This is a genomic window from Mycobacterium sp. AMU20-3851 (assembly GCF_043974665.1).
Lineage (GTDB): Bacteria > Actinomycetota > Actinomycetes > Mycobacteriales > Mycobacteriaceae > Mycobacterium.
This window is the reverse complement of the sequence record NZ_CP146371.1, coordinates 3,582,119-3,695,795: the sequence shown is the minus strand read 5'-3', so window position 1 is coordinate 3,695,795 and position 113,677 is coordinate 3,582,119. Positions and strand designations below refer to the sequence as shown.

Sequence of the window (113,677 nt, the reverse complement as noted above, 5' to 3'; positions counted from 1 at the left end):
ATCGTGGAATTCTATCCAGGTGTCCTGATCGTCATCGCTCACGGTGTCGCCTCGTGGCCGTCGCGGTGCTTGGTCCGCCGGTCTTCCTTCATTTCCGCCTCGAACACGTGGCGCCGGCCCGCCATCAGTTCGTCACGAACCCTTTTCTCGTGTTCACGCAGCCGCGACCAGTAGTCATCGTCGAACTCCTCGACGACCTGAAAGGTCCACCGTCCGCGGATCACGTTGCGGCCCACCATATCCTCGGTGAGCCGGTCGGCGATCTCGGCGTGCCCGGCATCGCGTAGGGCATCGGCCGCCTCGCCGAGCAGCAGATCGGCGTGGCCCATCAACTGGTGAAACGAGTACAGATGCCCGCGGGCCCGCTCGACGTATTCCAGCGACTCGGACACCTTCCCGACGGCCTCGACGGTGTCATCGGAGGTGCCGTCCGGGCGGGCATGCGCATCGTCGAGCCTGGTCATGACGAACGCTTCTTGAGCGACTCGGGTTTGTGTACGGCGTCGCGACCGCTCTTGTCGCTGGTCACCCGGTACTGCGGTTCGTCCTTGCTCGCCGATACCTTGCGCCCGGCCGCCTCGGTCTCGGAGGTGATCTTCTCCTCGACCGTGCCGGGCACTGTGGTGCCGTGGCTCTGCCACGACACCTTGTCGCCTTTTCTCAAACCGTCGCCCATGCGCCGTGGTGTACCCGGCTTGCGGGGATTTCAGACTTGCGGTTCGTCAGGCCAGCCGTGCCGCGACACCGACCACCCGCCGGGCCAGATGGTCGAGGGCGTCGTTGGTCGCGTCGTCGAAGGTGGTGATGTTCTCCCGGTTGGCGATCAGCCCCACCCCGTAGGGGTTTCCGTCGACGAACTTCACCGGGTCGGTGTAACCGGGCGCCACGATGATCCCGCCGAAGTGCATCAGCGTCACATACAGATTGAGCAGGGTGGATTCCTGACCGCCGTGCGCGGTCTGGGTCGAGGTGAAACCCGCGTACACCTTGTCGGCCAGCTTGCCCTGCGACCACAACCCGCCGAGCGAGTCCAGGAACACCCGCAGTGGTGCGGCGGGGGAGCCGAATCGGGTAGGGGAGCCGAAGATCACCGCGTCCGCCCACACGATGTCCTCACCGGTCGCGGCCGGCTTGCCAAGGTGGGCTTGGTAGTTCGCGGTCCACGCGGGGTTGTGCGCGAACGACTCGGGGTCGGCGGTCTCGGCGGCATGGCGCAGCCGCACCTCGGCACCGGCGGCCTCGGCCGCGGCGGCCACCCGGGCCGCCATCGAGGTGCCGTGCCCGGTGGCCGAGTAGTAGATGACAGCGAGTTTCGGATCGGCGGAAGTCATGGCGTCAGCTTAGGGAGATCGCGGATACCGAACTCGCGTTTGAGCACTGTGCGCGCCGCGTAGAAGCCGGCCATGCCGTGCACCCCACCGCCCGGTGGGGCTGCCGAAGAACACAGGTAGGCCTTCGGGATCGGGGTGGACCACGGGTTGATCCGCGGTGTGGGGCCCGCGATGGCACTGCGCATGTTGTTGCCGCCGACGCCGATGTCACCGCCGACCAGGTTGGCGTTGTGCTCGGACAGGCGGGCGGCGGGCACGCTGCGCACCGCGACCACCACGTCGCGGAAACCCGGGGCGAAGCGCTCGAAGATCCCGGTGACGGTCTCGGCCATGTCCACCGTCGATCCGGCCGGTACGTGCGCATAGGCCCACAGTGGTCGCCGGCCCTGGGCGTCGATGCGGCCCGGGTCGGCGATGTGCGGCAGCGCGGCCAACACCATCGGCCATTCGGGGTGTCGCCCGGCGGCGATCTCGGCCTCGGCCAGTGCCATCTGGGACCGGCTGCCACCGAGATGCAATGTCGGGGCCAGATTCAGGCGCGTGTCGCTCCAGGGCACCTCACCGGACAACACGAAATCGACCTTGGCCACACCCGGCCCATAGCGGTAGTGGCGCAAGGCTTTTGCATAACGCGGCGATAGCGACGCACCGTAGATGGACAGCAGCGCAGTCGGTGCGGTGTCGTAGAGGACCACCCCGCCCGGCGGTGCGGTGACTTCCTCTCCGAGCACCAGTTCCCCGCCGTGCGCTTGCAGATCGGCGATCAGCGCATCCGGGATGGCCTGTGAGCCGCCGACCGGGATCGGCCAGCCCACCGCATGGGCGAGGGTGGCCAGCATCAGTCCCGCGCCGGAGGCCACCAGCGACGGCATCTGCGAAATGGTATGTGCGGCAACGCCGGTGAACAATGCTCGGGCGTCCTCACCCTTCAGGGTCCCCCACAGCGGGCCGCCCTGAGCCAGTAGCCGGGGCGCCACCTTGAGTGCGGCGGGAATCGACGGCGGAATGGACCGCTTGTCGCCGAGCAGTAGTCCGACGACGCCGTCGACGTCGTCGGACAGCGGGCCGAGCAACCGGCGCCACGAGTCCCCGTCGGACAGTTCGGCGCAGGTGCGCGATATGTCGCGGTAGCCGACGGCGGCGGGCCGGTCGGTCAACGGATTGGCATACGAGATGTCGGGCACCGACAGCTGCACCCCGCGGGCGGGCAGGTCGTAGTCGGCGAAGAACGGCGAGGCCAGCGCCAGCGGGTGCACCGCCGAGCAGATGTCGTGCGCGACGCCGGGGAACTCCGGGTCGGCCACGGTGCGCGCACCCCCGCCCGCGGTGCTCTGCGCCTCGATGACGCGCACGGACAGGCCCGCGCGGGCCAAGATGACGGCTGCGGTCAGGCCGTTGGGCCCGCTTCCGACGACGGTGACGTCCACCACTCCAGTAGACAGCATGTGCCGGAGTGCCTGCTCATTTCGACGCGGAAAGCCACGCGGCCTGTGGTATCGCCGACGTCACACACTAGGCTGTAACCCCGTGAGTCTTCCCGTAGTGCTGATAGCCGACAAGCTTGCCGAGTCGACCGTAGCCGCCCTCGGCGACCAGGTCGAGGTCCGCTGGGTAGACGGCCCCGACCGTCCGAAACTGCTGGCCGCCGTCGCCGACGCCGATGCCCTGTTGGTCCGCTCCGCCACCACGGTGGACGCCGAGGTCATCGCCGCCGCGCCCAAACTCAAGATCGTCGCCCGTGCCGGCGTGGGACTGGACAACGTCGACGTCGACGCGGCCACCGCGCGCGGTGTGCTGGTCGTCAACGCCCCGACCTCGAACATCCACAGCGCCGCCGAGCACGCCGTGGCCCTGCTGCTGTCGGCCGCGCGGCAGGTCCCGGCCGCGGACGCCACCCTGCGCGAACGCACCTGGAAGCGGTCGTCGTTCAACGGCACCGAGATCTTCGGCAAGACCGTCGGCGTGGTCGGGCTGGGCCGCATCGGCCAGTTGGTCGCCGCGCGGCTGGCCGCGTTCGGCACCCACGTGATCGCCTACGACCCCTACGTGTCCACGGCGCGCGCCGCGCAGATCGGTATCGAGCTGGTCGACCTGGACGAGCTGCTGGGCCGCGCGGACTTCATCTCGGTGCACCTGCCCAAGACCAAGGAGACCGCGGGCCTGCTCGGCAAGGAAAACCTCGCCAAGACCAAGCCCGGCGTCATCATCGTCAACGCCGCGCGCGGTGGTCTGATCGACGAGCAGGCCCTGGCCGACGCGATCAACAGCGGTCACGTCCGGGCCGCCGGACTCGACGTGTTCGCCACCGAGCCGTGCACCGACAGCCCGCTGTTCGATCTGCCGCAGGTCGTGGTCACCCCGCACCTGGGCGCATCGACCGCCGAGGCGCAGGACCGGGCCGGTACCGATGTGGCCGCCAGCGTGAAGCTGGCCCTGGCCGGTGAATTCGTGCCGGACGCCGTCAACGTCGGCGGCGGTGCCGTCGGCGAGGAAGTGGCGCCCTGGCTGGATCTGGTGCGCAAGCTCGGTCTGCTGGTGGGTGCGCTCTCCGATGCCGCCCCGGTGTCGCTGGCCGTCCAGGTCCGCGGCGAGCTGGCCTCTGAAGATGTGGAGATCCTGAAGCTCTCGGCGCTGCGTGGCCTGTTCTCCGCGGTCGTCGACGAGCAGGTGACCTTCGTCAACGCACCCGCCCTGGCCAAGGATCGCGGCGTCACCGCCGAGATCAGCACCGCCAGTGAGAGCCCCAACCACCGCAGCGTGGTGGACGTGCGCGCGGTGCACGCCGACGGCAGTTCCATCAACGTGGCGGGCACCCTGTCGGGTCCGCAGCTGGCGGAGAAGATCGTCCAGATCAACGGCCGTAACTTCGATCTGCGCGCCGAGGGCCACAACCTGATCGTCAATTACACCGATCAGCCGGGCGCGCTCGGCAAGATCGGCACCCTGCTCGGCGGGGCGAACGTCAACATCCTGGCCGCCCAGATGAGCCAGGACGCCAGCGGCGACAGCGCCACCGTGATGCTGCGCCTGGATACCGATGTGCCCGAAGATGTGCGCGCCGCGATCGCCTCGGCGGTCGGCGCCACCACACTGGAAGTGGTCGACCTGTCATGACATCACTGAACAAGCTCGCCGTCATCGCCGGTGATGGCATCGGCCCGGAGGTCATCGACCAGGCCCTGCGGGTGCTGGACGCCGTGCTGCCCGGGGTGAACCGCACCGAGTACGACCTGGGTGCGCGGCGTTACCACGCGTCCGGGGAGCTGCTCACCGAGGAGACCATCGACGAGCTGCGCGGCTACGACGCGATCCTGCTCGGCGCGATCGGTGACCCGTCGGTGCCCAGCGGCGTGCTGGAGCGCGGGCTGCTGCTGAAGCTGCGGTTCGCGCTCGACCATCACGTGAACCTGCGGCCCGGACGGCTGTATCCCGGTGTGGCGAGCCCGCTCTCGGGAGTGACCGGTATCGACTTCGTGGTGGTCCGCGAGGGCACCGAGGGGCCCTACACCGGTAACGGCGGTGCGCTGCGGGTCGGCACCCCGCACGAGGTGGCCACCGAGGTGAGCGTGAACACCGCCTTCGGTGTGGAGCGTGTCGTGCGGGACGCCTTCGCCCGGGCACAGTCGCGCCGCAAGCATCTGACGTTGGTGCACAAGACGAATGTGCTGACCTTCGCCGGCAGCCTGTGGTCGCGGGTGGTGGCCGAGGTAGGGGCGGAGTACCCCGACGTCGAGGTCGCCTACCAGCACATCGACGCCGCGACGATCCACATGGTGACCGATCCGGGTCGCTTCGACGTCATCGTGACCGACAACCTGTTCGGCGACATCATCACCGATCTGTCGGCGGCGGTGTGCGGCGGAATCGGGCTGGCCGCCAGCGGCAACATCGATGCGACTCGCAAGAATCCGTCGATGTTCGAGCCCGTACACGGCAGCGCGCCCGACATCGCCGGGCAGGGCATCGCCGACCCGACGGCTGCGGTGATGAGCGTGGCGCTGCTGCTCTCGCACGTCGGCGAGGACGAGGCCGCGGCGCGGGTGGACAAGGCCGTGGCCGAGCATCTCGCCACCCGCGGCGAGTCCAAGCTGTCGACCAGCGAGGTCGGCGACCGGATCCTGTCGCTGCTCTGATTGTCGAGGGTGGGTTCGCGACGCTGAGCCGGCAATGCCGGCTGTTCGCGATCGGCTCGATGTTCTTCGCCGTCGCCACCGCGCCGGGGTCGGCTGCTGTTGCCGGGCCGGGCGCGGCGAACGTGTTGTGTTTCGTGGGCTCGTGGTTCTTCACCACCGCCGCGTGGATGCAGCTCCGGCTTTCCGATCGTGGCGCCGGCTGGTGGTCGTCGGCCATCCAGTTCGCCGGCACAGCGGCGTTCAACGTCAGCACCGGGGCGTCGGTGTGGGCGCACACCATCCAGGGTGAACGGCGTTACGTGTGGGTGCCGGACGCGACCGGGTCGCTGGCCTTCCTGGTCAGCGGTGTGCTGGCGGTGACGCTCGTCGGTTGGTGGGCCCCGAAGTCCGTTGACTGGCAGGCGAGCTGGATCAACCTGGCCGGCTGCATCGCGTTCGGGGTCTCGGCGGTGGCGGCGTTCGTGCTGAAATCCGGGGTGACCGCGGATCAGTGGCTGGCCAACCTGGGTACCTTCATCGGCGCGCTGTGTTTCCTGATCGCGGCGATGCTGGTGCTGCCGCGGCGATGATTTCACCGGGCCCGCCCGGTCTACCCCTCATGGGACTCATCGACATCGAACTGTTCGCGACACTGGACCTGGTCGGGCAGGCGCCGGGCGGCCCGCAGGAGGATCCGATCGGATTCCCGTTCGGCGGCTGGCAGGCGCCGCTGAGGAACGAGATCGCCGGAGCGCAGGTAGCCACGGCCTACGAGGGCACCGATGCGCTGCTGCTCGGCCGGCGCACCTACGACATCTTCGCGGCGCACTGGCCCGGGCAGGACGGCGAATTCGGCGCGCTGTTCAATCGGATCCCGAAGTACGTGGCCTCCCGCGGCAAACCGGATCTGTCCTGGGCGGGGTCGAGCCTGCTCGGGGATGATCTGGCCGCGGCGGTGCGCGAGATCCGGGATAGGCACGCCCGGGTGAAGGTCGTCGGGAGTCTGAATCTGGTGCAGACCCTGTTGCGGGAGAAGCTCTTCGACCGCATCGACCTGTGGCTGCATCCGATCACGCTCGGCGTGGGCAAGAAGGTGTTCGACGACGGTGTGGTGCCCACCAACCTCGCGCTGTTGCAGCCGCCGGTGTCCAGTCCGGCGGGCACGGTCTACCTGCGGTACGGACTGGTCGACGGCGTCCCGGGCACCGGGGACATGGCGTCCTGAAATCCGTTGCCGTGATTGCTAAGTCGGTGTTCCGGACGGTGTGGGGTCGGCGGGCACCAGTGGGAAGGCGGCCAGCGGGAACAACGCGCAGACGGCGAAGGCAACCGGGAAGCCGGCGGCGGCGATCAGCGTGCCGAACACCGGCGCCCCGACCGCGGTGGCCAGATGCTGAGTGGTGTTCTGCGTGCCCAGCGCGCGTCCGCTCCAGAACGGTCCGGCGATCTCGGCGATCGCGGTGAAGGCCAAACCGTTGTCGGACACCGTGACAACCGAGGCGACGATCATCAGGGCGACGGCGATCGGCGAATCCAGTGTGTCGGTCACCGCCAGCAACGCCATCGTCACCGCCGCGGCCGCCGCGATGGACCGGATGGGCCGCAGCCGGGATCCGACGATGTCCGACCATCGCCCCGCCGCGATCCGCCCGCCCGCGCCGAGTACCTGCGCGACCGTGACCAGGGCGCCCGCCGATGCCGCCGACCAACCGCGTTCGGTCATCAGCCAGACCAGGGTGAAGGTCCAGATGAAGCCCTGCGGAATCACCAGCAACACCGAGACGGCGTGGATGCGCCACAGCATCGACGAGCCGCGGTAGGGGTTGGCCAGGTGTTCCGGCGGTGCGTCGTCACGGTGCGGCCGCGGCGGATCCAGCACGCCGACGGCGCAGATGAGCGCCGACAACACGCACACCGCCGCGGGAAACAGCAGGGCGGTGGCCACCCCGTGGCTCTCGGCGAGCCGGGGGATGACCAAGGCGCCCAGTCCGACTCCCAGCGGGGTGGCGGTCTGGCGGATCCCCATGGCCAGGCCGCGCTGTTCGGGCGGGAACCAGCCGACGACCACCCGCCCGCTGGCCGAATTGCTGCTGGCCGCGGCCATCCCGCCGAGAAGCAGGAACGCGCCGACCGCGAACAGGGAGTCCGCCGAGGCGGCGCCGAACGCGAATGCGGCCGTCAGCGCGGAGCCCACGGTCAGCACGATCCGTTCACCGACCCGGTCGACCAGCCAGCCCCAGGCGATCAGGGTCAGCACCAAACCGAAACTCGGCATGGCCGCGAGCAGTCCGGCCGCGGCGAGGTCCACGCCGCGTTCGCTGTGCAGCGTCGGGATGAGGAAGGCGGCGCCGTTGATGAACACGTTGGCGCATGTCGTGGCTGTGAGTGCGATCACCAGCATCGACCACCGCCGCGCGGTGCCGATCGATGCGGTGCCCATGACGGCCATCGTGCCACGGGAATCTCAAAATATTGAACTCGTATCCCACTATATGAAACGGATGGGCGGTGTGGAGCGGCGGACCGACGCCGGGCGCCGAACCGTGGCGGGGCGTCATTAGGCTGGACCAATGCGCCTCGGTCGAATCGCCAGTCCTGACGGGGTCGCCTTCGTGGTCATCGAGGGCGACTCGAACTCCGATGCGGTGTGCCGCGAGATTGCCGAGCAGTATCTGTCGCGCAATCCCACGTTCACCGGCCGCAGTTGGCCGCTGGCCGACGTGCGGCTGCTGGCCCCGATCCTGGCCAGCAAGGTGATCTGCATGGGCAAGAACTACGCCGCGCACGCCCGCGAGATGGGTGGCGAACCGCCGGAGGATCCGGTGATCTTCCTCAAGCCCAACACCGCCATCATCGGCCCCAATGTGCCGATCCAGTTGCCGGCCGACGCTCACCCGGTGCACCACGAGGGTGAGTTGGTGGCGGTGATCGAACGGCCCTGCAAGGACGTGCCCGCGGCCAAGGCCGCCGACTACATCCTCGGCTACACCATCGCCAACGATGTGTCCGCGCGCGACCAGCAGAAGAAGGACGGCCAGTGGATGCGGGCCAAGGGGCATGACACCTTCTGCCCGGTCGGACCCTGGATCGAGACGGCCGTGGATCCCTCCGATCTCGATCTGCGGACCGAGGTCATGCGCCAGGGCGACGATTCGAAACCCGAGGTCGAGGTCCGTCAGCAGTCCAACACCTCGCTGCTGCTGCACGATGTGGGCGCGATCGTCGAATGGGTGTCGGCGGTCATGACGCTGCTGCCCGGCGACCTCATCCTCACCGGAACCCCGGAGGGTGTCGGCCCGATCGAGGATGGCGACACCGTCAGCATCACCATCGAGGGAATCGGCACGCTCTCCAACCCCGTTGTGCGCAAGCAGAAATAAAGGACCAAGGAAAAAATGACATCCGCCACTGATGCCGTCCGGGTACGGTTCTGCCCTTCTCCGACGGGCACCCCGCACGTCGGGTTGGTGCGCACCGCGTTGTTCAACTGGGCCTACGCGCGGCACACCGGCGGCACCTTCGTGTTCCGCATCGAGGACACCGACGCCGCCCGCGACACCCAGGAAAGCTACGACGCCATCCTGGACGCGCTGCGCTGGCTCGGGCTGGACTGGGATGAGGGCCCCGAGGTCGGCGGCCCGCACGAGCCGTACCGGCAGTCGCAGCGCTCGGACCTGTATCGGGATGTGATCGCCAAACTGCTCGCCGCGGGGGAGGTCTACGAGGCCTACTCGACGCCCGAAGAGGTCGAGGCCCGGCACCTCGCGGCCGGCCGCAATCCCAAACTGGGCTATGACAACCACGACCGCGATCTCACCGACGAGCAGCGGGCGGCGTTCGCCGCCGAGGGACGTAAGCCGGTACTCCGGTTGCGGATGCCCGACCAGGACCTGACCTGGACCGACCTGGTGCGCGGGGAGACCACCTTCGCCGCCGGGGTGGTGCCCGATTTCGCCATCACCCGCGCCAACGGCGATCCGCTCTACACCTTGGTCAATCCCGTCGACGACGCATTGATGAAGATCACACATGTACTGCGCGGTGAGGACCTGCTGCCGTCCACCCCGCGGCAGATCGCCCTGTACCAGGCGCTGATCCGCATCGGAGTCGCCGACCGGATCCCCGAGTTCGCGCACCTGCCAAGCGTTCTGGGCGAGGGCAACAAGAAGCTGTCCAAGCGCGACCCGCAGTCGAACCTGTTCCTGCACCGCGACCGGGGATTCATCCCGGAGGGGCTGCTGAACTATCTGGCGCTGCTGGGCTGGGGGATCGCCGACGATCACGACCTGTTCAGCCTCGATGAGATGGTGGCCGCGTTCGACGTCGTCAACGTCAACTCCAACCCGGCCCGCTTCGACCAGAAGAAGGCCGACGCGATCAACGCCGAGCACATCCGGCTGCTGGCGGCAGAGGACTTCACCGCGCGGTTGCGGGCCTACCTCGATGCCCACGGGCACGACACCGGCCTGGACGACGCCGCCTTCGCCGAAGCCGCGGCGCTGGTGCAGACCCGCATCGTGGTGCTCGGCGACGCGTGGGATCTGTTGAAGTTCTTCGACGATGGCTCCTACGTCCTCGACGAGAAGGCCGCGGCCAAGGAACTCAAGCCCGAGGCGGCGCCGGTGCTGGACGCCGCGCTGACGGCCCTGGAGGCCGCGCCGCAGTGGTCCACCGCGGCGATCGAGGAAGCACTCAAGACGGCGCTGCTGGACGGGCTGGAGCTCAAACCCCGGAAGGCCTTCGGTCCGATCCGGGTCGCGGTCACCGGGTCGACGGTCAGCCCGCCGCTGTTCGAGTCCCTGGAACTGCTCGGTCGCGAGCGCAGTTTGGCCCGGTTGCGCGCCGCAAGGGGAGGGGTGTGAAAAGTGGTCCGGAATCTTTGGTAGTCTGCTCGTCGGCCCGGAAAGCAGAGCGGAGAGTCGGACCGCCGCGCTGAAAGAGCCAAAAAGATGCCTTGAGCTGCAGCGATAGGCATCAAATGGGGTATGGTGTAATTGGCAACACTAGGGATTCTGATTCCCTCATTCTAGGTTCGAGTCCTGGTACCCCAGCTGTCCGGCCCGGAGCAGCGGATTAGGTGAGCACGACCGCCTGAGCTAAGCTTTCCGACCGGAAGATGTTCTAGCCCCCGTCGTCTAGCGGCCTAGGACGCCGCCCTCTCACGGCGGTAGCGTGGGTTCGAATCCCATCGGGGGTACGCGACAGAGGCCCAGGAGAAATCCTGGGCCTCTTCTTCGTTTTCGGGTGCGTTCGGCCTCCCGGCCGGAATCCCGGGGCGTGATTTCGGCCACGTCCCGATCCCCGGCAGAGGAGCTAGAGGCGCCGGGTCAGCGCCTCGGATGCCGCGACCAGATCGGCGGCCCAGCGGGCCCCCGGGCGGCGCCCCATCCGGTCGATCGGACCCGACACCGACACCGCCGCGATCACCGCCCCGCGCCCGTCCCGCACCGGAGCCGACACGCTCGCGACCCCGGACTCCCGTTCCGCCGCGCTCTGGGCCCAACCCCGGCGGCGTACCTCGGCGAGGGTGCGTTCGGTGAATTTGGCGCCCGGGAGCACCGCCTGTTGGGTGGCGGGATCGCTGTAGGCCAGTAGCACTTTGGCCCCCGAGCCGGCGGTCATCGGAAGGCGGGTGCCGACCGGGACGGTGTCGCGCAGGCCGACCGGCGGCTCCAGAGAGGCCACGCACACCCGCGAGCTGCCCTCCCGGCGATACAGCTGCACGCTCTCCCCGGTGAGTTCGCGCAGGCGCGGCAGCACGACGGCGCCGGCGGCCAGCAGGGGATCGTTGACCTGCCCGGCCAGTTCGGTCAGGGCCGGGCCCAACCGCCACCGTCCTTCGTTGTCGCGGGCGAGTAGGCGGTGCACTTCCAGCCCGGCGGCCAGCCGGTGGGCTGTGGCGCGCGGCAGTCCGGTGCGCTCACACAGTTCGGCCAGACCGCAGGGTGACTCGGCCACCGTGTGCAGCACGCCCACCGCTTTGTCGAGGACGCCGATACCGCTATCCTGTCTCACAGGGAGATACTAGCGTCCCGCATCGTGAGATAGCCAGCCCGTCACGGCAGGACGCCCGAGTTGAATCGAGATACCCATGGAGCAGAACAAGCCCAGGACTCTGGCCGAGAAGGTGTGGGACGACCACGTCGTGTCCCGCGGTGCCGGAGAAGGTGCGGCCAAGGAACCCGATCTGATCTACATCGATCTGCATCTCGTGCACGAGGTGACCAGTCCGCAGGCGTTCGACGGTCTGCGGTTGGCCGGCCGCCCGGTCCGCCGGCCCGATCTGACGATCGCGACCGAGGACCACAACGTGCCCACCATCGACATCGACAAGCCGATCGCCGATCCGGTCTCGCGCACTCAGGTGGAAACCCTGCGCCGCAACTGCGAGGAGTTCGGCATCCGGTTGCACCCCATGGGCGATGCCGAACAGGGCATCGTGCACATCATCGGGCCGCAGCTGGGTCTGACCCAGCCGGGCATGACCGTGGTCTGCGGTGACAGCCACACCTCCACTCACGGCGCATTCGGCGCGATCGCCATGGGCATCGGCACATCTGAGGTCGAGCACGTGATGGCCACCCAGACCCTGCCGCTCAAACCGTTCAAGACCATGGCGGTCAACGTCGACGGGGAACTGCCCGCCGGGGTGAGCGCCAAAGACATCATCCTGGCGGTCATCGCCAAGATCGGGACCGGCGGCGGTCAGGGTCACGTCATCGAATACCGCGGCAGCGCCATCGAATCGTTGTCGATGGAGGGCCGGATGACGATCTGCAACATGAGCATCGAAGCGGGCGCCCGGGCCGGCATGGTGGCGCCGGATGCCACCACATTCGAATTCCTCAAGGGGCGCCCGCACGCGCCGACCGGTGCGGACTGGGATGCCGCGGTGCAGGCGTGGAGCCAGTTGCGCACCGATGAGGGCGCCGAATTCGACACCGAGGTCTACATCGACGCCACGACCCTGAGCCCGTTCGTGACCTGGGGGACCAACCCGGGGCAGGGCGTGCCGCTGTCCGCGACCGTGCCCGACCCCGAAATGATGCTCGACGACGACGCCAAGCAGGCCGCCGAGAAAGCCTTGGCCTATATGGATCTTCGCGCGGGTACCCCGATGCGGGATATCACGGTCGACACCGTGTTCGTCGGCTCCTGCACCAACGGGCGCATCGAGGATCTGCGGGTCGTCGCCGAGATTCTGGACGGCCGCGCGGTCGCCGACGGCGTCCGCATGCTGGTCGTGCCCGGATCCATGCGGGTCCGCGAGCAAGCCGAATCCGAAGGTTTGGGAGCGATCTTCGCCGCCGCCGGAGCCGAATGGCGCCAGGCCGGCTGCTCGATGTGTTTGGGTATGAACCCCGATCAGCTCGCCCCGGGGGAGCGTTGCGCGTCGACCTCCAACCGCAATTTCGAAGGACGGCAGGGCAAGGGTGGTCGTACCCACCTGGTGTCACCCGCTGTGGCAGCCGCCACAGCGGTGCGCGGCACCCTGTCTTCGCCCGCCGATCTGGCCCCGGCCGGCCGATAAGCACCCCCGGCTCAGCCCCAAACCGCTAGGAGTACCAGGACATGCAAGCTTTTGACACCCACACCGGGATCGGCGTCCCGCTGCGCCGGTCCAATGTCGACACCGACCAGATCATCCCGGCGGTGTATTTGAAGCGGGTCACCCGAACGGGTTTCGAGGACGGTCTGTTCGCGGCATGGCGCACCGATCCGTCCTTCATTCTGAATTTGGCGCCATTCGACAAGGGATCCGTTTTGGTGGCCGGTCCCGATTTCGGCACCGGATCCTCCCGGGAACACGCCGTCTGGGCGCTCATGGATTACGGTTTCCGGGTCGTCATCTCGCCGCGGTTCGCCGATATTTTCCGGGGCAATGCCGGCAAGGCGGGCCTTTTGGCGGCCGAAGTTTCCCATGATGATGTCGAACTTCTGTGGAAGTTGATCGAGCAGAATCCGGGGCTGGAAATCACTGTCAATCTTCAAGATCGAACCATCACCGCCGGAACGGTTGTGCTGCCGTTCAAGATTGATGACTACACCGCCTGGCGGCTGCTCGAAGGACTCGACGATATAGGCCTTACGCTGCGGAAACAGGACGAGATCGCGGCCTACGAACGGCGCCGTCCGAGCTTCAAACCGAGGACTCTTCCGGCCTGAATAAGCCGGTTCCGGGCCCCCAAATATGGCCCGGCAACCTCATTCTCGGACGCCGGTACCACTGTCGGTGTGGGCCAACCGGATTGCAAAATTGTTCGCTAGCTACGCTTGAAACCGCGCGTGGCTCTTGGAAATATGTGCCCAATGGGTTTACCGTGTCCTCTAGTCGGTCCAAGGTGGACCACTGGACTTCGGAGGGTTTGCATGAACAAAGCAGAGCTCATCGACGCACTCACAACCAAGTTGGGCACCGATCGTCGACAGGCTACTGCCGCGGTTGAGAACATCGTCGACACGATCGTGCGTGCGGTGCACAAGGGCGAGAGCGTCACCATCACCGGCTTCGGCGTTTTCGAGCAGCGTCGCCGCGCCGCCCGGGTGGCCCGCAACCCGCGCACCGGTGAGACCGTGAAGGTCAAGCCGACGTCGGTTCCGGCCTTCCGCCCCGGCGCTCAGTTCAAGGCGGTTGTCTCTGGCGCGCAGCGTCTCCCGGCAGACGGCCCGGCCGTCAAGCGTGGTGTTGCAGCGGCTCCGGCCAAGCGTGGCGCCGCCAAGAAGGCTGCACCGGCCAAGAAGGCCGCAGTGAAGAAGGCTGCACCGGCCAAGAAGGCCACCGCTGCCAAGAAGGCTGCACCGGCCAAGAAGGCCACCGCTGCCAAGAAGGCTGCACCGGCCAAGAAGGCCACCGCCGCCAAGAAGGCTGCACCGGCCAAGAAGGCCACCGCCGCCAAGAAGGCTGCACCGGCCAAGAAGGCCACCGCCGCCAAGAAGGCCGCACCGGCCAAGAAGGCCACCGCCACCAAGGCAGCCGCCAAGAAGGCTCCGGCCAAGAAGGCTCCGGCCAAGCGCGGCGGCCGCAAGTAGTTTCGGCCCCTGTACTGCAAAAGCACCCCAGAACCTATGTTCTGGGGTGCTTTTGCATTCGTTTCTCAGGCCTTGACGGCCAGCGGGCTGCCGATGTGGTCGGCGGCGACGAGGCGCCCGCCCACCGAGGACAGCACCCAGGTACTGCCCTTCCGGTTCCGGGATTTGTCCGGACGCACGCCGTCGCGTTCACACCACCACGAGATGAGGTCGGGAATCACCTTGCCCTGGGTGCAGATCACCGGTGTCGCTTCGGCCGATCCGGCGGCGATCTCCAGAACCCGGGTGCGGGCGGCCTTCCGGTTCTGGGCGTAGGCCTCCTCGGTCAGCGCTGACTCGATGCCGATCTCGGTTCCGAGTTCCTCGGCCAGCGGTGCCAGCGTCTGCTCACAGCGCACCCGGGGCGCGGCGTGCAACTCGGTCGCGCCGAACGCGAGCAGTTGGCCCACCAGTGATTCGGCCTGCGCCCGTCCGAGCTTGTCCAGCGGCCGTTTCCAGTCCTCACCTTTGTACTTGGACCGTGACCCGGCCCGGCCATGGCGCACGATGATCGTCGTCTGGGTGTCGGCCGGCACTTTGGTGAAGCGTCGCAGCACCTTCCGGTCGTGGGGGTACTGCAGCCGTTTCATCGCCTCCTTGGGGGCGAGCCACAGCAGCTCATCGACTTCCACGTTGGGAATGAACTCACCGTCCACGGCACCGGCGGCCCAGTACACGACCCGTTTGAGGGTGTCGTCCACCGGATAGCTGATGACGGCCAGCCGGCGGCCGAGACGACTGTGAAAACCGGTCTCCTCCCGGATCTCCCGGACCGCGGTGACCGGATGGCCCTCTCCCGGGTCCACCTTGCCCTTCGGTAGGGACCAGTCGTCATACCGGGGCCGGTGCACGATGGCGACCTCGGTTCGTCCCGCATGGTCACGCCACAGCACCGCACCGGCGGCGTGCACCGTGTGAACCTTCTTGCGGGTCGAGCTGTCCGACACATCAACTCCTATACGTTGTCAGTGGACAGGTCGACGAATCTAGGGCGATCGGTGTTTCGCCATCAGTGCGACCTGGTGGTCGCGCACCGTGTGACCGGGCAGCGGCAGTGCCGTCCACCGCCCATCCGACTGGAGCTCCCAGCATCGGGTCGCCGGATCCATGGTGGATTCGAACATCTCGTCCAACTGTGCGGTCAGACGGGGATCCTTGACCTGTGCCATCACCTCCACTCGGCGGTCGAGATTACGATGCATCATGTCCGCGCTGCCGATCCAGAACTCATTGATGGCGCGGAAGTGAATTATTCGGGAGTGTTCCAGAAAACGGCCGAGGATCGAGCGCACCACGATGTTCTCGGACAGGCCGGGATGGCCCGGACGCAGCGCGCAGATCCCGCGCACCACCACCTCGACGCGGACCCCGGCGGCCGAGGCCCGGTACAGTGCGTCGATCACCTGCTCGTCGACCAGAGCGTTGGCCTTCAGCCGGATTCGCCCGTTGCCGTGTTCCCGGTGCGCCGCGGTCTCGCGTTCGATGCGCTCGATGATGCCTCGGCGGACGCCGAGCGGGGCGACGAGCAGATTGCGGTAGGAATCCTTGCGGGAATACCCGGTCAGCGAATTGAACAGATCGGTCAGGTCCGCCCCGATATCAGGGGAGGCGGTCAACAAACCGACATCCTCATACAGCCGAGCGGTTTTCGGGTTGTAGTTGCCGGTGCCGATATGGCAGTACCGGCGTATGGCCGATCCTTCCCGGCGCACCACCAGCGCGGTCTTGCAGTGCGTCTTCAGGCCGATCAGCCCGTACACCACGTGCACGCCCGCCTGTTCCAGCTTCCGTGCCCACTTGATATTGGCCTGCTCGTCGAAACGCGCCTTGATCTCGACGAGCGCGACCACCTGCTTGCCGGCCTCGGCGGCGTCGATGAGTGCGTTGACGATCGGGGAGTCGCCGGACGTGCGGTACAGAGTCTGCTTGATCGCCAGCACGTTCGGGTCCGCGGCGGCCTGCTCGATGAACCGCTGAACCGTGGTGGAGAAGGAGTCATACGGGTGGTGCACGAGGACATCCCCGTCCCGCAGCGTGGAGAAGATGCTCTTCGGTGTCTCGCGTTCGCCGAAGGCCGCCGGGGTGGCGGGGACGAACGGCCGGTCCTTGAGGTCGGGTCGGTCCACTCCGTAGATCTGCCACAGTGACGAAAGGTCGAGCAGCCCCGGCACCTCGATGACATCACCGGGATGCACGTCGAGTTCGCGCAACAGCAACTCGAGCATGTTCTCGGTCATATCGTCGGCGACTTCGAGGCGCACCGGAGACCCGAAGCGGCGCCGGGCCAGTTCGCGCTCCAGTGCCTGCAACAGATCCTCGTCCCGGTCCTCGGCGACCTCGAAGTCGGCGTTGCGGGTGATGCGGAAAGCATGCTGCTCCACGATTTCCAGCCCCGGGAACAGCACCGACAGGTATGCGCCGATGAGTTCCTCCAGCGGCAGGAACCGCACCGGGCCGGGCGTGCCGTCCGCGCTCTCGCGCCGCGGCAGTTCCACGAACCGGTCCACGTTGTCGGGCACCTTGACTCGGGCGAAGTGCTGCGTGCCGTCGTCGGGGTGGCGCACCGTGATGGCCAGATTCAGGCTCAGCCCGCTGACGAACGGGAATGGGTGCGCCGGGTCGACCGCCAGCGGGGTCAGTACCGGGAACACCTGCTCAGTGAAATAGGTGGACAACGCCGCGTGCTCGTCATCTTCCAGATCGGCCCAGCTGACGATCAGGATTCCCTTCTCGGCCAGCGCGGGGCGCACCGATTCCCGGAACACCTGCGCATGCCGGCTGGAGATCTGCTGGGTCCGCTCGCCGATGCGGCGCAACTGTTCCCGTGGTGACAGTCCGTCGGCCGAGCGCACCGACAGACCCATCTCGTCGCGGCGCTTGAGGCCGGCCACCCGGACCATGTAGAACTCATCGAGATTGGAAGAGAAGATCGCCAGGAATTTCGCCCGCTCCAGCAGCGGCAGCGAGGTGTCTGCGGCCAGGGCGAGCACCCGGGCGTTGAAGTCCAGCCAGCTCAGCTCCCGGTTGAGATAACGGTCTTCGGGAAGCGCATCGTCGACGGCGGCGGCGGTGGCCGCCGGGGGCGCATCGGGGGCCGGGTGTACCGCGGCGTCCACACCGTTCGTCGCCGTCCGGTCGGAGTCAGCAGTGGTGGTCTCGGCGTCCGTCATGACTCGATCATTGCCTATCGCCACCGTGCTTTCCAGTGTTCAGCCATCGCTGCCGGTGCAGGGCAGTGCACCCACCACCCGCTGGGTGGCCGGACCGAGTCCCAGCGCCAACGCGGCCGTCAGATCGTCGGGGGTGTCGATGTCACAGCGCAACCCGGGCCAGTCTCCGGTCAACTGCACCGCTCCCGAATCCATGTGCCGCTGTGTGGATTCCGCGCCGAAACGCGGGTCCAGCGGCACGCCGAACGCGAACAACGCCGAGGTTCCGGTGCCGTGCCTGTCCCCGACGAAACTGCGCGTGTGCCGTTGCGCGGAGGCCAGCGCTTCGGCCAGTTCGTGCGGTTTGAGAGCCGGCAGGTCACCTTGCAGGACAACGGTGTTGGTGCAGGCGCCGGCGGTCTCGGCCGCGCGCAGTGCGTTGTTGAGCGGATCGGGATGGCCGGCCGGAGTCGGATCCAGCAGTGCGTGGGCGCCCAGGTCGCGGGCCGCCGCGGCGGCGTCCGGGTCGGGTGTCACCACAGTGATCGAATTCACTGCCGGAACCGCGGCGGCCGCCGAGACGGTGTCCATCAACATGGCCAGCACCAGGTGCTCCCGGGCGGACGCCGAGAGCACCGGTGCCAGTCGTGTCTTGGCCGCGGCCAATCGCTTCACCGCGATCAGCAAGCCGACCCCCGGCCGCGCGCTGGTCCCCGTCATATCCGCCATCCTGCCAGCCTTCGCGATGCGGCTAGTGTGAAGCGGTGGTCGAAGCCGCAGTAATGGGAGCCGGTGCGTGGGGGACAGCGCTGGCGAAGGTGCTTGCCGATGCCGGGAACAGCGTCACGTTGTGGACCCGCCGGCCCGAACTCGCCGACGAGATAAACGCCACCCGCCGCAACCCGGATTACCTCGGGGACATCGTGCTGCCCGACGGCATCCGTGCCACCGGTGATGCGGCCGAGGCCCTGGACGGTGCCTGCACGGTCCTGCTCGGCGTGCCCTCGCAGACGTTGCGTCCCAACCTCGACTCCTGGAAACACCTGATCGGCCAGGACACCACCCTGGTCAGTCTGGCCAAGGGCATCGAACTGGAGACCCTGATGCGGATGAGCCAGGTCATCACCCAGGTCACCGGCGCCGACCCGGCGCGGGTCGCGGTGGTGACGGGGCCGAATCTGGCCAAGGAGGTCGCCGACGAGCAGCCGGCCGCCACCGTGATCGCGTGCACCGACTCCGGCCGTGCGGTCGCCCTGCAGCGCGCCATGTCCACCGCCTACTTCCGGCCCTACACGAACTCCGATGTGGTCGGCGCCGAGATCGGCGGGGCCTGCAAGAACGTCATCGCGCTGGCGTGCGGGATGGCCGCCGGCGTCGGGCTCGGTGAGAACACCTCGGCCGCCATCATCACCCGCGGGCTGGCGGAGATCATGCGGCTGGGAATCGCCTTGGGAGCCAAGGGGACAACGCTGGCCGGACTGGCCGGTGTCGGCGACCTGGTGGCCACCTGTACCTCCCCGCAATCGCGCAACAGGTCCTTCGGCGAGCGGCTGGGCCAGGGCGGCTCGATGGACTCGGCGTTGCGGGCCGCACAGGGGCATGTCGCCGAGGGTGCCACGTCGTGCCAGTCGGTGCTGGCGCTCGCCTCGAGTTACGACGTCGAGATGCCGCTCACCGATGCCGTGCATCAGGTCTGCCATCGCGGGCTGTCTGTCGAGCAGGCGGTCATGCTGCTGCTCGGTCGCAGTACCAAACCGGAGTGACCGGAAGGGGTATCCATGGACGGATATGGCGACTCCACTCGAACCGTCAATGCTGTTGGGGCGCATAGTGTTCCGGGTGAACCGGTAGCGCCCGTGCCGATCCCGGCGTCGGCGTACCACCTGTCCCCGGACGAGGCCGAGCCGCTGGACACCTACGGGCGGGCCTCGAATCCGACGTGGCGGCAGCTGGAATCCGCCCTCGCCGAACTGGAGGGTGCGGCCTCGGCATTGACCTTCGGATCCGGGATGGGGGCGATCAGCGCGGCCCTGCGGGTGACGGCGAAACCGGGCACGACGCTGGTGGTCCCTGCCGACGGCTACTACCAGGTGCGCCGCTATGCCGCCGAATATCTGGCGCCGCTGGGTGTCACCGTGGTGGAGGCTGCCGCCGCGCAAATGTGTGAAGCCGCCGGCCACGCCGATGTCGTGCTTGCCGAGACACCGGTGAACCCGACCCTGGACGTGGTGGATCTGCACCGGCTGGCCACCATCTGCCGGTCCCGCAGAGCCACCCTGATCGTCGACAACACCGCGGCCACCCCGCTGGGCCTGCAACCGCTGTCACTGGGCGCCGATCTGGTGGTCGCCAGCGCCACCAAGTCCTTGGCCGGACACAGCGATCTGCTGGCCGGGTACGTGGCGGGCAGCCATCCCGAGTTGATGGCGGCCATCGAGCGGGACCGGCTGCTCGCCGGGCCGGTGCTCGGGGTGTTCGAAGCCTGGCTGGTGCTGCGCAGCCTGGGCAGCGCCGGGCTGCGCATCGACAGGCAATGCCGGAGCGCACACGCCGTCGCGCTGATGCTGCGCGATCATCCGGCGGTCCGCTCCGTGCGGTACCCGGGCCTGCCCCAGGATCCGTCGCACGCCGTGGCGGTGGAACAGATGCGCCGGTTCGGCGGCCTGGTCTCCGTCGAACTCGCCGATGCGGGTGCGGTGCACCGGCTGGTCGAGCGCAGCACCCTGCTGGTCGCGGCGACCAGTTTCGGCGGGATCCACACCTGTGTCGACCGCCGGGCGCGGTGGGGCGATCCGGTGCCCGACGGGTTCGCCAGGATCTCGCTGGGCATCGAGGACACCGACGACATCGTCGCGGACATCGAACGCGCCCTCACCTGACAAGCCGGGCCCCGGCCGCAGCCGGTAGCCTCTGCAGGTTGTGAGTGCACGTACCCGAGTCGCCGTCATCTATGGCGGACGAAGCTCCGAGCACGGGATTTCGTGCGTTTCCGCAGGAAGCATTCTGCGCAACCTGGACCCGCAGCGGTTCGAGGTAGTCCCCGTCGGCATCACCCCGGACGGGTCCTGGGTGCTCACCGACGGCCGGCCCGAGACGCTGGCGATCGCTGCCGGTCAGCTGCCGAACGTGACCGAGGGCGCGGGCACCGCGCTGGCGCTGGCCGCCGACCCGGTGCGCCGCGGCGAGCTGCTGTCGCTGGGAGAGGGCGCCGGGCAGGTGCTCGCCGCCGTCGACGTGGTGTTCCCGGTGCTGCACGGCCCGTACGGCGAGGACGGCACCATCCAGGGTCTGCTGGAACTGGCCGGGGTGCCCTATGTCGGGGCGGGCGTGCTGGCCAGTGCCACCGGCATGGACAAGGAATTCACCAAGAAGTTGCTGGTGGCCGACGGGTTGCCGATCGGCGATCACGTGGTGCTGCGGCCCCGGCGGGACACCCTGACGCTCGATGAGCGGGAGCGCCTGGGCCTGCCGGTGTTCGTCAAACCGGCGCGCGGCGGCTCCTCGATCGGGGTCAGCCGGGTCACGGCGTGGGATCAGCTCGACGCTGCCATCGCCGAGGCCCGCCGGCACGACCCCAAGGTGATCGTCGAGGCCGCGGTGATAGGCCGTGAGCTGGAATGCGGCGTGCTGGAGTTCCCCGATGGCCGGGTGGAAGCCAGCGAGATCGGTGAGATCCGGGTGGCCGGAGTGCGCGACCGCGAGGACAATTTCTACGACTTCGCCACCAAGTACCTCGACGACGCGGCCGAATTGGACGTGCCCGCCAAGGTGGACGACGACATCGCCGACGAACTGCGGGTGTTGGCGGTCCGGGCCTTCCGTGCCGTCGACTGCCAGGGTCTGGCCCGGGTCGACTTCTTCCTCACCGAGAACGGGCCGGTGATCAACGAGATCAACACCATGCCCGGCTTCACCACCATCTCGATGTACCCGCGGATGTGGGCGGCCAGCGGGGTGGATTATCCGACGCTGCTGGCGACGATGGTCGACACCGCGCTCGCCCGCGGCACCGGCCTGCGGTAGGGCCCGCGGGCGGGCGACCGGCTAGCGCGGCGGCCCGGGATCCAGCGGCTGTGCTGCGATGGTGCGTTCGAGCACCTTGGAGATCAGCTGGATGGGGGTCGGGCCGGACCCGGTGGGCAGCGTCAGCGCCACGTAGACGCCTCGGTCCACGGCGAACCAGGTGCTGCTGCCGTGCGCGCTGGCCTCGAACCACTGCACCGCGTCGACGACCTGTAGCGGGGTGCCCACCACGAAGTCGGTGGGTCGTTCCAGTCCGCAGCGCAGGATCACCGGATCGGCCTCCGGCTCGGCCCGCCAGGCGGCGGCACCGGCGGGCACCGGGTCGACGGCCTCGGCCCGCCGGTAATCGCCCAGCTGTTCGGGTAGCGCTTCCATCAACGCCTGGCACTGCGGGCTCTCCGCGTCCGGGGCGGGTGCCGCGGCGATGGCCACCGGCCGGTCGGGCGGGGCCGCCTGCCGGGTGGCGGCGAAGGTCAGCACGACGATGACCGCGGCCACGGCGACGCCGACCGCGGCGATGATCAGCGACCGGGGCGGTCCGTCGTGCTCATCGGGCTGCGTCACATCGGTAACTCTAGGGATGCCGGGCCCCGGCGATCGGGGAGTTCGCGATGGGACACGTCAGGGTGCGGGTGATGCCGGCGGCGCGCTGCACCGCGGTCACCACGTCGCGGTGCAACTCGTCGGGGCTGTCGGCGCCGACGCGGGCCACCACGTCGTAGGGGCCCGTCACGTATTCGGCCGAGCGCACCCCGGGCAGTTCGGCCAGCTGTTTCGCGACGACCTCGGCGCGGCCCACCTCGGTCTGAATCAGCATGAATGCCTCTACCACCGCCAGTGCCTCCATTTCTGCTGCATAGACTCGGCGCCGCAGGGATCAAACGTACCGCAGGTCGCACCGGTGTTCAGGCCGGCTCCTGCCAGACAGGACGGTGAGATGGCCGACACAGAGCCGACCTTGGCGCAGGTCGGGGAGTTCGGCGTCATCGGCGCGATCGTGGCCGGACGACGGCAGCCGGCCGCGGTCACGCTGGGCCCCGGGGACGACGCCGCGGTCGTCACCGCCGCCGACGGGCGCACCGTGGTGTCCACCGACATGCTGGTCCAGGACCGGCATTTCCGGCTGGACTGGTCGACCGCGCACGACATCGGGCGCAAGGCGATCGCCCAGAACGCGGCCGACGTCGAGGCGATGGGCGCATCACCGACCGCGTTCGTGGTGGCGTTCGGCGCGCCGCCGGATACCCCGGCCGCGGCGGCCCAGGCGCTCTCCGACGGCATGTGGGAGGAAGCGGCACGCTGCCGGGCCGGCATCGCCGGCGGGGACCTGGTGAGCGCCCCGCTGTGGGTGGTGTCGGTGACGGTGCTCGGCGATCTCGGGGGCCGGGCCCCGGTGCGCAGGGATACCGCGCGCCCTGGTGACCAGGTGGCCGTGGCCGGTGACCTGGGCCGCTCCGCAGCAGGATATGCGTTGTGGCTCAACGGAATTCATGAACACCCCGAGCTTCGGCGACAACATCTGGTGCCCAAACCGCCCTACGGGCAGGGCCGCGCCGCGGCGGACGCCGGGGCCAATGCGATGACCGATGTGTCCGACGGACTGCTGGCCGACCTCGGGCACATCGCCGACTCGTCAGCCGTGGTGATCGACCTGTCCCGGCAGGCCCTGGCCGCCGATCACCGTGCCCTGGCCGCCGCCGCGGCGACCACCGGTGCGGATGCCTGGAACTGGGTGCTGGGCGGCGGCGAAGACCACGCATTGGTCGCGACGTTTCCCGGCGCGGTGCCCGCGGGCTGGCGGGTGATCGGCCGGGTGCGGGACGGTGCCGCCGGGGTGGTGGTGGACGGCCAACCGTGGCAGGGCAACCCGGGCTGGCAGTCGTATTAGAGAATCGGTCGCGGTGACCGCTAGGTTTGTCCCTCGTGACACCACGCCCGCTGACCGATCTCGTCGAACCCGGCTGGGCGCGCGCGCTCGAGCCGGTCGCCCCGCAGGTGGCCGACATGGGGGAGTTCCTGCGCGCCGAACTGGCCGCCGGGCACCAGTACCTGCCGTCCGGAGAGAACGTGCTGCGCGCGTTCACCTTTCCGTTCGCTGAGGTGCGGGTGCTCATCGTCGGCCAGGACCCGTACCCGACGCCCGGTCATGCGGTCGGACTGAGTTTCTCGGTGGCCCCCGATGTGCGGCCGATCCCGCGCAGCCTAGCCAACATCTTCACCGAGTACGGCGAGGATCTCGGCTATCCGACGCCGGCCACCGGGGACCTGAGTCCGTGGGCGCAGCGCGGGGTGATGCTGCTCAACAGGGTGCTCACGGTGCGCCCGGGCACGCCGGCCTCGCATCGCCGCAAGGGCTGGGAGGCGGTGACCGAATGCGCGATCCGCGCGCTGGTGGCGCGTCCGCAACCGTTGGTGGCGGTGTTGTGGGGTCGCGATGCCCAGACGCTGAAGCCGATGCTGGCCGAGGGCGGGTGCGCCGTCATCGAATCGGTGCACCCGTCGCCGCTGTCGGCCGCGCGGGGCTTCTTCGGCTCAAAGCCGTTCAGCCGCGCCAACGAGTTGTTGACGCGGCTGGGGGCCGAACCGATCGATTGGCGCCTGCCGTAACGGGTGGGGCGGCGGGAAGGCCGCCGCGCAGGCGCGGGGCGGAACTAGCCGCGGGTGACCTTGCCGGCCTTCAGGCAGGAGGTGCACACGTTCATCCGCTGCTTGTTGCCGCCGGGGCGGGTCACAGCGTTGACGCTCTGGATGTTCGGGTTCCAGCGACGGCTGGTCCGACGGTGGGAATGCGACACCGACTTGCCGAAGCCGGGGCCCTTAGCGCAGATATCGCACACGGCAGCCATGTCAGAACTCCTTGTTGATCAGTACTTGGGGGTCAACGACCACATGACGGGTGACCCGACAACCTGATCAGGATACCGGCCCGGGGAACGGATCTGCAAAACGGTGCCGTTGATGCTCGTTCATCTGTCCACAACCTGTGCCAGCTGCGGCCGCGCTGTCGGGCACGATGGCTATTCTTGCGCGCACGGGCTGGACCGAGCTGGAAGGGTGGATTGATGTCGGCTGCGCGGCTCGATGCACCCGCGTTGCGGCGTTGGGCGCATACCGCCGTCGGCCAACTCATCACCCATACCGACGAGATCAACCGGCTCAATGTGTTCCCGGTCGCGGACTCCGACACCGGTACCAACATGCTGTTCACCATGCGGTCCGCGGTGGCCGCGCTGGACGGCCGCGACGATCTGGACCTGGCCGCGCTGACCGCCTGCCTGGCCGACGGTGCGCTGCGCGGGGCCCGCGGCAACTCCGGGGTGATCCTGTCCCAGATTCTGCGCGGCTTCGCCGACATCGCCGCGGATCGGCGTGCCGACGAGATCGACGGGCCGGCCTTCGCCGCCGCGCTGCAGTGCGCGCAGGGCCTGGTGGTGGCCTCGATGGGGGAGGTCGTGCCGGGAACGATCATCTCGGTCCTCGGGTCGGCCGCCGATGCGGCCGAGCGCAGCGCCGCCGAAGGCGCCGAGGTATCGACGGTGGTCGCGACGGCGGCGGCCGCGGCCGTGGAGGCCTTGGAGCGCACCCCAGACGAACTCGACGTCCTGGCCGAGGCCGGCGTGGTGGATGCCGGCGGGCGCGGACTGCTGGTCCTGCTGGACGCGCTCACCGCCACACTGGTCGGCACCGCGCCGCGGCGCGACACCTATGAACCTGCCGGCGATCCGGCCGAGCCGCCGATCACCTCCACCGCGCCGCCGCAGTTCGAGGTGATGTACCTACTGAGCGACTGCCGGCCCGATGCCATCGAGGGACTGCGCGCCGCGCTGGACGCGCTGGGGGATTCGGTGGCCATCACCGCGGGCTGCCGGGGTACCCATTCGGTGCACGTGCACACCGACAACGCCGGCGGTGCCGTGGAGGCCGGCCTGGCGCTCGGAACTCTCAGCGGCATCCAGATCACCGTGCTCACCGGCGCCCGCCCGGCAGTGCAGGCCGGGCGGGACCGGGCCGTGCTCGCCGTCGTCGACGGAGACGGTGCGGCAACGCTGTTCGCGAATGAGGGTGCGCATGTGCTGCGTCCGCATGACGGTGCGCCGATCAGTGCGCAGCAGTTGCTGCGGGCGCTGGTCGACGCCGATGCCGGCCAGATCATGGTGCTGCCCAACGGTTTCATCGCCGCCGAGGAGTTGGTGGCCGGATGCACCGCGGCCACCGGGTGGGGCATCGACGTGGTGCCGGTACCCGCGGGGTCGATGGTGCAGGGGCTCGCCGCGCTGGCGGTACACGATCCGGCCCGTCAGGGCGTCGACGACGGATACACCATGGCGCGCGCCGCCGCCGGCGCCCGGCACGGCTCGGTGCGGCTGGCCACCGAGGAGGCGCTGACGTGGGCGGGTTCCTGCAAACCCGGTGACGGACTGGGCATTGCCGGCGACGAGGTGTTGATCGTGGGTCGGGATGTGGCCGCCGCCGGCGCCGGATTGATCGACCTGCTGCTGGCGGCCGGCGGCGAGTTGATCACCGTGCTGATCGGCGCCGGTGTCGACGAGAAAGTGGGCGAACGTTTGCGTGACCATGTGCGGCAACGACATCTGGGTGCCGAGCTGGTGAGTTACCGCACCGACCACCACGGTGACGCCCTGCTGATCGGGGTGGAGTAGCCGTGGTCGCCCTCAACGATCTGCTCGCCCCCATCATCGGCGCCAAGGCCGCCGACAAGCTCGAAGAGGCCTTCGGCATCCGCACCGTGAACGATCTCCTGCGGCATTACCCGCGCAAGTACAGCGACGGGATGACCGTCCGCGAGGAGGGCGAGGAGATCGAACTCGAGGAGGGCACGCACGTGACCTTCGTCGACGTCATCACCAAGGCCGACTCCAACTACATGCGCAAGCAGACCGGTAAGCGGCAGCGCAAGTTCCTGCGGGTCACGCTCGGGCAGCGGAATCCACCGATCACCGCCACCTTCTTCAACGCCGAGTTCCTGGAGAAAAGTCTGACCGAGGGCACCCGGGTGATGCTTTCCGGGGAGATCGGCTATTTCCGCAACACCATGCAGCTCTCGCATCCGGCGTTCCTGATCATCGATTCGCCGACCGGAAGGACCATCGGCACACGGTCGTTCGCGAAGATCGCGGACGCGTCCGGCGAGTCCGGCGCGGGCGTGCTGGCCGCCTTCGAGAAGGAATTCTTCCCGATCTATCCGGCCACGAAGAAACTGCAGAGCTGGGACATCTACGCCTGCGTTCAGCAGGTGCTGGCGGTGCTGGACCCGATCCCTGAACTGCTTCCGGAATCCTCTCTGCGGCAATGGGACCTGGTGTCCGAGGACGAGGCGCTGCGCGGGGTGCACGTGTCCGAGAACGCCGTCGAGCGGTCGGCCGCCCAGGAGCGGCTGACCTATGACGAGGCGATCGGCCTGCAGTGGGCGCTGGTGTCGCGTCGCTACGGCGAGCTCGGTGAGACCGGTCCGGCGGCCCCGCTGCGCGAGGACGGCCTGGCCGGGGCGCTGCTCGAACAGCTGCCCTTCGAGTTGACCGGCGGACAGCGCGAGGTGCTCGAGGTGATCTCCGGTGAACTCGGCCGGACCCGGCCGATGAACCGGATGCTGCAGGGCGAGGTCGGATCCGGAAAGACCATCGTGTCGATCCTGGCGATGCTGCAGGTGGTCGACGCCGGGATGCAGTGCGCGTTGCTGGCCCCCACCGAGGTGCTCGCCGCGCAGCACTACCGGTCCATCCGCCAGGTGCTCGGCCCGCTCGCGATGGCCGGGGAACTCGGCGCGGCCGACGGCGCGACGGCCGTCACGTTGCTCACCGGCTCCATGTCGCCCCAGCAGAAACGCCAGGCGCGTGACGAGATCTATTCCGGGACTGCAGGAATCGTGGTGGGCACCCATGCCATCATCCAGGAGTCGGTGGAGTTCAGCCGGCTGGGCATGGTGGTTGTCGACGAACAGCACCGGTTCGGTGTCGAGCAGCGTGACCGGTTGCGCGCCAAGGCCACCGGTGGCATCACCCCGCATCTGTTGGTGATGACGGCGACGCCGATCCCGCGCACCATCGCGTTGACGGTGTTCGGTGATCTGGAGACCTCGACGCTGCGTGAGCTGCCGCGCGGCCGGCAGCCCATCACCAGCAATGTGGTGTTCACCAAGGATCACCCGTCTTGGCTGGACCGGGCGTGGGCGCGCATCGTCGAGGAGGTAGCCGCCGGCCGGCAGGCCTACGTGGTGGCTTCCCGCATCGACGAGGAGCCCGACAAGAAGAACGCCTATGAGCACGGTCCGCCGCCGATCACGGTGTTGCAGTTGCTCGACCGGTTGCGCAGCGGACCGCTGGCCGGGCTGCGGCTGGGGCTGATGCACGGGCGGCTCACCGGTGAGGAGAAGGACGCGGTGATGTCCGCGTTCCGGGCCGGGGAGATCGATGTCCTGGTGTGCACCACCGTCATCGAGGTCGGCGTCGACGTGCCCAACTCCACCATGATGGTGGTGATGGACGCCGACCGGTTCGGTATCAGTCAGCTGCACCAGTTGCGCGGGCGGATCGGCCGCGGCGAGCACCCGAGCCTGTGCCTGCTGGTCACCCGGATGCCGGAGAGTTCCAGGGCCGGCGAGCGGTTGCGGGCGGTCGCCGGCACGCTGGACGGCTTCGCGCTGGCCGACCTCGATCTACAGGAACGTCAGGAGGGAGATGTGCTGGGCTACAACCAGTCCGGGCGCCTCACCACGTTGCGTTTCCTGTCCCTGGCCGATCATCTGGGCATCATTCAGGACGCCCGGAGCTTCTGCGAGTCGGCGTACCTGGACAATCCGTACCAGCCCGGGCTGGACGTGCTGGCCGCGCCCTTCCGCAACTCCGACCGCGTCGAGTACCTGGACAAGTCGTGAAGCGGATCGGCCTGCTGGCGGCGGGGGTCGTGCTGGCGGTGCTGGTCGCATTTCAGGTCACCACGCAACCCGGTGCGGACTCGGTGCGCTACGTCGCGGAGGCCGACACCCCGACCGTCGCGCCGGGTGTCGACGTACTGGCCGGGGTGCCCGAGATCCCGGTGCGCACGCGTAGCTACGACTACCGGCGTGCCGCGTTCGGGGAGTCCTGGGACGACGACAACGACGCGCCGGGCGGGCGCAACGGCTGCGACACCCGCAACGACATCCTGGACCGTGATCTGGTCGAAAAATCCTATGTGTCCATCACGCGGTGCCCGACGGCCGTGGCGACCGGCACGTTGATCGACCCGTACACCGATGCCACTGTCGCCTTCGTGCGCGGCAATCAGATCGGGGCCTCGGTGCAGATCGACCACATCGTGCCGCTGGCGCTGGCCTGGGATCTGGGCGCGCGCAACTGGTCCGATCCGATGCGGCTGCGGTTCGCCAACGATCCGGCCAACCTGCTGGCGGTGTCCGGGGCGGCCAACCAGAACAAGGGTGACGGCGAGCCGGCGGTGTGGATGCCGCAGAACCGGGCGTTCTGGTGCCAGTACGCGGTGCAGTTCGCCGCGGTGCTGCGCGGCTACGGGCTACCGGTCGACGCCCCGTCGGCGCAGGTGTTGCGGGAGGCCGCCGGGACCTGCCCGACCGGTTGAGGAGGCGCGGCCGGCGCTGCCGGTTGGCTCAGGGTGACGGTGATGGCCGAGACCACCACCACGAGCATGGCGAACCCGTGCACCCAGCTGAGGGCTTGGTCCAGCAGCAACCATCCGGCGGCACAGGCGACCACCGGCTCCAGGCACAGCAGCACGCCGAAAACGTGCGGGCTGAGCCGGCGGATGGCCACGAACTCCAGCGAGTACGGGATCAGCGAGGACAGCAGCGCCATGCCGACCAGGGGGAGTAGCACCGCGGGTGCGGCCGATGCGAGGTCGCCGACGGACCCGACCCCGAACGGGGCGACCACGAATGCGCCGACGAGGATGCCGATCGCGAGTGAGCCCTGCCCAGCCATCCGGGTGGTGACCCGCTTACCGGCTGCGATGTAGAAGGCCCAGAACGCGGCCGCGGTCAATGCATATCCGACACCGACTGGGTCGAGCCTGTCCCCGTCGCCGCCGTGATCGCCGAAACCCAGTACCGCAATCGCCGTTGCCGCTGCCAGTACGCAGCCCAGGTCGCGGCGCCGGCGGGACAACGCCGCCGAGAGCAGCAGCGGCCCAGCGAATTCGATGGTGACCGCGATACCGAGCGGGATGCGGGCGATGGCGGCGTAGAAGAAGCCGTTCATGCCGGCCATCGCGAAGCCGAAGAGCAGCACGGATTTCCACGTGTCGCGGTCCCAACCGAAGAAGCGCGGCCGGTGCAGCGCCAGCAACAGCAGGCCCGAGATCAGCAGGCGGGCGCTGGTCGTCAGGCCCGCACCGAACTGCGCCAGCAGCGGGATGGCGAGCACCGCGCCCAACTGCAGCGACATGCACGACCCCAGGATCATGAGGATGCTCGAGGGAGCGCGCGTGGGCATGCAGCCATCATCGACGCCCGGAATATCATCAGTCCAGCGAGTCTGTTTGGACTATATTGGTAAGAAATTCTGATGAATTACCTGCCGACTCCGGGAGACGCGTCATGCTCAATCTGCAGCGGCTCATCGTCCTGCATGAACTGGAGCGGAAGGGCTCGCTGGCGGCGGTTGCGCAGTCGCTGAACTACAGCCCGTCGGCGGTGTCCCAGCAGCTCGCGACGCTGGAGCGGGAGGTGGGGACGGCGCTGACCGAGCCGATCGGGCGCGGTGTCCGGTTGACCGATGCGGCGCGGATCCTGGTGGAGCACACCCGGGTCGCGATCGCCGCCATCGAATCGGCGGAATCCGAACTCGCCGCCTCGGTGGGTGCGGTGGGCGGCAGCCTGCACATCGCCTCCCTGCAGACCGCGCTGCTGTCCCTGTTGCCGGCGGTCTTGCAGACGCTGGAGCGGATGCATCCCGAGTTGCACGTAGACGTCTCCCAGCGCGATGTGTCCGAGGCCGTGTCCGGTCTGCTGGCGGGCACCTTCGACGTGGTGGTCGGGGAGGAGTACCCGGGCGGATCGCTGCCGGCGCGCGCCGGGCTGCACCGCAGGGATCTGGGGGCGGACGAGATGCTGCTCGCCGTGCCGGCCTCGGGTCCGTGGAGTGAGGTGAGCTCGCTGGCGCAGGTCGCGAGGGCCCCATGGGCGCTGGACCCGGCCAACTCCGCACCCGGACGGTGGGCCCGGGCCACCTGCCGCGACAGCGGGTTCGAGCCCGATGTCCGCTTCGACGGGGTCGATCTGCTGGTGCACCTGCAGATGGTGCGGGCCGGCCGGGCCGTGTCGTTGGTGCCCTCCCTGCTACGCGCGGAATGGGCGCACGGCGTGCGTCTGGTCGAACTGCATGGTGCGCCGAGCCGCCGGCTGTTCACCCTGACCCGGAGCGCGCGGGTGGCGCATCCCGCGGTGAACGCGTTCCGGGACGCGCTGGCAACGGGATTCGACGCGCAGCAGTCCGTGGCCGCCGGCCGCGCGCTCTGAGGGCGGCGCCGACCTACGTAGCCGGGGCGTAGATTGGGCTGCCAGAACGGAGGTGCGGATGCAGCAGCGGGGGTTCGGTGATCTCGAAGCCACGGTGATGGATCGGGTCTGGGGTCGGGAAGACGGTGTCACCGTGCGTGAGGTGTTCGAGGAGATGGCCGACGCGCGGCAGATCGCCTACACGACCGTGCTGTCGACACTGGACAATCTGCACCGCAAGGGGTGGGTGCGGCGGGAGCGGGAGGGCAAGGCCTACCGGTACTGGGCGACCATGACCCGTGAGGAGCGTTCGGCCAATCTGATGCGGGCGGCGTTGAAGACCGGCGGCAAGCCCGAGGCCGTCCTGGCCTTCTTCGTCGAGCAGATGTCAGCGGAGGAATCGGCGCAGCTGAAGGCGGCGCTGCGGTCGTCCGCCACCCAGAAGAGACGCCGATGACGGCCGCGGTCTATCTGCTCGGCTACGGGATGCTGGTGACCTGGCTGGCGCCGCCGCTGCTGTCGCGGTTGACGCGGGACGGGCTGAATCCGCGGTTGGGAGTGGCAGTCTGGCTCACCGCGATGCTCGGGGTGCTGGTGGCCTGGTCGGTTGCGGTCGCTGTGATCGCGGTGCACGGGGTGCGCGGGCTGCCCGACTCCCCGGTGATCGTGGTGTGTCTGGAACTGCTCGGGATACCCGAGCAGGTGGCGACGCCGAGTGCGGAGGGCACCGTGCTGCTCATCGCTGCCGCGGTGATGCTGTGGACGACGGTCGGGGTGCGGGCCGGGCGCGCCCTGCGCGGTCTGTGGGCGAGCAGCCGTGAGCATGCGCAGGCCGCCCGGTTGATCGGTGAGCCCACCGACCGCGCGGACGTCTTCCTGCTGAACGCCGAACGGCCCGCGGCGTACTGCGTGGCGGGCCGGCCGAACGCCATCGTGGTGACCACCGCGGCGGTCGAGCGGCTGACCGGATCGCAGCTGGATGCGGTGCTGGCGCACGAGAACGCGCACATCGCCGGGCGCCACCACCAGCTGTTGATGGTGCTGCGGGCGCTGGCCGCGACCCTGCCCTGGCTGCCGTTGTTCCCGCGCGGTGCGGCCGCGGTCGGCGAACTGCTGGAGATGTGTGCCGACGATCGCGCCGCACACCGCTACGGCGGCCCAACCCTGGTGGCCGGGATGGTCAAGCTGGCCGGACCGGTCGCGCCGGCGGGGCTCGCAGTCGCGGCGACCGCGATCACCCGGCGCGCCAACCGGCTGCTGATGCCGGCTCACCCCGGAAGCCTGCGGTGTCACCGGCTGACCGCCTGGGCCACCATCGCGGTGACCGTGGCGGCGCCGGTGGTGGTCAACCTCATCTGCCGCCACTAGTTCTCGGGAACCGGGCCTGCCGGCCGGGCGGCTCAGGTGGCGGCGTTACCGGCCTTCCACTGCTCCCACGGAATGTTCCAGTCGCCGAGGCCGTCGGTTCCCGGCAGCGTCGGCCCGACGGTGTTCACCACTTCGACGATGTCACCGCGTTTGGTGTTGTCGTAGAACCACTTCGCGTTTTCGGTGCTGGCATTCAGGCATCCGTGGCTCACGTTCGCCCGGCCCTGGCTGCCCACTGACCACGGTGCGGCGTGCACGAAGATCCCGCTGTAGGACATCCGGGTGGCCCACATGACCTCGGTGCGGTACCCGTCCGGGGAGTTCACCGGCACGCCGTAGGTCGACGAGTCCATCACCAGGTCGGCGAGCCGCTCGGCGATGATGTAGGTGCCGTTGTCGGTGGGTGTCTTGTCCTTGCCCATCGAGATCGGCATGGTCTTGGCCACTTCGCCGTTGATGCGCACGGTGAGGGTCTTGGTGGTGTCGTCGGCGGTGGCGATGACCTCGTCGCCGATGGTGAATCGCGTGCGGGCGTCGTCCTGGCCGAAGAGCCCGTCGCCAAGGTCGACCCCGTAGGTTTTCACCTGGACCTCCACAGTGGTGCCCGGTTTCCAGTATTTCGCTGGGCGCCAGCGGACTTCGCGACCGCTGATCCAGTAGAAGGCGCCCTCGACCGCGGGTTCGGTGGTGACGGTGATGGCGCGCTGGGCGGCCAGTCGGTCCGGAATGACCTCGTCGAAGGTCACCGAGATGGGCTGCCCGACACCGACCACCGCGCCGTCGGCGGGCATCAGGTACGGCATCGTCAGATACTGCGGCGAGTGGGTTTCGAAGGTGGCGCTGGTCTGCGTGACCCCGCCGAGACCGAAAGCGGCTGCGGTCAGGGTGTATTCCTTGTTGTAGCCCAGCGGCTCGGCGGAGCGCCAGGAGACGCCGTCGGGGCTGAGCTCACCGTCGACCACCCGGCCCTGCGCGTTGACCAGCGTCACCTCGTCCAGGACGCCGGCCTCCACACTGACCGTCACCGGTTGCTCGACCGACACCCCGATGGCGCCGTCGGTGACCGAGGAATTCAGTTTCGGGACGAGCAGATCGCCGTAGGGTGTGCCCTTGTCGGTGACGGTCTGGGCCGCCGGGGGTGCCGGCGTGGTGCTGCAGGCGGTCAACCCGAGGGTGAGGGCGAGCACGGTGAGCAGTGTCAGCCAGACACCCAGATAGTTTTGTCGCCTGACGGTTGCCGATGTCATCCGCCGCATCACCGTTGTCCTGCCGTGTGTCGAAGTGCCGTTGCGCTAACATCCTACGTAGCGACTACGTAGATGCACGTCAGTGCGGGTGTCCGGCGTCAGTGGCCGCAGATCGGGAGGGATTCGGAGTGCTCAAGACTCGGGCCGGGCGGGTGACGGTGACCGTCGTCGGCGTCCTGATCGTCCTGGCCGTCGCGATCATCGTGTTGATCAACGGCGGCGACCGCGAACGCACCGCCGAACCGACGGACACCGGATCCGCGCAACTGGTACGCGACAACAGCCATCGGCTGACCGACCCGCGCGACCCCCAGGTGACCTTCGTGGAGTTCCTCGACTTCGAATGCGAAGGCTGCCGTGCCGCCTTTCCCATCGTCGAACAACTGCGCGCGGAGTACGGCGACCGGGTCGAGTTCGTCCTGCGCTACTTCCCGTTGTCCGGGCACTTCAACGGCGAGCGCGCGGCGCGCGCCGTGGAGGCTGCCGCGCAGCAGGGCCAACTGGAGGCGATGTACCGCAAGATGTTCGAAACGCAGGCCGAATGGGGGGAGCAGCGGGTGCCGGCCGACGGCGTGTTCCGTGGTTTCGCCGAGGAACTCGGACTGGACATGACGGCGTTCGACAAGACCTACAACGACCCGGCGACCCTGGAACGCATCCGAGTCGACCAGCGAGATGGTCAGCTGCTGGGTGTGCAGGGCACTCCGACCTTCTTCGTCGACGGCGAGCAGATCCTGGTGCGCCGTGTGGAGGATCTGCGAGACGCCATCGACAGCGCCTTGCGGTGACCCGGATTCGCGGTCTGGTCGCGGCCCTGCTGCTGGCTGCCACCGTCGTCTGGGCGCCGCCGGCCGCGGCGACCTGCACCGCCACCGATGCGCAATGCGTACTGCAGCAGCGCATCGCGGCCGCCGAGGCATACATCGCGACGCGGCCCGGCACGATCGGGTTCGTGCTGCGCGACCGGGTGACCGGCGCCCGGTACCGCAGCGCCGCGGCCGCGACCCCGATCTGGACCGCGTCGACGATCAAACTGGCGATGGTCGCCGACCTGCTCACCCGCGAACAGACCGGCGCGCTGCGACTCAGCGCGGCCGACCGCAATCAGATGGCGGCGATGCTGCGCAGCTCGGACAACGAGGCCGCCGACGCCCTGTGGTCGCGCTACGGCGGACCGGCCAACGTGTTCAACACCAACTTTGTCCGCTACGGCATGAAAGCTGTGCGGCCGCAGCCCGGATTCGGGGAGGTCTACCCGTATTGGGGCTTTCAGAAGGGCACCGCCGACGACTTCGACGCCCTGATGAACTATGTGCTGACCGGTCTCACCCCGGCCAACGCCGCCGCGGTCATCGCCGAGATGCAGCGGGTCGACCGCGCGCAGCAGTGGGGGGTGTGGGGCGCCGGCGCCGCGATGTCGCCGGGCAACAAGAACGGCTGGTCGCAGGAGCAGGGCGGTTGGGTGGTCAACTCCGTCGGCTTCGCCGGGCCGGGGCAGCGCTACACGCTGGCCATCATGAATGCGCTGGGCGGACAGGGCGGATACGACGACGGTGCGCAGACGACCACCGAGGTGGCGCGAATCCTGCTGGGCCCCAGCGATCGTTAACCCGCCGGCTGCCAGCCCTGCATCGCGGTGTCCATCTGGTCGTCGTCCAGTGCGTCCACCGGCAGCGCGGCCTGGGCGTCGCGCCGGCGCAGGCCGTCGAGCAGCAGCGCGACATAACGACGCCACAGTTCGGGTTCGACATGGCCGGCCCATTCGCTCACGGTGCCGGCCAACAGGCTCAGAATCGGCATATCGGTGTGTTCCGCGTCCGGGCGCAGGTAGCCGTCAACCCGCGCCCGATCGAACAGCCGAGAGATGGGTGGGACCAGGCGCTGGCGCGCGCACACGACCGAGTAGCCGCCGTAGGCTGTGCTGTACACCATCTCGCGCAGTCCGCGGTCGGTCGCGGTCAGCTCGCAGAGTTGCTCGACGAACCACACGAACCCGTCCCACGAGTTCTGTTGGGAAAGAGCGGATTCCGCGAGCGCCACGATCTGGTCGATGGCGCTCTCGAAGATGGCGTCCAGCAGTTCTTCCTTGGTCGCGAATCTCCGGTACACCGTGCCCACGCCCACCCCGGCGTGGTGAGCCACGTCGTTGAGGGTGGCCTCCAGGCCGCGCTGGGCGAACAGGTCTCGTGCCGCGTCGAGAACCCGTTGCCGGTTGCGCTGGGCGTCCCTGCGCAGGGCGCGGGCTTCGCCGACCGATGTCATTGCTGGTCCCGTTGCGCGGAGACCGCGCTGCCGAGCCAGCGCCGCAGGAACTTTCGCAGTTCGGTCGGGGAGCGTCGGGTGTCGTTGGGGGCGACGAAGAAGGACAGCATGATCCGCAGGGTGAACTCGACGAGCTCCTGCAGGCTGGCCTCGTCGTACCCGTGCGCAGCCCAGTCCACCTCGAACCGGTCGATCATCCGCATGCCGATGGCGCGTGCCTCTTCCGAGGCGATGTCCTCACTGTGGTTGTGCGGGTAGGACTCCGAGAGCAGGATGCCCAGGTGCGGAGTGCGACCCACCTCGGCGAGCGTGAACAGGGTGCCTTCGACGAGGGCATCGGCCGGATCGTGGATGCCGCGCACGTGGGCGGCCAGTCGCTCCAGGAAGGCGTCGACCGATCCCATCGCGACCGCTTGCATCAACGCGTCGGAGGTCGGGAAGTATCGGTACACCGTCTGGCGGATGATGCCGAGGGAGTTTGCGACGTCCGCCAGTGAGATGGCTTTTCCGGTAGCGCTGACGAGGTCGACGGCCGCCGTGACGATGCGGCGGGTGGCCTCTTCATCGGTCTGGGGTGGATCTCCGCCCCAACCGCGCCTGCGTGCCATCGTCGTCTTTCGCTCGGTAGTCGGAGAACGCGACGGTAGCACGCGCACCTAATCATACAAGTTGACGTTGATACGTATGATCGTGTGATAGTTTCCGGGCATGACCAACCTGCAAGTACGCAAGATGCGGTTCGGCTTCGCCGATCACGACGTCCCATTCCTGTGGAACGAGGCCAATCCGGCGTTCTCCGCGATGGCCAACGCGGTGTCCTTCCTGGCGATCGCGTTCGAGAAGATGATCGTCACCACCATGACCGAGGCCAAGCCGCTGCTCACCGACCCGGTCATCGCCGAGGAGGCCGATGCCTTCACCCGGCAGGAGGGCCAGCATTCGATGGCTCACCGTCAGCACGCCAAGGGGCTGATCAAGGCCTACCCGGCGCTCAAAGAAACCCTCGACGATGTCATCAAGGCGTTCGATGACCTGGTGGCCACCAAGCCGCTGAAGTACCGGTTGGCCTACACCGCCGATCTGGAGGCGACCTTCACGCCGGTGTTCAAACTCATGCTCGACAACGACGACCGGTTGTTCGCTCCCGGCGACGACCGGGTGGCCTCACTGTTCCTGTGGCACTTCGTCGAAGAGGTCGAACACCGCAGCTCGGCGCTCATCATCTACGACGGACTCGTCGATGACCCCTGGTACCGCATGCGGGTGGCCCCCTCGGTCTTCAAGCATGTGCTCGACGTGGTCCGGATGGCGTGCGAAGGCTTCAACAAGCACCTTCCGCTGGAGGTACGCAAGGTCGACGCCATGTCAGCGTTCGCACTGGAAGGCCGAAAGAACAAGCTGCTGAGGCGAATCGGGCTGCGCCCCGACTACGGTCCGCTGGAGAACGCGTTCGCCGGCCTGCCCATGCGCGAGATGGGCGCGGCGCTGGTCGGCATCGTGCGCAGCCAGATCCCCGGTCACAACCCAGAACACGAAAAACTCCCGGTGCTGGCCGGAGAGTGGTTCGATCGGTTCGACGCCGGTTACGACGTCACCCAGTGGTACACGGCGAACTCGGTCGCCGCTGCCGGCTCCGAAGACAAGAAAGCAGCCGATGTCTGATCTGTGTACGCCCACGTTCGAGCAACTCGCCGACCGCATGGGCTTCTCCTGCGCCGAGGCCGGCGGTCTGGTGGAACTGCGCAGTCCGTTCGCGCTGGAGAACTGGACACTGCCGGTGCTCGAGGCGACGGTGATCGTCGGCGCGGTCCTGGCGCTGGTGTACGCCATCACCCGGTACCGGCGCCACGGTGATGCCACCAACCTGGTGCTGTGGTTCGGTGCGATCGCCTATCTGCTGATCATCGAACCGCCGCTGTACTTCCCGGCACAGTTCGGCATCGACGAGTACGTGGACACGATGTTCGCGCACAACGTGTTCACCGTCGACTTCCTGTGGGGGCGACTGCCGCTCTACATCGTCGCGATCTACCCGATGATGGCCACCATCGCCTTCGAGATCGTGCGCACGCTGGGGGTGTTCCGCAGGTACGGCACCCTGGTCGGGGCGGTGTGCGTCGGCTTCGTGCACCACGCGTTCTACGAGATCTTCGACCACCTGGGCCCGCAGCTGCGGTGGTGGGAGTGGACTCTGGATCATCCGTTCGCCCAACCGTTCCTGGACTCGGTGCCGCTGCCCAGCATCGTCGTGTTCGCCACCCTGTGGCCGATGTCGCTGGCCTTCTGTGTGCAGTTCTTCATCGGCCGCCACGTCGACCGGGGGCGGCGGTTCAGCGGGTGGGAGATCGTCTGGCGCACCGTCGTCGTCGGCGTGCTCGCCTCCATCGGCACGGCGCTGCTGCCCGCACCCGCCACCATCATCGGCTCGTTCACCAACTTCACCGTGATGGGTGTGGTGTACACGCTGGAACTGGTCGTGATCACCGTCGTCGCGGTGCCGGTGCTGGTCAAACAGTGGCAGCGGCTGCGCAACACCCCCGCCGGGGCCACCGAGGCGCGGCACACCAGCCCGCTGATGGTGCGATTCGGTGTCGGCTATCTGGTGGTGATGGCGGTGCTGTGGGTGACCGCACTGCCGGCCTACTTCGGCGCCGTCGACGGCGTCACCGACAACGGTGACCCGATCGGCAGCCTGTGGTACACCGTCCTGTGTTTCGTGATCGCCGGACTGAGCGCCTTCGCCGCGTTGACGGTGTCCGCTCGCACGACGGAGAAGGTCCCCGCGACCGTCGCCTGACCCTGCCGAAAAGACGCGAATGGCCGCCAAAACCACGGTTTTGGCGGCCATTCGCGTCTGCTCGCGCAAGCGGGAGGTGCCCCCAGCTCGCGAGGGGAGAGTTAGGTACCGGTGTAGGTGGTCGGGTCCGGACGGTAGCGGGTGCCGTCGTCGAGCGCGGTCAGCGCGGCCAGGTGTTCGGCGGCCAGCTCGAAGTCGAACACGTCGAAGTTCTCGGTGATCCGTTCGGGGGACTTCGAGCGCGGGATCACCACATTGCCCTGCTGCAGGTTCCAGCGGATCAGCACCTGGGCCGGGGTCTTGCCGTACTCGGCGGCCACCGAGGTCACCGTCGGATTGTCGAGCAGCTTGCCGACACCGAGCGGGCTGTACGCCTCGGTCACGATGCCGCGCTCGGCGTGATCGGCGCGCAGCTCGGTCTGCACCAGCTGCGGGTGCAGTTCGATCTGATTGACCGCCGGCACCACATAGGACAGGTCGATGATGGTGGCGAGGTCCTCGGGCGTGAAGTTCGCGACGCCGATCGACTTGCTCAGCCCGTCACCCTGGATGCGCAGCAGACCGCCCCAGCTGTCGACGTACTTTCCGGTGTCGCCGCCGGGCCAGTGGATGAGGTACAGGTCGACGTACTCCTGGCCGAGCCGCTCCAGGCTGGCCTTCGCGGCGTCCTGGGAGGCCTGGAAGCCCTGGTCCGGGGTGGCCAGCTTGGTGGTCAGGAAGATCTCGGAGCGCGGCACACCCGACGCGGCGATGGCGCGGCCGACGCCGGCCTCGTTGCCGTAGGAGGCCGCGGTATCGATAAGGCGGACACCGATTTCCAGTGCGGCCGCGACCGCGTGCTCGGCCTCGGTGTCGGAAAGCTCACCCACTCCGATACCGAGGACCGGGATGGTGTTCTCGTCGCTCAAGCTGATGCTTGGCGCCGCAGCTGCCGATGTCATGTTCTGCCTAACCTGTGAAATTGAATGTCCGTGGATCGGGGCCCAGTCGGGTGTCGTTGTCGAGCGTGGCGATGGACGCGAGGTCCTGTTCGCTGAGCTCGAAATCGAACACGTCGAAGTTACTTGCGATCCGGTCGGGGTTCACCGACTTCGGGATGACGATATTACCCAGCTGAAGGTGCCACCTAATCAGTACCTGGGCTGGCGTTTTGCCGTGGGCCTCGGCAACCGAGACCACCGCCGGTTCGCTCAGCAGGGCGCCCTGGCCCAGCGGGCTCCAGGCCTCGGTCGCGATGCCGAGCTCGGCGTGCACCTCCCGCAATTCGTGCTGGGGGAACCGCGGATGCAGCTCGACCTGGTTCACCGCAGGCACGATCCCGGTGCCGTCGATCAGGGCCCGCAGGTGTTCGGGTGCGAAGTTGCTGACGCCGATGGACCGGATCCGGCCCTCGTCGCGCAGGGTCGCGAAAGCCTTGAAGGTCTCCACGAACGCGTTGACCTCGGGCATCGGCCAGTGGATCAGGTACAGGTCGAGATAGTCGACGTCCAGGCGCTTGGCGCTGTCGTCGAACGCCCTCAGGGCCTTGTCGTATCCATGCTCGGAGTTCCACAGCTTGGTGACCAGGAACACATCCTCGCGGGCGACACCGTTGTCGGCGGCGCGCTTGAGCGCCTGCCCGACCTCGCGTTCGTTGCGGTAGGCGGCGGCGGTGTCGATGTGCCGGTATCCCGTCGACAGCGCGGCTTCGACGGCCTGCCGGGTCTCCTCCGGCGGGGTCTGCCAAACTCCCAACCCGACCGTAGGAATGGAATTACCGTCGTTCAGCGACAGCGTGGGATTCGAAAGGCCAGTCATGACGCAGAGTCTGCCAGTCCGGCAGCAGCCGAGCCCGGCTCGCCTCAAAATTTCGGCCGTCGCCAGCCGGCTTTCGCTGCCGGTGATGGCACGGATTCCCGACCCCGTGAAACGGGTGCTGCTCGGCCGCCGCTCGGTCACCATCGACGGCAACACCCTCGACACCACCCTGCAGCTGATGCTCGCCGCACAGCGGGCCTCGGGGATCGGAGGGCTGGTCGCCAGCGACGACGTCGCCGTCTCCCGCAAGCAGCTCGGTGAGGTGGCCGGCGCCTTGAGTACCCCCGTCGTCGTCCCGGTGCGGGACTTCAGCATCGGAGGCCCGGCGGGGGAGTTGCCGGTGCGGCACTACCGCGCCGAGCCGGGCGGCCCACTGCTGGTTTTCCTGCACGGTGGTGGTTTTGTCCTCGGCGGCATCAACACCCACGACGCGCTGTGTCGGCGGATCTGCCATGACGCCGGGGTGCACGTGCTGTCGGTCGACTACCGGCTTGCCCCCGAGCACAAGGCCCCGGCCGCCGCGGAGGACAGCATGGCCGCCTACCTCTGGGCCGTGCAGCACGCCGACGAACTCGGCGCCGACCCGCAGCGGGTGGCGATCGGCGGGGACAGTGCGGGCGGCAATCTCGCCGCGGTGGTCACCCTGACCGCTCGCGACACCGGTGCGCCGATGCCGGCACTGCAGCTGCTCATCTACCCGGTGACCGATATGGCCGGCGAGACCGTCTCCAAGAACCTGTTCGCCGACGGCTTCTTCCTCACCAAGGCCGACGTCGAATGGTTCGACCGGCACTACCTGGAGGGGGCAACCGTCACCAGCAGCGACCCGCGGGTGGCGCCGCTGCTCGCCGACGATCTGTCAGGGCTGTCTCCGGCCTTGGTGCTGACCGCGGGGTTCGATCCGCTGCGGGACGAGGGCCGCGCCTACGCCGCCGCACTGGCGGCGGCGGGCGTTCCGGTGGATGCGCGGGAGTACGGGTCGCTGACGCACGGTTTCGTCAACTTCTTCCCGCTCGGCGGGGGCAGTGAGGTGGCGCTCACCGACCTGACCTCGGCACTGCGTGCTCATCTCAGCCGGTAGGCTGCATCCGTGGCGAACAAACCGAAGAAGCAGGCCAGCTACGACTTGAAGGCCGCCGACCGCAAGCGCAACCTCCTCGTCCAGGTCGGGCTCACCTCGATCGTGGTGCTGTTCGCGGTCGCGCTCGTGCTCTACATCGTGCTGTCGGGCGAGACCCGGCCCGAGGCCGGCGAAGCCCGCGCGGTGCGCGTCGAGTCCAGCGATGTCGTCAAGAAGGACGACGGCGTGGAGCCCAAGGCCGTCCTGTCCATCTACGAAGATCCGCTCTGCCCGCACTGCGGCGCCTTCGAGAAGGCCTTCGGTCCGACCATCAACAAACTCATCGACGGCGGCGCGATCGCGGTCGACTACTACATGGTCGGGATCCTGAACAGCGCAGGAAACCAGAACTACTCGTCACGCGCCAGCGGCGCCGCCTACTGCGTCGCCGATGAGTCGGTAGAGGCCTTCCGCCGCTTCCACGGCGCGCTGTACGCCCAGCAGCCCAGCGAGACCGGCGGCGCCTACCCGACCAACGCCCAGCTCATCGAGACGGCGCGGCAGGCCGGTGCGGCCGGCAAGGTGCCCGAATGCATCGACAAGGGCCGCTACGTGGAGATGGCGGGCGGCATGGCCAAGGCCACCGAGATCAACGCCACTCCGACCGTGCGCATCAACGGCGAGGACTACCAGTACAGCACCCCGGAGGCCCTGGTCGGCAAGATCAAGGAGATCGTCGGTGACGTACCCGGGATGCCCGATACCCCGTGACCGTCACCACTGACCTCGATCCGACCGACACCGCGGCCGACCCCAGCGGTGTGCGCCGCCCCAGCGCGATCGGTGTGCTGATCGCCGGGGTGCTGGGGCTCGCCGCCGCCGCGACCTTGACGGTCGAGAAGATCGAGATCCTGATCGATCCCAGCTACATCCCGTCGTGCAGCTTGAACCCGGTGCTGTCCTGCGGATCGGTGATGACCACCCCGCAGGCCTCGGTCTTCGGTTTCCCCAACTCCCTGATCGGCATCGTCGGGTTCACCGTGGTGCTGGTGACCGGGGTGCTCGCCGTCGCGCGGGTGAGCCTGCCGCGCTGGTACTGGGCGGGACTGGCGATCGGTACCGGGCTGGGCACGGTGTTCGTGCACTGGCTGATCTTCCAGAGCCTCTATCGGATCGGGGCGCTGTGCCCCTACTGCATGGTGGTCTGGGCCGTGACGATTCCGCTGTTGGTGATCACGGCGTCGATCGCCCTGCGTGCCGACACCGCCACCGGGGTGGCGGGTGCGCTGTACCAGTGGCGCTGGTCGCTGGTGGCGCTGTGGTTCACCGCGGTGCTGCTGATGATCCTGGTTCGTTTCTGGAACTACTGGTCGACGCTGCTGTAGCGGTGTTGATAGCCGGGATGTTTCCCGGACTTCACACCCGGGGGCTGCGGCTCGGTGAGTTATCCGCAGGTCAGTATCCTCATACCACCGCTTCCTCAGGGGGGTGACGGAGCGAAGGCCGGGGCCATCGTAATCCGCAATTGAAGGAGACGAGTCCGATGATTTCGAAGCTCTTGGTGGCCAACCGTGGCGAGATCGCCATCCGTGCGTTCCGCGCGGCGACCGAGATGAACATCTCCACGGTGGCGGTGTATCCGTTCGAGGATCGCAATTCGCTGCACCGACTCAAGGCCGACGAGTCGTATCAGATCGGCGAGGCGGGCCATCCGGTCCGGGCGTATCTGTCGGTGGACGAGATCATCCGGGTGGCCAAGCATGCCGGGGCCGATGCGGTCTATCCGGGTTATGGCTTCCTGTCGGAGAACCCGGAGTTGGCGTCGGCGTGTGCGGCCGAGGGCATCACGTTCGTGGGCCCGTCGGCGCAGGTGCTGGAGTTGACCGGCAACAAGGCCCGCGCGATCGCGGCGGCCAAGGAGGCCGGGTTGCCGGTGCTGGCGTCCTCGGAGGCCTCGGCCTCGGTCGAGGAACTGGTCGAGGTTGCGAAGTCGATGGAGTTCCCGCTGTTCGTGAAGGCGGTTTCCGGCGGTGGCGGGCGCGGTATGCGCCGGGTCGCCGATGCCGCGTCGCTGCCGGAGGCGATCGAAGCCGCCAGCCGGGAGGCGGAGTCCGCGTTCGGGGATCCGATGGTTTATCTCGAGCAGGCGGTGATCAACCCGCGTCATATCGAGGTGCAGATTCTGGCTGACGGGGCCGGCAATGTGATTCACCTGTTCGAACGGGACTGCAGTCTGCAGCGCCGCCATCAGAAGGTGATCGAGTTGGCGCCGGCACCGAATCTGGATCCGGCGGTGCGGGAGCAGATCTGCGCGGACGCGGTCGCGTTGGCGCGGCACATCGACTACTTCTGTGCCGGCACCATCGAGTTCCTGCTGGATGAGCGCGGCCATCACGTGTTCATCGAGTGCAATCCGCGGATTCAGGTGGAGCACACGGTGACCGAGGAAATCACCGATGTGGATCTGGTGTCGTCCCAGTTGCGGATCGCGGCGGGGGAGTCGCTGTCCGATCTCGGGTTGAGCCAGGAGTCGATCCACATTCGCGGGGCGGCGATGCAGTGCCGGATCACCACCGAGGATCCGGCCAACGGTTTCCGTCCCGATACCGGGCGGATCACCGGCTACCGGTCCCCGGGTGGTGCGGGTATCCGTCTGGACGGTGGCACGCACACCGGTGCGGAGATCAGCGCGCACTTCGATTCGATGCTGGTGAAGTTGACGTGTCGCGGCCGGGATTTCGGCATGGCTGCGGCGCGGGCGCGGCGTGCGCTGGCCGAGTTCCGGGTGCGCGGGGTGAGCACGAACATCCCGTTCCTGTTGGCGGTGATCGACGATCCGGACTTCCGGGCCGGGCGGGTGACGACGTCGTTCATCGACGAGCGTCCGCAGCTGCTGACCGCACACACCCCGGCCGATCGCGGCACCAAGATCTTGAACTACCTGGCCGATGTCACCGTGAACAAGCCGCACGGGGAACGCACCTCGACGGTGTACCCGCATGACAAGCTGCCGCCGCTGGATCTGCGGACCGCGCCCCCGTCGGGTTCCAAGCAGAAACTCGAAGAGCTCGGTCCGGCGGGTTTTGCTGCGTGGCTGCGTGATTCGCCGGCGCTCGGGGTGACCGACACGACGTTCCGGGATGCGCATCAGTCGTTGCTGGCGACCCGGGTGCGGACCAACGGTCTGCTGCTGGTGGCCCCCTATATCGCCCGGTTGACCCCGCAGTTGTTGTCGGTGGAGTGTTGGGGTGGCGCGACCTACGATGTGGCGCTGCGCTTCTTGAAGGAAGACCCGTGGGAGCGCCTCGCCGCGCTGCGCGAGGCGATGCCCAACATCTGTCTGCAGATGTTGTTGCGGGGCCGCAACACGGTGGGTTACACCCCCTACCCGGAGACCGTCACCGACGCCTTCGTCGACGAAGCAGCCGCGACGGGTGTCGACATCTTCCGGATTTTCGATGCGCTGAACAATGTCGATTCGATGCGTCCGGCGATCGACGCGGTGCGGGGCACCGGGACCGCGGTGGCCGAGGTCGCGATGTCCTACACCGGGGATCTGAGCAACCCGGCCGAGGACCTGTACACGCTGGACTACTACCTGCGCCTGGCCGAGCAGATCGTCGAAGCCGGCGCGCATGTGCTGGCCATCAAGGACATGGCCGGACTGCTGCGCCCGCAGGCGGCCACCAAACTGGTTGGCGCGCTGCGGGAGCGGTTCGACCTGCCGATCCATGTGCACACCCACGACACCCCGGGCGGGCAGCTGGCGACCTATCTGGCCGCCTGGACCGCCGGTGCATCCGCGGTGGACGGGGCGTCCTCGCCGATGGCCGGCACCACCAGCCAGCCGGCCCTGTCGGCGATCGTGGCGGCGACCGCGCACACCGAGTTCGACACCGGCCTGGACCTGGGCGCGGTGTGCGATCTGGAACCGTATTGGGAGGCGCTGCGCAAGGTGTACGCGCCGTTCGAGGCCGGGTTGCCGTCCCCGACCGGACGGGTCTACACCCACGAGATCCCGGGTGGGCAGCTTTCCAACCTGCGCACCCAGGCCGTCGCACTCGGGCTGGGGGACCGGTTCGAGGAGGTGGAGAACGCCTACGCCGGTGCTGATCGGGTGTTGGGCCGGCTGGTCAAGGTCACCCCGTCGAGCAAGGTCGTCGGCGATCTGGCGCTGGCCCTGGTGGGTGCCGGCGCGGACGCGACCGAGTTCGCCGCCGACCCGGACCGCTACGACATCCCCGACAGTGTGATCGGTTTCCTGCGTGGCGAATTGGGTGATCCGGCCGGTGGCTGGCCGGAACCGTTGCGCAGCAAGGCTCTTGCGGGTCGCGGCCCGGCCAAACCGGAGGTGGAACTGTCTGCCGAGGATGAGGCGGCGCTGGCCCAGCCGGGCACCAAGCGTCAGGCGGTGCTCAACCGGTTGCTGTTCCCGGGGCCCACGAAGGAATTCGAGGCGCACCGCGATCAGTACGGCGACACCTCGATGCTCAGCGCCAACCAGTTCTTCTATGGCCTGCGTCAAGGCGAGGAACACCGCGTCCTGCTGGAACGCGGAGTGGAGCTGCTGATCGGTCTGGAGGCGGTCTCGGAAGCCGACGAGCGCGGCATGCGCACGGTGCTGTGCATCCTCAACGGGCAACTGCGCCCGGTGCTGGTGCGCGACCGCAGCATTGCCAGTGACGTCGCGGCCGCGGAGAAGGCCGACAAGACCAACCCCGATCACGTCGCGGCCCCGTTCGCCGGTGTCGTCACCATCGGGGTCGAGGCCGGCGACAAGGTCGACGCCGGGCAGACCATCGCCACCATCGAGGCGATGAAGATGGAGGCGGCCATCACCGCGCCGAAGGCCGGCACCGTGGCCCGCATCGCCGTCACCGGCACCGCCCAGGTGGAGGGCGGCGACCTGCTGGTGGTCGTGGGTGCGGCGGGCAAGAGCGAAGCGACCGGGGGATCAGCCTGACCCGGATAGTCGCCGGCGTGTACGGCGGGCGTCGAATCTCGGTGCCCGCCAGCGGAACCCGTCCCACCACAGATCGGGTCCGGGAATCGTTGTTCAACGTGCTGGCCGCGCGGCTGGACTTCGACGGGATCGCGGTGCTCGACCTCTATGCCGGGTCGGGTGCGCTCGGCCTGGAGGCGTTGTCGCGGGGGGCATCCTCGGTGCTGCTGGTGGAGTCGGATCGCCGCGCCGCCGGGGTGATCGAGGCCAATATCGCCGCGCTCGGCGCGAAGGGTGCGGTGGTGCGCCGCAGCCCGGTCGACAAAGTGGTGCAGGGCAACCCGACCCGTCCGGTCGATCTGGTTTTCGCCGACCCGCCCTATGAGGTGAAGGCCGCAGCGATCGAGGGTGTGTTGGCCAAGCTGCTCGCGCATGGTTGGGTGCGCCCGGGCGCGCTCGCGGTGATCGAGCGGCCGGCCGGTGGTCCCGCGTTGGCGTGGCCGTCGGGCTGGCAGGCCGACGAGGAGCGCCGCTACGGTGACACCCGGCTGGAGTTCGGGGTCATCGCGTAGCGTCTTGCTCCATGAGTGGCGCCGTATGTCCCGGTTCGTTCGATCCGGTCACCCTTGGTCACGTCGACATCTTCGAGCGGGCGGCCGCCCAGTTCGACGAGGTCGTGGTCGCCGTGCTGGTGAACCCGAACAAGAAGGGGATGTTCAGTCCCGAGGAACGTATCGAACTGATCCGGGCCTCGACGACGCATCTGCCGAACCTGCGGGTGGAAGCCGGCTCCGGGCTGGTGGTCGATTTCGTCAAGGATCGCGGCCTGACGGCGATCGTCAAGGGTCTGCGCAGCGGCACCGATTTCGAGTACGAGCTACAGATGGCGCAGATGAACAAGCATGTAGCCGGCGTCGACACGTTCTTCGTGGCGACCACCCCGCAGTACTCCTTCGTGTCGTCCTCGTTGGCCAAGGAGGTCGCCCAACTCGGCGGCGACGTCAGCGATCTGCTGCCGGAGCCGGTGAACGCCCGGCTAAAGGAGAAGCTCGGGCGCTGATCTGCGACACACCGAGCCCAAAGCCGAGTCACACGCGTAACACCAGGCACACTGGTCACTAACAACTACGCCTGGAGGGTGTTGCCGTGTATCGAGTGTTCGAGGCGCTGGACGAACTCAGTGCAATCGTGGAAGAAGCCCGTGGCGTGCCGATGACCGCCGGCTGCATGGTGCCGCGCGGCGATGTCCTGGAGTTGCTCGATGACATCAAGGACGCCATCCCCGGCGAGCTCGACGACGCCCAGGACGTCCTGGACGCCCGTGACGGCATGCTCAACGAGGCCAAGGACCACGCCCAGTCGATGGTGGCCACCGCATCGGCCGAGGCCGATTCCATGGTCAACCACGCCCGCGGGGAGGCCGACCGGCTGCTCGCCGACGCCAAGTCCCAGGCCGACCGGATGGTCGCCGAGGCGCGTGCACACAGCGAGCGGATGGTCGTCGAGGCTCGCGAGGAAGCCAGCCGGATCGCCGCGACCGCCAAGCGCGAGTACGAGGCCGCCACCGGACGGGCCAAGTCCGAGGCCGACCGCCTCATCGAGAACGGCAACCTCTCCTACGAGAAGGCCGTCCAGGAGGGCATCAAGGAGCAGCAGCGCCTGGTGTCCCAGACCGAGATCGTGCAGACCGCGACCGCCGAGGCCACCCGGCTGGTCGACACCGCGCATGCCGAGGCCGACCGGCTCCGTGGCGAGTGCGACATCTACGTCGACAGCAAGCTCGCCGAGTTCGAGGATTACCTCAACGGCACCCTGCGCTCGGTCAGCCGGGGACGCCACCAGTTGCGCACCGCGGCCGGCACGCACGACTACGCCACCCGGTAACCACACCCAGAACGACGAAATGGTCGCCACCCCAGCGGGGTTGGCGACCATTTTGTCATTCGTAGCCGGTCGGCCTAGATCTGGCCGTGTCGCGGTGGCTGCGTCCCGGACAGGGTGTGGCGCCCGATGTGCTGCACCTTCCAGCGGGTCGGGTCGTGCAGGGTGTGGGTCCGGGCGTCGCGCCAGTACCGGGACAGATTCGCCGCACCGGAGGCGCTGCGGGTGCCACCCAACTCGAACAGCGTGCTCGAGGCCTCCAGGCAGGCCCGGGTCGCGGCCACCTTGGCCACCGCCACCGCGATCGACGCCTGCGCCGCGCTGTCGGCATTCAGATCGGCCTGTGCCGCGTCGACGGCGCGGGCCGCCTCGGCCAGCAGCGCCTGCGCCCCGCGCACTGTCACCGTGAGCTCGCCGGCCAGGTTGATCACCGTCGGGTCCTCCGCCGAGGAGTCCACGGCCGCTTCGAAATGCGGACGGGCCTTGCCGGCCTGGCGCACCCCCTCGTCCAGTGCGGCGGTCGCGATGCCCACGTCGAGCGCGGCGTGCAGCAATTGCGCCCGCGCGCCGTACACCGTGGGCCGCTTGAAGATCGGGGTGAACGCCACCACCTGGGCGGCGGGCACCCGCACCGACTCCAGGGTGACGGTGCCCGAGGCGGTGGTGCGCTGCCCCATACCGTCCCAGTCGTCGACGACCGTCACGCCCTCGGCGTCGGCCGAGATGTAGGCCAGTGCCTTGGGTGTCGAGGATGTCGGGGTCTCGCCCGGATGATCCGGCACCGAGGCGCGCACCACGATCCAGTCGGCGAACAGCGCACCGGTGGAATAGAACTTGCGCCCGGTGAGCACATGGTCGCCGGACTCGGTGGGCGTCAGGGTGGTGGTGTCGACGTCGATCGGGTGGGGGCCGCGTTCGGACTGCGCATTGGCAAACAGCGCGCCGCCCAACACCTTCTGGTAGAAGAACGCCTGCTGCTCGGCGGTGGCCTGCAGCCGCAGCGCCTCCAGGAAGGTGAAGTGCGAGTGCGGGATCTGGCCCAGCGACGGGTCGCCGTGCGCGATCAGCCGGAACACCTCGGCCAGCACCGCCGCCGGGGCGTCGACCCCACCGTGCTCGACGGGTACCGAAAGGGCCAGCAGCCCAGACTCTTTGAGGGCGCACACCTGTTCGTGCGGCAACTCGCGGGCGGCGTCGCGGGCGGCCGCGTCCGCGGCGAACGCCTCGGAAAGCCCGGCCGCGACCGCAAGCGCCTGCGCGGTGTCGGTGATCCGGGTGCTGTGCAGTCCGGTGGTCACCGCGGGGCGCCGACGAACGGAATCGACACATTCGACGGCTCGGAGGACCCGGCGTTGAACAGGCCGCGCTCGCGCAGGATCGGCACGACACCCTCACCGAACCAGAACAGCTCCTCCAGATGCGGGTAGCCGGAGAAGATGAACTCGTCGATACCGATCTCGGCGTACTCGGCGATGCGGTCGGCGACCTCGGTGTGGCTGCCCACCAGTGCGGTACCGGCGCCGCCGCGGACCAGGCCCACGCCCGACCAGAGGTTCGGCGAGATCTCCAGACTGCGTGCGTCCGACCAGGTTCCGTTGGTGCGGTTGGCCTCGTGCAGGGCCAGCATCCGCTTCTGGCCCTCGGACTGGCTGCGGGCCAGCCCGGCCTGCGCGGCGGCCACCGTCTCCTCGTCGAGCGCACCGATCAGCTTGTCGGCCTGGGCCCACGCTTCCTCGGAGGTGTCCCGGGAGATGGTGTGCAGGCGGATGCCGAAGCGCAGGTTGCGGCCCTCCTTCGCGGCTTCCTCGCGAATCCAGGCGATCTTCTCGGCGACGGCGGCCGGCGGCTCACCCCAGGTGAGATACACATCGGAATGGCGCGCCGCGACCGGTCCGGCCGCCATGGAGCTGCCGCCGAAGTACAGCGGGGGCACCGGGCTGGGCGGCACGGCCAGCGCGGCATCCTCGACCTTGACGTACTCGCCGTCCAGGCTGACCGTCTCACCTGCCCACAACCGGCGTACCACCTCCAGGAATTCGTCGGCGCGCGCGTAGCGGGCGTCCTTGTCGAGATGATCGCCGAAGGCGCGCTGTTCGTGGGCTTCACCACCGACCACCACATTGAGCAGGATGCGGCCGGGAGCGTGCCGGGCGAAGGTGGCCGCCATCTGCGCCGACAGTGTCGGGCTGACCAGACCGGGGCGGAAGGCCACCAGGAACGCCAGCGACGTGGTCTCGCGGGCCAGCAGTGCCGCGGTGACGAACGCATCCTCGCACCACGCGCCGGTCGGGATGAGGGCACCGGTGAAGCCGAACCGCTCCGCTGAACGCACGATCGACGCCAGGTAGTCGATGGTGGCTTCGCGGTCGCCGCCGGCCGCGCCGGCCGGGGTGCCGTGCCCGCCGCCGACGATCAGGCGGCTGTCGCCGTAGGTGGGCAGAAACCAGTGCAGCTTCACAGTCACGGATTCATCCTTTTCGCAGCTAGAAAACTCCGAACACGATTATCGGCGTCCGCGGGACCCATGCCCCGCCACCGGCAACCCCGATGCATTACGCCACCGACCTCACCGGCCACGGGGCTGTCGTCGACTTAAAATCTCGCTGATCCGGTATCGGGTGCGGACGGTGCGGCACCATCGCCGCAGTAGGATCGGCGTCATGGCTGGCAAGAATCCCCTCGCGATCGACATCTCGCGGCTGGGTCGTCGGCCGGGCTCGATGATCGAGGTGCACGAGACGGTGCCGTCGCCGTCGGTCATCGGCCTGGACCTGATCCGTATCGAGGCGGGCGCTCCGCTGGAACTGGACCTGCGCATCGAATCGGTGTCCGAGGGCGCGCTGGTGACCGGGACCGTGTCCGGACCCACCACCGGTGAATGCGTGCGCTGCCTGGAACCGGTGACCGGCGACGTATCCATCGACATCACCGAGCTGTTCGCCTACCCGGGCAGCGCCACCGAGGCGACCACCGAAGAGGATGAGGTCGGTCACGTGGTCGACGACCGGGTCGACCTCGAACAGTCAATCGTCGACGCCGTCGGTCTGGTGCTGCCGTTCTCGCCGCTGTGCCGACCGGACTGCGCCGGGTTGTGCCCGGACTGCGGTGTCGCACTAGCCGATGCCGGCCCGGGCCACTCGCACGAGAAGATCGATCCCCGCTGGGCCAAGCTGGCCGCGCTGCGGGACCAGGCCGGAGACGACGCCAGTGACGGCTGATCACGAGTCGTTGCTCGACGCGCTCGGGGTGGCACTGCCGGCGGATCTGCTCACCATCGCGCTGACGCACCGCAGTTACTCCTACGAAAACGGTGGGCTGCCCACCAACGAGCGCCTGGAATTCCTCGGCGACGCGGTGCTGGGACTGACCATCACAGAAGAGCTCTACCACCGCCATCCCGACCGCCCGGAGGGCGATCTGGCCAAGCTGCGCGCCAGCATCGTCAACACCCAGGCACTGGCCGACGTCGGACGCAAACTCGGGCTCGGCGAACACCTGCTGCTGGGCAAGGGAGAAGAAAGTTCTGGCGGCGCGGACAAGTCGAGCATCCTCGCCGACGGTGTCGAATCACTCTTGGGCGCAATCTATCTGGACAAGGGCAATGTGGTGGCCCGGGAGGCGATCCTGCGGCTGTTCAGTGAATTGCTCGATACCGCACCGACCTTGGGTGCGGGCCTGGACTGGAAGAGCAGCCTGCAGGAACTGTCCGTCGCGAAGGGGCTGGGCCCGCCGGCATACACGGTGACCGCGCAGGGGCCGGACCACGACAAGGAATTCACCGCCGTCGTGACTGTGGCCGAGCGGGAGTACGGACGCGGGCTCGGGCGGACCAAGAAAGAAGCGGAACTCAAGGCGGCCGCGGCCGCGTGGAGTGCCATCAGCGAGTCGGACGGCGACGAGACCGGGGATGCCCGAACTTCCTGAGGTCGAGGTCGTGCGACGCGGATTGGCCGCACACGTCCTGGACCGCACCATCATCGACGCGCAGGTGCTGCACCCGCGCGCCGCGCGCCGTCACCTGGCGGGCACCAACGATCTCGTCGCGCGCTTGCGGGGCAACACGATCACCGGCACCGGCCGGCGCGGCAAGTACCTGTGGCTCACCCTGGCCAGCGGTGACGCGCTCGTCGTGCACCTGGGGATGAGCGGACAGATGCTGCTGGGCGCCGTGCCGAACCCCTCGCACCTGCGGATCGCCACCACTCTCGACAACGGCGTCACGATGAACTTCGTCGACCAGCGCACCTTCGGCGGCTGGATGTTGACCGACGTCGTGACCATCGACGGCACCGAGGTTCCCGAGCCCGTCGCGCACATCGCACGGGATCCGCTGGATCCCGCGTTCGACCGCGACGGTGTGGTAACGGTGTTGCGGCGCAAGCATTCCGAGATCAAACGCCAGTTACTGGACCAGACCGTGGTGTCCGGGATCGGCAACATCTACGCCGACGAGGCATTGTGGCGAGCCAAGATCAACGGGGCCAGGCTGGCCTCGGCGCTGAGCCGGCGCCAGCTCGCCGAGCTGCTCGACGCCGCGGCCGAGGTGATGACCGGTGCGCTGAGTCAGGGTGGGACGTCCTTCGATTCGCTGTATGTGAACGTCAACGGCGAGTCGGGCTATTTCGAGCGGTCGCTGGAGGCCTACGGCCGCGTCGACCAGGCCTGCCGACGCTGCGGTGCGGTCATGCAACGCGAGAAATTCATGAATCGCTCGTCGTACTACTGCCCGAAATGCCAACCGCGTCCGCGCATCCGCCGGACTGCTATCGCTGGCTGAACTCCACGGCGGCCGACATGCAGACCTTCCACTCGCCGGCCTCCTTGCGGAAGTAGGCGATGTCGAACGGGCCGGCGTCGCTCATCCGAGCCGAGGCGACCTCGCCCTTGACCTCGATGTCGCTCGCGGTCACCTCGCTGGTCGGGACACCCGGCATCTCGATGCCTTGCAGAATCTGACCGAGTTCACCCAGCGCGCTGAACATTCCGGCCTCGGCGGCGCAGAAGTATTGCCCGAGCTCGGAAAAATTACCGGAGTTGCCGGCCGCACCGAAGTCCTCGACCAACTGCTCGATCTGGGCCTCATCGGTGGAGACCAGGATGTCGTCACCAGAACGGAAGAGGAAGATTCCACCGACCACCAGCGCCGCGATGACCAGCACGCTGGCCACACCACCGAGAATCCACCAGGTGGTGTTGCTCTTCTTGGGCGGTTGCGGGGCATAGGGGTACGGATATCCCGGGGGTATCGCGCCGTAGCCGGAGGGAACGCCACCGTAGGGGTGCTGACCGTATGCCGGGGGCGGTACCTCGTAGGCGGGGTAGTCGTACGTCGGGGGCTGCTGGGAACCCTGCTCCGGACCCCAAGGGCCCTGCGGGCCCGGTTGTTGCGGGGGGTAATAGGTCACGGCGACGGCTCCTCAGCTGGTGTAGTTCAACACTAACCCGGGATGCAACCGGCGCCGAGGCTTTGCCGGGCGTGCCGAAATGGCCACCGTTGGCCCTCCGTAGACTCGCCCGAATGACAGAGTTGTGGGTCGAGCGGACCGGCGTGCGCCGCTACACCGGGCGGAGCACGCGCGGTGCCGAGGTGCTGGTCGGATCCGAGGACGTCGAGGGCGTTTTCACCCCCGGCGAGCTGATGAAGATCGCGCTGGCGGCCTGCAGCGGGATGAGCAGCGACGCACCGCTGCGTCGTCGGCTCGGTGACGACTACGCCACCACGATCCGGGTGTCCGGGCCGGCCGACCGTGACCAGGAGCGTTACCCGCTGCTCGAAGAGACCCTGGAGATCGATCTGTCCGGACTGTCCGAGGACGAGGTGAAACGCCTGCAGGTGGTCGTCGAACGCGCCATCGACCAGGTCTGCACCGTCGGACGCACCCTCAAATCCGGGACCGAGGTCACCTTCGAGGTGCAAAACGTTGGCTGAGGCCGAGGACGTCCGGCTCAACGCCTGGGTGCACGGGAACGTGCAGGGCGTCGGTTTCCGCTGGTGGACCCGCTCCCGCGCGCTGGAACTCGGGTTGACCGGCTACGCCCAGAACAAGCCCGACGGGCGTGTCCATGTCGTCGCGCGGGGACCGCGCCCGGCTTGTGAGCGGCTGCTGGACCTGCTGAAATCGGGTCAGACGCCGGGAACGGTGGATTCGGTCATGTCGGATTGGCTGGCACCCGGCGATCCGATCGACGGCTTCACCGAACGCTGACCGCGGCGACGGTAGGGTAACTCGGCATGCATCTCAAGAGTCTGACGCTGAAGGGCTTCAAGTCCTTCGCTGCGCCGACGACTCTGCGCTTCGAACCCGGCATCACCTGTGTGGTCGGGCCGAACGGCTCCGGTAAGTCCAACGTGGTCGACGCTCTGACCTGGGTGATGGGTGAGCAGGGCGCCAAGACACTGCGCGGCGGCAAGATGGAGGACGTCATCTTCGCCGGCACCTCCTCACGGGCACCGCTGGGCCGCGCCGAGGTGACGCTGACCATCGACAACTCCGACAACGCGCTGCCGATCGAGTACTCCGAGGTGTCCATCACCCGGCGGATGTTCCGCGACGGCGCCGGGGAGTACGAGATCAACGGCAGCAGCTGCCGCCTGATGGATGTGCAGGAACTGCTCAGTGACTCCGGCATCGGCCGGGAAATGCACGTCATCGTCGGGCAGGGCAAGCTTTCCGAGATCCTGGAGTCCCGGCCCGAGGACCGCCGCGCCTACATCGAAGAAGCCGCCGGGGTGCTCAAGCACCGCAAGCGGCGCGAGAAGGCGGTCCGCAAGCTCGACTCGATGCAGGCCAACCTGGCCCGGCTCTCCGATCTGACCACCGAGCTGCGCCGTCAGCTCAAGCCGCTGGGACGCCAGGCCGAGATGGCGCGCCGCGCCCAGACCATCCAGGCCGACCTGCGCGACGCCCGGTTGCGGCTGGCCGCCGACGACCTGTTGGCCCGGCAGACCGAGTTCAACAGCACCAACCAGACCGAGACGATGTTGCGCCGCGAGCATGACGAGGTGACGACACGTCTGGAGCTCGCATCCGCCGAGCTGGCCGAGCACGAGTCCGCGGTCACCGAACTGACCGAGCGCGCCGAAGCCGCCCAGCAGTCCTGGTTCCGGTTGTCGGCACTGGCCGAGCGGGTCAGCGCGACCGTACGGATTGCCACCGACCGCACCCAGTTGCTCGACACCGAACCCGAGGTGGACTCCGGTCGCGACCCGGACGCGCTGGAGGCCGAGGCCGACGAGGTCGCCGCGCGGGAGCAGGAACTGCTCGCCGAACTGGAGGCGTCCCGGGAGACCTTGGAGTACGCCCGCGCCGAGCTGGCCGAACGTGAGCGCATCGCTGCCGACGCCGAGCAGGCGCACCGGGCGGCCGCCCGGGCAGAGGCCGATCGCCGCGAGGGCCTGGCCCGGTTGTCCGGGCAGGTCGACACCATGCGTACCCGGGTGGAATCCACCGACGACGAGGTGGCCCGGCTGTCGACGCGCATCGAGGAGGCGGCGGCCCGAGTTCAGCAGGCGCAGGCCGAGTTCGAGACGGTGCAGGCCCGCGTCGGTGAGCTCGACGAGGGCGAGGTCGGCCTCGACGATCAGCACGACCGGTCGGTGGCCGCGCTGCGGGTGGCCGACGAGCGGGTCGCCGAACTGCAGGCCGCCGAGCGGGCCGCCGAGAAGCAGGCTGTGTCTTTGCAGGCGCGTATCGACGCGCTGTCGGTGGGCCTGGAGCGCAAGGACGGCGCCGCCTGGCTGATCGACAACCATGGGGAGACAGGGCTTTTCGGTTCGGTTGCCAAACTCGTCCGGGTCCGTCCGGGTTACGAGGTGGCGGTCGCGACGGTGCTCGGACCGGCCGCCGACGCGCTGGCCGCCGAGGATGTCGGGGCAGCCCGGGCCGCCGTCGCCGCGCTGAAGGAAGCCGACGGCGGACGCGCGGCGCTGCTGCTCGGCGACTGGCCGGTGCACGCGGCGCACAACGGTGAGGCGTTGCCGGCCGGCGGGCAGTGGGCCATCGACCTGGTCGAGGCGCCGGACCGGCTGCGCGGCGCGGTCACCGCGCTGCTCTCCGGGGTGGCGGTGGTCTCGGATCTGGCTGCCGCGCTGGATCTGGTGGCTGAGCGGCCGCATCTGCGGGTGGCCACCTCCGAAGGCGACCTGGTGGGGGCAGGCTGGATCAGTGGCGGGTCGGACCGCAAGGTGTCCACCCTGGAGATCGCATCCGAAATCGACAAGGCCCGAACCGAACTCGAGAACGTGGAACGGCAGGCCGGCGAACTCATCGCAGCCCTTTCTGGTGCAAAGGCCGAGCAGTCGGCTCGCCAGGACGCGGCCGAGCAGGCACTGGCCGCGTTGAACGAGTCGGATGCGGCTATCTCGTCGATCTATGAACAGCTCGGACGGTTGGGGCAGGAAGCACGCAACGCCGACGCCGAGTATCAGCGGTTGATCAAGCAGCGCGGCGAGCTCGAGGCCGGCCGTAACGCCGCCGTCGAGGAGCTCACCGCACTGGAGAGCCGGCTGCACAATGCGCAGCAGGCGCCGATGTTCGAAGTCGACGACACCGATGACCGTCAGGAGTTCACGCTGGCCGCGGAGACTGCGCGGGCCACCGAGGTGGAGGCCCGGCTGGCCGTGCGTACCGCCGAGGAGCGCGCGAATGCGGTTCGGGGACGGGCGGATTCGTTGCGCCGCTCGGCCGCCGCCGAGCGTGAGGCGCGGGTGCGGGCGGCCCGGGCCCGGGAGGCCCGCGAGCACGCGGCGACGGTGGCGGCCGCCGTCGTCGATGCGGGTCGGTTGGTCGCCGCGAAGTTGGCCGCTGCGGTCGCCTCGGCCTCCTACACCCGCGACCGGTTGGCCGTCGAACGCACCCAGCGCGCCGAATCGCTGAACCGGGCCCGCACCGAGGTCAACGAACTCGCGGCGCGGATCACCGCGCTGACCGATTCGCTGCACCGCGACGAGGTCGCGAAAGCCCAAGCGGCGCTGCGCATCGAGCAGCTGGAGCAGCAGGCCCTGGAGCAGTTCGGTTTGGCCGCAGCCGATCTGATCGCCGAGTACGGCCCCGATGTGCCATTGCCGCCGTCTGAGTTGGAGATTGCCGAGTACGAGCAGGCCCGTGAGCGCGGGGAGCAGGTCGTCGCGCCCGCACCGATGCCGTACGACCGGGACACCCAGGAACGGCGGGCCAAGAAAGCCGAGCGTGAGCTCAAGGAACTCGGCCGGGTCAATCCGCTGGCGCTGGAAGAGTTCGCGGCGCTGGAGGAGCGCTACAACTTCCTGTCCACCCAGTTGGAGGACGTGAAGGGTGCGCGCAAGGATCTGATGGATGTCATCGAGGACGTCGACGCGCGCATCCTGACGGTGTTCACCGAGGCCTACGCCGACGTGGAGCGCGAATTCACCCAGGTGTTCGCGTCGCTGTTCCCCGGCGGTGAGGGCCGGCTGCTGCTGACCAATCCCGACGACATGCTGACCACCGGCATCGAGGTGGAAGCGCGTCCGCCGGGCAAGAAGGTCAAGCGGCTCTCGCTGCTGTCCGGTGGTGAGAAGTCGTTGACCGCAGTCGCGATGCTGGTGGCGATCTTCCGGGCCCGGCCGTCGCCGTTCTACATCATGGACGAGGTCGAGGCCGCGCTGGACGATGTGAACCTGCGCCGCCTGCTCGGGCTGTTCGAGCAGTTGCGGGAGAAGTCGCAGCTGATCGTCATCACCCATCAGAAGCCGACTATGGAGATTGCCGATGCGCTCTACGGCGTCACCATGCAGGGTGACGGCATCACCCAGGTGATCTCGCAACGGATGCGGGGGCAGGACCTGGTGGGGGCCGGCTAGTTTTTGGTGCGATCCGGGGGTGGTGACCTCCGGTAGGGTTTTTGGGGTTGGGAGGGGGCCCGATGACGCCGGAACCGTTGAAGGTGGACGCCGAACTGCTGCGGTCCGCGGGAGAGCGGTTGTTGACCGCAGCCCAGGGGCTGCCGGATGCGCCGGAAGCTTTCAGTGTGCCGTGCGGCGCCGACGCGTTATCACAGGCGATCGCCCTGGAGATTCCGAAGGCGGAGAACCCGATCATCGAGGGTCTGCCGCCGATGAAACAGAACGCCATCGGCACCGCGGAATCGGTGATCGAGGCGGCGCGGCGGTACGCCAATACCGATTCGCGCCTCAAGAGCAAGATCGATGAGACGATGCGTCCCCCGGGGGCTGGCGCGGGCGGCCCCGGAGGTGCGGGCGGTTCTGGTGGTGGGCCGGCTGCTTCTGGTGGGCCGGCTGGCTCTGGTGGGCCGGGCGGCGGATCTGTGGGCGGTGCGCCGGCGGGTGGTGCTCCGATGAGTCCCGGCGCCGCGAGTGCTGTTCCCGCGAGCGCGAGTGCGGGATCCGCTGGGCAGTTGGGTTCGATGCTGGGCATGCCGATGCAGATGGCGCAGCAGGCCGCCCAGATCCCGTCACAAGCCGCGGGTATGGCCGGGTCGTTGCCGCAGAGCGCGATGCAGGGTGCTCAGCAGGTCGGCGAACAGGTCACCCAGATGGTCGGGCAGTTCAGCGAGAAGGACGGTCGGGACGAGGAATCCGAGCCGTCCGAACGTGGTGGGCGGCACCGAGCGGAGGAGCCTGACGGCGCTGCGTCAGGCGACACGAATGCCGAACGTGCCCCGGCGGCGCCGTCCGTTCCGAGGTCGGCTGCGCACACGGACCCGACGATCAACCTCTGAAGGCTCGACGGCGCTGTCCGGACCGAAGAGACCCTGCGGAAAGCAGTACTACCCGTGGTACTGGCGACGTCGTAGTACTACCGGGAGTACTAGCTCGCCATTGCCGACACGGCATCTGAGGTGAGCACGCTGACGTGTTGCCAATAGATCCATTCGGCAATCGCGGCTCGCTGCAGTTCGGGGTCCTGGGCGTTGTGCGCACGGAACAGAGCTACTTCCTGCAGGTGGTCGGCGTAGGCGATCATCGCCTTGAGGTGCGCGCCCGCGCGGTCAGGGTTGGCGCTCAACAGGGGTTTGCAGACATCCAGCAGCAGGCTGATCTTGTTGTTGGCCGGTGGGGTGTTGTCCGCCGGCGCCGGGGGAAGCAGTTCGGTGAGGCCGGCGGCCGGGATGGCGGCGAGTTTGGTGGCCACCTCGGGAGCGATGACCTCTAGTCGGTTGCGGCCCTGCATGTTTCCGCTGTCCGGTAGGTCTTCGGGAGTGAGCACGTCGCGCGCGGCGCCGAGGTCGAAACCGCGTAGATTCTCCCCGGTGCCACAGACCGCTTGCAGAGCGACGTCGTGGTGGCGGGCCCATTCCTGCACTGCGAGCAGGGGATAGGTGGCCCACGTACCGCGGGTCTGGGCGGGGATGGATTCGTCGGCGGTGACCATGTGGACCTGCTCCGGCAGGTGCACGTGTTCGGGGATGTAGGCCAGGCCATAGTTGTTGGCGGCCAGGATACGACCGTCGTTGGTGACGGCGGTGATCCAGACCAGGCTGGGGTCGGTGATACCGACGTTGAGTGCGGCGCCGATGTGGCGGGCGAGCTGTCGGGGGTTGGTTCCCTTGCGCCGTATGGCGCCTGCGGTGGCGGCGGCTGCAATGGCGTCGCGTTCGGCGCGGGCTGCCGAGATCGGTATAGGGGCAGCGGGTCCGGCGGCACCGCCCTGATTGGTGGAAGCAGGCGAGACGGCGGGACCGATGGGCCCACCCCCGGGCGGCACGGGTGCGGCCGGTGCGGGGGTGGACGGGTTGCCCAGCGGCATCGGCGGGGCGCCCGTCGGCGGTGCGGGGGCCGGCGCCGGTGCTGGAGGAGGCGCGCTGGAGGTGGGTGCGCTGTGCCCGGTGGCGGCGGCCGGCGCTGTCGACGCTGCGGTGTCGGCCTGCTGGTACATGGGTGCAGCCGGTTGGGGTGCGGGCGCGGCGGGGCTGAGCGGAGCCTGCGTCAGCGGTCCGGGATTGGCACTCGCCGCCTTGGTGGCGTCGGTGAAGCCCTTTTGGAAGTCCTGCTGCGGGGTGCTTACTGGCGCGGGACCGGAGCCTGAGCCGGGACCGGGTGTGGCTGTGGGAGTTTGGGGGCCGCCTCCGCCTGGCACGCCGCCGGAGCTTTGTGGGGTGCTGATGGCGGGGCCTCCGCTGGGGCCGCTCTTGCCGGTCGATGTCAGAGCCGTAGGCGGCGGGTTTGGGGGCGTCGGGCCGGTCGACGGGTTACCGGACGCCGTCGGAAACCGTGCCGGGGGAGCGCTCGATGGCTGGTGCGGTTGCAGGGCCACAGTGTTTGGCTGGCCTGATGGTTGATTTGGCACCGGAACGGGTGATGGCGCTGTTGGTTCGGGAGCTACCGGCGTTTGGGACACTGTGTCCTGCTTGCCGACCGGCACAGCTTGTCCCGTCTCATTCTTGGGTGGTGTGTTAGGCGCCTGTGAAACTGTGTTTTCTTGCTTACCGGCGGGTTGGGCCGCAGTTTGGCCTTCGGAATCCGACTGCACCAGGGTGCCCGCCGTGCCTGGTGTTGTGTGCGCACCACCCGATGGGGTCTGGTCGATCGGATTCTGTCTAGGACTGGCAGAGCCAGTCGGATGAGAGCTTCCCGCAGGCCCAGAAAGTCCGGCAAGGGCTCTAGCGAGATGATCCGCGGATGGGTTCCAATTCTTAAACTCCGCAGCAGTGCTGGCCGACTCCACGTCAGCGACATTCGCCTGATGAGTGTCGGAAATGAGCCTGCTTCTCTTTTGTCCTATTTCCTCGGCATCGAGGCCTGATGATTCGAGTGCGGCGATCTGGACATGAGCGGCGACTACGCGGTTAAAGATATTGACTTTAGTAGTTAGGACCACACTGAAGACATTATTCAACCACGTAATCGCCTTTAAAAGTCGATCCTGCTGATCTTCCATCGTGGAAGCGGATCCGCTAATCGCCTCGGAACCAGCATTAGCGCCCTTGCCGGACCATATAGAGCCGGATGATATTTCGACTTTCTCGCGCAACCATAGATCGTATTGCTGAGTCAGTTTCTGCACGACGCTAGACAATTCCGTAACTCGGTCAAGCAGTTCGTGCTCGTCGCTGTTTGGCCAGCCGCCGGGTTCCAGCATTTCATTGGCATATGTACCCGTTGGCCTTCCGAAACCCATGTTAAGCCTACCCTTGAATTGCTAAACATGCTTGGAGTGGTATGTAGGCTAGGTAGGCGGCCGCTACCGATAGGTCGTGATCCGATGCAGTATAGGTGGGTATGGCCTGTACGTATGCCTGCCAATACTGCGACGATAATTGAGCAAAGTCGACCCAGGTTGGGGTATTGCTCCGTGCGCTAAGTTCGACCATTTCCTGTGCGAATCGAGATATTCGTGATGCTGCCTGATCGAAGATGGCCCGTTGTATCGGATTCCACTCGGCGGCGTCGAGACCGTGGTCAGATTCCCGCCAGGGTGCTGAGTCGGCGTCGAAGCTGTCGGTCATTTCTTCCCACTCTGCACAAACTGCTGAATTTGACTCCTCTATGAATCGCTGTGGAGGGTCTGGGTGCGACGGGGCGCTGAAAGATTCTGGGACAGGAGCCGGTGGGACCGCAGGTCCTCGTTCGTGTGCAGTACGGGACAGGATGGCGTTGCAGATCGATACGACGGCGTTAGACGAATTGCCCGCGGTATTTGCTAGGTGATTATCGCTTGGGACATAGTTTGGAATGCTGTCGGCGTATGCTCGCCAAAAGGCAATCGATTGTTCAAACAGTTCCCTCATGACTCGGTGGGGGGTTGTTTTCGCAAGTGGAACCGTTTGGTCGGCTGCTGCGCGCATTGCATCTGCGACAGTTTCGTGCTGTCGTCGCACGTCTGCCGTCCATTGGGTGGACGGCACGGACGAATCGCGGTCGTTCCATCCCTGGCTCTCGATCTTCGCAAGATTGGTAGCAATCGGTCGCCAAGGGTCACACGTCGGGTCCTCGGTGATGATGCTTACCGGTCCAGTGTCATTCGCGCTGGCGATGTCACCGGCCGCTGGGGGAGTCCCAGTCGCGGTAGGTGGGCTGCCATCACCACCATCCCGGGTGAAAAGCAGTGTGGCGCCGATCGTTATCGCGATAACCAGAAGAACTGCGACACCGATCAACAACCACTTCAGGCTGTTGTTCTTTGGCGGCTGCGGCGGCGGCCCCCAGCCCTGCTGCGCCGGCCACTGCCCGGGTGGACCGTACGGCGGTTGACCCTGCGCGTAGGGCGGTTGTGGACCGGGCTGTGGCGGGCCCCAATTGCCCGGCGGCGGCGGATTCGTCACTGGCGCCACCTGTGATCATCGCGCGCAGTCATCCACCCACCCCCGTTGTCGTCGACTACCAGTCGATGCTATCTACATCACCCCGAAAATCATCGTAGGGGAGCCCGCGGCCTCCCCAGTGCACTTCTTTCACACGGAACGTTCCGCCGTTGTGTCAAAAGTGTCAAAACCCCACCCCTTGCCCGGTAACGTCCCCCTCGTGGAGCTGACCCTGCAACGCATCGGCGCCTGGTGCGGCACGATCATGATCCTGCTCTACGGCGCCAGCTTTTCCGGTATCGCGCAACTGTTCCCGCCGCTGTCGCCGGCCGCCTCCGCCGAAGAAATCGCCGCCTTCTTCGTCGACCACAAACTGTGGATCCGTTTCGGGGTCTCGGGCGCTCTGCTCAGCGCCGTGCTGGCGCTGCCCTTCCTCGCCACGATCATCCTGCGCATCCGCCGCGCCGAGGGCCGCTGGGGCATGCTGTCGATGACCCAACTGATGGCCGCCACGGTCTTCGTTCCGGCGCTGCTGTTCCCGCAGTTCTTCCTCGGCGTCGCCGCCTACCGCCCCGAGCAACGCTCCGCCGAACTCACCCAGGCGCTCAACGACGTCTTCTGGCTGTGGTTCATCGGAATCGTCGGCACGATCATCATTCAGAACCTCACCCTCGCGGCCGCCGCCTTCGTCGACAAGGCCGATCCACCGACCTTTCCGCGCTGGTACGGCTATCTGAACCTGTGGGTGGCAACCCTGTCGCTGCCCGGCTGCGTCGTGGTCGTCTTCAACGACGGCCCCCTGGCCTGGGACGGTGTCTTCGCCTTCTACATCCCGGGCCTCGTCCTGGTGGTCTGGCTGTTCTCCACCACCGCGGTCCTGCTCAAATCGATCAAGGCCGAACAGCAGGCCGAGTCCGTCCTGCAAACCGCGTGACCGCACCAGCGCCGCTGCGCCAGAAGCGGGTACCGGGGGAGAGCGGCACCTGGGTCTTCCTGTTCGGCGACCTGCTGATCTTCGGCGCGTTCTTCGTGACCTTCCTGGTCGCGCGTGCGACGGCTCCGGCAGTCTTCGACACCGCCCGCACCACCCTGCACATCGGCATCGGCGTCACCAACACCCTTGTGCTGCTGACGAGTTCGCTGTGCGTGGTGCTCGCCCTGAACGCGATGCGTATCCAACAGACGCGACTAGCCACGAAGGCCACCGGCACCGCGATGGCCTTCGGCGCGCTGTTCGTCGTCCTGAAGATCTCCGAGTACATCTCGCTGGGTGCCGCCGGACACGGACCCGGCGCCAACGATTTCTACCTCTACTACTTCATCCTCACCGGCCTGCACCTGTTCCACGTCTGCCTCGGCCTCGGCGCACTGACCTTCGTCCTGAGCCAAACCCGACGACCGGACCTAAGCCCCACCCGCACCGCGCTCGTCGAAGGCGCCGCCTGCTTCTGGCATCTGGTCGACCTGCTGTGGATCTTTCTGTTCGCACTGCTCTACCTGGTGAGCTGATGACCGTCCTGCAGCTGCTCAAGAACCGTGCCGGCGCCAGCTGGCTGTTCCTGGTCGCCGCGACGGTTGTGTCCTGGGCGGTCGGCGCCGAACACGGCACCGGCTCGATGGTGGCGGTCGTCGTCCTGGGCATCGCCGCGATCAAGGTCCGCCTGGTCGGCCTGGACTTCATGGAGCTGCGGCATGCGCCGACCCCGCTGCGCGCCGCCTTCGAGGCCTACTGCCTGGGCATCTGGGCGCTGCTGTCGGGCCTCTACCTATGGCTGTAGCTCAGACCGCATCCACGCCCACCGCGCGCAGCGCCGGCAGATCCGCCGCCCCGCACCCGTGCAGGCACACCCGCAACTCGGAAATGAACCGCTGCAACCACTCCTGCACCGCCGACGCCGATTCGATCGCTGGCATCAACAACGGATGCGCCACCGCCACCACATCGGCCCCCAGCGCCAGCGCCTTCGCGGCGTCCATCCCGGTACGGATTCCGCCCGAGGCCACCAGCGGCATCGTCGGCAGCACCGAACGCACCTCCACCAACGCCTGCGCGGTCGGAATTCCCCACTCGGCCAGCCCCAGGTCATCGATGCCGCCGTAGCGGACGAACTGCTCGACTCGCGCCCACGACGTCCCGCCGGCCCCGGCCACATCCACCGCCGCCAGCCCCATATCGGCCACCGACGCCGCGGCCGTCGCACCGATGCCGTGTCCGACCTCCTTGAGCAGCACCGGGTACCCGATCGCCCCTACAAGCTCCCGCAGCCGCGTCAACGACCCCCTGAAATCGGTGTCCCCGTTGCGCTGCACCGCCTCCTGCAGCGGATTGGTGTGCACGGCCAGCGCATCGACCCCGATCGACCCCAGCGCGTCGCGCAGCTCCGGCACCACCTCCGGACGCAGCTGGCCCATCCCGATATTGCCGATCAGCAACACCTCGGGGGCAACGTCACGCACGTGAAAGGTCGTGGGCCCGTTCTCGCCGAGCATGACGCGCTGCGAACCCAGCATCATCCCGATGCCCAACGCCTGCGCCGCCGATGCCAGATTGCGGTTGATGGTGCCCGACAGCTCCGAACCGCCGGTCATCGCGCCGATCAACACCGGGGCCTGCAGCCGCTTGCCGAGAAACTCCGCGCCGAGGTCGATGGTGGCCAGGTTGGTCTGGGTCAGCGCGTTGTAGGGCAGCCGGTAACGCTCCAACCCGGTGGTCAGCGTCTGGTACTGCACGGCCTCGGACAGGCAGACGTCGATATGGCGGCGCTTGCGCATCTGGATGCCGTCGTCGAAGTCAGGCCCGATCGTCACCCCGTCGACACTGCCACAGACCCGGCGGGCACAGCCTCGATAGCCTGCGCGACACCGGACCCTGAGACAATGGCCGAGTGTCAGATGCCTTATGGATCGCGCTTGCGGTCGTAGCAGTCCTGGTCGTCGTCGCCCTCGTTGTCGGGCTGGTGCGCTACCGCAAACGGCGAATCAGCCTGTCCGCGCTGGACACCACCACCGCGATCGACAAGTCCGGCGGCTATAAGGCCTCATCGGGCATCACCTTCAGCGGGCCGAGCACGGCCCCGCCGGCCGAGAAGGTCACGAAGGCAGACAAGCTCGACACCACCGGCCTGCCCGGTGTCGGCGATGACGCCGCCGTCCCGCGTGACGCCCCGAAACGCACCATCGCCGACGTCAAACTGCCCGAACCGCCGGTGGTCGAACCCGCGCCCACCCCGGTCGCCGAGCCCGAACCGACGCCCGAGCCCGAACCGACGCCCCAACCGGAACCCGAGCCCGCACCCGCCCCGACACCGGAGCCGGCACCCGAACCGACGCCCGAGCCCACCCCGACGCTGCCCGAGATCGAACCCACCGAAGGCCGCCTGGAGCGGCTGCGCGGGCGCCTCGCGAAGTCGCAGAGCACCCTGGGCCGCGGCATGCTCGGCCTGCTCGGCGGCGGCGATCTCGACGAGGAGTCCTGGGAGGAGATCGAGGACACCCTGCTGATCGCCGACCTGGGCCCTGTCGTCACCGAGAACGTCATCGCCGCGCTGCGGGCCAAGATGGCCAGCGCCTCGGTCCGCACCGAGGCCGACGCCCGCGCCGTCCTCAAGGAGGTGCTGGTCTCCGAACTGCGCCCCGATCTGGACCGCTCCATCCGCGCCCTGCCGCACGCCGACAAGCCGTCGGTGCTGCTGGTCGTCGGCGTCAACGGCACCGGCAAGACCACCACGGTCGGCAAGCTGGCCCGCGTCCTGGTCGCCGACGGGCGCCGTGTCGTGCTGGGCGCCGCCGACACCTTCCGCGCCGCGGCCGCCGACCAGCTGCAGAGCTGGGGATCCCGGGTCGGCGCCGACACCGTGCGCGGACCCGAGGGCGCCGACCCCGCCTCGGTCGCGTTCGACGCCGTCGACAAGGGCATCAGCAGCGGTGCGGACGTCGTCGTGGTCGATACCGCCGGACGCCTGCACACCAAGACCGGGTTGATGGACGAACTCGGCAAGGTCAAGCGCGTGGTGGAGAAACGCTCCAAGGTCGACGAGGTGCTGCTGGTGCTGGACGCCACCATCGGGCAGAACAGCCTGCCGCAGGCCAAGGTTTTCGCCGAGGTCGTCGACATCACCGGCGTGGTGCTGACCAAGCTCGACGGCACCGCAAAGGGCGGCATCGTGTTCCGGGTCCAGCAGGAACTGGGTGTGCCGGTGAAGCTCGTCGGACTCGGCGAAGGACCCGACGATCTGGCCCCGTTCGAGCCCGCCGCGTTCGTCGACGCGCTGCTCGGATAGCCGTTCTGCAACGCAGAAACACACGCGTAACAGACAACCGGAATCCGTTCACCCCAGCGAAACATCTGTGAACCACGGATGAAACGAGGGCAAAAGAGTCTCTTCGGGAGGCCGATTAGTCGGCGAAATCCCGAGGAGGTTCACACAAAGTGGTCTTTGCCTTAAGCGACGTCGTCACGGCTCTGCCGGACGATGCTTTCCTGCCGTTCGGCCCAGATGGATTGGACACCGGCAACACCGCCTGGGTCCTCATCTCGGCGGCTCTGGTGTTGCTCATGACGCCCGGCCTCGCGTTCTTCTATGGTGGCCTGTCCCGGCAGAAGTCCGTCCTGAACATGATGATGATGTCCTTCGGCTCGCTGGGCCTGGTCAGCGTCATCTACGTGCTGTGGGGCTACTCGATGTCGTTCTCGGCCGGCCACACCGGCGAGACTCCCGGTCTGTTCTTCGACAGCCCGTTCGCGCTGTTCGGCGTGAACCAGCTCACCGAGGTCCGTGAGATCGACGGTGTCGAGACCTTCGTCTCCGGCGGGTTCGGCTCGGTGCCGGCGATCGTGTGGGTCGGCTTCCAGCTCACCTTCGCCGTCATCACCGTCGCGCTCATCAGCGGCGCGGTCGCCGAGCGCATGAAGTTCGGCACCTGGCTGGTCTTCGGCGGCCTGTGGGTCACCTTCGTCTACTTCCCGCTGTCGCACATGGTCTGGGGTGGCGGCCTGCTGTCGGGCAGCGAGCAGGGCCTGGCCGCGAAGATCTTCGGCGTCGACGAGGAAGGTGCGGCCAACGTCGCACCGATCGACTTCGCCGGTGGCACAGTCGTTCACATCAACGCCGGTATGGCCGCACTGGTTCTGGCCGTGCTGCTGGGCAAGCGGGCCGGCTTCGGCAAGACCGCCTTCCGCCCGCACAACATCCCGTTCGTGATGCTCGGTGCCGCGCTGCTGTGGTTCGGGTGGTTCGGCTTCAACGTCGGGTCCGAGGGTGGCGCCGACATGCTGGCCGGCGTGGTGTGGGTCAACACCACCGCAGCCACCGCGGCCGCGATGCTCGGCTGGTTGCTGGTGGAGCGTCTGCGGGACGGGCACGCCACCAGCGTGGGTGCCGCCTCCGGTGTCGTCGCCGGTCTGGTCGCCATCACCCCGGCATGTGGCAACCTGACCCCGGTCTGGTCGCTGGTCGTCGGTGCGATCGCGGGTGTGTTGTCGGCCTTGGCAATCGGGCTGAAGTACAAGTTCGGTTATGACGACTCGCTCGACGTCGTCGGCGTGCACCTGGTGGCCGGCCTGTGGGGCACCATCGCGCTGGGCTTCTTCGCCACCGACACCGGCCTGTTCGTGGGCGGCGATTACAAGCAGCTCGTCATCCAGTTCGTGATCGCGGTTGTGGCACTGGTGTTCACCGCGGTGCTGACGGCCATCATCGCCTTCGTGGTCAAGCCACTAGGCTGGCGAGTCAGCAAGGAAGACGAGGCCACCGGCATCGATGAGACCGAGCACGCAGAAACCGCTTATGAACTCGCATGATCGGGAAGAATTGACTTCAGTCCTGGAAGGATCGACCAAATGAAACTGATCACCGCGATCGTCAAGCCGTTCACCCTGGAAGACGTCAAGACCGGCCTGGAGCAGACGGGCATCCTCGGTATGACCGTCAGCGAGGTGCAGGGCTACGGCCGCCAGAAGGGCCACACCGAGGTCTACCGTGGCGCGGAGTACTCGGTGGACTTCGTGCCCAAGGTTCGCGTCGAGGTCGTCGTCGACGACTCCGCCGTGGACAAGGTGGTGGATGTCATCGTGCAGGCGGCCCGTACCGGCAAGATCGGTGACGGCAAGGTGTGGGTCAGCCCCGTGGACACCGTTGTGCGGGTACGCACCGGTGAGCGGGGAGTCGACGCACTCTAATCAGCGCAAAGGGTCGTTTCCCGGCCAAATATGTGACCGTTCGAATGCTGGGCCGGGGGAGGAACCGAAATGACTGATCAGACACCAGATCCCGCTGCTGGAGCTTCCCAATGGAAGGCTCCGGCAGCGGGATCGCCGCGTCCGGCGACCGATCTGGCCGCGGCATCCAGACAACTGCTCGACGCCGGTGGTCGGCAACTCGACTCGGCCGCGTTGCGTGACGCCCTGCTCGACCTCAACGAATTCTGGTTGTCCGCCAAGGCCGCCGAGATCGGCATCACCCCCACCAGCGGATTCGCCATCGTGGCCACCGGCGGGCTCGGACGCGGTGAACTGCTGCCGTACTCGGACCTCGACCTCATGCTGCTGCACGACAACATGCCGGCCGATGTGGTCTCCCAGGTCGCCGAACTGCTGTGGTATCCGTTGTGGGACGCCAATATCCACATCGACCACAGTGTGCGCACGGTGCCCGAGGCCCTGAAGGTGGCCGGCGAGGACATCTCCGCGGGGATGGCCATGCTCGACGCCCGCCACATCGCCGGCGATGCCGAGCTGTCCGCCCTGCTGACCGGTGGAGCTCGCCGCCAGTGGCGCATCGGAATCGCCTCCCGCTACGAGGAACTCGTCGAACACACCCGCGCCCGCTGGGAACGCAGCGGGCAGATCGCACACCGCGCCGAACCCGACCTGAAGAACGGCCGCGGCGGTCTGCGTGACGTGCAGTTGCTCAACGGGCTGGCCATCGCCCAACTCGCCGATGTCTACCCGAGCCGGCTGCTGGCCTCACCCACCGGGACCCTGGGCGAGGCGCACCTGGCACTGCTCAATGTGCGCACCGAACTGCACCGGATCTCCAAACGGGGCCGCGAGCAGGTGCTGGCCCAGTACGCCGACGAGATCGGCGCCGCGCTGCGCATCGGGGACCGGTTCGACCTGGCCCGCACCATCTCCGACGCGGCGCGCACCATCAGCTACTACGTCGACGCCGGCATTCGCACCGCCGGAAATGCGCTGCCGCGCCGCGGGTTCGCCGCACTGCGTCGCCCGACCCGCCGGCCACTGGACGAGGGCGTGATCGAATACGGCGGCGAGGTGATCCTGGCCCGGGACGCCAAACCCGAACGTGACCCGGGCCTGATCCTGCGAGTCGCCGCGGCCTCGGCCACCACCGCGTTGCCGATCGCCGCATCCACACTGAGCCGGCTTGCCGGTGCGGCCCCCGAACTGCGCACCCCCTGGCCGCGCGAGGCGCTCAAGGACCTGCTGGTGCTGTTGTCGGCGGGCCCGGCCGCGGTCAACACCATCGAGGCACTCGACCGTACCGGCCTGTGGGGGCGGCTGTTCCCGGAATGGGGTGCGGTACGCGACCTCCCGCCGCGCGACGTCGTGCACATCTGGACCGTCGACCGCCACCTGGTCGAAACCGTCGCCCGGGCAAGCGCATTCACCACCCGGGTGTCCCGCCCCGACCTGCTGGTGCTCGGCGCGCTGGTGCACGACATCGGCAAGGGGCGCGGAGGCGACCACAGTGTCATCGGGGCCGAGCTGGCCGCCCAGATCGGCACCCGACTGGGGTTGTGGCCCTCGGACGTCGAGGTGCTGTCCAAGATCGTGCGCTACCACCTGCTGCTACCGGACACCGCCACCCGGCGGGATCTGCAGGACCCCAAGACCATCGCCGCCGTCGTGCACGCCCTCGGCGGGGACTATCAGCTGCTGGATCTGCTGCACGTGCTCGCCGAGGCGGACTCGCTGGCCACCGGGCCCGGAGTCTGGGGGGACTGGAAGGCCTCACTGATCGGTGATCTGGTGCGTCGCTGCCGGCTGGTGATGGCCGGGGAGCCGCTGCCCACCCCCGATCCCATCGAGCCCCGCTACCTGGAGCTGGCCGCCGACCGTGCCGTACACGTGGAGATGGTCGCCGGCGAGGGCCCGCACATCCACAACGTCACGATGATCGCCCCGGACCGCCGCGGCCTGCTGTCCAAGGCGGCCGGTGTGCTGGCCCTCAACGCGCTGCGTGTGCACTCGGCCTCGGTCAACAGTCGAGATGGGGTGGCCATCAACACCTTTGCGGTCTCACCGCACTTCGGCACCCCGCCGGCCGCCGAGCTGTTGCGTCAGCAGTTCATCCTGGCGCTCGACGGTCAGCTCGACGTCATCGACACCCTGGAACGCCGGGACTCCGAAAGCGCGGCCGCCGCTCCGCACCGGGCGGGGGAGACCCCGGCTTCGGTGCCGGTCACCCAGGCCATCGCCCCGCCGCGGATCCTGTGGTCCGAGGGCAACGCGCCCGACGAGTTCATCGTCCAGGTGCGCGCCACCGACCGGCCCGGCCTGCTGGCACGGCTCACCGCGGTCATCGAGCGCGACGGGCTCGACATCAACTGGGCCAAGGTGACCACCCTCGGTTCGGTGGTGATCGACGTCTTCAGCATCGGGGTGCCCGCGGGCAGCACCGAGGTGGACGCGGTCCGGATCGCAGAGGCACGCGCGGAATTCGAACGCGATCTGCTGGCGGTGCTGCCGGCCCCACCGCCGAAGCCGGTCGCCGAGGCCAGTTAACCGGCGGCACCGACCGTCACCCAGGTGTTGTTCAGCGCCGCGGTGCCGGTGAAGGTGTCGACCTGGTCCGGGTCGTGCAGGTCGTTGACGTTGGCGCCGGGCAGCGAATCGGCGTGCTGCCAACCGGTGTTGCGGTGACCCCAGCCATGCGGCACCGCGACCGTGCCGGCCCGCAACTCGTCACTGACCTCGAGCGCGACCTCGATCTGACCGACCGCGGAGGTCACCCGCACGGTGTCGCCGTCGGTGAGCCCGCGTGCGGCGGCATCGTCCGGATGCATCAGCACCGTGCACCGGTTGTTGCCGCCGGTCATCGTCGGCACATTGTGCAGCCAGGAATTGTTGCTGCGCAGATTACGTCGCCCGATCAGCTGCAGCCGGCCGTCCCCGGGGTCTTCGGCACGGGCGGCGAGGCGGTCGGCGGCGTCGGCGACGAACTCCGCAGGCGCGAGATGCACTCGCCGGTCGGAGGTGGCAAGTACCTTGTCCAGCCGGGGCTGCAGCGGTCCGAGATCGATGCCGCCGGCGCTGTCGCGCACCGCGCGCAGGGTGATGCCCTTGCGGCCGCGCCGTAGCCGTCCGTACGGGCCGGTGGCCAGCGCCGCGGCGGTGACGCGCAGCGGGTCGGCGAACGCGATCAGCCGTTCGCGCACCGGTGCGGTGAGCTGGCGCAGCGGGGCGGGCAGCAACTCGAAGGTCAATCGGCTCAGGATCTGCCAGTCCTCCAGCGCGCCGGCGGCCGGTTCGAAGGAGCGGTGCTGGTAGCGGATGTTGTTGCGCACGCTGAAGATCGTGGTCAGCAGGGCGACGTCCTCGCGTTCCAGCGGGGAGACCGGCGGCAGGATGAAGTCTGCGTGCCGGGTGGTCTCGGTGATGTACATGTCTACGGCGACATACAGATCCAGCTGCTCCAGCGCCTCGTCGAGGCGGCCTTTCTGCGGGATCGAGGACACCGGATTGCCGGCGTAGGTGATCAGCGCCCGGATGCGTCCCGGCCCGTCGGTGAGCATCTCGTCGGCCATCGTCACGGCGGGCAATTCGGTGCGGAACGCCTTGTAGCGGCCGGACCGGTCGGTCCACCAACCGTGCCCCACCGGGATGTAGCGGGCCAGCCGGGGCACGTCGACGACCGGGGTGGAGAACATCGTGCCGCCGGGGCGGTCCAGGTTGCCGGTGACGGTGTTGATCACCATCACCAGCCAGCTGACCAGGGTGGCGGTCTGCTGATGGCAGATGCCGATCCGGGCGTAGATCGCCGCCGACTCGGCCGCGGCGTGCTCGCGGGCCAGGGTGCGGATCTGTTCGGCGCTGACCCCGGCCCGGGCCGCCACGCTCTCCGGTGTGGCGGATGCGACCAGATCGGACAACTCCGCCCAGCCAGAGGTCAGGTTCTTCACAACGTCTGCGTCGCAGAGGTTTTCGGTGACCAGTACGTGCAGCATGCCCAGCAGCAGGTAGAGGTCCCCGCCCGGGCGTACCGCGACATGCTGGTCGGCGAGCCTGGTGGTCTCGGTGCGCCGGGGATCGATGACGACGACGGTGCCGCCGCGGTCCCGCACGGCTTTGATGCGTCGTTTGGCGCCCGGCATGATCGACAACGACCCGTTGGACACCGCCGGGTTCGCACCCAGGATCACCAATCGGTGGGTGCGGTCGATGTCGGTGATGGGCACCAGCACGTTGGAGCCGAACACCCGCCACGCCGCGTACTCGTGCGGCATCTGGTCGATCGAGGAGGCCGAATAGAAGTTCGGGGTGAGCAGCGCGATCCGCAGGGCCAGCCCGTACAGCGCGCCGGAACTGTGTGCGGCCGGGTTGCCGAGGTACATGCCGAGTGCCCGGAAGCCGTGCCGGTGGCGGACACCCCGCAACCGGGCCCCGATCTCGGCGAATGCCTCGTCCCAGCTGACCGGCTCGAAGGAGTCCCCGACCCGGCGCATCGGGGTGCGCAGCCGGTCCGGGTCCTGATGCAGGCCGCCCATGGCCGTGGCCTTCGGGCAGATGTAGCCCTTGGACAAGACGTCGTCGGGGTTGCCGGCGATCCGGCTGACCTGGCCGTCCGTGACGGTCACATGGATGCCGCAGTGCGCCTCGCACAACGTGCACTGGCTGCGGTGGATGGTGCCGGCCGGTTCCTGGGCCCGGCCGCGCACCTCGGGCAGGGGGACGTCGATCGCTGTCATGAGGGCTCCCGCCAATCTGTCATCGTGCGTTGACAGATTAGCGTCACCGGCTCGCCTGAGACCAGAGTTCGGCGCGACCGTTAGGCTTGTCAGGTGTTTGAATCGCTGTCTGACCGGTTGACCGGTGCACTGCAGGGGCTGCGCGCCCGGGGTCGGCTGACTGACGCCGATATCGACGCCACCGCGCGGGAGATCCGCCTGGCCCTGCTCGAAGCCGACGTGTCGCTGCCGGTGGTGCGCGCCTTCGTCGGCCGCATCAAGGACCGGGCCAAGGGTGCCGAGGTCTCGGCCGCGCTCAACCCGGCCCAGCAGGTCGTCAAGATCGTCAACGAGGAGCTCATCGGCATCCTCGGCGGTGAGACCCGCCAGCTCGCCTTCGCCAAGACCCCGCCGACGGTCATCATGCTCGCCGGCTTGCAGGGCTCCGGTAAGACCACGCTGGCCGGCAAGCTCGCCCGGTTCCTCAAGGGACAGGGCCACACGCCCCTGCTGGTCGCCTGTGACCTGCAGCGTCCCGGCGCCGTGCACCAGCTGCAGATCGTTGGCGAACGCGCCGGGGTCGCGGTGTTCGCGCCGCATCCGGGGGTGTCGCCCGACGGTGTGACCATCGACCAGATGACCACCGGCGACCCGGTCTCGGTGGCCGCCGCCGGTCTGGCCGAGGCCAAGGCCAAGCACTACGACGTCGTCATCGTCGACACCGCCGGCCGCCTCGGCATCGACGAGGAGCTGATGAACCAGGCCGCGGCCATCCGCGACGCCGTGCAGCCCGACGAGACGCTGTTCGTCCTGGACGCCATGATCGGTCAGGACGCCGTCACCACCGCCGAGGCCTTCGGCTCCGGTGTCGGCTTCACCGGTGTCGTGCTGACCAAGCTCGACGGCGACGCGCGCGGTGGTGCGGCCCTGTCGGTCCGCGAGATCACCGGCGTCCCGATTCTTTTCGCGTCCGCCGGCGAGAAGCTGGAGGACTTCGACGTCTTCCATCCTGACCGGATGGCCAGCCGGATCCTGGGCATGGGCGACGTGCTCACGCTCATCGAGCAGGCCGAACAGGTCTTCGACGCCGAGCAGGCCGAGGCCGCCGCCGCCAAGATCGGCTCCGGCGAGCTGACCCTGGAGGACTTCCTCGAGCAGATGCTCGCCATCCGCAAGATGGGTCCGATCGGCAACCTGCTGGGCATGCTGCCGGGCGCCGGCCAGATGAAGGACGCGCTGGCCGCCGTCGACGACAGCCAGCTCGACCGGGTGCAGGCCATCATCCGCGGCATGACACCGGCCGAGCGGGCCGACCCGAAGATCATCAACGCCTCGCGCCGGCTGCGTATCGCGAACGGTTCCGGGGTGTCGGTTTCCGAGGTCAACCAGCTGGTCGACCGCTTTTTCGAGGCCCGCAAGATGATGTCCCAGATGGCCGGCCAGATGGGTATGCCGTTCGGGCGCAAGAATACTCAGCGAAAAGCCGCCAAGGGCAAGAACAAGCAGGCCGGTAAGAAGAAGGGCAAAGCGGGCAAGGGCCCGACCCAGCCGAAGAACCCGCTGGGCGCCGGCCTGCCCGCCGGCTTCCCGGATCTGACCGGCATGCCCAAGGGGCTGGACGAGCTGCCGCCGGGGCTGGCCAACTTCGACCTGTCCAAGTTGAAGTTCCCGGGCCAGAACTAGCCATGGCGGTACTGCACCTGCGCGGCCGGGGACTGCCCGACGGCGAACAGGTGCAATGGTGGGTACACGATGGTGTGCTCTCGGCCGAGCCGATCGCCAACGCCGACACTGTTTTTGACGGCGGCTGGATCATCCCCGGCCTGGTCGACGCGCACTGCCACGTCGGGCTCGGTCCCGGCGGAGCGACCAGCTTCGACGAGGCGATCGAACAGGCCGAGACCGAACGCGACGCCGGCGCGCTGCTGCTGCGCGACGCCGGTTCGCCGGTGGACACCCGCAGCCTCGACGACCGCGAGGATCTACCCCGCATCATCCGGGCCGGTCGGCACCTGGCCCGGCCCAAGCGCTACATGCCGGGCCTGCCGATCGACATCGAGGACGAATCGCAGCTACCGGAATACGTGGCCCAGCAGGCCCGGTTCGGCGACGGCTGGGTGAAGCTGGTCGGCGACTGGATCGACCGCGGCGTCGGGGACCTGGCGCCGTTGTGGTCCGACGATGTGCTGGTCGAGGCGATCGCGACGGCGCACGCCAACGGTGCCCGCGTCACCGCGCACGTGTTCGGCGAGGATGCGCTGCCCGGTCTGATCAAGGCCGGCATCGACTGCATCGAGCACGGCACCGGCATCACCGACGACACCATCGAGTTGATGCTCGAACACGGCACCGCGCTGGTGCCGACCCTGATCAACATCGACAACTTCCCGGGCATCGCGGACGCCGCCGGCAAGTACCCCACCTACGCCAGGCACATGCGTGAGCTCTACGCGTCCTGTCGACCGCGTGTCGGCGCGGCCCACGACGCCGGGATTCCGATCTACGCGGGGACCGACGCCGGCGGCATGATCGCCCACGGCCGCATCGGCGACGAGATCGACGCGCTGCGCGGTGTCGGGATGAGCCCGACGGATGCGCTGGGTGCGGCGAGCTGGAACGCCCGGGCCTGGCTGGGCCGCCCCGCGCTGGAGCACGGGGCGTCGGCGGATCTGCTGTGCTTCACCGAGGATCCGCGCGAGGTCGGGGTGGGCGACCCGGACCTGGTGATGTTGCGCGGCCGGGTGTGGGGCTGACTGGGACAGCCGCGGGTCTACCCCGATTCAGTTTCGCGAGACAATCCGTGTCCAGCCTGAACCCTGGGACGGAATTCGTGCTCCAGACCTACGTGGCCGCCGTTTCGCGAGCGCAGCCTCGTCGAGACGGAAACCTCGGATGCCGACGGCTCAGTACACGTCGCGGACGTAGCGGTGGCTCTTGATCAGCTCGTTGACGTAGCTGTGGGCGGCCGCTGCGTCCATGCCACCGGCCCGGGCGATGACCTCGTGCAGCGCGGCATCCACATCCTTGGCCATCCGCTCGGCATCGCCGCACACGTAGAGGTGCGCGCCGTCCTGCAGCCAGTCGAAGAACTCCTGCGCGTTCTCCTGAATACGGTGCTGCACATACACTTTCGAATCCTGATCGCGGGAGAATGCCACGTCCAGCCGGGTGAGCACACCGCTGTCGGCGAAGTCCTGCAACTCGTCCCGGTACAGATAATCGGTATCGCGGCGCCGGTCACCGAAGAACAGCCAGGACCGGCCGGTGGCGCCGGTGGCCTTGCGCTCCTGCAGGAAAGCGCGGAACGGCGCGATGCCGGTGCCTGGGCCGATCATGATGATCGGGACGTCCCCGGCGGGCAGCCGGAAATGGTTGTTCGGGCGCAAATGCACCAGCACCTCGGCGCAGCGGTCGGCCAGATACGTCGAGGCGACACCGCCGTGCCGGCGGCCGGCGGCGTCGTAGCGCACGCTGGCGACGGTGAGATGGACGCTGTCGGGATGGGCCAGCGGACTCGACGCGATCGAGTAGTCGCGAAACTGCAGCGGCCGCAGGGTGTCGACGACCTCGTCGGCCTTCAGGTCGGCCAGCGCCACGATATCCAGGACGTCCTTGCCGTACAGCCACGACCCCTCGGTGCCGCCGTGGGTGTCCCCGGTGCGCAGGGCCTCGGCGACCGCCTGATCCGAGGTGCGTGCGGCGGCCAGCGTCAGCAGCGCGCGTGACGGCGTGCGGATCTCCAGATCCTCGGTGAGCAGCGTCCCCAGCGGCTTGTCGTACCCGGTCACCGGGTAGTCGGCGCCGACCCCCAGTTCGTCCAGCAGGGCCGTCACCAGTGCGGGATCGTTGGTGGCGTGCACGGCGATGGAATCACCTGCCTGATAAGCGATTCCGGTGCCGGTGAGATCCACCTCGTAATGCCGGACCTCCTTGTCCGAAGCGGTCGAGTTGAGCCAGCGGTTCACCGCCAGCCGGGCGCGCACCGGGACGTTGCGTTCCCGTGATTGGGCCCGCTCGGCGACCGGGGCGGGTTCGGAGGTGGGCATGCCCTGTTCCGCGGTGAGCTGCTCGATGAGCTCGGCGGTCCAGGCCTTGGCCGGCTCCTCGTAGAAGCCGTCCACGTCGACGCGGTCGGTCATCCGGTGCGCACCGAGCGCCTCCAGTCGTTCGTCGAGCAGCTTCCCGGCATTGCAGAACAGCTCGTAGGAGCTGTCACCGAGAGCCAGGACGGCGAACTTGAGGTGGTCGAGGCGGTCGGTGTCCGCGCTGATGGCCTCCCAGAACAGGGTGGCCGAATCGGGGAACTCGCCCTCGCCGAAGGTCGACACCACCACGATGAAGTGGGAGGTGTCCGACAGCTGTGCGAGTTCGACCTGGTTGAGTTCGACGGCTTCGACCTCGATGCCGATGGTGGCGACCGACTCGGCGAACGTCATGGCCGCGTCCTCGGAGTTACCCATATCGGTGCCGAACGCGACGATGAGCGAGATGTCGGACTGGCCGGACACAGTGTCCCCCCTGGTCGGTGCGCGCGACCGGATGCCGACGCAAGTTAGGGAACTTACTTGGAATTCGGCGGTGGTGGGGCGCTCCCTACCGGGGCTGGCCGAAACCCCAGTCCAGCAGGCCGATGGCCTGGCCGTACAGATCGCCGGTTCCGTACATCTGTACCACTACCAGGCGGCGGTCGCCGCGCTGAGCAGCCCCGACGTAGGTTTTGCGGGCCAGGTTGGTGAACCCGGTCTTGCCGCCCAGGTCGCCGGGGTACCGGCTGAGCAACTCATTCTGGTTGGACAGCGTCTTGCCGGGGAACGGGGCGGACGGCGACCGCATGATCTGGGCGATCAACGGATAGCGCAGCGCGGCCCGGAAGATGACCGCCAGATCGTGCGGAGTGGTGATCGACTCCCATCCGGGCCCGTCCAGTCCGGACGGCGAGGACGCCCTGGTGCCGCGGGCGCCCACGGCGGCGGCCTTGCGGTTCATGGCGGCGACCGCCACGCGCTGGCCGCCGAGCATATCGGCGAGCATGTTCGCCGAATCGTTGCCCGACACCATCAACAGCGCACTGAGCAATTGGGTCACGGTGTACGGCTGGCCCGGTTTCAGCCCGACGCAGGAACATTCGACCTTGGTGTGCGAGTCGTTGGCGCGGGCGAAGTTGTCCGGCCGCAGATGATCGAGCACCACCATCGCCAACAGCACCTTGATGGTGCTGGCCGGAGCATAGGAACCGTGCGCATCCTTGGCGGCCAACACCGCCCCGGTGTCCAGATCGGCAAGCAGGTAGGCCTTGGCCGGGCCGTTCGCAAACGATTGCGCACCAGCGGGTTCCACGTTGGGTGCGGCCTGCGCAGGCGCCGCCATGACCGTGCTGAGGGCGAGCGCGGTCGCCGCGAACAGGTGTCGCACTTGCCACAAAGTACGGTGCGCAGGACTCGAAACGCCTGCGGAACGATCTCCGTACGGTCTCGGCTACAGCACCCCGATACCGGCCGCACGGTCCTGCGCGAACCCCCAATCCAGCAGCGCCGACGCCTGGTCCCAATATGTCGGGCCACCCTCGCGGACCAGCCCGTACATCAATGCCACCACGAGACGGCGGCCGTCGCGCTGCGCGGCGCCGACGAACGTCTTACGCGCCAGATCGGTGAACCCGGTCTTGCCGCCCAGCGTCCCGGGATAGCGGCCGAGCAACTCGTTCTGGTTGACCAGTACGCGATCACCGGTGCGGCTCGGGAACACCGCGGTCGGCTGCGCGGTGATCTGGGCGAACACCGGATTGGCCATCGCCGCGCGGAACAGCACCGCAAGGTCGTGCGGCGAGGACCACATCTCGATACCGGGCCCGTCCAGACCGGACGGACTACCGGCCACGGTGGCGTGCGCGCCCAGTTGTGCGGCCTTCGCGTTCATCTTCGCCACGGCCGCCTCCCGGCCGCCGAGCATGGAGGCCAAGGTGTTTGCTGCGTCGTTGCCCGACACCAGCAGCACACCCTCCAGCAACTGGCGCACGGTGTAGGTGCGGCCGGGCACCACACCCGCGCAGTTGCACTCCACCCGGGTGTCGGCCTCCTCGGCCACCACGGTCGCCTCCAGCGGCAGTTGCTCGAGCACCACGGTGGCCAGCAACACCTTGATGGTGCTGGCCGGCGCGTAGCGTCCGTACCCGTCGCGAGAGGCCAGCACCGCACCGCTGTCCATGTCCGCGATCACCCAGGCCTGCGCAGGTCCGTCCGGTATCGGCACCGACCCCAGCGGCTGATCGACCCCCGGGACGGCGCCCGCCGAACCGGTGCTGACGGTGAGGAAACAGAGCGCGGAAATGAGACCGGCGGCAAGCCATCGCATGGCGTGTGAGCTTAACGACCTTTTGTTGTCTCAGGTTTGGTGAGCGTCCCCAGCGGTAACGTTGAACGAGCGCGAACCAGAGTGGCCGAAAACCATCGAGGGGACGAATTCAATGTGCGGCATCGCCGGCGAGGTTGCTCGCGGCCGATCAGCAGATCTGTCAGCCATTGCCAAAATGGCTGATTCCATGGTGCCGCGAGGCCCCGACAGCGGGGGATTCTGGTCCCAGGGTGGGGTCGCCCTCGGACACCGTCGTCTGGCCATCATCGACCTGTCCAGTCACGGACAGCAGCCCATGCACGACCCGGAACTCGGCCTCACCGTCGCGTTCAACGGCTGCATCTACAACTACCCGCAATTGCGCCAGGAATTGCTCGGCAAGGGCTACCGGTTCTTCTCGCACAGCGACACCGAGGTCGTGCTGAAGGGATACCGGGAGTGGGGCGAACAGGTCGTCGACCACCTGTTCGGCATGTTCGCGTTCGCCGTGACCGAGGTCGACTCCGGTCGGGTGCTGCTCGCGCGTGACCGACTCGGCGTGAAACCGCTGTACTGGACCGAGGTTTCGGGTGCTTTCCGGTTCGCCTCCTCCCTGCCGGCCCTGGTCGCGGCCGGTGGGGTGGACACCGAGATCGACCCGGTGGCCCTGCACCATTACCTGAGCTTCCACTCGGTCGTGCCGGCGCCGCACACCATCTTGAAAGGCGTGCGCAAACTCGCGCCGGGCACCATCATGCGGATCGAGCCCGACGGCACCCGAACCGAACGTACTTACTGGGAACCGATTTTCGAGCGCTCGGCCGAACGTGTGGGCTGGTCGGAGAATGAATGGGAAGAGGCCATCCTGGCCTCGCTGCGCACCGCGGTGGAACGGCGACTGGTCGCCGACGTCCCGGTCGGCTGTCTGCTGTCGGGTGGTCTGGATTCCAGCCTGATCGTCGGCCTGCTCGCCGAAGCCGGTCAGCACGGGCTGGCGACATTCTCCATCGGCTTCGAGGCCGCCGGCGGGGAAGAGGGCGACGAGTTCAAGTACTCCGACATCATCGCGCGGCACTACGGCACCGATCACCACCAGATCCGCATCGACACCGCCCGCATGCTGCCCGCGCTCTCCGGCGCGATCGGGGCGATGAGCGAACCGATGATGAGCCACGACTGTGTGGCGTTCTACCTGCTCTCGCAGGAGGTCAGCAAGCACGTCAAGGTGGTGCAATCCGGTCAGGGCGCCGACGAGATCTTCGCCGGGTACCACTGGTACCCGCCGATGGCGCACGCCGCGGACGGCGACGTCGACGCCGCGTTGCAGCGCTACCGGCAGGCCTTCTTCGACCGCGACCACACCGCGCTGAACACTCTGCTGCAGCCGGACTGGCGACTGGACGCCGACATCGCCGGCGACTACGTCCGCAGCCATTTCGCGCATCCCGGCGCGGCCACGGCCACCGACCGGGCCCTGCGCCTGGACACCACCGTGATGCTGGTCGACGACCCGGTCAAACGCGTGGACAACATGACCATGGCCTGGGGACTGGAGGGCCGGGTGCCGTTCCTGGACCACGAGCTCGTCGAGCTCGCAGCAACTTGTCCGCCCGAACTCAAGACCGCCTACGAAGGCAAGGGCGTGCTGAAAGAGGCTGCCCGCAAAGTCATCCCACACGAGGTGATCGACCGGCCCAAGGGCTATTTCCCGGTTCCCGCGCTCAAGCACCTGGCCGGGCCGTATCTGGATCTGGTCCGCGACGCCCTGCACGGTGAGGGGGCGCGCACCAGGGGACTGTTCAACCCGACCGAGGTGGATCGTCTGCTCGCCGAGCCCAACGGTTACCTCACGCCACTACGGGGTAACCCCCTGTGGCAGCTCGGGCTGCTGGAACTCTGGCTGGCGCACCATGTGGATGGGGTAACGACGAGATGACCCTGGAGAAGGCGACCTCGCGCCGTGGCACCGCGCATGACATCGCGCACAAAGAGGTCGTGCAGGATCTCGGGTGGGGTCGGCTGGTCTTCGGGCAGACGTTCGACGATCCCGGCGAACTGGGGACCGCGCTACGCGCCGAGGCCAGTGGGCGCCGAGATATCGGCATGTACCTGGAGGCCCCGCACGTCTTCGTCGCGCTGAACCCGCAGGAATTCTTCATCGACCCGAGCTTCACCTACCGGCTGGACCTGACGGTGCCGCTGGCCTACCGGCCGCCGGACCTGCCCGGCGTCACGGTCCGGCGGGTGCAGTCGATGGCCGACTGCGCGGCGATCAACGAGATCTACTTGCAGTGCCGGATGGTGCCCGCCGACGTCGACCTGATGTGGCACAACAGCCAGAGCGAACACCACATGATCTACCTGGTGGCCGTCGACGACAGCACCGGCGCGGTGGTCGGCACCGTCACCGGTATCGACCACGCGGAGCTGTTCGACGATCCGGAGAACGGGTCGTCGCTGTGGTGCCTGGCGGTCAGCCCGACACTGTGCCGGCCCGGAGCCGGCGGCCTGCTGGTGCGCTCACTGGTGGAGGAGTTCATCGACCGCGGCCGCGCCCAGATGGACCTTTCTGTGCTACACGACAATTCGGCGGCGATCGCGCTGTACGAGCGGATGGGTTTCGAGCGGGTCCCCGAGCTGGGCGTCAAGCGTAAGAACGCGATCAACGAGAAGCTGTTCGCGCCGGCGCAGCCCGAGGAGGAGCTGGACCAACTCAACCCGTACGCCCGGATCATCGCCGACGAGGCGATCCTGCGCGGGATCGCGGTGCAGGTGCTCGATGCGCAGGCCGGTTACCTGCAGCTCACCCACGGCGGCACCACGGTGACCACCCGGGAATCGCTCTCCGAGCTCACCAACGCGGTCGCCATGAGCCGATGCGATGACAAGCGGATCGCGCGCAAGGTGGTCAGCGAAGCGGGAATCACTGTGCCCCAAGGCGTCACCGCGACCTTCGGCGAAGAGGATCACCGGTTCCTGGCCCGGGTGGGATCGGTGGTGGTCAAGCCGGCCCGCGGTGAGCAGGGTGCGGGCATCACCGTCGGGGTGACCCGTCACGATGAACTCGACCGCGCATTGCAGGTCGCCAGCAAGCACTGTCCGGATGTGCTGATCGAGGAGCGTTGCGAGGGCGAGGATCTGCGCATCGTGGTGATCAACGGCAAGGTGATCGCGGCCGCCGTCCGGCGCCCACCGGAGATCATCGGCACCGGCAAACACACCATCCGGCAGCTCATCGAGGCGCAGAGCCGGCGCCGGTCGGCCGCAACCCAGGGGGAGTCGAAGATCCCGCTGGACTCGGTGACCGAGGACACCGTCCGCGATGCGGGCTGGGATCTCGACGACGTGTTGCCGGCCAACGAGCACCTGGTGGTGCGCCGCACCGCCAACCTGCACACCGGCGGCACCATCGTCGATGTCACCGATGACCTGAACCCGACCCTCGCCAAGGTGGCGGTGGATGCCGCCGACGCGATCGGGATCCCGGTGACCGGGATCGACCTGATGGTGCCGGCGGTCGACGGCGAGGAATACGTGTTCATCGAGGCCAACGAACGTCCGGGGTTGGCCAATCATGAACCGCGCCCGACGGCGCAGGCCTTCGTGGATCTACTCTTTCCAAGGACAGCTGCCACGCCGTGGGCCTGGCAGCCCGATCCTGTAGATCAGGGTTAGGGGGCGGTGGGCCCGCATCGGGACCACATCCGGGCGCCGTACGGCACGCGCCCGACCCCGCTTTGACGCAATGCTTTGAGAAGGAGACATGTTGTCCGAACGTGCGGTGATGCCGGAACAGACCAGGGCGTGGATGATCGACACGCTGCTGCACCTGTTGCAGACGCCGAGTCCCTCGGGACGCACCGACGCGGTGATGCAGGTGATCGGTGACACCCTCAATGACCTCGGGGTGCCGTTCACGCTGACCCGGCGCGGCGCACTGACCGCAGTGCTGCCCGGCGAGTCCAAGACCACCGACCGTGCCGTGGTGGTGCACGCCGACACCATCGGCTGCATGGTGCGGGCGCTCAAGGACAACGGCCGCCTCGAGCTGATGCCGGTCGGCACCTTCTCGGCGCGCTTCGCGACCGGGGCGCGGGTCCGCATCTTCACCGACGACGCCGACGAATTCTTCACCGGCACGGTGATGCCGCTCAAGGCCTCCGGGCACGCTTTCGGCGACGAAATCGACTCCCAGCCAACGGAATGGGAGCACGTCGAGGTCCGCATCGACCGCAAGGTCGCCAACCGTGCCGACCTGGAGCGGTTGGGTTTCCAGGTCGGTGACTTCGTCGCGCTGATCGCCGCCCCGGAGTTGACCTCCGACGGCTACATCGTGTCCCGGCACCTCGACGGCAAGGCCGGGGTGGCCGTCGCGCTGACGCTGGCCAAGACGGTGGCCGAGCAGAAGATCGTGCTGCCGCACAAGACGTCGATCATGGTGACCATCACCGAGGAGGTCGGGCACGGCGCGAGCCACGGTCTGGACCCCGACGTCGCCGAGCTGGTGTCGGTGGACAACGCGGTGTGCGCGCCGGGGCAGCAGTCGATCGAGGACGGGGTGACCATCCCGATGGCCGATCTGCACGGCCCGTTCGACTACCACCTGACCCGCAAGCTGTGCCGGTTGGCCGGGGAGCGGGGGATTCCGTACGCCCGTGACGTCTTCCGCTACTACCGCTCCGATGCGGCGGCGGCCATCGAGGCGGGCGCCAACACCCGGGCCGCGCTGGTCGGTTTCGGCCTGGACGGCAGCCACGGATGGGAACGCACCCACCTCGACTCCCTGGAGGGCGTCTACAACCTGCTCTACGCCTGGCTGCAGACCCCGCTGACCTTCGCCAAATGGGATGCCAAGCCGTCGGGCAAGCTGCGGGACTTCCCGTCGTCGAAGCAGCCGGCCCCGTCCGAGCAGTGGGTGCCGCTCTCGCGCGGTGACCACGCCGAACCCGGGGAATGGGAAGGTGAGCACTGGCCGCCGCCCGAAGGGCCGGCCGGACCCCAGGCCTAATGGTTCAATCGGGACGTGCTGAGCCTCGAAGAGATCTCCGACCGCCTCGAAATCCAGGACCTGCTGATGGCCTACTCGACGGCCATCGACACCCGTCGCTTCGATGATCTGGATCAGGTGTTCACCCCGGATGCCTATATCGACTACCGCGCCATGGGCGGGGTGGACGGCCAGTATCCGGAGGTGAAGGCCTGGCTGGCCCAGGTGCTGCCGAACTTTCCGGCCTACGCGCACATGCTCGGCAACGTCGACGTGCGGGTGACCGGGGACACCGCGACGGCCCGCACGCTGTGCTTCAACCCGATGGTGCTGCCCGGGCAGGAACCGCCGCAGGTGCTCTTCTGCGGTCTCTGGTACGCCGACGAGTTCGTGCGTACCGCCGACGGCTGGCGGATGACGCGACGGGTCGAGGAGAAGTGCTTCGACCGGGTCGTCTGAGCCCCGGCGAGGTGCGCCGGCGAGATTTGGGGGCGTCGGCCCCGCTCTGGCACAATGGGCGGCTGTCCCGCGCGCGACACGTTAGATGCGCCGCACGCCGGTCACACGCGCAGATGCAAAACCGGACCGGGTAATCCGCCCGAGTCGCTGAATTGCAGGCGTGGCAATCAACAGGAGATTCGTTTCACATGGCTGTCAAGATCAAGCTCGCCCGTTTTGGCAAGATCCGCAACCCCCAGTACCGCATCGCCGTTGCCGATGCGCGCAACCGTCGCGATGGCCGCGCCATCGAGGTCATCGGCAAGTACCACCCGAAGGAAGAGCCGAGCCTGATCGAGATCGATTCGGAGCGTGCGCAGTACTGGCTGAGCGTCGGGGCCCAGCCCACCGAGCCCGTGCTCGCGCTGCTGAAGATCACCGGTGACTGGCAGAAGTTCAAGGGCCTGCCGGGCGCCGAGGGCACGCTGAAGGTCAAGGAGCCCAAGCCGTCCAAGCTGGACCTGTTCAACGCCGCCCTGGCGGCCGCCGATGGCGCGCCGACCGGCGAGGCCGTTCAGGCGAAGAAGAAGAAGGCTCCGGCCAAGAAGGAAGAGGCCGCCGCCGAGGAGGCTCCCGCCGCTGAGGCCGAGGCGCCCGCCGAAGAGTCCGCCGCAGAATGAGCACCGTCGTCGTCGACGCCGTCGAGCACCTCGTTCGCGGGATCGTCGACAACCCTGACGACGTCCGGGTCGACCTGGTGACCAACCGCCGTGGGCGCACCGTCGAGGTGCACGTTCACCCCGATGACCTGGGCAAGGTCATCGGGCGCGGTGGCCGTACCGCCACCGCGCTGCGCACCCTGGTCGCCGGCATCGGTGGCCGCGGCATCCGCGTCGACGTGGTGGACACCGACCAGTAGTTACGGTGGGCAGGAGCGTAGCGACCCGGGGGTTGTTGTAGTGGAGCTGGTCATCGGGCGCGTCGCCAAGGCACACGGTGTCACCGGCGAGGTGGTCGTGGAGGTCCGTACCGACGACCCGGCGGCGCGGTTCGTCCCGGGTGCGGTGCTGCGCGGGCGTAAGCCGCGCGGCGGGCCCGAACGCAACTACGTCATCGAATCGGTGCGTGAACACGCCGGTCGGCTGCTGATACGGCTGACCGGCGTGGGCGACCGCAACGCCGCCGACGAGATGCGGGGCACGCTGTTTCTCATCGAATCCGCGGAGTTGCCTCCCATCGACGATCCCGACGAGTTCTACGACCACGAACTCGTCGGTCTGGCCGTGCGGACCACCGACGGTACGTCGGTGGGCACGGTGGCCGAGGTGCTACACACCGCGGCCGGGGAGTTGCTGTCGGTCAAGACGGCCGAGGGCCGCGAGGTGCTGGTGCCGTTCGTCAGCGCAATCGTCACCGCGGTGTCCCGCACCGAGGGCGTGCAGATCGATCCGCCCGACGGCCTGCTCAACATCGAAGATCTGTAGGAGCGACGTGCGCATCGACGTCGTCACGATCTTCCCTGCCTATCTGGACGCACTGCGACAGGCCTTGCCGGGCAAGGCGATTGCCACGGGCATCGTCGAACTCGGCGTACACGACCTGCGCGAGTGGACCCATGACGTACACCGGTCGGTCGACGATTCGCCCTACGGCGGCGGTCCCGGCATGGTGATGAAGGCCCCGGTCTGGGGTGCCGCGCTCGACGACATCTGCACTCCCGACACGCTTCTGGTGGTGCCGACGCCGGCCGGTCGGCCGTTCACCCAGGCCACCGCGCAGCGCTGGAGCACCGAGGCGCACCTGGTCTTCGCCTGCGGCCGCTACGAGGGCATCGATCAGCGCGTCGCCGACGACGCCGCCCGGCGGATGCGGGTCGAAGAGGTGTCCATCGGCGATTACGTGCTGGCCGGGGGAGAGTCGGCGGTGCTGGTGATGGCCGAGGCCGTGATCCGGCTGCTGCCCGAGGTGCTCGGCAATCCCGCCTCACACCAAGATGATTCGCACTCCGACCAGGTCGGTGGCCTGCTGGAGGGCCCGAGCTACACCCGGCCACCGGTCTGGCGTGAGCTGGAGGTGCCACCGGTGCTGCTCTCCGGTGATCACGCCAAGATCGAGGCCTGGCGCCACAAGCAGTCACTGCAGCGGACCCGTGAGCGCAGGCCCGATCTACTCGGGGCGAGCGACAGCGACGGGGAATGATGAAGCCTAGATCCTGCCGCCCGGGAAGATCGTCTTCACGGCGTCGGTGATGGCGCGGCGGGCCTCCTCGGCGCCGGCGGGCTGCATCGAGCTGATGGCCATCACATAGCGCCGGTCCGGGCCCACCACGCCGGTGGACAGATGCATCCAGTCCGAGCCGATGCAGCACATCCAACCCTGTTTGACCGCAACCGGTTCGGCGTAGAGCCCCTCGGGGATGCCGAACCGCTGCGGGTAGACCCCGCCGGGAACCATGCCGTCGGGTGCGGTCGGGGTGGACTGCGCGAGGTTGGACATGATGATGCTGGCCCGCTCCGGAGGCAGACCCCCGGTCCCGGCCAGCAGCATGTCGTAGTACCGCACCAGGTCGGTCACGGTGCTGATGGTGTTGTACCAACGGCCGTTGCCGGGCGCGCGGGTCGAGCCCAGCCCGTAGCGTTGCACCACCCGGTCGATGATCGCGCTGCCGCCGCTGCGGTTCCAGAACACCTCGGCGGCACTGTCGTCGGAGGAGCGCAGCATCACGTCGAGCATCGAGCGATCCTCGGGGCTCAGCGTCGTCTCGCCGTTGGCCTCCTGCAGCAGCAGGTCGTCGGCGATGAAGAGCTTGACCACCGAGGCGATCGCGATGGTGCGGTTGGCGCCGTTGGTCACCAGTTCACCGGTGAGCCGGTCGAGGACCGCCACGGTGATGTCCGCACCCGCTTCGGCGGCCTCGTCGGTGGCCTGGATCTCACGTGCCTTCAGCCCGTCGAACGTGGCCACCGGCCGGTCCGGCGGGGCCTCGGGCAGCGGCGCGGAGGTGCCCAGCGGGGCGACGACGGTCAGTTGGGGCGCGGCCGGTGACGGCGGCGGGCTGCCGTACACCTTGGCCTCGCAGCCGGAGATCATGACGGTGGAGCAGACGGCCGTGACCGCCACCGCCAGAAACTTCGACGGGCGTGGCATGGACTCCTCCAGATGCTGCGGTGGGGCGTGCCCCAGAACGGTGCGACGGGGAGACCCGGCCACGCTGTCGGTCCTCTACCCCGGACGTGGGTAGCCTAATCACCGGCTGCAGGTAGTGCGCAGAGCGGACCGGCCCGGCGTTTCGCGACAGGGTCGAGGCCCGCGATTTCGCCTGCTGCGCCGCGTCTGGCACAATTGAGCAGTTGTCTGCGCAGGATCAGTCCTGCTGCGGGGACATACACAGTCAGATCCGCCCGAATACGTCGGCTCGGCTGCGCGAACGACAGCGCCGCCCGTGAAGAGCCGCCAACAGCAAGGAAGAGTCACCGATGAACACGCTTGACTTCGTCGACAAGGCGTCGCTGCGCGACGACATCCCGGCCTTCGGCCCCGGCGATACCGTCAACGTGCACGTCAAGGTCATCGAGGGCTCCAAGGAGCGCATCCAGGTCTTCAAGGGTGTCGTGCTGCGCCGCCAGAACGGTGGGGTCAGCGAGACCTTCACCGTCCGCAAGGAGAGCTACGGCGTCGGCGTCGAGCGGACCTTCCCGGTGCACTCGCCCAACATCGATCACATCGATGTGGTGACCCGTGGCGACGTGCGTCGCGCCAAGCTGTACTACCTGCGCGAGCTGCGCGGCAAGAAGGCGAAGATCAAGGAGAAGCGCTGACGCCGGTGACAGGTGTGTCGACCCCGACACGCTTGCCCATGCTGACGGGACGCTGTCCAGCCACGCTGGCTACCCTGATGCCGTGACCGACGACGCCGAAGAAGCCGCCCCCACCGTCAAGTCCGATGCGGACACCGAAACCGGTGGGGATGCAGCGCAGGAGCCGAAGAAGAAGCACGGCGCACTGCGCGAGGGCGCCATCCTGGTCACCATCGCGTTGGTTCTCTACTACGTGATGCTGACCTTCATCGCGCGTCCGTACCTGATTCCGTCGGAATCCATGGAGCCAACGCTGCACGGCTGCCCGGGCTGCGTCGGTGACCGGATCATGGTCGACAAGCTCACCTACCGGTTCGGCGAGCCCGAACCCGGTGACGTCGTCGTGTTCAAGGGCCCGCCGAACTGGAACATCGGCTACAAGTCGATCCGTTCGGACAACCCCGCGATCAAGTTCGTGCAGGACGCGCTGTCCTTCGTCGGCTTCGTCCCGCCCGACGAGAACGATCTGGTGAAACGGGTCATCGCGGTCGGTGGCCAGACGGTGCAGTGCCGGGCGGCCACCGGGCTCACCGTGGACGGTAAGAAGCTCGTCGAGCCGTACCTGGATCCGGTGACGATGAACGCCGATCCCGAGGTCTACCCGTGCCTGGGCAACGAGTTCGGCCCGGTGAAGGTCCCCGAGAACAAGCTGTGGGTGATGGGTGACAACCGCACCCATTCCGCGGACTCTCGGTCGCGATGCACCAACCAGCCCGGTGACGCCCAGCGTGGCCTGCTGTGCACCGGCGACCCGGAAGCGGGCACCGTGCCGGTGGACAACGTGATCGGCAAGGCCCGGTTCATCGCCTGGCCGCCGTCGCGGTGGGGCGGCGTGAGCAGCACCAACCCGCAGACGGCGCCGGCCGATTAGGAGTGCCAGCGTTGCCGGCGAGTTGGCCCCCCAGAACAGTGATCCGCAGGTCGGGCCTGCGCACCCTGGAGTCCGCGCTCTACCGCAGCGGCCTCGGTCCCGTCGCCGGGGTCGATGAGGTCGGTCGCGGCGCTTGCGCGGGACCGCTCGTGGTGGCCTCCTGCGTGCTCGGCCCCAACCGGCTGACCAGTCTTGCTGCACTGGACGATTCGAAGAAGCTCAACGAAGCCGAGCGTGAGCGGCTGTTTCCGCTGATCCGCCGCTACGCGCTGGCCTATCATGTGGTGTTCATCTCCTCGGAGGAGGTCGATCGACGCGGTGTGCACCATGCCAACATCGAGGGCATGCGCCGCGCGGTGGCCGGTTTGCCGGTCCGGCCCGGCTACGTGCTCTCCGACGGGTTCCGGGTGCCGGGGCTACCGCTGCCGTCGCTGCCTGTCATCGGTGGAGACGCCGCGGCGGCCTGCATCGCCGCTGCCAGCGTGCTGGCCAAGGTGAGCCGGGACCGGCTGATGGTGGAGATGGATCGCGAATATCCCGGATACCGCTTCTCCGAGCACAAGGGCTACATCACGCCGGTGCACACGGCGGCACTGGCCGAGCTCGGACCGTGCAGCCAGCACCGGTACTCGTTCGTGAATGTGCGCCGGGTCGCGGGACCGGGTGCGCCGCGGTTGGATGACGAGGCGCTGTGCGGGATGATGGAGCACAACCTAGACGAAGGACAGCAGAGCAGATGAGTGCCGAGGATCTCGAGAAGTACGAAACCGAGATGGAGCTCTCGCTGTACCGCGAGTACAAGGACATCGTCGGACAGTTCAGCTACGTCGTGGAAACCGAGCGCCGGTTCTATCTGGCCAACAGCGTCGAGATGGTGCCCCGCAATGCCGACGGCGAGGTCTACTTCGAGCTCCGGCTCGCCGATGCCTGGGTGTGGGACATGTACCGCCCGGCACGCTTCGTCAAGCAGGTTCGCGTCATCACCTTCAAGGACGTCAATATCGAAGAGGTCGAGAAGCCGGAACTGCGGCTGCCGGACTGACCGCCATGCGTGCAAGGGCCCATTCCCTTGCCCGTGGTGCATCAGTGAGCTGAACAGCCGGCGCTGCGTGTTCGTCGTGCGAAGTGTGTAGACAACAGCTCCGAACTGCAGTGTTTTTCGATGATCACCCTCGGCGTCCGGCCGACGGGATGCTGCGGGCTGTGAGGTCGATGCCGTCGAAAATCGTTTGCCCAAAAGCTGATTCGCAAGAATCTGTACTCCGCACACGTCGTGCCCGAGATGGTGAGCTGACGCACAGTGCTTGAAAAGGCTTGTGCTTCTGTGTTTATCGTGGCGTAACACCAACGAATTCGGCCTGTATCAATCCTTTTCGCCGTTCTGGAGGTGAAAACTGTGTACTTTTCTGTCCGCCTGACAGGCGCAATGCACGGGACAGAGTTGTTCCGGTCACTGCGGCCATGCCGATACGGTGTGGAAGCAGGTATGCATTGGTGAGCGTAGCGATCCCGACCGTTGTGTCGGCCCCTGAGCAGGTGCCGGCCCCTGAGCCGGAACCGCATTTCCATCGATTTCCGCGAACGCGGATGTTGTCCGGGGTCGGCGCAGTGCCGACCTTTGTGCTGTTGGTGGCATTGTTGTCCGCAGGGATGCTGCTGCTTCTGCGCGCTCCCGCGGCGCCGCGGGTCGCCGACACCTTGCCCGGTGAACTGCAGGCTGAGGCCAACCGCATCGCGACCTCCTATATCGCCCCGGCCGATCAACTCGCCCGGACCGCCGTGACCGACCGGGCGGCGATCGCGGCGAAGAAACGCGGGGCTCTGCTCCGGCTGTCACGGGCCAATCCCGCTGTCGACGGCCTGGCGTTGGTCGACAGCGCGACCGGTGACGTGCTGACCAAGCGCGGCGACACGGTCGCGGTGCCCGAGATGCGTCCGGCGCTGCAGCACGGACCGGATGTGAACCTCATCGACGACGAGCTGGTGGTGGCCATCCCGGTATCCGCGGACCGAACCCTGATCGGGTCGCTGTCGGCGCGCCCGCCCAAGCAGCCCGGCCAGCGCATCCTGATCGCCCAACCCGACGGTGCGGTACTCGCCGAATCGACCGGACGACCGGTCGTGCCCCCGGCGGTCGTGCAATCGGTGGCAGGTGAGGCCGGACGCGGTGAACCCGGCTTCGCGGTGGACGAGTCGCGGCTCGCGGAGTCCTCGAACGAGGGCAGTCTTGCCCTCCCCGGCCACGCCGAGCCGCCGCCGGACCACGTGGCCGTCGTCGGCGGCACACCGCTGCACGGTGTCGCCGAACGCAGCGGACTGTCGGTGCTCGTCGCCCGTGACGTGCCGGTCACCGCCGGCAGCATGACGAGCCCGGGCCGCACTGCGGCCATCGCCATCGCGTCCGGTGGTGTCGTCGCCTTCCTGCTCCTGCACCTGCTGCTGGTGCGACCCATCCGACGTTTGCGCCGCGATATCGATCTGGTGGTCGCCGATGTGGACGCCGGTCGGACACCGACCAGCCGGGTCCGCCGGTCGGGGCTGCGTCAGGTCGACAGCATCGCCCGGTACGTGAATGCCCTGCCGCGGACGGCCGGCGGGGGCGACGGCAGACGCCGCCGGTTCGCCATACCCGGCACTGCCCTCTACATCGCAGTGGGAACGCTCTTTCTGGCCACCCTGGGCGCGGGCTTCGCATCGATCGGCGCGCACGAGTCGGCCCGCACCGACGCGCTCACCGAGCGCAGCCGAGCCATGGTCGAGAAGACAACCAGCAACCTGGAAGGCACACTGACAGAAGGGTTGGCCGCCGTGCAGGCCGCCGCGGACCCGAAAATCGGTGACGTCCAGTCTGATTGGGCCCGCGTCGTCGCCGATCTGCGGGCGACCCGGCCCATCTTCCGGTCGGTTTACGTGCGGGACGCCGCCGATCAGATCGTCGCGTCCACCGGTGAGACGCCGCGAGCCGACACGGTTCCGTCCGTGCCACTGGCGCAGCTCAACACCTCCGGACCGGAGCCCATCGTGACCGCATCCGAGCGGACGCACGACGGACGGTTCACCGTGGTGGCCGAATACGACGTGCGGGCACTCAACGATGTGCTGCGCAGCGCCGACAGCCCCACCGAGGTGTATGACGGCGGGGCCCGCACGATCCTCGGCTCCGACGGCTACCTGTCGTTCAGCGTGCTCGATGATCCGGTGTTGCGGCGCATCGGATCCGAAGCCGGTATCGCGGCTCATGCCGCGGTGCAGGACGTCGCCGGTGCCGACCAGCTCGTCGGCAGTCAACGCGTCGGGCGCTCCGAGGCGACGGCCCAGCTCGGCTGGACCGTGTTGCAGCACCGTCAGGTCTCGACGGCGCGCTACACCGTCGATCCCATCGGGCGCGCGGTGACCGTCATCATCGGTGCCACCGCGCTGCTGGTGGTGGGTCTGCTGCTGTGGAGTTACGTCGCCGTGATCGGCCCGCTCGGACGGGTCGAGCGCTGGCAGGCCGGGATCGCCGCCAAACCGAAGGACCCGCCCCCCGCCGGGCCGCCGCCGCCACGCCTCGACGAGGTGGGAGCGGTGATGGCCGGGCTCAACCACTGCATGAATCGAGGTGATCGACGATGACCTTCCTGTTCGGTGTGTACCTGGCCGGCTCGGTGGCCATGCTGGTCGCCGGTCTGCTCGAACAACGCAGGCATTACCAGAGCCTGCACAGCATCCCGCATCGCGTGGTGATCAACGGGATTCGCGGGAAGAGCTCGATAACCCGGCTGTGCGCCGGAGCGCTGCGCGGCGGCGGTGTCACCACCGTCGCCAAGACCACCGGCACGGCGGCCCGGTTCATCGGCCCCGATGGTGTCGATGAGCCCATCTACCGGAAGTTCGGGCTGGCCAATGTGATCGAGCAGGTAGCGATCGTGCGGCGGGCCGCCGCCTACGAGCCCGACGCGCTGGTCATCGAATGCATGGCGGTGCTACCGGACCTGCAAGAGATCAACGAGCGCAAGCTGATCCACTCGACCATCTGCGTCATCTGCAATGTGCGCGAGGATCACCTCGCCGAGATGGGTCCGACGTTGCCGGATATCGCCCGGTCACTATCGCGTTCCATGCCGCGGGGCGGGGTGTGCATCACCGCCGAGAAGGAACAGATCGCGGTGCTGCGTGAGGAGGCGCGGCGACGAAACTGTGAACTCATCCAGGTCGACCCCGACGAGATCGACGACGAGACCGTCGCCATGTTCCCGTTCATCACCTTCAAGGAGAACATCGCGATCGCCCTCGCGGTTGCCGGGATGTGCGGCATCGAACGGGAATCGGCGCTGCGTGGCATGATCACCTCGCCACCGGATCCCGGGACCGTAGCCGTGGACGACTATCAGGTCGATGATCGGCGGCTGTCCTTCGCGAACCTGTTCGCGGCCAACGACCCATCTTCGACGCTGATGAACATCGAGCAACTCGCCGAGCGCGGGCTCATCGATCGACCGCTCAACATCGTGATCAACTGTCGTCCCGACCGAGTCGAGCGCAACGGTCAGATGGGGGAACTGACCGGTGTCCTCAAACCCGACAAGATCATCTTGATCGGTGAACCGACACGGTCGGCCCGCACCGCCGTGCCATCCGAATTATCGGACAAGATACAAGATTTCGGCAGTCGGCCGAACTACGACGAGCTGATCGAATCGGTCGTCACCGAGGGCGGCAGCGGGTCGGTCATCACGATCGGCAATATCCACGGCCAAGGCGAAGTGCTGCTCGAACATGTCCGGAAGCTCCCACGAGCAATGGAGGAAGCGTGCTGAACGGAACCCTCGGACCCGAGGTCGCCACCATCGCGCTGGCGATCGGCCTGATGTTCGCCTTCGTGTGCTACCTGGTCACCAATCTGTCCCCGGGCGGCATGATCACACCCGGATGGCTCGCCGTCACCGTCACCGAAGACCCCCGCAAGGTCATCGTCATAGCCGGGGTCACCCTGTTGACGTACCTGTCGACGTTGCTGCTGCAACGCGGCGTGATCCTCTACGGCAAAAGGCTTTTCGCTGCGGTGATCATGGTCAGCGTGCTGTTCTCGACCGGGCTGTTCCTCCTGGTGTACAACGACTATCCGGTGTTCTTCGTTCATCAGACACTCGGATTCATCATTCCCGGGCTGATCGCCTACCAGCTGGTGCGCCAACCGCGGCTGGCGACCATCGCCGGCACCACCGCGGTCAGCCTCGCCACCTACGGCGTGCTGGCCAGCGGAATCCTGCTCAACCTGGTACCCACCGGCTGACCTGACAGCGAGGAGACCATGCAATGGGTATACGAGACCTACATCACCGGACCGTCAGACAGATCGCGTTCACATCCGCCGGGGTGCTGATCGGCGTCGCCGGCATCCTGACCGGAACGGTGCGCGAATCGACGGTCGCGCAGCCCGCCCCCGCCTCGGCGCCGGTGACCGAAACCAATCCGGTGACAGGCGGATTCAGTTACTCGCGGCTCGCCGATCCACCGCGCACCGTGGTCGCCGACAGCACCGGCCGGGTCGTCGCGACGCTCACCGACGAGGCGCGCACCGTCAACCTGCTCGGTCCCACCCGGCGGTTCGCCGAGCCCGGCACGGCCGCCGGAGTCACCTCGCAGACGTGGGTGCGCATGCTGCCCGGGCCGTGGACCGCCGGCGCCGAACGCGAGCCGTGGTTCCGGCCGTGGTTGGACACGGCGCTGAGCGACCGCGGACCCGATGTGCTGACCGTGGCGTCGCAGTACCTGCCCGGCCGTAGCGACGACGCGCGTTTCGGGGTTTTCGACACCGACGGCGACGGACGCGGGGACCACTCGGATTTCTACGATTACCTGGGTCGGTCGTGGACCTACGAGGACGGCCGGGTTGAGCAGCCCGACCCGGCTCAGGGCGGCTCGGTGGATGCGTCCGGATTCGTGCGTCTCGTGTTCGGGTATCGCTCGGGTATGCCGGTCCGCACCGACAGCGATGACCAGCAGACCGCCATCCCACGCAGCGCCGCCGACATCGCCGCCGAAGGCCCGGGCGCTGTCATCGTCCCGGACCGGCAGACCCGGGTGACCGATTTCGGTGCGATCCAGGCCGGCGACCTCGTCTTCTTCGACACCGACCCCGACCAGCAGGCCGATATGGTCGGCATCTGCATGGGCCGAGACGAAGGCGGTCACCTGCGGTTCATCGCCAGCCGCGAGGCTGCCGACGGACCCACCATGGGTGACACCGGCGGGGCTTCGATCCTGGACGGAAAGGGTGAATACCCCTCGGCGTTCCGCAGCGTGAAGCGGCTGTGAGCCTCGGCCCGGATCTCGACCGTCGGCAGGTACTGCGTGGATTGGCCGGCTGCGCCTGCCTCGGGGCGCTCGCCGCCTGCGGTGTACACCCCGAAACGAGTTCACCGCGGGCGCTGGACCGCCGACTCGGCGAGCTGACCGGACGGCTCAACCCCGGGCAGGACTACCGCCCGCCCTCGGATGCCGAAGCGCGCCGCGCGGTGAAGGCCACCGAACAGTTGACCGCCGACGACCTCGACGCGGCACGCCGCGGCTTCGCCACGGTTGGTTTCACCGTCGACGAGTTGTACGACCCTGCTGCACAACGTGATTGTCTGATCGCGGCCGGCGAGGATGATGGCGACCGGACCTGGGGGATGCTCGTGCTGGCCGCCGGGGCGGTGCGACCCGACGTGCTCGTCGAGGTGCCGCACCCGCGGGCCGATCTGGACACCGAACACATCGGCCTGGACGTGTTCCGGGCAATGCCGCGATCGGGCCTGCTGGTGGCCGGTGCGCATCGCCGCGCCGCGGGCGGTGCGGCAGACGTTGCGCACCGGAAGGATTCGTTGTTCCATGCCCTCGCGGCGGATCTCGGCCGGCAGGGATCTTTTCAATTACAGCTGCACGGCTTCGCCGATGCCAGCCTGCCCGGCGCCGACGTGGTGATCTCCAGCGGCAAGGCCCAGGTCGGCACGCGCGCCGAACGGCTCGCCGACGCGCTCGAAGGTATCGGCCTCGGCGTCTGCCGGGCCTGGCACGACAGATGCCCGGCCCTGGAAGGCCGGAGCAATGCCCAGGGCCGGGCCGCCGCCCGTCACGACCTGGAGTTCGTCCACCTGGAACTCAATCACCGCACCCGGATGGACCTTCGGCGGCGCAGCGCACTCGTCGACGCCGTCGCCGGCACCCTGAACGATCACTGACGGTCAGGTCCGCAGATGCGTCTCGAAGAACGCGAACACCCGCTGCCAGGCGTCCTCGGCGACGGCCTCGTTGTACCCGAACCCGGTGACCCGCAGCAGCGACTGGGCGGGCAACTGGTTGGCGAAGCTGTGTCCGGCGCCCGGGTAGACCTTGATGTCGGCGGCGATACCGTGCGCCTCGACGGCTCTGTTCAACTTCGCCGGCGCGCCCCGGCCGATCGGGTCGCGGGCGCCGAAGCTGGCCACGATCGGGCAGGCGCCGGTCAGCGTCTGCTCCAGATTCTTCGGCAACGGTGTCCCGTAGAACGGTGCTGAGGCACCGAAACCCTTGGGGGACATGATGAGCGCGAACTGGCCGCCCATGCAGAAACCGGCGATGCCCACCGTGCCGGTGCAGTCCGGGCGGCCCCGCAGGTAGTCGCGGGCCGCGGAGATGTCCTCGATGGCCGGGCCCTGTTTGGTCAGCGCCGCGCGCATCACCTTGGTGATGCAGCGGGCACGTCCGCCGCGCGCGTACAGGTTCGGGGTGACGGCGAGGTACCCGGCGGCCGCGATGCGCTCGGACACTGCCTCCTTGTCGGGCTGGTACCCGATGGCGTCGTGCACCACCACCACACCGGGCCAGGGACCGTCGCCCTCGGGAATGTCGACGAGCGCGTCGATGGGACCGGCCGGGGTGTCGAGCTCGATCGAGGGCATCCCTCAAATCTAGAGGCCGTAAGGTCACCTGTCGTGTCCGAATCCGTCGAACTGGCACCCCGGGTCATCGCCGCGCTGGGGGCGCTGCGCGAGGCCGGGGAGGTCCCGCTGCGCTGCAACACGGGCCCGATCCGCACCGCCATCGCCGCCGCCGTGCGGGCGCTCAACGAAGACACCCTCGGGTCCCGGGTCCGGCCCTGGCATCTGTCCGCGCTACGCCGCCGGGCCGCCGAACTCGGGCAGCTGACCGGCGCCGTCGCCGTGCACCTGGACGAGACCTTGCTGGTGGCCGAACTGCTACCCGGCCGCGAACGGATCGTGCTGTGCGGGGACGAGGACCACTGGCGGCTGGTCCGGTTCCTGGATCCCGCCGAGGCCGCCGACGAGGTCCGGCTGGTCCCCGAGACGGCCCGTGAGATCACCCTGGACGGGTTCTCACCGGATGCGGTGCTGGCAGCGCTGGGCGTCACCCGGCCCGACGATGTGGAGCTGGACGTCGAATCCGCGGACCTCGGTCAGGGGGAGACCCGGACGGTGCTGCGCTACCTGTTCACCGATGCCGGTCGCTCGGTGCTGGCCGAGGAGATCACCGACGAGATCTACGACGGCGCGACGCCGGCCTGGAGTCGGTTGCGGGGTGTGCTGATCGACGGCGGCCGCGGCGCGCTGGTCACCGCGAACCGGGACGGCGCCCAACTGATCACGGGTTGATAGCTTGACCCGGTGACTAGTGGTGAGGCGCAGCGGCCCCTGGCGGGCGTACGGATCATCGAGATTTCCAGCTTCGTGGCGGTGCCCCTGGCGGGGATGACGTTGGCCCAACTCGGGGCTGAGGTGATCCGGGTGGACCCGGTCGGCGGCGCCGCCGACTACAAGCGCTGGCCCGTCACCGAGGACGGCGACAGCATCTACTGGGCCGGGCTCAACAAGGGCAAGAGGTCGGTCGCGGTCGATATGCGTGCCCCCGAGGGCCAGGAGCTGATCCGCAAGTTGATCGCCGAGGCCGGCGTGCTGATCACCAATGTGGCCGGCCGGCCCTGGCATTCCTACGAGGAGCTGATCGGGCTGCGCCCGGATCTGATCCACGTCGAGATCTCCGGCCGGGCCGATGGCTCCACCGGTGTGGACTACACCGTCAACGCCGCGGTCGGGTTCCCGCTGGTGACCGGGCCGGCCAACCTGGCCACCCCGGTCAACCACGTGCTGCCGGCCTGGGATGTGGCCTGCGGCCTGTACGCCGCGCTGGCGGTGGCCACCGCCGTGCGCCACCGCGAGCTCACCGGCGCCGGGCAACAGATCGCCATTCCGCTGGAGAACGTCGCCCTGGCCACCGCGGGGAACCTGAGCTTCCTGACCGAGGTGATGGTCGGCGGCACCGAACGTCAACGGATCGGCAACTCGCTGTACGGCCAGTACGGGCAGAACTTCACCAGCCGCGACGGGATCGTGTTCATGCTGGTGGCGCTCACCGGTCGGCACTTCCGTGATCTGACCGAACTGACCGGCACCGCCAAAGCCGTTGCCGCTCTTGGTGAGGCGCTCGGGGCGGACTTCACCGACGAAGGGGAGCGCTATCGACACCGGGACGCGCTCACCGGTCTGTTCACGTTGTGGTTCGCCGAGCGCAGCGCCGAGGAGGTGAGCGCCGCCCTCGCGCAGACCTCGGTGCTGTGGGAGCGCTACCGCAGCTTCGCCGAGGTCGCCGCGGACGAGCGGGTGACCGCCAACCCGCTGTTCACCGAACTGGATCAGCCGCGGATCGGACAGTATCTCGCGCCCGGCCTGCCGATCTCCATCGACGGCAGCTACCCGGCCGCGGTGGCTGCCCCGGCGCTCGGCGATCACACCGCGCAGGTGCTGGCCGACCGACTCGGTCTGAGCGCCGCCGACATCGAACGGCTCACCGGAGCCGGCACCGTCGCATGAGCGACGCTCGCGGAGCGAATATGAGTGTGCTGCTGGACCTGCTGACCCTGAGCGCCCACGGCGAGGACGGCTGGGTCGGACCCGGCGCCGGACCGGTCGGCAAGCGTTCCTTCGGCGGTTTGTTCGCCGCGCAGAGCCTGGCCGCCGCCTGCGCCACCGTCGACGCCGGCGTGCGGCCCACCAATATGCACCTGCAGTTCCTGCGCGGTGGCGAGGCCGGTGACAGCTCCGACTACCGCGTCGAACGGATCTATGACGGGCGCACCGCGGCGGCGCGACGGGTCGAGACCCGACAGCACGGGCGACTGCTCAACACCGCGACGGTGTCGTTCTCCGCGCCGCTGGCCGGGCCCGAACACGGCACCCGGTCCTCGATGCCGGCGCATCCGGACACCCTGGAGCAGACCGGCCCGCCGGGCCCGGCGCCGTCCCTGCCGTTGGACGAGCTGGACATCCGGGTCGAGGACGACCGCTCCGGCGGGGAGTTCGTGCGGCGGATGTGGTGGCGGACCCGGTTCGAGCTGCCCGACCATGACCTGCTGCACACGCTGGTGGCGGTGTACGTCACCGACCTGTACGGCATCGACCCGATCCTGCAGGTGCACGGCCATGCGATGGCCGCCCGCACCCACCGCGGCGGGACCACCGACTCGTCGATCTGGTTCCACCGGCCGCTGCGGGCCGATCAGTGGAATCTGCTGGAGTCGCGTTCCCCGGCGGCGGCCGGCGGTCGCGGGGTGGTCACCGCATCGCTGGTACGTGCGGACGGGGTCATCGCCGCCACACTGGTCCAGGAGGGCCTGGCCGCCGACCGCTGACGGATCCGGCGGCGCAACACCGTCATCAGATGGGTCAACGCGACACCGACCACCAGCGAGGCGATCACCCCGACCAGGCGGTGCTCTCCGAACAGCGGATACACCTGGTAGTGGGTCAGGTAGGTGTACAGCGACGCCTCGGCCAGCACGGCCGCGGCACTGCTCACCGGGGCGGGGCAGCGGATCGCCGGCACCCAGATCAACAGGGCGAGTCCGCCGAAGACCAGCATCTCGCGGACGGTGTCGGGTCCGAAATAACCGTGCAGGCCGCCCGCCAGCACCAGCGTGATCGCGGCGCGTTGCCAGAACGTGGTCGCCTTGGACACCGCCCAGCCCGCCGCGAAGAACCAGAACGCCAGCATGGTGAACATGGCGTCGCGGACCGGGTACGGGCCGAAAATCTGGTAGCGCAGCGCCAGCCCGATCGCCAGGAAGGCGACCGCGAAGGCGAACGGGTGACGGCGCTCGGTCCGGTCGACGCCGGGCAGCCACAGCAGACCGGCCAGCAGCACCAGGATCCACACCAGTACCTCGATGAACCACAGCCGGCCCGAGGTCATGCTGTCCGGGGGCCCGAGGAACTTGTCGGCCAGCAGCAGATTGGTCAGGTGGTAGTGGTCGGTGAACAACAGGGTCAGCGCCACCCATGCCACCGCGGGGACCGCGATCCAGCCGATCGTGTTGCGCAGGTGCCGGATCCGGTCCCGGCGGTCGACGGCGGTCAGGCAGAACCGGCCGAAGTTGTAGCCGGCCACGCCGAGCAGAATGTGCGCCCCGCCCCACATCTGGAACAGTTCGGCGTGCGACCCGACGATGAGCACGATCGCCGCGGCCCGCAGCGCGACGCTGGTCTCCAGGGTGGTGCCCCACCGTCGCTTGGGGGCGCCGATACCCTCCAATTCGCGTAGCGAGAGTTGTTGCCATTGGGCCGGAAGCGTGCCCAACGCCTTTTCCAGCCGCACCGACATGGACACGTAGGTCAGCGAGTTGCCGCCGAGGTCGACGAAACTGGCGTCGGGGTCGATGGTGTCGGGGTCCAGGTGCAGCACATCGGCGAACACCTCCCGCAGCCGGGTCACGGCCGCTACCTGCGGGGCCAGCGCGCGCACCGCCGGGTAGTCCGGTTTCCCGGACGGCAGCATCGGCAACTCCTCGACGGTGATCGCGCGGACCGACCCGCCGGGTACCCGGGTGATGTCGGTGACCGCGGCGCGAACGGCGGCGGCCGGGTTCGTCGCGGCGATGACGAGAGTGTCCTCATCGGCCGCGCACAGCGCCTCGATGCCGCGTTCGCGGAGTTCGGTCTCGACCCGGGCGAGGTCGATGCGTAGACCGAACATCTTGACGAACCGGTTGGCCCGGCCGACCACCTCGAAGAGACCGTCGGGACCGCGCCGGGCCAGGTCGCCGGTGCGTAGCTCGTCGCTGCCGGGCCCCATGGCGAGGTCGGCGACGCGCTCCGCGTAGCCCATCATCACGTTGGGCCCGCGGTAGACGAGTTCGCCGATGTCCCCGTCGGCCGCCTCGCTCGCCCCGGCCACTTCGATGCGTAACTGCCCGCCGGGGATGGCGCGACCGATGGCGGTGGGCCGGGTGGCCGCCAGCTCCGGCGGTAGATACGCCATCCGGGCGGTGGCCTCGGTGGCGCCGTACATCACGTACAGCTGCCAGCCTCGGCGCTGTCCCAGCGCGGCGTACTGCTGCACCCGCTCGGGAGCCAGTTTGCCGCCCGCCTGGGTGATGTAGCGCAGGTGCGGCAGCGTCATCTCGGCGAAGCCCATCCGCTCCAGCAGGTCGAAGGTGTAGGGCACACCGGCGAACGAGGTAGCGCGGTGCCGCCGGAAGAGGTCCCAGAAGCTCTCGTCGATGACGGAGAGATCGGTCAGGATCAGCGCTGCCCCGCGGAGCAGGTGGCTGTGGATCACCGACAGTCCATAGCAGTACGACATGGGTAACGTCGTTGCCGCACAGTCGTTCTCGCCGACGTCGAGGTATTCGGCGATGGAACAGGCGTTGGCCAGCAGGTTCGCCGCCGACAGCCTGACCAGCTTCGGGGAACCGGTGCTGCCGGAGGTGGACATCAGCAGGGCGAGATCGGGATGCAGATCGTGGCCGCCCGCGGCGCGGTGGTGAATCCCGCCCGCGTCGATCACCACGTCGGGCCGGTAGGTGGCCAGCAGATCGGTGTGATCACTGCCCGGCGGCGCCGGCAGCACGACATGTCCGGCAGCCAGGGCGCCGAGATAGTGCACCAGGGTGGTGACGTCGTTGGCGGTTTCCAGCAGGACCAGTTTCCGGCCGCCACCGAGGTCGTCGGTCGCGACGCGGTGCACCCGGTCGGCCAGTTCGCGGTAGGTCAGGGTGATATCGGCGGTGTGCACCGCAGGGCGCGCACCGAATCCGCGCAGGTGAGCGATGAGAGCGTGCCGGGCGGGGATCACTTCAGCCCCGTCGGCGCGGCCGCGGGGCCGGACGCCCTGCCGCGGCTCGCGGAAACCACGGGGGAGACTGCCGGCGTAAACATGCTGTTCGGCAGTCTATCGGAGGTGGCGGACCCGAATTTCTGACACGGTCACCGCAGGACCAGGCCGCTGCCGAGCACCGAGATCCGGACCTTGGTGTGCACGTCGGGCGGGTCGATGCTGTGCTGGCGCACGGTGATCGGCGGGGTGTCACCACCGATGTCGATGGTGAGCAGCACGTCGTGGCCGAGGAATTCGGTACCCAGCACGGTTCCGATGCCCGGTTCGGATCCGCCGGCCGCATCGGTGCTCTCGGCGGCGACCAGCTGTTCGGGACGCAGCATCAACGTGCCGGGGCCGTCCGCGGCGGGGGTGCTCAGCCCGATCGCACCGAGCGCGGTTTCGGCCGCCCCGGAACGCACGGTGCACGGCAGGAAGACGCAGTCGCCGAGGAACTCGGCGGTGAAACGGTCCGCGGGCCGGCGATACACCTCGTGCGGAGTACCCACACTGGTGAAGCGGCCGTCGCGCATGACAGCGACCTGATCGGCGACGGACAGCGCCTCGCCCTGATCGTGGGTCACCAGCAGGGTCGTTACTCCGGCGTCGGTGAGAACCTTCGTCACCGCCTTCCGGGTGGCCGCCCGCAGACCGGTGTCGAGTGCGGAAAACGGTTCGTCGAGCAGCATCAGTGCGGGTTGTCGCGCCATCGCCCGGGCCAGGGCGACACGCTGCTGCTGGCCGCCGGACAGTTCGTGCGGGCGACGGGCGGCGAATGAAGGCTCCAGGGAGACGGTGTCGAGCAGTTCGGCCACCCGGGTCCGGACCGCTGCGCTGCGGGCCGGCCCGGGCAACCCGTAGGCGATGTTGGCGCCGACACTCAGGTGCGGGAACAGCGCGCCGTCCTGGGCGACATAACCGACCGAGCGGCGGTGCGGGGCCACGAAGGTGTCGGCGGAGGCCACCCGGCGGCCATCGATGTCGACGGTGCCGGCATCCGGGGCCTCGAATCCGGCGACCAACCGCAGCAGGGTGGTCTTGCCGCAGCCCGAGGCGCCCACCACCGCGGTGATGCTGCCGGGCGTGAGCGTCAGGTCGACCCCGTCGAGCACCGGGTGGCCGGTGAAGGTCTTGGTCAGCCCGCGGACCGTGAGGGTGTCGTTCACGAGACACTCCCTCGGGTCACTTCGCGGAACAGCGCCACCGTCACCGGGATCGACAGTGCGACCAACATCAGCGCGTAGGGCGCCGCGGCCGCGTAATCCAGTTCGCTCGACAGCGACCAGAACCGCATCGCCAAGGTCCGGGTTCCGGTCGGTGCGAGCAGCAGGGTGGCGGTCAGTTCGGTGGCCACCGCGACGAACACCAGGGCGGCGCCGGCACCGGCAGCGGGGGCGGTCAACCGCAGAGTCACCCGCACGAAACTACGCGCCGGCGACAACCCCAGTGACCGCGAGGCCTCCTCCAACCCCGGCGGTACCTGGGCCAACCCCGAGCGCAGGCTGACCAGCGCGCGGGGCAGAAACATCAGGACGTAAGCGCACAGCACCAGGGCCACGGTCTGATACAGCGGGGGAACGAACCGGATCGCGACGGTGACCAGTGCCAGGGCGGTGACGATCCCCGGCATGGAACTGGTGACGAAGTTGGCGCCCTCGACGGTGCGGGCGAATGCGCCGCTGTAGCGGACCGCCAGCCAGGCGAACGGGAACGCGGCCACCGTGGTGACCGCGGCGGCGACCGCGGCCAGGACCGCGGTCTGCCCGATCGCCTCACCCAGATCGGCCAACTCCCAGACCTGGACACCACCGATCCACAACCAGCGCAGCAGCGTCCACACCGGAACACCGAGCGCCAGCACAGTCAGCGCCGCGAGTCCGGCAGCGGCGGGAAAGTTCGTGGCGCGCAGACGAATCGGGGTGGCGGCCCGCGGCGCACCGGACCCGATCCGGGCGAACCGGGCGTTGCCGCGCAGCAGCGCCTCGCCGAGCAGCAGCACCAGGCACAGCAGCACCAGCACCCCGGCCAGGGTGGCGCCCGCGGCCCCGTCGAACGTCGCCTGGAACTGCTCGAAGATCGCGGTGGTGAAGGTGGAGAACCGCAGCATCGCGAACGCGCCGTACTCGGCGAGCAGGTGCACGCCGATGAGCAGTCCGCCGCCCAGGACGGCCAGGCGCAATTGCGGCAGGACCACCCGGAAGAAGACACCGGCGGTGCCGGAACCGAGCGCCCGCGCCGATTCCTCGATGGCCGGGTCGAGCCGGCGCAAGGCGGCCGCGGCGGGCAGGAACACGAACGGGAAGTACGACAGGGTGGTGACGAGCACGCCGGCCCAGAAGCCGTGCAGCGTCGGCCAGACACTGACCCAGGCATAACTGTTGATGAACGCGGGCACCGCCAGCGGCGCCACCAGCAGCGGACGCCATACCGCAGCACCGAACACGTCGGTGCGCTCCACCAGCCAGGCGGCGCCGACGCCGAGGACCACGCACAGCGGCACCGTCACCACCACCAGGCCCACGGTGTTGAGCAGCAGTTCGCCGACCCGGGGCCGCACCACCAGGTCGTAGATGCGGGCGGGGCCGGTGCTCACGACGGCCCACGCCACGTAGCCGAGCGGCACGAAGGTCAGCGCGACCAGCAGCCCGATGCCGGTGCTGAGCAGCGGCCCGGGCCGGGCCGGTGGCCGCGGTCCGGCGGTGGGTCGATCGGTCTGGGTGGAAACCACCTAGAGCAGGCCGGCCTTGGTCATCAGGTCGGTGACCTTGGTGGCGTCGAGGGTGGACGGATCCACCTTCGGTGCCTGCAAGGTGTCCAGCGGGGGCAGCGCCGGGTTGGCCGGAACCCCACTGGCGACCGGGTATTCGAACGAGGTGCCCTTCTCCAGGACTTCCTGGCCGGCTTGGGAGGTGATGAACTTGAGGAACTGCTGTGCCTGGTCCTTCTTCTTGCTGGACTCCAGCACCCCGCCGCCGGAGATGCTGATGAAGGCGCCGGGATCCTCGTTGCGGAAGTAGTGCAGCGCGGTGTTGCCGCTGATCTCCTTGGTCTTTGCCTGATCGCGGAACCAGTAGTAGTGGTAGATGATCCCGCCGTCGACCTCGCCGTCGTTGACCGCCCGCAGTGTGGCGATGTTGTCCTGGAGCAGCGTGGCGTTTGTCTTCATGCCGGCCAGCCACGCCTCGGTGGCCTGCTCACCGGTCAGCTGCAGGATCGCCGCGACGATGGCCTGGAAGTCGGCCTTCGGCGGCGGCGCGCCCCAGCGGCCCTTCCACTCGGGCTTCTCCAGATCCATGATCGAGCGGGGCAGTTCGCCCAGTTGCAGCTTGCCGGTGTTGTAGACGAAGACCGTGGTCCGCGCGGCGACACCGGTCCACTTGTTGGTCGACGGGCGGTACTCGGCCGGCACCTGCTCGACGGTGCCGGCGTCCACGTCGGCGAACAAGCCGGCCCTCTCGACAGCCGCCATGGCAGGGGAGTTCTCGGTCAGGAAGACATCGGCCGGCGACGCGTCGCCCTCGGCGATGAGCTGATTGCCGAGTTCGGTGTCCCCGCCCTGCCGGTAGGTGACCTTGATGCCGGTCTCCTCGGTGAACGCATCGATCCACTCTTTGGTCAGGGATTCGTGCTGGGCGTTGTAGATCAGTAGTTCATCGGGTTCGTCGGACGAACATGCCGTGGCCGACGCGACCACAGCGACGACGGACAACACCGCCGCCAGACGGCTCCACCGGATTCTCATGAGGCAATCCTGTCACCCCGTACCTAGGTAAGGGTTGCCTTCATGGGATTTTCACAGGCAGCGCAGCGCGGGACGTTGCTCCTGCACCTCGGTGCCGTGCAGGAAGTAGCGGCCGGTGCCGTCGGACCATTCGACGGCGGGTCGACCGGTGTCGCAGTGCAGCACCTGGCGGCGGCTGTCGGCGTAGCGGGTGATCGGCATCGGCACCAGCAGAACCTGCCGCTGCACCGGCAGGATCCAGCCCAGGCCGAGCCGCTCGGCCGCGCGCATCGCGGGGGAGAACCGCGCCCAGCGGCTCACCGAGACCACCGTGTTCGGCGGCAGCCAGTCCGCCTCGGGCAGCGCGGCGACGAACCGGTTGTAGAGCTTGTCGCGTTCGTCGGTGAGCAGGATCGTCTCCGGCAGGCCCTCGACCTCGTTGTTGCCCGACCAGCGAGCCATCCGCCGCCAGCGCCGGTCCGGGCCGATCTGCGCAGCGATGCTCAACGCCCGATCCAGTTGCGGCACCACCGAATACCCGGTGTGCCTGCCCACGTCGTGGGCGGCGCAGAACTCGGAGACCAGCGCGACGGCCGTCTCGGCGTCAAAAGTCCCGGTGGGGGCCGGGAAATCCATATGGCCGGCGAAGGTGGGAATCGACATGGCATGAGAGTAAGGACGGGTACCGACAAGTTGACGTGTCGTCCAGCAAGCGACGAGATCGTGCGGGTCGGCGGGATTTCAAGCAGGATCGAGAAATGAAACCGATCGTGATGGCCGCGGGCGGGTTTGCCGCCGTCGCCGTGTCCGCCCTGTCCGCAGTGAGCGCTCCCATCGCCGCGGCGGCTCCGCCGTGCTCGGCGAGCAATCTGGCCACCGTCGCCAGCGGTGTACTGAATCAGGCCGGCGGCTACCTGGACGCGCATCCCGGCGCGAACGACGTGCTGACCGCGGCCGCCAACCAGTCCACCGCCGATGCGCAGAACTCGGTGCGCGGCTACTTCGTCACGCATCCGGGGGAGTTCCTGGACCTGCAGAACATCGCGCGCCCGCTGATCGATCTGCGGCATCAGTGCGGGGTGGCGGTGTCCCCAGGTCAGCTGGCGGCGCTCATCGACGCGCTGAGCTGATCACCGCCGTTCACCGGGGCGGTTTGATGCTGGATACGACCAGCTGCATGTAGGGGCGGTAGAGATTCTGGCCGTCGATGTGACTGTCGAGGGTGATGCCGTTGTTGGCGGCCAGGATCACCCTGGCCAGGGTCTCGGCTTCGATGGTCAGTGTGCCGCCGATGCGTGCGACGTTCTTGCTGATGAAGTCGCCGAGCGCGCGGACGGTTTCGGCTCGTTGGGCGGCGACTCGTTCCCGCGCTTCGGGATTGCGCAACAGGAACAGGGTGAGTTCGCAGCCCAGGGCGGCCCGGTCGGTGCTGTTGCTGAGCTGATGCCAACGCTCGGCGAGTTCATCGAGGTCGACGTCGTCGAGGCGATGAAAGGACGCCATCACCTCGGCGAAGCCGTCCAGGAATCTGTCGCGTTGCCGGTCCACCACGGCGAGGAACAGTGTCTCCTTCGCGCCGAACTGAGAGTAGATGGCACCCCGGGTGAAACCGGCGGCCTCGGCGATCTCCTCGAGGGCCGCGCCGCTCAGACCCTTCCGGGCGAAGACCTCCTCGGCGGCGTCGAGCAACACCTCGCGAATGTGCTCGGCCCGGCGCTCCTTGGTCCAACGTTCAGCCACGAGGGCCATCATCGCACCTGCGCGCCGCCGGATTCCCGAGTCCGGGAATGACGGGGTCACCGGCTCCTTGGCGCGTTCACCTGGTGTTGTGGCAATTCTGATTCACTATTGTATCCGAGATACATGAGTGTATCGTGAGTCACGTCACGTCCGGGGCCAATTGTCGGCCGCTAACACATCGGTGGCACGGGCAGCCCCCGAACACTCGGTTCGAGAACCCGTCCCGGCGATCGTCGACGAGGAGAACTCATGGTGATGTCAACACCGCGCCCCGGCGAGTGGACCGAACTGGATTCCGGAACGGGGCTGGGCCTCGAGGACGTCGCGCCGGGAACGTTCAACATGACCATCCAGACCGATCGGTACACCAGCCGGGAGTACGCGGACCGGGAGCGGGAAGCCATCTGGATGCGGGTGTGGCAGGTCGTGGGCCGCGCCGAGGATCTGCCCAAACCCGGCGACTGGAAAAAGCACGACATCGGCGACCAGTCGTTCATCGTCGTCCGCGGCAAGGACGACAAGCTGCGCGGATTCGTCAACGCCTGCCGGCATCGGGGAAATGCGTTGTGCATCACCGAGACCGGAAACGCCAAGCGCGGCTTCCTGTGCCAATACCACCTGTGGTCCTACAACCTGGACGGCAAGCTGCGCGGTGTGTTGCGCGAGGAACTCGCCGGCCAGATCGACAAGAGCGACAACTCGCTGCTCGAGGTGCCCGTCGACACCTTCGCCGGATTCATCTTCCTCAACCCCGACCCCCAGGCCGCGCCGCTGCGCGAGTATCTGGGCGAGGAGGTGTACCGACTCCTGGAGCCCTACAACATCGAGCAGTTCACCACGGTGATGGACGTCAAGGAGGCCATCGACTGCAACTGGAAGGTGGTGATGGACGCCTTCGAGGAGGGCTACCACATCAACGGGATCCACCCTCAGTTGCTGGCGGTGCTGAACATCAATCCGAAGACCGCGCGCTACCAGTTCTTCGAGAATCACAGTGTGGCCGTGGCGCCCTTCGAGGTGCAGGGCGCCGGCGCGCAGAAACAGGTCGAAGGGATCCTGGCACTGCCGGAGACCTTTCCCGGCACCGTGGCGGTGATTCCCCGGTTCCAGGAGTTGATCGCGCCGTATCAGGCCGACAACGGCGACGTCGACTTCCCCGAGGGCGTCACCGCGCGGGCGCTGCTGCAGGAGGCCACCCGGGACGTTCTGACCGGGATGGGCCTGGACGTCAGCGGTCTGACCGACAATCAGATGAGCGACAACCAGGGATGGGTGCTGTTCCCCAACTACTTCATGACCGTGCGTGCCGGGGAATGCCACGTGGTGATGTCCGCTCCGCATCCGGACGGGGATCCCCACCACTGCATCTGGCACGTCGCCAGCTACATGTATCTGCCCGAGGAGTTCCGCGACGCCGTGCGGGCCGAACCGATCGTCGTGGAAGAACCGGGAAGCTACAAGTATTTCGAAGCGCTGCACCAGGATTACATCCAGATGCCGCGCCAGCAGAAGGGACTGCGCAACAACCGCCTCGATCACATGTCGCTGGTCAAGGAGGAAGTCGTCATCGCGCACTTCCACTCCGTGATCGACCGCCACATGACCGGGGCGCAGGTGAACGCATGACCACCCGGTAGGGCCGGAACTCTCAGAGTCGGCCGTAGCGGCAGCGCACGAAGCTGTACGCGCCGAACGCGGCGATACCGAGACCGGCGATCACCAGCAGGAACTTTCCGAACGGCGCCTCACCGAGTGTCTTGACCGCCGCGTCCAGACCGGACGCCTTGGCCGGGTCGGCCTGCAGGGTGGCCACGATGACGAGGATGCCCGCGCCGGCGAGCACGAGGCCCTTGGCGGTGTACCCGGCGATGCCGACCGCGGTGACGGCGGTGCCGCCGGAGACCCGCAGATCCTTGAAGAACCGCTTCGAGCCGCCCTTGTACACGTGGTAGCCGCCGACGCCGAGGATGCCGAGGCCGACGACGATCAGCAGCACCTTGCCCCAGCCCGACTGCATCAGCTGCGCAGACAGTCCCGCGTTCTGTTGTCCGCTGGATTGCCCGGAGCCGGTCGCGAACCGCAACGCGGAGAACGCGATCGCGATGTTGGCGATCGCCAGACCGATGGACTTCGCGCGTTTCCAGGCCGGGGAGTCGTCGTTGCCGGAGCGCTCACTGGGCTTGGATCCGAGGATGGACTCGGCCAGCCGCCAGAGCCCGAGGGCGAACAGGCCCAGCGCGACGATCCACAGCATGATCTTTCCGCCGGTCTGCGCAGCCAGGGTGGCCAGCGCCCCGGACTGGTCGGCGTTGCCACCTGTGCCGAACGCCAACCGCACGACAATGTAGCCCAGCAGCAAGTGCAGCACGCCGCTGGTGGCGAACCCGACCCGGGCCGCGTACTGGAAGGCGTCGCTGTCGGTGGCGCGGTCCACGGCACCATGGACCGGGTGGGCGCTCATGCTCATCTCGACTCCTCCACATGCGGACAGATGGCTGCGGGTACCCGACTGTTGACGCCGGTGAAACATCGGGTGTGGGCGGTCCAGATGGGTCAGGATGGACCGATGGCGAAGTACGACGTCAACCCGGCGGCGGTGGACTGGGCCGCCGGCCTCATCGACAAACGGCAGTACGTCCTCGACAGCGATTGGGGGCAGGTGCAACCCCGGGCCGACGCGCAGAACGCATACCTGGAGAGCCACGATTGGGATGAGTACGCGCAATGGCATCTCGGCCTCACCGAGGGCGCCAACGACGATACGAAAGCCCGATATGCGTTCATCTACGGCGATTTTCGCAGGGTGCATCGAACCGGCCTGATCGCCTGCGTGTACCGGGCCGCGGAGTGGCGGCACAAGGCGGTTGAGCTGGCCGCCCACGACCTGCTGCAGCGCCTGGACAAGGCGGCCGGGATCGAGTGAGCGAGCGCATCCCTGTGGACGAATCCGTGACTGTGGATAACCGGGAGCCCGGCACGCCCCGCTGAGTGATCTTGTCGGTCGCCGTGGCGAGGGTGGGCGCATGGACACCCACAAGGAAACCTGGACTCGTGCCGAGATCGGTGCGCTCGGTGAGCAGCTGGCGGTGCAGCATCTGGAATCGCTGGGTTTGACGGTGCTGGAACGCAATTGGCGGTGCCGCTACGGCGAACTCGATGTGATCGCCCTCGACGAGGTGGCCCGCGTCGTCGTCTTCGTCGAGGTCAAGGCTCGCACCACCGACCGATTCGGGGGCGTCGCCTACGCGGTGACCCCGGACAAGCTGCGCCGGTTGCGGCGGCTGGCCGGGCTGTGGTTGGCCCGGGGCGGGCAGAGTTGGGCGGGGGTGCGCATCGATGTCATCGGGGTGCGGTTCGGCCGCACCCGGACCCCGGAGCTCACGCACCTGCAGGCGGTCGGCTGATGGCGCTCGGGCGGGCGTACGCGGTGGCCATCCGCGGGCTGGACGGCATCACGGTGGAGATCGAGGCCGACATCAGTGGCGGACTACCCGGGGTGCATCTGGTCGGGCTTCCCGATACCGCGCTGCAGGAGTCCCGGGACCGGGTGCGTGCAGCAATCACCAACTGCGGCAACAGGTGGCCCGACACCCGGCTGACGCTGGCGCTGTCGCCGGCCACCCTGCCCAAGAACGGGTCCATGTATGACCTGGCCCTGGCCGCGGCCGTCGTCTCGGCACAGTTGAAGAAGGCGTGGCCGCGGTTGGAGAAGACGGTGCTGCTCGGAGAGTTGGCCCTCGACGGCCGGGTGCGGCCGGTCAACGGCGTGCTGCCGGCGGTGCTGGCGGCCAAGGGCGACGGCTGGCCGGCGGTGGTGGTGCCGCTCGAGAACCTGGCCGAGGCGAGCCTGGTCGACGGTATCGAGGTGTGGGGTGTGCAGGACTTCCAGCAGTTGCAGTCCTGGTTCCGGGGCAAGCAGGAGTTGGCCGCCCGCATCGAGGATGCCGGTGTCGGCACTGCCCCGCACTGCGTGGACCTGGCCGACCTGATCGGGCAGACCGAAGCGCGGGTGGCGGTCGAGATCGCCGCTGCGGGAGCCCATCACCTGTTGTTGACCGGTCCGCCCGGGATTGGCAAAACCATGCTGGCGCAACGCCTCCCCGGTCTGCTGCCGGAGCTGACCGAACAGGAGGCGATCGAGGTCACGGCGATTCATTCCATCGCCGGCACCCTGGCACCCGAGACACCGCTGATCACCCGGCCCACCTTCATCGCCCCACATCATTCCTCGACGGTGGCAGCGATGGTGGGCGGCGGCACCGGGATGGCCCGCCCGGGCGCGGTCAGCCGGGCCCACCGTGGGGTGCTGTTCCTCGACGAATGCGCCGAGATCGGCACCCATGTGCTGGAGGCACTGCGAACCCCGTTGGAGGACGGCGAGATCCGGCTCGCCCGCCGTGACGGGGTGGCCCGGTATCCGGCCAGGTTCCAGCTGGTGATGGCGGCCAACCCGTGCCCGTGCGCCCCCACCGATCCGAAGGACTGCCTGTGCAACGCCGGCGCAAAGCGACGTTATCTGGGCAAGCTGTCGGGTCCGCTGATGGATCGCGTCGACCTCAAGGTGGAGATGCATCCCATCCGGGCCGGCGCCTTCACCCACGAGGTGGGGGAGCCGACCGCGGCGGTACGGGCCCGGGTAGCCGCGGCCCGGGAGGTCGCCGCCGCCAGGTGGCGACAATTGGGGGTGCGCACCAACGCCGAGGTCCCGGGTCCCGCGCTGCGCAACGAGTTCCGGCCCGGCGACGCGACCATGGCGTTGCTGCGGGCCGCGGTCGACCGTGGAAAGCTCAACCTGCGCGGCGCCGACCGCACCTTGCGGATCGCCTGGTCGATCGCGGATCTGGCCGGGGTGACCTCACCGACCCCGGACCATGTCGCCACGGCGCTGAGCTTCCGTCAGGGCGGTGCGCGATGAGCGACGAACGACGCCGGGCCTGGGCGTACCTGTCCCGGGTGGCCGAATCGCCGTGCGAAGACCTCACGATGTTCGT

109 protein-coding genes, 2 tRNA genes and 1 pseudogene (2 of these 112 cut by a window edge) are annotated in these 113,677 nt (G+C 68.2%); 75 read left to right on the top strand and 37 right to left on the bottom strand.

The features are described from left to right. The 5 genes in view from V4U86_RS17785 to V4U86_RS17765 are tightly spaced (at most 46 nt apart) and all read right to left on the bottom strand, a layout consistent with a single transcriptional unit that may run on beyond the window. A protein-coding gene (locus tag V4U86_RS17785; RefSeq protein ID WP_395307266.1) for a DUF3140 domain-containing protein crosses the window boundary here: on the bottom strand, positions 1 to 42 show its start. 291 nt of this gene lie to the left of the window's left edge; the window shows 42 of its 333 coding nt (coding positions 1-42); its start codon is at positions 40 to 42; the stop codon falls past the left edge of the window. Next, positions 39 to 464, bottom strand: coding sequence for a hypothetical protein (locus tag V4U86_RS17780; protein ID WP_395307265.1), 426 nt, complete (start codon positions 462 to 464; stop codon positions 39 to 41). The genes V4U86_RS17785 and V4U86_RS17780 overlap by 4 nt, the downstream gene beginning before the upstream one ends. Continuing rightward, positions 461 to 676, bottom strand: coding sequence for a DUF2945 domain-containing protein (locus tag V4U86_RS17775; protein ID WP_395307264.1), 216 nt, complete (start codon positions 674 to 676; stop codon positions 461 to 463). Before V4U86_RS17775 ends, V4U86_RS17780 begins: the two co-directional genes overlap by 4 nt. A 46-nt stretch (positions 677 to 722) precedes the next feature. Next, the gene (gene wrbA, locus V4U86_RS17770; protein ID WP_395307263.1) at positions 723 to 1,331 is read right to left on the bottom strand and encodes an NAD(P)H:quinone oxidoreductase; all 609 of its coding nucleotides are present in this window, start codon (positions 1,329 to 1,331) and stop codon (positions 723 to 725) included. Beyond that, positions 1,328 to 2,758: a phytoene desaturase family protein gene (locus V4U86_RS17765; protein ID WP_395312098.1), complete on the bottom strand. Its 1,431-nt coding sequence runs from the start codon at positions 2,756 to 2,758 to the stop codon at positions 1,328 to 1,330. Before V4U86_RS17765 ends, wrbA begins: the two co-directional genes overlap by 4 nt. Before the next feature lie 100 nt (positions 2,759 to 2,858). Between V4U86_RS17765 and serA the strand changes: the two genes are divergently transcribed. The 4 genes from serA to V4U86_RS17745 are packed head-to-tail and all read left to right on the top strand — an operon-like array spanning position 2,859 to position 6,668. Continuing rightward, the gene (gene serA, locus V4U86_RS17760) at positions 2,859 to 4,445 is read left to right on the top strand and encodes a phosphoglycerate dehydrogenase (protein ID WP_395307262.1); all 1,587 of its coding nucleotides are present in this window, start codon (positions 2,859 to 2,861) and stop codon (positions 4,443 to 4,445) included. Then, positions 4,442 to 5,464, top strand: a complete 1,023-nt coding sequence (locus V4U86_RS17755; protein ID WP_395307261.1) for a 3-isopropylmalate dehydrogenase — start codon at positions 4,442 to 4,444, stop codon at positions 5,462 to 5,464. The genes serA and V4U86_RS17755 overlap by 4 nt, the downstream gene beginning before the upstream one ends. A 59-nt stretch (positions 5,465 to 5,523) precedes the next feature. Continuing rightward, positions 5,524 to 6,033: a hypothetical protein gene (locus tag V4U86_RS17750; RefSeq protein ID WP_395307260.1), complete on the top strand. Its 510-nt coding sequence runs from the start codon at positions 5,524 to 5,526 to the stop codon at positions 6,031 to 6,033. Between the two features lie 29 nt (positions 6,034 to 6,062). Beyond that, complete coding sequence (locus V4U86_RS17745; RefSeq protein WP_395307259.1) at positions 6,063 to 6,668, top strand: dihydrofolate reductase family protein; 606 nt, start codon at positions 6,063 to 6,065, stop codon at positions 6,666 to 6,668. An 18-nt stretch (positions 6,669 to 6,686) separates the two neighbouring features. Here V4U86_RS17745 and V4U86_RS17740 read toward each other — a convergent pair whose 3' ends face one another. Further along, positions 6,687 to 7,883: an MFS transporter gene (locus V4U86_RS17740; protein WP_395307258.1), complete on the bottom strand. Its 1,197-nt coding sequence runs from the start codon at positions 7,881 to 7,883 to the stop codon at positions 6,687 to 6,689. A 130-nt stretch (positions 7,884 to 8,013) separates the two neighbouring features. Between V4U86_RS17740 and V4U86_RS17735 the strand changes: the two genes are divergently transcribed. The 4 genes from V4U86_RS17735 (at position 8,014) to V4U86_RS17720 (ending at position 10,640) form a co-directional block, all read left to right on the top strand. Further along, positions 8,014 to 8,823: a fumarylacetoacetate hydrolase family protein gene (locus V4U86_RS17735; protein WP_395307257.1), complete on the top strand. Its 810-nt coding sequence runs from the start codon at positions 8,014 to 8,016 to the stop codon at positions 8,821 to 8,823. Positions 8,824 to 8,838: 15 nt separating this feature from the next. Continuing rightward, on the top strand, positions 8,839 to 10,305 hold the full coding sequence (gene gltX / locus V4U86_RS17730) for a glutamate--tRNA ligase (RefSeq protein ID WP_395307256.1): 1,467 nt from the start codon (positions 8,839 to 8,841) through the stop codon (positions 10,303 to 10,305). 117 nt (positions 10,306 to 10,422) lie between these two features. Further along, positions 10,423 to 10,494 (top strand) — tRNA-Gln (locus tag V4U86_RS17725). Positions 10,495 to 10,567: 73 nt separating this feature from the next. Beyond that, a tRNA-Glu gene (locus V4U86_RS17720) sits at positions 10,568 to 10,640 on the top strand. Between the two features lie 116 nt (positions 10,641 to 10,756). On the opposite strand, the gene V4U86_RS17715 is transcribed toward V4U86_RS17720, so the two are convergent. Then, positions 10,757 to 11,458, bottom strand: a complete 702-nt coding sequence (locus V4U86_RS17715; RefSeq protein ID WP_395307255.1) for an IclR family transcriptional regulator — start codon at positions 11,456 to 11,458, stop codon at positions 10,757 to 10,759. 76 nt (positions 11,459 to 11,534) lie between these two features. On the opposite strand from V4U86_RS17715, the gene leuC reads away from it, so the two are divergent. From leuC to V4U86_RS17700, 3 genes are all read left to right on the top strand, one after another. Continuing rightward, positions 11,535 to 12,974 (top strand): 3-isopropylmalate dehydratase large subunit, encoded by a 1,440-nt coding sequence (gene leuC, locus V4U86_RS17710; RefSeq protein WP_395307254.1) that lies wholly within the window; start codon positions 11,535 to 11,537, stop codon positions 12,972 to 12,974. 41 nt (positions 12,975 to 13,015) lie between these two features. Beyond that, a complete protein-coding gene (leuD, locus tag V4U86_RS17705; RefSeq protein WP_395307253.1) occupies positions 13,016 to 13,609 on the top strand; it encodes a 3-isopropylmalate dehydratase small subunit in 594 nt (197 codons plus the stop codon). 204 nt (positions 13,610 to 13,813) lie between these two features. Next, entirely contained in the window at positions 13,814 to 14,473 is a 660-nt protein-coding gene (locus V4U86_RS17700) for an HU family DNA-binding protein (protein WP_395307252.1), read from the top strand. A 65-nt stretch (positions 14,474 to 14,538) separates the two neighbouring features. Here the strand turns inward: V4U86_RS17700 and V4U86_RS17695 are convergent, their stop codons facing one another. The 3 genes from V4U86_RS17695 to cofC are packed head-to-tail and all read right to left on the bottom strand — an operon-like array spanning position 14,539 to position 18,390. Then, positions 14,539 to 15,459, bottom strand: coding sequence for an NUDIX hydrolase (locus tag V4U86_RS17695; RefSeq protein WP_395307251.1), 921 nt, complete (start codon positions 15,457 to 15,459; stop codon positions 14,539 to 14,541). A 39-nt stretch (positions 15,460 to 15,498) separates the two neighbouring features. Then, complete coding sequence (locus tag V4U86_RS17690; RefSeq protein ID WP_395307250.1) at positions 15,499 to 17,682, bottom strand: RNA degradosome polyphosphate kinase; 2,184 nt, start codon at positions 17,680 to 17,682, stop codon at positions 15,499 to 15,501. A gap of 39 nt (positions 17,683 to 17,721) precedes the next feature. Further along, a complete protein-coding gene (cofC, locus tag V4U86_RS17685; protein ID WP_395307249.1) occupies positions 17,722 to 18,390 on the bottom strand; it encodes a 2-phospho-L-lactate guanylyltransferase in 669 nt (222 codons plus the stop codon). Positions 18,391 to 18,443: 53 nt separating this feature from the next. On the opposite strand from cofC, the gene V4U86_RS17680 reads away from it, so the two are divergent. Genes V4U86_RS17680 through V4U86_RS17670 form a run of 3 tightly spaced genes read left to right on the top strand, consistent with a single transcriptional unit; the run spans position 18,444 to position 21,684 of the window. Next, the gene (locus tag V4U86_RS17680) at positions 18,444 to 19,424 is read left to right on the top strand and encodes an NAD(P)H-dependent glycerol-3-phosphate dehydrogenase (RefSeq protein ID WP_395312097.1); all 981 of its coding nucleotides are present in this window, start codon (positions 18,444 to 18,446) and stop codon (positions 19,422 to 19,424) included. A 15-nt stretch (positions 19,425 to 19,439) separates the two neighbouring features. After that, positions 19,440 to 20,540: a cystathionine gamma-lyase gene (locus V4U86_RS17675; RefSeq protein WP_395307248.1), complete on the top strand. Its 1,101-nt coding sequence runs from the start codon at positions 19,440 to 19,442 to the stop codon at positions 20,538 to 20,540. Positions 20,541 to 20,580: 40 nt separating this feature from the next. Beyond that, a complete protein-coding gene (locus tag V4U86_RS17670) occupies positions 20,581 to 21,684 on the top strand; it encodes a D-alanine--D-alanine ligase family protein (RefSeq protein WP_395307247.1) in 1,104 nt (367 codons plus the stop codon). Positions 21,685 to 21,705: 21 nt separating this feature from the next. Here the strand turns inward: V4U86_RS17670 and V4U86_RS17665 are convergent, their stop codons facing one another. Together V4U86_RS17665 and V4U86_RS17660 are read right to left on the bottom strand one after the other, a co-directional pair. Continuing rightward, complete coding sequence (locus V4U86_RS17665; RefSeq protein WP_395307246.1) at positions 21,706 to 22,248, bottom strand: DUF3515 domain-containing protein; 543 nt, start codon at positions 22,246 to 22,248, stop codon at positions 21,706 to 21,708. 10 nt (positions 22,249 to 22,258) lie between these two features. After that, positions 22,259 to 22,501, bottom strand: coding sequence for an Lrp/AsnC ligand binding domain-containing protein (locus V4U86_RS17660; protein ID WP_395312096.1), 243 nt, complete (start codon positions 22,499 to 22,501; stop codon positions 22,259 to 22,261). A 120-nt stretch (positions 22,502 to 22,621) separates the two neighbouring features. On the opposite strand from V4U86_RS17660, the gene V4U86_RS17655 reads away from it, so the two are divergent. Both V4U86_RS17655 and V4U86_RS17650 read left to right on the top strand, forming a co-directional pair. After that, complete coding sequence (locus V4U86_RS17655; protein WP_395307245.1) at positions 22,622 to 23,572, top strand: thiamine-phosphate kinase; 951 nt, start codon at positions 22,622 to 22,624, stop codon at positions 23,570 to 23,572. Between the two features lie 35 nt (positions 23,573 to 23,607). Then, positions 23,608 to 24,291, top strand: a complete 684-nt coding sequence (locus V4U86_RS17650; RefSeq protein ID WP_395307244.1) for a uracil-DNA glycosylase — start codon at positions 23,608 to 23,610, stop codon at positions 24,289 to 24,291. 44 nt (positions 24,292 to 24,335) lie between these two features. Here V4U86_RS17650 and rpmB read toward each other — a convergent pair whose 3' ends face one another. Further along, positions 24,336 to 24,530, bottom strand: a complete 195-nt coding sequence (gene rpmB / locus V4U86_RS17645; RefSeq protein ID WP_073855988.1) for a 50S ribosomal protein L28 — start codon at positions 24,528 to 24,530, stop codon at positions 24,336 to 24,338. Between the two features lie 216 nt (positions 24,531 to 24,746). Between rpmB and V4U86_RS17640 the strand changes: the two genes are divergently transcribed. Genes V4U86_RS17640 through V4U86_RS17630 form a run of 3 tightly spaced genes read left to right on the top strand, consistent with a single transcriptional unit; the run spans position 24,747 to position 29,277 of the window. Then, entirely contained in the window at positions 24,747 to 26,345 is a 1,599-nt protein-coding gene (locus V4U86_RS17640) for a DAK2 domain-containing protein (RefSeq protein WP_395307243.1), read from the top strand. Positions 26,346 to 26,347: 2 nt separating this feature from the next. Further along, positions 26,348 to 28,576 carry an ATP-dependent DNA helicase RecG gene (gene recG / locus V4U86_RS17635; protein ID WP_395307242.1) on the top strand — a complete coding sequence of 743 codons (2,229 nt, stop codon included), beginning with the start codon at positions 26,348 to 26,350 and terminating at the stop codon, positions 28,574 to 28,576. Continuing rightward, the gene (locus V4U86_RS17630) at positions 28,573 to 29,277 is read left to right on the top strand and encodes an HNH endonuclease family protein (RefSeq protein WP_395307241.1); all 705 of its coding nucleotides are present in this window, start codon (positions 28,573 to 28,575) and stop codon (positions 29,275 to 29,277) included. The genes recG and V4U86_RS17630 overlap by 4 nt, the downstream gene beginning before the upstream one ends. Here the strand turns inward: V4U86_RS17630 and V4U86_RS17625 are convergent. After that, entirely contained in the window at positions 29,205 to 30,146 is a 942-nt protein-coding gene (locus tag V4U86_RS17625; protein WP_395307240.1) for an EamA family transporter, read from the bottom strand. The genes V4U86_RS17630 and V4U86_RS17625 overlap by 73 nt on opposite strands. Before the next feature lie 104 nt (positions 30,147 to 30,250). On the opposite strand from V4U86_RS17625, the gene V4U86_RS17620 reads away from it, so the two are divergent. Genes V4U86_RS17620 through V4U86_RS17610 form a run of 3 tightly spaced genes read left to right on the top strand, consistent with a single transcriptional unit; the run spans position 30,251 to position 32,518 of the window. Further along, positions 30,251 to 31,171: a LysR family transcriptional regulator gene (locus V4U86_RS17620; RefSeq protein WP_395307239.1), complete on the top strand. Its 921-nt coding sequence runs from the start codon at positions 30,251 to 30,253 to the stop codon at positions 31,169 to 31,171. Positions 31,172 to 31,229: 58 nt separating this feature from the next. Next, a complete protein-coding gene (locus V4U86_RS17615; protein WP_395307238.1) occupies positions 31,230 to 31,607 on the top strand; it encodes a BlaI/MecI/CopY family transcriptional regulator in 378 nt (125 codons plus the stop codon). Then, positions 31,604 to 32,518 (top strand): M56 family metallopeptidase, encoded by a 915-nt coding sequence (locus V4U86_RS17610; RefSeq protein ID WP_395307237.1) that lies wholly within the window; start codon positions 31,604 to 31,606, stop codon positions 32,516 to 32,518. The genes V4U86_RS17615 and V4U86_RS17610 overlap by 4 nt, the downstream gene beginning before the upstream one ends. A gap of 32 nt (positions 32,519 to 32,550) precedes the next feature. Here the strand turns inward: V4U86_RS17610 and V4U86_RS17605 are convergent, their stop codons facing one another. Then, positions 32,551 to 33,774 (bottom strand): L,D-transpeptidase, encoded by a 1,224-nt coding sequence (locus V4U86_RS17605; RefSeq protein ID WP_395307236.1) that lies wholly within the window; start codon positions 33,772 to 33,774, stop codon positions 32,551 to 32,553. A 119-nt stretch (positions 33,775 to 33,893) separates the two neighbouring features. Between V4U86_RS17605 and V4U86_RS17600 the strand changes: the two genes are divergently transcribed. Together V4U86_RS17600 and V4U86_RS17595 are read left to right on the top strand one after the other, a co-directional pair. Next, on the top strand, positions 33,894 to 34,553 hold the full coding sequence (locus tag V4U86_RS17600; RefSeq protein WP_395307235.1) for a DsbA family protein: 660 nt from the start codon (positions 33,894 to 33,896) through the stop codon (positions 34,551 to 34,553). After that, positions 34,550 to 35,374 carry a serine hydrolase gene (locus V4U86_RS17595; protein WP_395307234.1) on the top strand — a complete coding sequence of 275 codons (825 nt, stop codon included), beginning with the start codon at positions 34,550 to 34,552 and terminating at the stop codon, positions 35,372 to 35,374. The genes V4U86_RS17600 and V4U86_RS17595 overlap by 4 nt, the downstream gene beginning before the upstream one ends. Here V4U86_RS17595 and V4U86_RS17590 read toward each other — a convergent pair. Next, positions 35,371 to 36,027 (bottom strand): TetR/AcrR family transcriptional regulator, encoded by a 657-nt coding sequence (locus V4U86_RS17590; RefSeq protein ID WP_395307233.1) that lies wholly within the window; start codon positions 36,025 to 36,027, stop codon positions 35,371 to 35,373. The genes V4U86_RS17595 and V4U86_RS17590 overlap by 4 nt on opposite strands. Further along, positions 36,024 to 36,635, bottom strand: a complete 612-nt coding sequence (locus V4U86_RS17585; protein ID WP_395307232.1) for a TetR/AcrR family transcriptional regulator — start codon at positions 36,633 to 36,635, stop codon at positions 36,024 to 36,026. Before V4U86_RS17585 ends, V4U86_RS17590 begins: the two co-directional genes overlap by 4 nt. A 100-nt stretch (positions 36,636 to 36,735) precedes the next feature. Here V4U86_RS17585 and V4U86_RS17580 point away from each other — a divergent pair, with 100 nt between their 5' ends. Together V4U86_RS17580 and V4U86_RS17575 are read left to right on the top strand one after the other, a co-directional pair. Next, positions 36,736 to 37,689, top strand: a complete 954-nt coding sequence (locus tag V4U86_RS17580; RefSeq protein ID WP_395307231.1) for a metal-dependent hydrolase — start codon at positions 36,736 to 36,738, stop codon at positions 37,687 to 37,689. Continuing rightward, positions 37,682 to 38,824: a hypothetical protein gene (locus V4U86_RS17575; RefSeq protein ID WP_395307230.1), complete on the top strand. Its 1,143-nt coding sequence runs from the start codon at positions 37,682 to 37,684 to the stop codon at positions 38,822 to 38,824. Before V4U86_RS17580 ends, V4U86_RS17575 begins: the two co-directional genes overlap by 8 nt. A gap of 101 nt (positions 38,825 to 38,925) precedes the next feature. Here V4U86_RS17575 and V4U86_RS17570 read toward each other — a convergent pair whose 3' ends face one another. Beyond that, positions 38,926 to 39,765 carry an aldo/keto reductase gene (locus V4U86_RS17570; RefSeq protein ID WP_395307229.1) on the bottom strand — a complete coding sequence of 280 codons (840 nt, stop codon included), beginning with the start codon at positions 39,763 to 39,765 and terminating at the stop codon, positions 38,926 to 38,928. A 7-nt stretch (positions 39,766 to 39,772) separates the two neighbouring features. Continuing rightward, positions 39,773 to 40,621, bottom strand: coding sequence for an aldo/keto reductase (locus tag V4U86_RS17565; RefSeq protein ID WP_395307228.1), 849 nt, complete (start codon positions 40,619 to 40,621; stop codon positions 39,773 to 39,775). On the opposite strand from V4U86_RS17565, the gene V4U86_RS17560 reads away from it, so the two are divergent. The 7 genes from V4U86_RS17560 (at position 40,620) to sepIVA (ending at position 48,507) form a co-directional block, all read left to right on the top strand. Next, the gene (locus V4U86_RS17560; protein WP_395307227.1) at positions 40,620 to 41,702 is read left to right on the top strand and encodes an alpha/beta hydrolase; all 1,083 of its coding nucleotides are present in this window, start codon (positions 40,620 to 40,622) and stop codon (positions 41,700 to 41,702) included. The genes V4U86_RS17565 and V4U86_RS17560 overlap by 2 nt on opposite strands. A gap of 9 nt (positions 41,703 to 41,711) precedes the next feature. Then, complete coding sequence (locus tag V4U86_RS17555; protein WP_395307226.1) at positions 41,712 to 42,452, top strand: DsbA family protein; 741 nt, start codon at positions 41,712 to 41,714, stop codon at positions 42,450 to 42,452. Next, positions 42,449 to 43,066, top strand: coding sequence for a vitamin K epoxide reductase family protein (locus V4U86_RS17550; RefSeq protein WP_395307225.1), 618 nt, complete (start codon positions 42,449 to 42,451; stop codon positions 43,064 to 43,066). The genes V4U86_RS17555 and V4U86_RS17550 overlap by 4 nt, the downstream gene beginning before the upstream one ends. Positions 43,067 to 43,224: 158 nt before the next feature. Beyond that, entirely contained in the window at positions 43,225 to 46,644 is a 3,420-nt protein-coding gene (locus tag V4U86_RS17545) for a pyruvate carboxylase (protein WP_395307224.1), read from the top strand. After that, positions 46,641 to 47,195 carry a 16S rRNA (guanine(966)-N(2))-methyltransferase RsmD gene (gene rsmD, locus V4U86_RS17540; RefSeq protein WP_395312095.1) on the top strand — a complete coding sequence of 185 codons (555 nt, stop codon included), beginning with the start codon at positions 46,641 to 46,643 and terminating at the stop codon, positions 47,193 to 47,195. The genes V4U86_RS17545 and rsmD overlap by 4 nt, the downstream gene beginning before the upstream one ends. An 11-nt stretch (positions 47,196 to 47,206) precedes the next feature. Beyond that, positions 47,207 to 47,683, top strand: a complete 477-nt coding sequence (coaD, locus tag V4U86_RS17535; RefSeq protein WP_395307223.1) for a pantetheine-phosphate adenylyltransferase — start codon at positions 47,207 to 47,209, stop codon at positions 47,681 to 47,683. A gap of 86 nt (positions 47,684 to 47,769) precedes the next feature. Beyond that, positions 47,770 to 48,507, top strand: a complete 738-nt coding sequence (gene sepIVA, locus V4U86_RS17530; RefSeq protein ID WP_395307222.1) for a cell division protein SepIVA — start codon at positions 47,770 to 47,772, stop codon at positions 48,505 to 48,507. Between the two features lie 74 nt (positions 48,508 to 48,581). On the opposite strand, the gene V4U86_RS17525 is transcribed toward sepIVA, so the two are convergent. Beyond that, a complete protein-coding gene (locus V4U86_RS17525) occupies positions 48,582 to 49,802 on the bottom strand; it encodes an SfnB family sulfur acquisition oxidoreductase (RefSeq protein WP_395307221.1) in 1,221 nt (406 codons plus the stop codon). Continuing rightward, entirely contained in the window at positions 49,799 to 50,968 is a 1,170-nt protein-coding gene (locus V4U86_RS17520) for an LLM class flavin-dependent oxidoreductase (RefSeq protein WP_395307220.1), read from the bottom strand. The genes V4U86_RS17525 and V4U86_RS17520 overlap by 4 nt, the downstream gene beginning before the upstream one ends. Before the next feature lie 196 nt (positions 50,969 to 51,164). On the opposite strand from V4U86_RS17520, the gene V4U86_RS17515 reads away from it, so the two are divergent. Genes V4U86_RS17515 through mutM form a run of 3 tightly spaced genes read left to right on the top strand, consistent with a single transcriptional unit; the run spans position 51,165 to position 53,281 of the window. Next, positions 51,165 to 51,722 carry a YceD family protein gene (locus tag V4U86_RS17515; RefSeq protein WP_395307219.1) on the top strand — a complete coding sequence of 186 codons (558 nt, stop codon included), beginning with the start codon at positions 51,165 to 51,167 and terminating at the stop codon, positions 51,720 to 51,722. Then, positions 51,712 to 52,428, top strand: a complete 717-nt coding sequence (gene rnc, locus V4U86_RS17510) for a ribonuclease III (protein ID WP_395307218.1) — start codon at positions 51,712 to 51,714, stop codon at positions 52,426 to 52,428. The genes V4U86_RS17515 and rnc overlap by 11 nt, the downstream gene beginning before the upstream one ends. Next, complete coding sequence (gene mutM / locus V4U86_RS17505; protein ID WP_395307217.1) at positions 52,412 to 53,281, top strand: bifunctional DNA-formamidopyrimidine glycosylase/DNA-(apurinic or apyrimidinic site) lyase; 870 nt, start codon at positions 52,412 to 52,414, stop codon at positions 53,279 to 53,281. Before rnc ends, mutM begins: the two co-directional genes overlap by 17 nt. On the opposite strand, the gene V4U86_RS17500 is transcribed toward mutM, so the two are convergent. Next, complete coding sequence (locus V4U86_RS17500; RefSeq protein WP_395307216.1) at positions 53,268 to 53,909, bottom strand: hypothetical protein; 642 nt, start codon at positions 53,907 to 53,909, stop codon at positions 53,268 to 53,270. The two genes, mutM and V4U86_RS17500, sit on opposite strands and share 14 nt — an antisense overlap. A gap of 113 nt (positions 53,910 to 54,022) precedes the next feature. Between V4U86_RS17500 and V4U86_RS17495 the strand changes: the two genes are divergently transcribed. From V4U86_RS17495 to V4U86_RS17480, 4 genes are all read left to right on the top strand, one after another. Then, positions 54,023 to 54,433, top strand: a complete 411-nt coding sequence (locus V4U86_RS17495) for an OsmC family protein (RefSeq protein WP_395307215.1) — start codon at positions 54,023 to 54,025, stop codon at positions 54,431 to 54,433. After that, positions 54,426 to 54,710 carry an acylphosphatase gene (locus V4U86_RS17490; protein ID WP_395307214.1) on the top strand — a complete coding sequence of 95 codons (285 nt, stop codon included), beginning with the start codon at positions 54,426 to 54,428 and terminating at the stop codon, positions 54,708 to 54,710. Before V4U86_RS17495 ends, V4U86_RS17490 begins: the two co-directional genes overlap by 8 nt. A gap of 26 nt (positions 54,711 to 54,736) precedes the next feature. Further along, positions 54,737 to 58,324 carry a chromosome segregation protein SMC gene (gene smc / locus V4U86_RS17485; RefSeq protein WP_395307213.1) on the top strand — a complete coding sequence of 1,196 codons (3,588 nt, stop codon included), beginning with the start codon at positions 54,737 to 54,739 and terminating at the stop codon, positions 58,322 to 58,324. A gap of 62 nt (positions 58,325 to 58,386) precedes the next feature. Further along, the gene (locus V4U86_RS17480) at positions 58,387 to 59,202 is read left to right on the top strand and encodes a hypothetical protein (RefSeq protein WP_395307212.1); all 816 of its coding nucleotides are present in this window, start codon (positions 58,387 to 58,389) and stop codon (positions 59,200 to 59,202) included. A gap of 89 nt (positions 59,203 to 59,291) precedes the next feature. Here the strand turns inward: V4U86_RS17480 and V4U86_RS17475 are convergent, their stop codons facing one another. Continuing rightward, complete coding sequence (locus V4U86_RS17475; RefSeq protein ID WP_395307211.1) at positions 59,292 to 60,359, bottom strand: secretion protein EccK; 1,068 nt, start codon at positions 60,357 to 60,359, stop codon at positions 59,292 to 59,294. Positions 60,360 to 62,989: 2,630 nt separating this feature from the next. Here V4U86_RS17475 and V4U86_RS17470 point away from each other — a divergent pair. The 3 genes from V4U86_RS17470 to V4U86_RS17460 are packed head-to-tail and all read left to right on the top strand — an operon-like array spanning position 62,990 to position 64,502. After that, a complete protein-coding gene (locus tag V4U86_RS17470) occupies positions 62,990 to 63,658 on the top strand; it encodes a hypothetical protein (RefSeq protein WP_395312094.1) in 669 nt (222 codons plus the stop codon). Further along, positions 63,655 to 64,233, top strand: coding sequence for a cytochrome c oxidase subunit 3 (locus V4U86_RS17465; RefSeq protein WP_395307210.1), 579 nt, complete (start codon positions 63,655 to 63,657; stop codon positions 64,231 to 64,233). The genes V4U86_RS17470 and V4U86_RS17465 overlap by 4 nt, the downstream gene beginning before the upstream one ends. Next, on the top strand, positions 64,233 to 64,502 hold the full coding sequence (locus V4U86_RS17460; protein WP_395307209.1) for a cytochrome C oxidase subunit IV family protein: 270 nt from the start codon (positions 64,233 to 64,235) through the stop codon (positions 64,500 to 64,502). The genes V4U86_RS17465 and V4U86_RS17460 overlap by 1 nt, the downstream gene beginning before the upstream one ends. A 1-nt stretch (position 64,503) precedes the next feature. Here V4U86_RS17460 and fni read toward each other — a convergent pair whose 3' ends face one another. Continuing rightward, the gene (gene fni / locus V4U86_RS17455; RefSeq protein WP_395312093.1) at positions 64,504 to 65,496 is read right to left on the bottom strand and encodes a type 2 isopentenyl-diphosphate Delta-isomerase; all 993 of its coding nucleotides are present in this window, start codon (positions 65,494 to 65,496) and stop codon (positions 64,504 to 64,506) included. A gap of 113 nt (positions 65,497 to 65,609) precedes the next feature. Between fni and ftsY the strand changes: the two genes are divergently transcribed. From ftsY to V4U86_RS17435, 4 genes are all read left to right on the top strand, one after another. After that, complete coding sequence (gene ftsY / locus V4U86_RS17450; RefSeq protein WP_395307208.1) at positions 65,610 to 67,004, top strand: signal recognition particle-docking protein FtsY; 1,395 nt, start codon at positions 65,610 to 65,612, stop codon at positions 67,002 to 67,004. A gap of 275 nt (positions 67,005 to 67,279) precedes the next feature. Continuing rightward, entirely contained in the window at positions 67,280 to 68,524 is a 1,245-nt protein-coding gene (locus V4U86_RS17445) for an ammonium transporter (protein WP_395312092.1), read from the top strand. A gap of 39 nt (positions 68,525 to 68,563) precedes the next feature. After that, positions 68,564 to 68,902 carry a P-II family nitrogen regulator gene (locus V4U86_RS17440; protein WP_030133509.1) on the top strand — a complete coding sequence of 113 codons (339 nt, stop codon included), beginning with the start codon at positions 68,564 to 68,566 and terminating at the stop codon, positions 68,900 to 68,902. Between the two features lie 69 nt (positions 68,903 to 68,971). Beyond that, a complete protein-coding gene (locus V4U86_RS17435) occupies positions 68,972 to 71,470 on the top strand; it encodes a [protein-PII] uridylyltransferase (RefSeq protein WP_395307207.1) in 2,499 nt (832 codons plus the stop codon). Here V4U86_RS17435 and V4U86_RS17430 read toward each other — a convergent pair. Further along, complete coding sequence (locus V4U86_RS17430; RefSeq protein WP_395307206.1) at positions 71,467 to 73,653, bottom strand: molybdopterin-dependent oxidoreductase; 2,187 nt, start codon at positions 73,651 to 73,653, stop codon at positions 71,467 to 71,469. The two genes, V4U86_RS17435 and V4U86_RS17430, sit on opposite strands and share 4 nt — an antisense overlap. A gap of 93 nt (positions 73,654 to 73,746) precedes the next feature. On the opposite strand from V4U86_RS17430, the gene ffh reads away from it, so the two are divergent. Continuing rightward, entirely contained in the window at positions 73,747 to 75,315 is a 1,569-nt protein-coding gene (ffh, locus tag V4U86_RS17425) for a signal recognition particle protein (RefSeq protein ID WP_395307205.1), read from the top strand. A gap of 2 nt (positions 75,316 to 75,317) precedes the next feature. After that, a complete protein-coding gene (locus V4U86_RS17420) occupies positions 75,318 to 76,385 on the top strand; it encodes an amidohydrolase family protein (protein WP_395307204.1) in 1,068 nt (355 codons plus the stop codon). A 150-nt stretch (positions 76,386 to 76,535) separates the two neighbouring features. On the opposite strand, the gene V4U86_RS17415 is transcribed toward V4U86_RS17420, so the two are convergent. The 3 genes from V4U86_RS17415 to V4U86_RS17405 form a co-directional block, all read right to left on the bottom strand. After that, complete coding sequence (locus V4U86_RS17415) at positions 76,536 to 78,140, bottom strand: diflavin oxidoreductase (protein ID WP_395307203.1); 1,605 nt, start codon at positions 78,138 to 78,140, stop codon at positions 76,536 to 76,538. Between the two features lie 85 nt (positions 78,141 to 78,225). Then, entirely contained in the window at positions 78,226 to 79,044 is an 819-nt protein-coding gene (locus tag V4U86_RS17410; RefSeq protein WP_395307202.1) for a D-alanyl-D-alanine carboxypeptidase family protein, read from the bottom strand. Between the two features lie 63 nt (positions 79,045 to 79,107). After that, the gene (locus tag V4U86_RS17405) at positions 79,108 to 79,983 is read right to left on the bottom strand and encodes a D-alanyl-D-alanine carboxypeptidase family protein (protein WP_395307201.1); all 876 of its coding nucleotides are present in this window, start codon (positions 79,981 to 79,983) and stop codon (positions 79,108 to 79,110) included. A 112-nt stretch (positions 79,984 to 80,095) separates the two neighbouring features. Between V4U86_RS17405 and V4U86_RS17400 the strand changes: the two genes are divergently transcribed. The 8 genes from V4U86_RS17400 (at position 80,096) to trmD (ending at position 87,586) form a co-directional block, all read left to right on the top strand. Beyond that, positions 80,096 to 81,898, top strand: coding sequence for an N-acetylglutaminylglutamine amidotransferase (locus V4U86_RS17400; protein ID WP_395307200.1), 1,803 nt, complete (start codon positions 80,096 to 80,098; stop codon positions 81,896 to 81,898). Next, complete coding sequence (gene ngg / locus V4U86_RS17395; protein WP_395307199.1) at positions 81,895 to 83,637, top strand: N-acetylglutaminylglutamine synthetase; 1,743 nt, start codon at positions 81,895 to 81,897, stop codon at positions 83,635 to 83,637. Before V4U86_RS17400 ends, ngg begins: the two co-directional genes overlap by 4 nt. Positions 83,638 to 83,725: 88 nt before the next feature. Then, positions 83,726 to 84,970 carry an osmoprotectant NAGGN system M42 family peptidase gene (locus V4U86_RS17390; protein ID WP_395307198.1) on the top strand — a complete coding sequence of 415 codons (1,245 nt, stop codon included), beginning with the start codon at positions 83,726 to 83,728 and terminating at the stop codon, positions 84,968 to 84,970. A gap of 15 nt (positions 84,971 to 84,985) precedes the next feature. Continuing rightward, on the top strand, positions 84,986 to 85,408 hold the full coding sequence (locus tag V4U86_RS17385) for a nuclear transport factor 2 family protein (RefSeq protein ID WP_395307197.1): 423 nt from the start codon (positions 84,986 to 84,988) through the stop codon (positions 85,406 to 85,408). A 188-nt stretch (positions 85,409 to 85,596) separates the two neighbouring features. Next, positions 85,597 to 86,067, top strand: coding sequence for a 30S ribosomal protein S16 (gene rpsP / locus V4U86_RS17380; protein WP_395307196.1), 471 nt, complete (start codon positions 85,597 to 85,599; stop codon positions 86,065 to 86,067). Then, entirely contained in the window at positions 86,064 to 86,306 is a 243-nt protein-coding gene (locus V4U86_RS17375) for an RNA-binding protein (protein WP_056548932.1), read from the top strand. Before rpsP ends, V4U86_RS17375 begins: the two co-directional genes overlap by 4 nt. A 40-nt stretch (positions 86,307 to 86,346) precedes the next feature. Continuing rightward, positions 86,347 to 86,871, top strand: coding sequence for a ribosome maturation factor RimM (rimM, locus tag V4U86_RS17370; RefSeq protein ID WP_395307195.1), 525 nt, complete (start codon positions 86,347 to 86,349; stop codon positions 86,869 to 86,871). Between the two features lie 7 nt (positions 86,872 to 86,878). Continuing rightward, entirely contained in the window at positions 86,879 to 87,586 is a 708-nt protein-coding gene (trmD, locus tag V4U86_RS17365) for a tRNA (guanosine(37)-N1)-methyltransferase TrmD (RefSeq protein ID WP_395307194.1), read from the top strand. Between the two features lie 6 nt (positions 87,587 to 87,592). On the opposite strand, the gene V4U86_RS17360 is transcribed toward trmD, so the two are convergent. After that, the gene (locus V4U86_RS17360; RefSeq protein WP_395312091.1) at positions 87,593 to 88,477 is read right to left on the bottom strand and encodes a hypothetical protein; all 885 of its coding nucleotides are present in this window, start codon (positions 88,475 to 88,477) and stop codon (positions 87,593 to 87,595) included. 386 nt (positions 88,478 to 88,863) lie between these two features. On the opposite strand from V4U86_RS17360, the gene rplS reads away from it, so the two are divergent. The 9 genes from rplS to V4U86_RS17315 all read left to right on the top strand — a co-directional run bounded on the left by rplS (position 88,864) and on the right by V4U86_RS17315 (position 97,320). Continuing rightward, on the top strand, positions 88,864 to 89,205 hold the full coding sequence (rplS, locus tag V4U86_RS17355) for a 50S ribosomal protein L19 (protein WP_073856043.1): 342 nt from the start codon (positions 88,864 to 88,866) through the stop codon (positions 89,203 to 89,205). 82 nt (positions 89,206 to 89,287) lie between these two features. Further along, complete coding sequence (lepB, locus tag V4U86_RS17350) at positions 89,288 to 90,115, top strand: signal peptidase I (protein ID WP_395307193.1); 828 nt, start codon at positions 89,288 to 89,290, stop codon at positions 90,113 to 90,115. 11 nt (positions 90,116 to 90,126) lie between these two features. Further along, positions 90,127 to 90,855 carry a ribonuclease HII gene (locus V4U86_RS17345; RefSeq protein ID WP_395307192.1) on the top strand — a complete coding sequence of 243 codons (729 nt, stop codon included), beginning with the start codon at positions 90,127 to 90,129 and terminating at the stop codon, positions 90,853 to 90,855. Next, complete coding sequence (locus V4U86_RS17340; RefSeq protein ID WP_019511324.1) at positions 90,852 to 91,157, top strand: DUF2469 domain-containing protein; 306 nt, start codon at positions 90,852 to 90,854, stop codon at positions 91,155 to 91,157. Before V4U86_RS17345 ends, V4U86_RS17340 begins: the two co-directional genes overlap by 4 nt. A gap of 566 nt (positions 91,158 to 91,723) precedes the next feature. After that, a complete protein-coding gene (locus tag V4U86_RS17335) occupies positions 91,724 to 93,730 on the top strand; it encodes a hypothetical protein (protein WP_395307191.1) in 2,007 nt (668 codons plus the stop codon). After that, positions 93,727 to 94,914 (top strand): poly-gamma-glutamate synthase PgsB, encoded by a 1,188-nt coding sequence (gene pgsB / locus V4U86_RS17330; protein WP_395307190.1) that lies wholly within the window; start codon positions 93,727 to 93,729, stop codon positions 94,912 to 94,914. Before V4U86_RS17335 ends, pgsB begins: the two co-directional genes overlap by 4 nt. Further along, on the top strand, positions 94,908 to 95,390 hold the full coding sequence (locus tag V4U86_RS17325; RefSeq protein WP_395307189.1) for a poly-gamma-glutamate biosynthesis protein PgsC/CapC: 483 nt from the start codon (positions 94,908 to 94,910) through the stop codon (positions 95,388 to 95,390). The genes pgsB and V4U86_RS17325 overlap by 7 nt, the downstream gene beginning before the upstream one ends. Before the next feature lie 23 nt (positions 95,391 to 95,413). Further along, positions 95,414 to 96,415 (top strand): hypothetical protein, encoded by a 1,002-nt coding sequence (locus V4U86_RS17320; RefSeq protein ID WP_395307188.1) that lies wholly within the window; start codon positions 95,414 to 95,416, stop codon positions 96,413 to 96,415. Further along, positions 96,412 to 97,320 carry a hypothetical protein gene (locus tag V4U86_RS17315; protein ID WP_395307187.1) on the top strand — a complete coding sequence of 303 codons (909 nt, stop codon included), beginning with the start codon at positions 96,412 to 96,414 and terminating at the stop codon, positions 97,318 to 97,320. The genes V4U86_RS17320 and V4U86_RS17315 overlap by 4 nt, the downstream gene beginning before the upstream one ends. 3 nt (positions 97,321 to 97,323) lie before the next feature. Here V4U86_RS17315 and V4U86_RS17310 read toward each other — a convergent pair whose 3' ends face one another. After that, a complete protein-coding gene (locus V4U86_RS17310; RefSeq protein WP_395307186.1) occupies positions 97,324 to 98,019 on the bottom strand; it encodes a dienelactone hydrolase family protein in 696 nt (231 codons plus the stop codon). A gap of 33 nt (positions 98,020 to 98,052) precedes the next feature. On the opposite strand from V4U86_RS17310, the gene V4U86_RS17305 reads away from it, so the two are divergent. Genes V4U86_RS17305 through V4U86_RS17295 form a run of 3 tightly spaced genes read left to right on the top strand, consistent with a single transcriptional unit; the run spans position 98,053 to position 100,763 of the window. Next, positions 98,053 to 98,730 (top strand): hypothetical protein, encoded by a 678-nt coding sequence (locus V4U86_RS17305; protein ID WP_395307185.1) that lies wholly within the window; start codon positions 98,053 to 98,055, stop codon positions 98,728 to 98,730. Between the two features lie 12 nt (positions 98,731 to 98,742). After that, on the top strand, positions 98,743 to 99,945 hold the full coding sequence (locus V4U86_RS17300; protein WP_395307184.1) for a CoA transferase: 1,203 nt from the start codon (positions 98,743 to 98,745) through the stop codon (positions 99,943 to 99,945). Between the two features lie 20 nt (positions 99,946 to 99,965). Beyond that, positions 99,966 to 100,763 (top strand): acyl-CoA thioesterase, encoded by a 798-nt coding sequence (locus V4U86_RS17295; protein ID WP_395307183.1) that lies wholly within the window; start codon positions 99,966 to 99,968, stop codon positions 100,761 to 100,763. Positions 100,764 to 101,758: 995 nt separating this feature from the next. Here V4U86_RS17295 and V4U86_RS29120 read toward each other — a convergent pair. From V4U86_RS29120 to V4U86_RS17270, 5 genes and pseudogenes are all read right to left on the bottom strand, one after another. Beyond that, positions 101,759 to 102,844: pseudogene (locus tag V4U86_RS29120) on the bottom strand (non-ribosomal peptide synthetase); the annotation flags it as partial. A gap of 491 nt (positions 102,845 to 103,335) precedes the next feature. Continuing rightward, positions 103,336 to 104,391: an ABC transporter ATP-binding protein gene (locus V4U86_RS17285; RefSeq protein ID WP_395307182.1), complete on the bottom strand. Its 1,056-nt coding sequence runs from the start codon at positions 104,389 to 104,391 to the stop codon at positions 103,336 to 103,338. Beyond that, the gene (locus V4U86_RS17280) at positions 104,388 to 105,953 is read right to left on the bottom strand and encodes an ABC transporter permease (protein ID WP_395307181.1); all 1,566 of its coding nucleotides are present in this window, start codon (positions 105,951 to 105,953) and stop codon (positions 104,388 to 104,390) included. The genes V4U86_RS17285 and V4U86_RS17280 overlap by 4 nt, the downstream gene beginning before the upstream one ends. Beyond that, the gene (locus tag V4U86_RS17275; protein WP_395307180.1) at positions 105,954 to 106,967 is read right to left on the bottom strand and encodes an iron ABC transporter substrate-binding protein; all 1,014 of its coding nucleotides are present in this window, start codon (positions 106,965 to 106,967) and stop codon (positions 105,954 to 105,956) included. It lies immediately after the preceding gene. 51 nt (positions 106,968 to 107,018) lie between these two features. After that, a complete protein-coding gene (locus V4U86_RS17270; protein ID WP_395307179.1) occupies positions 107,019 to 107,609 on the bottom strand; it encodes a hypothetical protein in 591 nt (196 codons plus the stop codon). Between the two features lie 95 nt (positions 107,610 to 107,704). Between V4U86_RS17270 and V4U86_RS17265 the strand changes: the two genes are divergently transcribed. After that, complete coding sequence (locus V4U86_RS17265) at positions 107,705 to 108,076, top strand: hemophore-related protein (RefSeq protein ID WP_395307178.1); 372 nt, start codon at positions 107,705 to 107,707, stop codon at positions 108,074 to 108,076. A gap of 10 nt (positions 108,077 to 108,086) precedes the next feature. On the opposite strand, the gene V4U86_RS17260 is transcribed toward V4U86_RS17265, so the two are convergent. After that, positions 108,087 to 108,686 (bottom strand): TetR/AcrR family transcriptional regulator, encoded by a 600-nt coding sequence (locus V4U86_RS17260; protein ID WP_395307177.1) that lies wholly within the window; start codon positions 108,684 to 108,686, stop codon positions 108,087 to 108,089. A 255-nt stretch (positions 108,687 to 108,941) separates the two neighbouring features. On the opposite strand from V4U86_RS17260, the gene V4U86_RS17255 reads away from it, so the two are divergent. Beyond that, positions 108,942 to 110,312 carry an aromatic ring-hydroxylating oxygenase subunit alpha gene (locus V4U86_RS17255; protein ID WP_395312090.1) on the top strand — a complete coding sequence of 457 codons (1,371 nt, stop codon included), beginning with the start codon at positions 108,942 to 108,944 and terminating at the stop codon, positions 110,310 to 110,312. 22 nt (positions 110,313 to 110,334) lie between these two features. Here V4U86_RS17255 and V4U86_RS17250 read toward each other — a convergent pair whose 3' ends face one another. Then, positions 110,335 to 111,153, bottom strand: coding sequence for a DUF1206 domain-containing protein (locus V4U86_RS17250; protein WP_395307176.1), 819 nt, complete (start codon positions 111,151 to 111,153; stop codon positions 110,335 to 110,337). A gap of 99 nt (positions 111,154 to 111,252) precedes the next feature. Here V4U86_RS17250 and V4U86_RS17245 point away from each other — a divergent pair, with 99 nt between their 5' ends. From V4U86_RS17245 to dprA, 4 genes are all read left to right on the top strand, one after another. Then, positions 111,253 to 111,609, top strand: coding sequence for a hypothetical protein (locus V4U86_RS17245; protein ID WP_395307175.1), 357 nt, complete (start codon positions 111,253 to 111,255; stop codon positions 111,607 to 111,609). Between the two features lie 100 nt (positions 111,610 to 111,709). Then, on the top strand, positions 111,710 to 112,090 hold the full coding sequence (locus V4U86_RS17240) for a YraN family protein (RefSeq protein ID WP_395307174.1): 381 nt from the start codon (positions 111,710 to 111,712) through the stop codon (positions 112,088 to 112,090). Then, entirely contained in the window at positions 112,090 to 113,601 is a 1,512-nt protein-coding gene (locus tag V4U86_RS17235) for a YifB family Mg chelatase-like AAA ATPase (RefSeq protein WP_395307173.1), read from the top strand. Before V4U86_RS17240 ends, V4U86_RS17235 begins: the two co-directional genes overlap by 1 nt. Further along, positions 113,598 to 113,677, top strand: partial view of a DNA-processing protein DprA gene (gene dprA, locus V4U86_RS17230; RefSeq protein WP_395307172.1) — the beginning only. Its footprint extends 1,048 nt past the window's final position; the window shows 80 of its 1,128 coding nt (coding positions 1-80); its start codon is at positions 113,598 to 113,600; the stop codon falls past the right edge of the window. Before V4U86_RS17235 ends, dprA begins: the two co-directional genes overlap by 4 nt.

Bases quoted from the DNA above. Each gene is read 5' to 3' on its own strand.
- V4U86_RS17780 (WP_395307265.1), bottom strand. From the start codon at position 464: ATGACCAGGCTCGACGATGCGCATGCCCGCCCGGACGGCACCTCCGAT.
- V4U86_RS17775 (WP_395307264.1), bottom strand. From the start codon at position 676: ATGGGCGACGGTTTGAGAAAAGGCGACAAGGTGTCGTGGCAGAGCCAC.
- wrbA (WP_395307263.1), bottom strand. From the start codon at position 1,331: ATGACTTCCGCCGATCCGAAACTCGCTGTCATCTACTACTCGGCCACC.
- V4U86_RS17755 (WP_395307261.1), top strand. From the start codon at position 4,442: ATGACATCACTGAACAAGCTCGCCGTCATCGCCGGTGATGGCATCGGC.
- V4U86_RS17750 (WP_395307260.1), top strand. From the start codon at position 5,524: ATGTTCTTCGCCGTCGCCACCGCGCCGGGGTCGGCTGCTGTTGCCGGG.
- V4U86_RS17745 (WP_395307259.1), top strand. From the start codon at position 6,063: ATGGGACTCATCGACATCGAACTGTTCGCGACACTGGACCTGGTCGGG.
- V4U86_RS17740 (WP_395307258.1), bottom strand. From the start codon at position 7,883: ATGGGCACCGCATCGATCGGCACCGCGCGGCGGTGGTCGATGCTGGTG.
- V4U86_RS17735 (WP_395307257.1), top strand. From the start codon at position 8,014: ATGCGCCTCGGTCGAATCGCCAGTCCTGACGGGGTCGCCTTCGTGGTC.
- gltX (WP_395307256.1), top strand. From the start codon at position 8,839: ATGACATCCGCCACTGATGCCGTCCGGGTACGGTTCTGCCCTTCTCCG.
- leuC (WP_395307254.1), top strand. From the start codon at position 11,535: ATGGAGCAGAACAAGCCCAGGACTCTGGCCGAGAAGGTGTGGGACGAC.
- leuD (WP_395307253.1), top strand. From the start codon at position 13,016: ATGCAAGCTTTTGACACCCACACCGGGATCGGCGTCCCGCTGCGCCGG.
- V4U86_RS17700 (WP_395307252.1), top strand. From the start codon at position 13,814: ATGAACAAAGCAGAGCTCATCGACGCACTCACAACCAAGTTGGGCACC.
- V4U86_RS17690 (WP_395307250.1), bottom strand. From the start codon at position 17,682: ATGACGGACGCCGAGACCACCACTGCTGACTCCGACCGGACGGCGACG.
- cofC (WP_395307249.1), bottom strand. From the start codon at position 18,390: ATGGCGGATATGACGGGGACCAGCGCGCGGCCGGGGGTCGGCTTGCTG.
- V4U86_RS17680 (WP_395312097.1), top strand. From the start codon at position 18,444: ATGGGAGCCGGTGCGTGGGGGACAGCGCTGGCGAAGGTGCTTGCCGAT.
- V4U86_RS17675 (WP_395307248.1), top strand. From the start codon at position 19,440: ATGGACGGATATGGCGACTCCACTCGAACCGTCAATGCTGTTGGGGCG.
- V4U86_RS17660 (WP_395312096.1), bottom strand. From the start codon at position 22,501: ATGCTGATTCAGACCGAGGTGGGCCGCGCCGAGGTCGTCGCGAAACAG.
- V4U86_RS17655 (WP_395307245.1), top strand. From the start codon at position 22,622: ATGGCCGACACAGAGCCGACCTTGGCGCAGGTCGGGGAGTTCGGCGTC.
- rpmB (WP_073855988.1), bottom strand. From the start codon at position 24,530: ATGGCTGCCGTGTGCGATATCTGCGCTAAGGGCCCCGGCTTCGGCAAG.
- V4U86_RS17640 (WP_395307243.1), top strand. From the start codon at position 24,747: ATGTCGGCTGCGCGGCTCGATGCACCCGCGTTGCGGCGTTGGGCGCAT.
- V4U86_RS17625 (WP_395307240.1), bottom strand. From the start codon at position 30,146: ATGCCCACGCGCGCTCCCTCGAGCATCCTCATGATCCTGGGGTCGTGC.
- V4U86_RS17620 (WP_395307239.1), top strand. From the start codon at position 30,251: ATGCTCAATCTGCAGCGGCTCATCGTCCTGCATGAACTGGAGCGGAAG.
- V4U86_RS17615 (WP_395307238.1), top strand. From the start codon at position 31,230: ATGCAGCAGCGGGGGTTCGGTGATCTCGAAGCCACGGTGATGGATCGG.
- V4U86_RS17610 (WP_395307237.1), top strand. From the start codon at position 31,604: ATGACGGCCGCGGTCTATCTGCTCGGCTACGGGATGCTGGTGACCTGG.
- V4U86_RS17605 (WP_395307236.1), bottom strand. From the start codon at position 33,774: ATGCGGCGGATGACATCGGCAACCGTCAGGCGACAAAACTATCTGGGT.
- V4U86_RS17590 (WP_395307233.1), bottom strand. From the start codon at position 36,027: ATGACATCGGTCGGCGAAGCCCGCGCCCTGCGCAGGGACGCCCAGCGC.
- V4U86_RS17585 (WP_395307232.1), bottom strand. From the start codon at position 36,635: ATGGCACGCAGGCGCGGTTGGGGCGGAGATCCACCCCAGACCGATGAA.
- V4U86_RS17580 (WP_395307231.1), top strand. From the start codon at position 36,736: ATGACCAACCTGCAAGTACGCAAGATGCGGTTCGGCTTCGCCGATCAC.
- V4U86_RS17575 (WP_395307230.1), top strand. From the start codon at position 37,682: ATGTCTGATCTGTGTACGCCCACGTTCGAGCAACTCGCCGACCGCATG.
- V4U86_RS17570 (WP_395307229.1), bottom strand. From the start codon at position 39,765: ATGACATCGGCAGCTGCGGCGCCAAGCATCAGCTTGAGCGACGAGAAC.
- V4U86_RS17560 (WP_395307227.1), top strand. From the start codon at position 40,620: ATGACGCAGAGTCTGCCAGTCCGGCAGCAGCCGAGCCCGGCTCGCCTC.
- V4U86_RS17565 (WP_395307228.1), bottom strand. From the start codon at position 40,621: ATGACTGGCCTTTCGAATCCCACGCTGTCGCTGAACGACGGTAATTCC.
- V4U86_RS17545 (WP_395307224.1), top strand. From the start codon at position 43,225: ATGATTTCGAAGCTCTTGGTGGCCAACCGTGGCGAGATCGCCATCCGT.
- coaD (WP_395307223.1), top strand. From the start codon at position 47,207: ATGAGTGGCGCCGTATGTCCCGGTTCGTTCGATCCGGTCACCCTTGGT.
- V4U86_RS17515 (WP_395307219.1), top strand. From the start codon at position 51,165: ATGGCTGGCAAGAATCCCCTCGCGATCGACATCTCGCGGCTGGGTCGT.
- mutM (WP_395307217.1), top strand. From the start codon at position 52,412: ATGCCCGAACTTCCTGAGGTCGAGGTCGTGCGACGCGGATTGGCCGCA.
- V4U86_RS17495 (WP_395307215.1), top strand. From the start codon at position 54,023: ATGACAGAGTTGTGGGTCGAGCGGACCGGCGTGCGCCGCTACACCGGG.
- smc (WP_395307213.1), top strand. From the start codon at position 54,737: ATGCATCTCAAGAGTCTGACGCTGAAGGGCTTCAAGTCCTTCGCTGCG.
- V4U86_RS17480 (WP_395307212.1), top strand. From the start codon at position 58,387: ATGACGCCGGAACCGTTGAAGGTGGACGCCGAACTGCTGCGGTCCGCG.
- V4U86_RS17475 (WP_395307211.1), bottom strand. From the start codon at position 60,359: ATGTACCAGCAGGCCGACACCGCAGCGTCGACAGCGCCGGCCGCCGCC.
- V4U86_RS17470 (WP_395312094.1), top strand. From the start codon at position 62,990: ATGATCCTGCTCTACGGCGCCAGCTTTTCCGGTATCGCGCAACTGTTC.
- V4U86_RS17460 (WP_395307209.1), top strand. From the start codon at position 64,233: ATGACCGTCCTGCAGCTGCTCAAGAACCGTGCCGGCGCCAGCTGGCTG.
- fni (WP_395312093.1), bottom strand. From the start codon at position 65,496: ATGCGCAAGCGCCGCCATATCGACGTCTGCCTGTCCGAGGCCGTGCAG.
- V4U86_RS17445 (WP_395312092.1), top strand. From the start codon at position 67,280: ATGACGCCCGGCCTCGCGTTCTTCTATGGTGGCCTGTCCCGGCAGAAG.
- V4U86_RS17440 (WP_030133509.1), top strand. From the start codon at position 68,564: ATGAAACTGATCACCGCGATCGTCAAGCCGTTCACCCTGGAAGACGTC.
- V4U86_RS17435 (WP_395307207.1), top strand. From the start codon at position 68,972: ATGACTGATCAGACACCAGATCCCGCTGCTGGAGCTTCCCAATGGAAG.
- V4U86_RS17430 (WP_395307206.1), bottom strand. From the start codon at position 73,653: ATGACAGCGATCGACGTCCCCCTGCCCGAGGTGCGCGGCCGGGCCCAG.
- V4U86_RS17420 (WP_395307204.1), top strand. From the start codon at position 75,318: ATGGCGGTACTGCACCTGCGCGGCCGGGGACTGCCCGACGGCGAACAG.
- V4U86_RS17405 (WP_395307201.1), bottom strand. From the start codon at position 79,983: ATGCGATGGCTTGCCGCCGGTCTCATTTCCGCGCTCTGTTTCCTCACC.
- V4U86_RS17400 (WP_395307200.1), top strand. From the start codon at position 80,096: ATGTGCGGCATCGCCGGCGAGGTTGCTCGCGGCCGATCAGCAGATCTG.
- ngg (WP_395307199.1), top strand. From the start codon at position 81,895: ATGACCCTGGAGAAGGCGACCTCGCGCCGTGGCACCGCGCATGACATC.
- V4U86_RS17390 (WP_395307198.1), top strand. From the start codon at position 83,726: ATGTTGTCCGAACGTGCGGTGATGCCGGAACAGACCAGGGCGTGGATG.
- rpsP (WP_395307196.1), top strand. From the start codon at position 85,597: ATGGCTGTCAAGATCAAGCTCGCCCGTTTTGGCAAGATCCGCAACCCC.
- V4U86_RS17375 (WP_056548932.1), top strand. From the start codon at position 86,064: ATGAGCACCGTCGTCGTCGACGCCGTCGAGCACCTCGTTCGCGGGATC.
- V4U86_RS17360 (WP_395312091.1), bottom strand. From the start codon at position 88,477: ATGATCTCCGGCTGCGAGGCCAAGGTGTACGGCAGCCCGCCGCCGTCA.
- rplS (WP_073856043.1), top strand. From the start codon at position 88,864: ATGAACACGCTTGACTTCGTCGACAAGGCGTCGCTGCGCGACGACATC.
- V4U86_RS17340 (WP_019511324.1), top strand. From the start codon at position 90,852: ATGAGTGCCGAGGATCTCGAGAAGTACGAAACCGAGATGGAGCTCTCG.
- pgsB (WP_395307190.1), top strand. From the start codon at position 93,727: ATGACCTTCCTGTTCGGTGTGTACCTGGCCGGCTCGGTGGCCATGCTG.
- V4U86_RS17320 (WP_395307188.1), top strand. From the start codon at position 95,414: ATGGGTATACGAGACCTACATCACCGGACCGTCAGACAGATCGCGTTC.
- V4U86_RS17310 (WP_395307186.1), bottom strand. From the start codon at position 98,019: ATGCCCTCGATCGAGCTCGACACCCCGGCCGGTCCCATCGACGCGCTC.
- V4U86_RS17295 (WP_395307183.1), top strand. From the start codon at position 99,966: ATGAGTGTGCTGCTGGACCTGCTGACCCTGAGCGCCCACGGCGAGGAC.
- V4U86_RS17275 (WP_395307180.1), bottom strand. From the start codon at position 106,967: ATGAGAATCCGGTGGAGCCGTCTGGCGGCGGTGTTGTCCGTCGTCGCT.
- V4U86_RS17270 (WP_395307179.1), bottom strand. From the start codon at position 107,609: ATGTCGATTCCCACCTTCGCCGGCCATATGGATTTCCCGGCCCCCACC.
- V4U86_RS17265 (WP_395307178.1), top strand. From the start codon at position 107,705: ATGAAACCGATCGTGATGGCCGCGGGCGGGTTTGCCGCCGTCGCCGTG.
- V4U86_RS17255 (WP_395312090.1), top strand. From the start codon at position 108,942: ATGTCAACACCGCGCCCCGGCGAGTGGACCGAACTGGATTCCGGAACG.
- V4U86_RS17250 (WP_395307176.1), bottom strand. From the start codon at position 111,153: ATGAGCATGAGCGCCCACCCGGTCCATGGTGCCGTGGACCGCGCCACC.
- V4U86_RS17245 (WP_395307175.1), top strand. From the start codon at position 111,253: ATGGCGAAGTACGACGTCAACCCGGCGGCGGTGGACTGGGCCGCCGGC.
- V4U86_RS17240 (WP_395307174.1), top strand. From the start codon at position 111,710: ATGGACACCCACAAGGAAACCTGGACTCGTGCCGAGATCGGTGCGCTC.
- V4U86_RS17235 (WP_395307173.1), top strand. From the start codon at position 112,090: ATGGCGCTCGGGCGGGCGTACGCGGTGGCCATCCGCGGGCTGGACGGC.